We start from the raw sequence: 115,343 nt of genomic DNA on the forward strand, positions 1-115,343 counted from the left end.
CGTGCTCATTGATCCCCCGTGATGGCAATCCTGGATAAAACTGTGTGTCGACGTTGACCGCATGATTCACTATCTGTGCCGTCAAAAACGCGCTTTCGCATTGATTAACAAGGATAGTAACAATATCAACTGCGCCATGCCATGTAACGATTGTGAAGAAATACGTAAGATGGCTTTATGCCAGATCGCCCTGAACCAGCGGCACAAAGCGCACCGGCTCAATCGTTTCTTCAATGATTTCACCACCCTGACGACGCAGGCGCTTAAGTACCTGCTGGTCCTCACCCACCGGCAGCACCATTTTGCCGCCTTCTCCCAGTTGCGCTATCAGCGCAGTCGGAATTTCTGGCGGTGCGGCAGTCACAATAATGGCATCAAACGGCCCCCGCGCGGCCCAGCCCTGCCAGCCGTCGCCGTGGCGTGTGGAAATGTTATGCAGATCGAGCTGCTTCAGGCGGCGTTTCGCCTGCCACTGCAGCCCTTTGATGCGTTCAACCGAGTAAACGTGGTTAACCAGATGCGCGAGAATGGCGGTCTGATAACCCGAACCGGTGCCAATTTCCAGCACGCGCGAGGTCGGGTTCAGCTCCAGCAGCGCCGTCATGCGCGCCACCATATAAGGCTGAGAAATGGTCTGGCCGTTGCCAATCGGCAGCGCCACATTTTCCCAGGCTTTATGTTCAAAAGCCTCGTCAATAAAGCGTTCACGCGGGACATCAGCGATGGCTTTCAGCAGATGCTCATCGTGAATACCCTGCGTGCGCAGTTGGGCCAGAAGCGTTTCGATGCGCCGGTTTACCATGCCGGATTCACCTCAGCCTGGTACAGCCCGTCGCCTGCCCTCTTCCGCGCCACGCCGGCGCCAGGATCAACCTGTCGTAATGTCTTCACGCCAGGGAACACGCCAATGCCGGGAGTCTGAATTCCATCATCGTTGCTGAGCCGTATCCGCATCTGATTCTGACCTTTTTCATTAACCGGTCCACCGACCGCCGCGCCCGTTTTGCGCCTTCAGCGGCGCAAGCGGTCCTGCGCTGGCGGCACAAGGATGTTTGCATTCTAGCGGTGAGGCGCGGGAAGTGATAGGCGTAAATCACGCAACCGTCGGCAGTTGTCGCAACAATAAGCAGTCAAACGCAATGGCACCCAGTAAAAAGCCCGGCGAAAAGCCGGGCTGATTTATCACCTCAGTGACGATCCGGTAAGCTCACCGCATACAGATACCAGGCCGAGTGCGGCAGCCAGCCTTCCGCCCAGCGCCAGTCGTCATCCTTCCGTGTGACCGCATAACCTTCGTCAAAGGCGATACCGTCCGCCACCTGATTCGACGCGCCGGTGATGCCGTTGACGATACCGCCCGGCAGCGTGGTGTATTTCCACGAATTGAAGAACAGATAGCTGATGTGACGATAGCCGCTGCCAGTCAGCATGCTGACGTCGTACGGATTATGACCGAGGATCCAGTTGAGCTGATCCCAGGCATAGCTCTGCAGCTGCTGCGTAAAGGCTTTATCGTCCGCGAACAGCGGCATCGCCTGACGGGCGGCGGCGGCCAGCGAGGCGATACGCGCGTTTTCGCCCTGCCACCACGGCGCAGCTTCGCTGTCGTGCGGGAAGAAGAAGCTGGTGCGCTTCACGCCGTCTTTCAGCTGAATCAGCTGGCGCGCATAGCCAAACGGGTTATTGCTCTCTTTAGTCACCGCCAGTTCAAAGCCCAGCGAGCGTTTTACCGTCTGGCGGATGTTCGCCTGCTGCGCCTGTGGCGCGATGCGCGCGTACTCCAGCAGCGCAATCACCGGCAGACCGGCATCGGACGGATGGAAGAACGGGCGTTTTTCGCCGTCGGCACGCCAGTAGTCATGCCAGTTATCCAGCGACGTCAGTCGCGCCATCAGACTCTCCGCGCGCTGCTGCGCCGCAGCCAGATAGACCGCTTTTTGCGAGGCGCGGTACAGCTCGGTTGCCGCCAGCAGCGCGGTGTAATCATCCACAATGTTCTCTTTGCCGTCGTTCACCATGCGCAGATTATTTTTCTGCAGGAAGGCAAAGGCATCTTCTGCGGTTTGCAGATACTGCTGCCGCGTGAAGTTACCGTCATTCTCCATGGTGCTGGCCAGCGCCAGCGCGGCAATTGACATGCCGGCACCGGAGCGGAAGCTGGCCTGCCACGCCAGCGGGCCGACCGCCTCCTCTTCAACAATGGTGGAATCTGACTCCTTCTCTTTAATCTGCGTGCGCCAGTTGGGATTGGCGATCACCCGGTCCTGAGCCAGCTTCTCTTTGCCCGGCGACGAGATCGCCTGGAAGAAGGATTCACCCGGCCGCTTCATGCGCACCAGGAAATCGGCACCGTACAGCCCTTCGTCGAGCATGCGCCGGCGATACTCATCAAAGTTCGGGTTATCCCGCGCCCCGAGATTTTGATAACCGCGCAGTAAACTCCACGCCACCAGCGGCGCCTGCTGCGGATTGAAGTAAGAGGTCAGATTCTGGTGCGACAGGTGCACGCCGTAATCGCCGGTGGCGTCATACCAGCCGCCGTGGACGTCAACCGTACCGCTGCCGGTGCCCGGTGGCAGCGGCAGTTTGCGGTCCGCCTTATCGAACAGGCCGGTGACGCGCTGGCTTTTGAAATAGGCAATCACATCGGACAGCGTATAGCGCTCGAGCAGATCGGCACCAATAATGAACGGCCCGGAGCGCACATCGCCGTCGCTGCTGGTGGTTTGCAGCACGTAGCGGCCCGGCGTTTGCCAGCCGGAGAAATCGGCACGATAGAAGGTGCGATCGCCCCAGCCCGGCACGTCCCCCTGCGGCTGCAGCGTGCCGCTCAGCACCGCTTTATTGGTCTCATTATCCAGTAGGGTAAATTTCACCGGCGGTTTAGCGCGCGAGTCGCCGGTAAGCTGCACGATAGCGTTTTTCGGCGCGGCAACATCGTAGCCGACCTGATTGATTAAAACGTGGGTTTCGGCGTGCGCCAGCCCGGCCAGTAACAGCGCTGCGGTCAGCGCGGAGAAGCGAATCCTCATGGTCATCATCCTTAGTGTCGTGAGTGATTGAACAGGCTAAAAGGGGCAATCATCATGAATTTGACGTCCTTTTCATCCTGGAAAACATTGCCATAGCCGCCGCCCCAGCTGGGGTTATCGCTATGGTTGTTGTAGGCGGTGAGATGCAGCTTAAATACCGTGTCTTTGGCCCAGCCGGACTGCACCTGCCACACCAGATCGCCATTGATGGCGGTTTCCGTCAGGCGCTGCTGCTGCGACCAGTCGCCGCCGCGCGCCGGTTTACCGTCCCAGCCCCAGGCGAACGAGCCACCGATGCTGACGCCCGGCCAGACGATGTCGCTGAGATCGATCATCAGGCCTGCAAACAGCGCTTTTTCGCCGTCGGCGTTGAAGTCAGAGCGCGAATCCCACCACATATCGATGCGGCCCGCGGAGTTGGGATAGATCGGCGTCATCGCCACGGTGTAGTAACCTTGTTTCCCCGGTGCGTGTACCGCGCTGCCCTCGAGCCGGAACTGGTAGCGATCCCACTGGTACGCCAGCGTCAGGCCCTGCTGCCAGGCAAATTCATCGTAAACATCATGGCGACCGGTACGATCCTGCGAGCCGTAGAACTGCCAGCTGACGCTGAACGGGTTATCCCACAGCGTGGTCTGACGCGCCGCTTTGGCGAAATATTTGTCGAGATAATGCGGAGATTCACCCCACGCCAGCTCCAGCGTGTTGCCGTTTTTGAAGTCATACTTCGCGCCCAGCGAGTGCAGATAAGGAATGCGTGTTTGCCGGTCGATTTCGCGAAACTCGTACATTTTGCGATACCACGGTGCTTTGTACTTGTTGGCGCCCATCCACGACAGCGACAGCGCGCCGGCAGCGCCATAGTCATAGACCGCTCCGACTTCCACGCCCTGGTAGGTGCCGGGCAGAAATCCCCATTGGGTGCCAAGCAGCGTCTGACCGCTCGGCTGGATATAACCGGCCCGCAGCCAGTAGTCGCCGGCTTTGAGTTTCAGCGCTGCACGGTAGAGATCCAGCCCGTTACGTTCGCCAACGCCACGGTCTTCCCACATCGAAGGCCCGTGACTGAAGCTGATCTCGTTGGGATGCGCCGGGCTGCCTTCAAACAGATCCCAGGTGGCGAAGGCCGCCACATCAATGCCCACGGTATCGGCCAGATAGCCGGACTGATAATCGAGCGCGCCGGTCAGCGTGCTGTGATGCAGGTTGGTCTGATAGTGCTGATAGTGCGCGCTGTGCGGATCGAGATCTTTACGCTCACGGTGGCGCTGCCAGTAATAGACGGTGCCCTCCAGCGTGCTGTCTTCAACAAATCCTTCCGCCAGCGCCGGCGGTGCCGCGCCCAGCATCAGGGTGGCCAGCGGCAGCAGCGCTGCCTTTTTTCTCCTGGTGAATGTGTTCATGACCTTTCCTTAAGGTGCACGCGGCCCTGCGAAGCAGCCGCATGCGATTTCCCTGTTTTGGTGTTAACGAATCAGCGCATCAGGCGCCGGTTTTATTCACGCTGCGCAGCGTCCAGCGGCCGTAAATCAGCGTCAGAATGAATGGGGTGAGGAAAGCCACGGCAATTGCCGCCACTTCATAGATCATCTTCGACTCCGGGCCTTCGAACAGGCCAAGTTCAAACACATTCAGCACCGGCAGGAAACTGTAAGTTTTCACCTGCAGCAGCCCGGTGATGCCACCGCCGAGCGCCGCGCCGATGCAGCCGAAGATAAACAGCATGCGGTACTTGAGATTGACGCCGTACAGCGCCGGTTCGGTGATGCCAAAGAACGCTGACAGCGACGCCGAGATTGCAATCTGCCGGTCGCGCAGGCTGCGGGCGATGAAGATCGCGCCGGTAACCGCGCCAAACTGCCCCATCACCGCCGACATAAACATCGCCATGATGGTGTCATAGCCCTGAACCTGAATATTGATCAGCGCCAGCGGGATGATGCCCCAGTGCACACCAAACACCACGAACAGCTGACCAATGCCCGCCAGCAGCGCGCCGGAGATCATCGGGCTGAGCTGATAGAGCCAGCTGTAGCCGCTGGCGATGCCGACGCCAACGTAATCTGCCAGCGGGCCAATCACCGTGAACACCACAAAGCCGCAAATCAGCAGCGACAGGCACGGCACAAACACCAGCGCTGCCACCTCGGGGATCCACTGTTTCAGTCGGTGCTCAACCTTGCTCAGCAGCAGCACCGCCAGAATTGCCGGAATCACCGCGCCGCCGTAAATCTTCAGGCTGATGCTCAGGCCGAACAGCGCGAAGTGCGCCGGCAGATCCGGCTGGGTCAGCGGAAACACCATCGCCGCCGTCAGCGCCAGCGCGGTGAAACGGCTGGCACCGAAACGGTCTGCCGCGGTAACCGCAATAAACAGCGGCAGAAAGACAAACACCCCGCTGGCCAGCGCGTTGAACACGGCGAACAGCAGGTCATCGTCCGCCACCCAGCCCTGCGTCTGCAGCAGCACCATGATGCCTTTGATCACCCCGATGCCGGCCAGTACGCCAATGTAGGGCGTGAAGATAGCGCCGAGCGTGGCCAGCATTTTGCCCGCAACGCCGCGCTCGTCTTTGCCGGGCTTCGCCGGCTCGGCCACCGGCGCTGCGCCCTGCTGCATCGCCTGATACAGCTGTTCGACCTGCGGCCCGACCACAATCTGCAGCTGTCCGGACGCGTTCACCACGCGGATGACGCCCGGCAGGCTACTGATGGCCGGCATATCGACACTGGCCAGATCGTTTATCGTCAGCCGCAGCCGCGTGGCGCAGTGTGAAATATGGCTGATATTATCGTCGCCGCCGACCTGTTCCCTGATGGCCTGCGCCAGCTTCACGTAATCGAGTTTCATTGTTGTTATCCTTATGGCTCGCGCCCGGCGTTAGTCGTAATCACCCGGTTTGGTTTTGCTCTTCATCGCCACACCAAAATCAGTGAATATGCGCTGCGGCAGATTGTTGCCTTTGGCTTCAGCGATGTGATGCGCGAGGATCTGGAACGGAATCACCATCAGCAGCGGCGCCGTCCATTCGCTGACCTCCACGCCGAGCGCCAGCGTGCGCGCATCATCGCTCTCCCCGAGACACAGACTCCAGACGTGCGGCGTCACGCGCTGCTCATACTGGCGCAGCAGCTGCAGGCGTTCGCGCACCGGTGCCTCGACGTCGATAAAGAACAGTCGGTGTTGCGGATTGATTTCGAAATAGGGGCCGTGCATAAACGCTTCCAGTTCAATGCCCTGCGACGGCACGCGCACCGTTTCGCTGAATTTGGTCTCCATCTCTTTGATCACGCCAATCGCCGGACCAAAGCCAATCGAGATAAAGCGTGGCGCCGCAGTGAGATCGTCCTGCCAGCGCTGCCAGAAGCGCTCGGTGCGGGCGATGATGTCCGGAATCGCGTCGACGCCGCGCTGCAGTTGCGCCAGCGCCTGCTGCTCCTGCTCTGCACTGAGGCGACCGCTGTGGCGCGCGCTGTGTACGCCAATCAGCATCAGCGTCAGGATCGTGGCGACATAGCCTTTGGTGACATACCCGACGCGCTCCTCGCCGTTCATGATGTCTACGGCGTGATCCACCGCCTGCGCCAGCGGACTGGTGATTTTGCTGGTGATGCCCCAGGTTGCCACGCCGTGCTGTTTTTTCAGCGCGTCAATCGCCGCCAGCGTCGAAGTGCTCTCGCCGCTCTGTGAAATCGCGATCACCAGATCGGTCGCCGGATCCCACTGCTCGTAGTGCTGAAAATGGAACGGCTCCTGCACGCTGATGCGTACGCCGGTCAGTTGCTCAACGTAATATTTGGCGCTGAGCGCAGCGTTGATGCTGGAGCCGGTGGCCAGAATCAGCACTGTTTTTGCCTTGCCCAGCACCGGTAATCCCTGCGGATAGCGCGCCAGCAGATGGCTCAGCACCTCGGGTTGCTGGTGGATGTAGGTCATCATGGTGGGTTTCATTACCGCTCCTTAAACTGTTTTCCCGCCAACCTGAAAACGTTTTCAGGTTGTGCGCCAACTTATTTAATGGCGCATATTAAGTCAACGTGAGGATCGTGAAATTGCGATCGCGCTAACAAAGCGCAAGGAAAGCAGGCGGAACGTTTAAGGGGAGAAGATCAGGCGGATTCGCCGGGGATCAATACCGGCTTTAGCGGTGCGCTGCAGCGCGCGTGCGGGCTTAAGCTGCCGTCCAGTTGCGCCATCATCATGGTGATAATGTTTTGCCCCAGCTGCGGATTCTGGTGATCGACGCTGGTCAGGCGCGGGATAAAATACTCGCTGCCGGGGAAGCGCTCGCAGCTGATGACCGCGACCTGCTCAGGCACGTCAATGCCGCGATCGCGTAACGCGCGGATCGCGCCCATCGCCACGCGATCGTTGATTGCCACCAGCGCCTGCGGTTGCTCTGCCTGCTGCCACAGCGTATCAATCGCCTGATAGCCGTGTTCAGGATAGAAGTTATTCAGGCAGATCCAGCTGTCGCGCGGCGTAATGCCGGCCTGCTGCAGCGTGGCGTGGAAATGACTGACGCGCTCGCGCGTCACCCACACTTTGCGCGAACCGCCAATAAACGCGATATCACGCAGGCCGCGCGCCAGCAAATGATTCACCGCCAGCCCGACGCAGTGCTGCTGGTCGCGCATCACGCACGGCCAGCGGCCAGCAGGATGCGGCTGCCCCACCACCACCACCGCCATTTTGTCCATCAGCGATTCCAGCAGCGTCAGGTAGCCGGATGGAATCGGCGCGTAGTCGCTGTGACCGCCGAGCACGATCACCCCATCGATCTGGCTATCGATAATCGACTGAAAAATCGCGCTTTCGTCATCGTCGTGCTGAGGGCTGCGGTTGGCCGACTGGGTATCGTACAGGGTGATTTTGTAACCGATGGCCAGACAGGCCTGCTGAATCTGCGCCACCAGCGTGACGAAGTAAGGGTTAGTGATGTCAGAGACGATCACCGCGAGCGTATAGCTCTGGCGCGATATCATGCCGCGCGCCATCAGGTTGGGGCTGAACTGATGCTCGGCAATCACCTGTTCCACCCGCGTGCGGGTTTTTTCCGACACCCACGCATGCTTGTTGAGCACGCGCGAGACGGTAGTGATCGACACACCGGCGAGTACGGCAATATCCTTGATGGTGAGATTTTTGCTCATCGTCGCCGGGTTCGCTTATTCGTCGCCGAGCGGGGCCGCCGCGCCGTTGCTCAGCAGCTCACGCACTACGCTGGTGGCAAAACTGCCGGCCGGCAGCCAGAACTGCAGCTCAAGCGTGACGTCATCCCACCAGCTCCACTGCAGATCTTTCGGCACCACCAGCATGGCGCGCCGCGCCGCATCGACGCGTTCACGCTCCAGCAGGCCCAGCAGATCGGCCGCGCCCGCCAGCTGCTGCTGTTCAAACGCCAGCGTTTCGCCCTGGGTGCCCGGCTCGCCGCGCCCGGCCAGCGGCGCGGTAATGCGCAGCTCGTGGTTATCCACACGCTGCTGCAGCGCAGGTAACTCGTCCGCCTGGGCAACAAACCAGCTGCCGCGCCCGCTGAGCTGCAGCGCATCGCCGGGCTGCACGCGATCCAGCGCACCGTCACGCTGCAGGCGCGCGCTGGTCAGCTGATTGAACAGCTGGCTGCGCGCCGCCGACAGCAGAATGCCTTTCATACTGCGGTCGCGTGGACGGAATTTCTCCTCTGCCCACAGGCGCGCCTGCGTCAGGTTATTGCCGCCGCGGCCAAAGCGCTGTTCACCAAAGTAGTTGGGCACGCCCTGCTGCTGAATCCGCTGCAGCCGCGATTCCACCTGCGCGCGATCGGACACCTGACGTACCACCAGACGAAACGCATTGCCCGCCAGCGCGCCGGTGCGCAGTTTACGCTTGTGGCGAATCACCTGCAGGATCTCCACGCCTTCCAGCTGGAAGCCGGCAAGGTTGGGCATCGCCGTGCCCGGCACGCGGAAGCACAGCGTCTGCTCGGTGACTGCATGGCGATCTTTCATGCCGGCATAGCTGAGATCGCGCTGATGCACGCCGAGAAATTTGGCGATTGCCTCAGCGACAAAACGCGTGTTGCAGCCAATTTTACGGACGCGCACCAGCAGCTGCTCGCCTTCGCCATCATAGGGATAGCCGAGATCTTCAATTACCACGAAATCTTCGGGACTGGCTTTGATCACCCCGGTAGCAGCGGGCACGCCGTGCAGGTAGAGCAGCTCACTCATGCCCGATCGGCCTTCACCAGCAGCGCCACGGCTTCGCAGGCAATGCCTTCACCGCGACCGGTGAAGCCCAGCTTCTCGGTGGTGGTGGCTTTGACGTTGACATCATCCATGTGGCAACCGAGATCTTCGGCGATGTTGACGCGCATCTGCGGCACGTGCGGCAGCATTTTCGGTGCCTGAGCGATGATGGTGACATCGACGTTGCCGATGCGGTAGCCCTTCTGCTGAATGCGACGCCAGGCTTCGCGCAGCAAACCGCGGCTGTCGGCGCCTTTGAATGCCGGATCGGTGTCCGGGAACAGTTTGCCGATGTCGCCCATCGCCACCGCGCCCAGCAGCGCGTCGGTCAGCGCATGCAGCGCCACATCGCCGTCGGAATGCGCAATAAAGCCCTGTTCGAAGGGAATACGCACCCCGCCAATCACCAGCGGACCTTCGCCGCCAAACGCGTGCACGTCAAAACCGTGACCGATACGCATCATGCGTGCTCCTTTAACTGAATCTGAGTGAGATAGAAGGCCGCCAGCGCCAGATCTTCCGGCCGCGTTACCTTAATATTGTCGCTGCGTCCGCTGACCAGCTCAGGATGATAACCGCAATACTCCAGCGCCGAGGCTTCATCGGTGATGGTCGCGCCTTCATTGAGCGCGCGCGTCAGGCAGGCGGTCAGCAGCGCATGCGGGAAAAACTGCGGCGTCAGCGCATGCCACAAATCATCGCGTTCGACGGTATGCGCAATGGCACCTTTGCCGGGCTCCGCGCGCTTCATGGTGTCGCGCACCGGTGCCGCCAGAATCGCGCCGACTTTGCTGTGCTCACGCACCGCCAGCAAACGCGCTAAATCATCGGGATGCAGACACGGACGCGCCGCGTCGTGCACCAGCACCCAGGCGCTGTGGCGGATGGTCTGTAATCCGGCCAGCACCGACTCGGCGCGGGTTTCGCCGCCGGTGACGCGCAGCACGCGGGCATCCTGCGCCAGCGGCAGGCTATCGAACCAGCCGTCATCCGGGCTGACTGGCACCACCACCTGCTTTACCGCCGGATGCGCCAGCAGGCGCGCCACGCTGTGCTCGAGCAGGGTTAACGGACCGATGGTGAGATACTGCTTCGGACAGGCGGCCTGCATGCGGCTGCCGATACCGGCAGCCGGCACCACGGCAATCACATCCGCAGAGGAAGAGAGCTGATTCATGGTTTATCGTTGTTGATTCTGCGCCGCTTGTTGCGCATTACGTTTGTTTTGGTCTGGCACCAGACGATAGAAAGTCTCGCCAGGCCTGATCATGCCCAGCTCGCTGCGTGCGCGTTCCTCAATCGCCTCTGAACCGCCATTGAGATCGTCAATTTCGGCAAACAGCTGATCGTTACGCGCTTTGAGTTTGGCGTTATTCGCCTGTTGTGACGCCACGTCTTCGCTGACGCGCGTGTAATCATGGATACCGTTCTTGCCCAGCCACAGAGAGTATTGCAACCATCCCAGCAGCACGAGCAGCAGTAACGTCAGTTTTCCCATCCCCGCCCCCTGAAAAACGGCTCAATCATCCCATAACTTGACGCCGGACTCCACTGCGGCAGCGAAAATGGCGCGCAAGCAGATTTGTCTGGACAAATAATGACGGGGAAAGCGCCGGACGGCAGGTAAAGTTTTGTAACCTGCCGATGCGTTTGCACATCAGCGCCGGATTACCAGCCGGAGAGAAAGGAGAACAGCAGCCAGAACAGGCACACCACCACCAGGGCGGTGATCAGGCCGCTCCACCACAGCCGGCCACGCAGCATCAGGCTGAGCACGATGCCAATCAGCACCGAAACCGGCAGCAGCGCGAGGAAAAAAGGCCAGGTGTAGAGAAAGAAAAACAGCGTGTTAGAGCCGTACAGCAGAAACGGGATGCCCAGCGCACACCAGTACGAGAGAAAGCCGATCACGCCGCCCGGCAACGATGAGCGTGGCTCATCCGGGGTGCGTTCATCTTTGCGTGCCAGCATGGGGGTAACGTTCTGCATAGAGATCCTGTTGACGCTAAGCGCGGCAAACCGTGAGATTTGCCGCTGTCGGTTCAGGATCTGATGATATCGTGGTGGCGCAGCAGGTCTAACAATTGGCCGGTCAGTTTTGTAACCAATTGTTCACCATCCAGCTGGATTTCCGGCGCGTCTGGCGCCTCGTAAACGCTGTCGATACCGGTGAAGTTACGCAGCTCGCCGGCACGGGCTTTTTTATACAAGCCTTTCGGATCGCGCGCTTCGCACACCGCCAGCGGCGTATCGACGAACACCTCGATAAACTGCCCGTCACCGAGCAGATCGCGCACCATCTGGCGCTCGGCACGGTGCGGCGAGATGAACGCCGTCAGCACCACCAGTCCGGCATCCACCATCAGTTTCGCCACTTCGCCCACGCGCCGGATATTCTCTTTGCGGTCTTCATCGCTGAAACCGAGATCGCGGCACAGGCCGTGACGCACATTGTCGCCGTCCAGCAGATAGGTGCTGACGCCCAGCCGGTGCAGCGCCTGCTCCAGCGCACCGGCCACGGTGGATTTACCCGAGCCAGAGAGCCCGGTAAACCACAGCACCACGCCACGATGGCCGTGCTGCTGTTCGCGTTCAGCGCGCGTGACCGGATGGTCATGCCACACCACGTTTTCGTCGTGCTGCGCCATTACTGACCGCCCAGCAGGTCGCGCGCGTTCCAGTGCGGGAAGTGACGGCGCACCAGCGCGTTCAGCTCCAGCTCGAAATCACTGTACTGGCCAGCCTGACTGCGCGCGGCGCTCAGCGGCTGATGGATCATGCCGGCGCCGACGGTCACGTTGCTCAGGCGATCGATAAAGATCATGCCGCCGGTCACCGGGTTCTGCTGGTAAGCATCCAGCACCATCGGTTCATCGAAGGTCACTTCTACCAGACCGATGCCGTTGAGCGGCAGGCTGTCGACCGCGCGTTTTTCCAGCGTATTGATCTCCACCTGATGGAGAATCTTTTCGACGCGGCCACGCGCTTTCTTACCGGCAATTTTCACTTCATAGCTTTGTCCCGGCTGCAGCGGCTGTTCCGCCATCCACACCACGTCGACGGTCGCGGACTGCACCGCCTGCAAATCGGCTGCGGCATCCACCAGCAGATCGCCACGGCTGATGTCGATCTCATCGTTCAGCACCAGGGTAATCGCCTCACCGGCGGCCGCCTGCTGCAGGTCGCCGTCAAAGGTGACGATACGCGCAACGCTGGATTCCACACCGGACGGCAGCACTTTCACCCGCTGGCCGACGCTGACCGTACCTGACGCCAGCGTACCGGCATAGCCACGGAAGTCGAGGTTCGGCCGGTTAACATACTGCACCGGGAAGCGCATCGGCTGCGTGTCGACCACGCGCTTCAGCTCTACCGTCTCCAGCACGTCGAGCAGCGTCGGGCCGCTGTACCACGGCATGGTTACGCTCGGGGTGGCGACGTTATCGCCTTCCAGCGCCGACATCGGCACAAAGCGGATATCAAGATCGTCCGGCAGCTGCGCGGCAAAATCGAGGTAATCCTGTTTGATCTGCTCGAAGGTCTCCTGGCTGTACGCCACCAGATCCATCTTGTTAATCGCCACCACCAGATGTTTGATGCCCAGCAGCGTGGCGATGAAGCTGTGGCGACGGGTCTGATCCAGCACGCCTTTGCGCGCATCGATCAGCAGGATCGCCAGATCGCAGGTTGAGGCACCGGTCGCCATGTTGCGGGTGTACTGCTCGTGCCCCGGCGTGTCGGCGATGATGAACTTGCGCTTCTCGGTGGAGAAATAGCGATAGGCCACATCGATAGTGATGCCCTGCTCGCGCTCGGCCTGCAGGCCATCGACCAGCAGCGCCAGATCGAGTTTCTCGCCCTGGGTGCCGTGGCGTTTGCTGTCATTGTGCAGCGACGACAGCTGATCTTCATAAATCTGGCGCGTATCGTGCAGCAGACGGCCAATCAGCGTACTTTTGCCGTCGTCGACGCTGCCGCAGGTGAGGAAACGCAGCAGGCTTTTGTGTTGTTGCGCGGTCAGCCAGGCTTCAACGCCGCCCTGCTCGGCAATCTGTTGGGCAATAACGGTATTCATCGGCGTCTCCTTAGAAATAACCCTGACGTTTTTTCAGTTCCATCGAACCGGCCTGGTCGCGGTCAATCACGCGCCCCTGACGTTCACTGGTGGTGGAGACCAGCATCTCTTCAATGATTTCCGGCAGCGTCTGCGCCTCGGATTCCACCGCGCCGGTCAGCGGCCAGCAGCCGAGGGTACGGAAACGCACCATACGCTGCTTAATCACTTCTCCCGGCTGCAGGTTGATACGATCATCATCAATCATCATCAGCATGCCGTCGCGCTCCAGTACCGGGCGCGGTGCAGCCAGGTACAGCGGCACGATTTCGATGTTTTCCAGGAAGATGTACTGCCAGATATCCAGCTCGGTCCAGTTGGAGAGCGGGAACACGCGAATGCTTTCGCCTTTGTTGATCTGGCCATTGTAGTTGTGCCACAGCTCCGGACGCTGGTTTTTCGGATCCCAGCGGTGGAAACGATCGCGGAACGAATAGATACGCTCTTTGGCGCGCGACTTCTCTTCGTCACGGCGTGCGCCACCGAATGCCGCATCAAAACCGTATTTGTTGAGCGCCTGCTTCAGGCCCTCGGTTTTCATGATGTCGGTATGTTTGGCGCTGCCGTGCACGAACGGGTTAATGCCCATCGCCACGCCTTCCGGGTTACGGTGCACCAGCAGCTCTGCGCCCATCGCTTTCACGGTGCGATCGCGGAACTCGTACATTTCACGGAATTTCCAGCCGGTATCAACGTGCAGCAGCGGAAACGGCAGCGTGCCCGGATAGAAGGCTTTGCGCGCCAGATGCAGCATTACCGAGGAGTCTTTACCGATGGAGTACATCATCACCGGATTGCTGAACTCGGCCGCCACCTCGCGGATGATATGGATACTCTCTGCCTCCAGCTGGCGCAGATGAGTGAGACGATTTTGGTCCATAATTTTTCCTCAAGCCAAATTGACAACGGCGGACTCGCGAGCCCCCTGCTGTGCCGAATGTTGGAACCAGGCAAGTTGCCCGTGCAGATTCACCACTTCGCCAATCACTAATAGCGCTGGCGTCGGCGCGGCAGCTGCCAGCGCCTCGAGTTGTGCTAAGGTGCCGGTCAGCACCTGTTGATCCTGGCGCGTGCCGCGACCAATCACCGCCACTGGCGTTGACGGCGCGCGGCCGTGTTCGATCAGCCCGGCGGCAATTTCCGCCGCTTTCACCGTGCCCATGTAAATTGCCAGCGTCTGCCGCGCGCGCGCCAGCGACGGCCAGTCGATACCGTCGCCGTCGGCGCGGCAGTGACCGGTAATAAACAGCACGCTCTGGGCATAATCGCGGTGGGTTAACGGAATACCGGCATACGCGGTAGCACCCGCGGCCGCGGTGATGCCCGGCACCACCTGGAACGGAATGCCCGCCGCCTGCGCCGCCTGCAGCTCTTCGCCGCCGCGGCCAAAAATAAACGGATCGCCGCCTTTCAGGCGCACCACGCGCTTGCCCTGCTGCGCCAGCGTCACCAGCAGCTGATTGGTCTCTTCCTGCGGCACCGAATGGGCGCCGGCGCGTTTGCCGACGCAGATACGATCGGCATCGCGTCTTACCAGCTCCAGCACCTCGTCGCTGACCAGATGGTCATACAGCACCACATCGGCCAGCTGCATCACCTGCAGCCCGCGCAGCGTCAGCAAACCGCTGTCGCCCGGCCCGGCACCGACCAGCGTGATTTCACCCTGATTATCGGAGGTGTTTTCCAGTTCACGATCGAGCGTGCGGCGCGCCTCGTTGACGTTACCCGCCGCCATCTGGCTGGCAAACAGGCCATTAAAAGCCCGCTCCCAGAAGCGACGACGGTCAGACATTTTGTGGTAGCGCTGTTTGACTTTGTCGCGCCACTGACCGGCCACTTCGGCCATCTGCCCAAGATTGGCGGGCAGCAGCGCTTCGATTTTTTCACGCAGCAGACGCGCCAGCACCGGCGCGGTGCCGCTGGAGGAGATCGCCACCACCAGCGGTGAGCGGTCAACAATCGACGGGAAGATAAAGCTGCATTTCGGCTGGTCGTCGACCACATTCACCAGCTTGTGGCGCGCATTGGCGGCATCAAATACCTGCGCGTTGAGAGCGTTATCGTCGGTGGCGGCAATCACGAGGAAAACATCGTCCAGCTGCGCCGCGTCGAAGTGTTGAGCAATCCACTCGATGGCGTTAATGTCGCGCAGCGCCTGCAGTTCATGGCCGAGCTCGCGCGCGGCCACACGCACGTGCGCACCGGCACGCCGCAGCAGCTCAATTTTACGCGCAGCGATTTCGCCACCGCCGACCACCAGCACCGGACGGTTTTTGAGATCGGCAAAGAGAGGCAAGTAATCCACGTTAACCTTGTTAGTTTTACAATAAGTTAACGCGACTATACGTCCCCGCCTTCTGGCAGATGAAATTACGAATTAGCATGAGTAGTTACCAAATGGAATAACGCACCGGGATTGCTGATAACAATTTGTGCTTAACAAATGATATTGCTGGTGTTTCGGAGCGATACAAATTGTGCAGGCGGCGTCACAGTTTCATACTAACTCAGAATTTTTTTACCCTGACGGGATGTCAGAAAAGGACAACCACTATGTTTGCCACTCTCCGCCGCAGCGTGCTGGCCGCACTGATTGCCGGCGGTTTGCCTCTTTTGGCGCAGGCTGCAGCGAGCGCCCCTGGCCACTTTGCCGAACAGCAGCTGCGTCACATCGCCACCTATTTCCCCGGCCGCATGAGCGGCAGCCCCGCCGAGCTGATGACGGCAGATTATCTGCAGCAGCAGTTCACCCAGCTTGGTTATCAGAGCAATACCCGGCAGTTTAATACCAGCTATAACTGGCTGGAGAAACAGGGCATCACGCGCCGCCATAAAGTGACGGCGACCTCGGTGATCGCCGCACGCGCCGGCAGCGTGCCGCAGGAGATTCTGATCGTCACCCATCTGGATACCTGGACGCCGCTCAGCCAGCACGAGGCAGACAATAATCTCGGCGGCCTGCGTTTGCAGGGCGTGGACGATAACGCTTCCGGGCTGGGCGTGATGCTGGAGCTGGCGCAGGCGCTGAGTCAAACGCCGCTGCACTATGGCGTGCGCTTTGTGGCACTGAGCGCAGGCGAAGCCGGTTTACACGGTATGGATGATTATCTGGCGCGCATGAGCGTGCAGGAGAAGAAAGATACGCTGCTGGTGATCGATCTGAATAGCCTGATCGTTGGCGATCGCCTCTACTTTAATAACGGCATGAATACGCCAGCGGCGGTACGCAAGCAGACCAGCGCGCGCGCCCTGCAGATTGCGCACCGTTACGGCATCACGGCCGCCAGCCACGTGCTGACCGCACGCGACTACCCAGGCGTTAATCCGTTTGATAAAGCCGGGATTCCGCTGCTGGACGTTACCGCAGCCAACTGGGCGCTGGGCAATAAAGCCGGTGAGCAGCAGCGCGCGCGTTCACCGCATTTTCCGGAGGGTACGGTGCGCCACCAGACCGGGCGCGATAATCTGAATTACATCGACCACTGGCTGCCGGGGCGCATCCATCAGCGCACACGCGACAGCGTACGCATTTTGCAGCCGCTGCTGACGGAGCTGGCTAATCCGACGTTGTAAGATCTTGCCGGTTTTTGCGGGTGCGCACCGATGCACACCCGCAGCAATTGCGCCCGTCAGCCTTCGTGTAACCCGCATTCGCGTTTGAGGCCGAAAAAGCGCGTCTCTTCCTCGGCCATCCCCGGCTCCCACTTGCGTGTGGTGTGCGTATCACCCACGGACAGATAACCTTCGTCCCACAGCGGATGGTACTTCAGCCCATGCTGCTTCAGATACTGGTGCACCTGACGGTTATCCCAGTCGATGATCGGCAGGATTTTGAACACGCCACGCTGCACGGCCAGTACCGGCAGGCTGGCACGGCTGCCGGACTGATCGCGGCGCAGGCCGGCAAACCAGGTCTGCGCACCCAGCGTTTGCAGCGCGCGGTTCATCGGCTCGACTTTGTTAAGCTGGTTGTACTGCTCGATCCCTTCAACGCCCTGCTCCCACAGCTTGCCGTAGCGCGCTTCCTGCCACGCCGGTGAGGTTTCAGCGCGGAAGATCTGCAGATTCAGGTTCAGCTGCTGCGTCAGTTCATCAATGAAGCGGTAGGTCTCAGGGAACAGATAACCGGTATCGGTGAGGATCACCGGAATATCCGGGCGGTGCTGCGTGACCATGTGCAACAGCACCGCCGCCTGAATACCAAAACTCGACGACAGCACAAAGGCGCCCGGCAGCTGCTCCAGCGCCCAGCTGACGCGCTGTTCGGCAGAGAGCTTTTCCAGCTGGACGTTGCTTTCCGCCAGCGCCATGATGCGATCAACTTTGCTGCCGCTGTTCAGGCTGGCGAGATCGGGTAGTGTCATACTGCCTCCGGGTCCCAGAAATCACGGGCGGGATCGACCACCGGCTGCACAATGCCCGCGCGAATCACGAAGTCACCAAACCCTTCATCCGCCGTGCACTCGCTGGCCCAGCGCGCCACCAGCTCATCGATGCTGGCGAGGATTTCGTTTTCCGTGATGTTTTCGCGGTACATGCGCGGGATGCGCGTGCCGATGCGATTACCACCAATATGCAGGTTGTAACGGCCCGGCGCTTTGCCCACCAGGCCCAGTTCGGCCAGCATGGCACGGCCGCAACCGTTCGGACAACCGGTAACGCGTAACACTATGTGCTCTTCGCCGACGCCGTGGCGGTGCATGATCTCCTCCACTTTGCTGACGAAAGACGGCAGGAAGCGTTCGGCTTCAGCCATCGCCAGCGGACAGGTCGGGAAGGCCACGCAGGCCATGGAGTTTTCACGCTGCGGCGTGACCGCTTCCATCAGGCCGTGCTCACGCGCAATGGCTTCGATCTGCGCTTTCTGCGCCTCCGGTACGCCGGCCACAATCAGGTTCTGATTGGCGGTCAGGCGGAAATCGCCCTGATGCACTTTGGCAATCTCCGCGATACCGCGCTTCAGCGGACGGCCCGGATAATCCAGCAGGCGACCGTTTTCGATAAACAGCGTCAGGTGCCATTTCTTGTCGATGCCCTTCACCCAGCCGATGCGATCGCCACGGGTGGTAAATTCGTACGGGCGAATCGGCTCGAAGGTCAGGCCGGCACGCTTCTCGACTTCGGCTTTAAAGGTCTCGACGCCGACGCGCTCCAGCGTGTATTTGGTTTTGGCATTTTTACGATCGGTACGGTTACCCCAGTCGCGCTGCGTGGTGACCACCGCTGCAGCCACATCAAGGATCTTCTCCACTGGCAGGTAGCCAAACTCGCTGGCGGTGCGCGCATAGGTGGCTTTGTTGCCGTGCTCAATCGACAAGCCGCCGCCGACCAGCAGGTTAAAGCCAATCAGCTTGCCGTTCTCCGCAATGGCGATGAAGTTCAGATCGTTCGCATGCAGATCGACATCGTTATGCGGCGGCACCACCACGGTGGTTTTAAACTTACGTGGCAGATAGGTCTCACCGAGGATCGGCTCCTGATCGGTGGTGGCGACCTTCTCCTGATCCCACCAGATCTCGGCGTAGGCGCGCGTCTGCGGCAGCAGATGCTCGGAAAGCTTTTTCGCCCACTCGTACGCTTCCTGATGTAGCTCTGACTCCACCGGGTTCGAGGTACACAGCACGTTACGGTTGACGTCGTTGGCGGTGGCCAGCGCGTCCAGTCCGACTTCATGCAGCATCTGGTGAGTTGGCTTGACGTTCTTCTTCAGAATGCCGTGAAACTGGAACGTCTGACGGTTAGTCAGGCGAATGCTGCCATATAGCGTTTTGTCGGTGGCAAATTTATCAATCGCCAGCCACTGCGTTGGCGTGATGATGCCGCCCGGCAGACGGCAGCGCAGCATCATGGCATGACGCGGTTCCAGCTTTTGCGCGGCGCGCTCGGCACGGATGTCGCGGTCATCCTGCTGGTACATGCCGTGAAAACGGATCAGCAGGAAGTTATCGCCGGTAAAGCCGCCGGTCAGGCCATTGTCGAGATCTTCTAAAATGGTGCCGCGCAGGTAGTTGCTCTGCTTTTTCAGACGCTCGGCGTCGGAAAGTTTGCCTTCAACCACCAGCGGTCCAGGATGTTTTTCGCTCATTAGTAAACGTCTCGCTGATAACGGCGCTCAATGCGCAGCTCACTTAAAAATTCGTCAGCGGTTTCACGATCCATGCCGCCGTGTTCGACCACCACATCCAGTAATGCCTGTTCAACGTCTTTCGCCATGCGATTGGCGTCGCCGCAGACGTACAGGTGCGCGCCCTCTTCAATCCAGCGCCACACTTCCGCTCCTCTGGCGCGGATTTTATCCTGTACGTAAATCTTTTCGGCCTGATCGCGTGACCACGCCAGATCGATATGGGTCAGCAGACCGTCTTTGACATATTTCTGCCACTCCACCTGATAGAGGAAATCTTCGGTGAAGTGCGGATTACCAAAGAACAGCCAGTTTTTACCGCTGGCACCGTCGTTTTCACGCTGCTGCATGAAGGCGCGGAACGGGGCAATGCCGGTGCCCGGGCCGATCATGATCACTGGCGCATCCGGATTGGCCGGCAGGCGGAAATTATCGTTATGCTCGATGAACACGCGGATTTCGCCATCTTCTTCCAGACGATCGGCCAGCCAGGTAGAAGCGCCGCCGCCGCGCTGACGGCCGTCAATTTCATAACGCACCGCGCCGACGGTGATATGCACTTCGGTTTCGCTCTCCGCCTGCGACGAGGCGATGGAGTAAAGCCGCGGCGTCAGCGGACGCAGCAGGCCAGTCAGCTGGCCGGCGTTCAGTTCGGTGGGTGCCTGGCGCACCATGTCGACAATCGGGAAACTCTGCGCGAAGCTTTGCAGCTTCGGCTTGTCGCCCGCCAGCGCCAGCAGCGCCTCGTTGCGCGACAGAGCCGCATACTGCTCGACGATCTGCGGCGTGTTGACCGTCAGCTCAAAATGTTTCTGCAGCGCCTCGGCCAGCGGCAGGGTTTCTCCGCGCACCTCGACCTGCTCATCGCCTTTCAGCCATACCAGCTGCAGCAGCTCCTGCACCAGTTCCGCATCGTTTTCATACCATACGCCGAGCGCATCGCCTGGCTGGTAACGCAGACCGGAACCTCCCAGATCGATTTCAATATGGCGCACGTCTTTATCTGAGTTGCGACCGGTAATTTTCTGGTTCAGAGCAAAGCTGGCGGTGAGCGGCGCTTCTTTGGTGTAAGGACTGCTGTCCACCAGGTTGACGCTGCCAGCCGCGCTGGCTGCCAGCTGCGCTGCCGGTTCCGCCGGCACGCGCGCTTTGAGAATATCGGTGAGCTGCAGACGCCAGGCGCTGGCCAGCTCGCTGTATTCAACATCGGCATCCACGCGATCCAGCAGGCGTTCGCCGCCCAGTTCGGCCAGACGCTGGTCGAAGTCTTTACCGGCCTGACTGAAAAATTCATAGGAGGTATCGCCAAGACCGAACACGGCAAAGGCGGTATCACTCAGCTTCGGCGCTTTCTTCGACAGCAGGAATTTATGCAGCGCCACCGCCTCTTCCGGCGGTTCGCCCTCGCCCTGCGTTGAGGTCACGATGACCAGCAGTTTTTCCTGACCGATCTGTTTGAATTTATAGTCGCCGGCATTCACCAGGTTGACGCTCAGTTTCGCCGCCAGCAAATCGTCACGCAGCTGCTCGGCCAGCCGGCGCGCATTGCCGGTTTGGGAGGCGGAGATCAGCGTAATGCCCGGCACCTCAGCGGCGACTGGCGCAGGCGCGGCAACGGTGCCCGGTGCCTGATTAACCATGCCCCAGAAGTAGCCAGAAAGCCATGCCAGCTGCGTTGGATTAAAATCGGTGGTCGCGGCCTGTAAGCGCGCAATTTGCTCCGGGGATAGCGGAAGCATCGCTGGGGGTGCCTGAGTCGTCATCGCGTTAAAAATTCCAGTGTCAGAAATCCGTACCGGGAAGCGGCGGAAGAGTGGGTAGGTTACCGGCCTGTATATTAACGATTAAATAAGGCTTCGACATAATAAATAACCAAAATGACTAAGTGGTTTTTTGGGTCAACCTAACCAGTAAAAGTGGTAAATAAAGTTGTCGTAATTCAATCAGTTAATTTACGGCGTAAACGGCACATCAGCAGAAATGCCCTTTTCAGCGCTGGCGGGTGCGAAAAATCTGCTTTTCAGGTAGACTTCAGCGGTTTTTACGTCTGAGAGCCATTATGTCTACCACGCTGTTTAAAGAGTTCCAGTTTGAAGCGGCCCACCGCTTACCTCACGTGCCGGAAGGGCATAAATGCGGTCGTCTGCACGGCCATTCATTTCTGGTGCGACTGGAAATTACCGGTGAAGTGGATGCGCATACCGGTTGGGTAATGGATTTTGCCGAACTGAAGGCGGCGTTCAGGCCGATCTACGATCGCCTCGATCACCATTATCTCAACGATATTCCCGGTCTGGAGAACCCGACCAGCGAAGTGCTGGCGAAATGGATCTGGGATGAGATGAAGCCGATTCTGCCTGAGCTGAGTGCGGTGATGATCAAAGAGACCTGCACCGCAGGTTGCGTCTATCGCGGCTGACAGCCGCGGTAAAGGTCAGAAGGTCGCCATCAATGGCGACCCTGCGGTGCAGAGCGGTTTTACAGGGTGTGCATTGATGCGCATCGTCTACCATTGGCCAGGTCGCCATCAATGGCGACCCTACGGTGTAATGCGTTTTACAGGGTGCGCATTGATGCGCACCAGCCACAATTGCGTTGATTTTGCCGGGTGCGCATTCGGTGAATCAGGCGATGTTCAGGTATTTGTGCGTCTGCATCGAAAGCCGCCAGTTGCGGGCAATGCAGGTTTCAATACACAGTCTGGTCGCCGCCTCGCCACGGCTGATGGGCTGCAGCGCCACAATGCGTTTTTTCTCATCCTGCAGGCCAGCCAGCAGCGCATCCAGCGCTTCCACGTCCCGCTCGCGCGCCACCGGATGTTTGATCTCATCGGCACGCTGCAGCGCCTGCGGCAGCACATCGTAGCCACCCCGCATGTTCACCTTCGGCGACACCGTCACCCAGGTGGCAGCGGAACAGTGCACTTCATGCGTGCCGCTGGTTTCAATCTGACACTGAAAACCAGCCGCTTCCAGCGCTTCGGTCAGTGGACGTAAGTCAAAAATTGCCGGCTCACCGCCGGTGATCACCACATGGCGGGCGGTCCAGCCCTGACGCTGAATGCTCTCAATCAGCGTGGCCGCATCGGCGCTGCCCCAGGCATCGCTCTCCACGGTTTTGACCAGAATGTCCCCCAGCGACGTCTCCCGATCCGCCCGCGTTTCCCAGGTATGTTTGGTATCACACCAGCTACAGCCCACCGGACATCCTTGTAAGCGGATAAAGATGGCCGGCACGCCGGTGTAAAAACCTTCGCCCTGCAGCGTCTGGAACATTTCGTTAATCGGGTAGAACATTTTTTACTCACGTCAGAAATTCGAGGCGCAGATTATGGCAGATTTTGTGCGTCGCTTCACAGCTGCTTCGTGCCATAAAAAGCAAAAGCCCCGCACGAGGCGGGGCTTGATGTCAGGCGATGTGGCCGTTTAGCCACATCCGCAGGCGATTACGCCTGGCCTTTAACTTCTTTCAGACCGTTGAACGGCGCTTTGTCACCCAGCGCTTCTTCGATACGAATCAGCTGGTTGTACTTAGCAACGCGGTCAGAACGGCTCATAGAACCGGTTTTGATCTGGCCAGCGGCAGTACCGACCGCCAGGTCAGCGATGGTCGCGTCTTCAGTTTCGCCAGAGCGGTGAGAGATGACCGCGGTGTAGCCAGCGTCTTTCGCCATCTTGATCGCAGCCAGGGTTTCGGTCAGAGAACCGATCTGGTTGAATTTGATCAGGATAGAGTTAGCGATGCCTTTCTCGATGCCTTCTTTCAGGATTTTGGTGTTGGTCACGAACAGGTCGTCGCCCACCAGCTGAATTTTGTCGCCCAGTACTTTGGTCTGGTAAGCGAAGCCATTCCAGTCAGACTCATCCAGACCGTCTTCGATAGAAACGATTGGGTACTGTTTGGTCAGGTCTTCCAGGAAGTGGGTGAACTCTTCAGAAGTGAAGGCTTTGTTGCCTTCGCCAGCCAGCACATATTTGCCGTCTTTGTAGAATTCAGATGCTGCGCAGTCCATCGCCAGGGTGATGTCTTTGCCCAGCTCGTAGCCTGCTGCTTTAACGGCTTCGGCGATAACGGCCAGCGCTTCGGCGTTTGAACCCAGGTTTGGCGCGTAGCCACCTTCGTCACCCACCGCGGTGTTCATGCCTTTGGCTTTCAGGACTTTAGCCAGGTGATGGAACACTTCAGAACCCATACGGATGGCTTCTTTCACGGTTTTCGCGCCAACCGGCTGAATCATGAACTCCTGGATATCAACGTTGTTATCCGCGTGCTCACCACCGTTGATGATGTTCATCATTGGCAGTGGCATAGAGTATTTGCCCGGGGTGCCGTTCAGTTCTGCAATGTGTGCGTACAGTGGCAGACCTTTAGACGCCGCTGCTGCTTTCGCTGCTGCCAGAGAAACCGCCAGAATGGCGTTTGCACCGAAGTTGGATTTGTTGTCAGTACCGTCCAGCTCGATCATGATCTTATCGATGTTCGCCTGGTCTTTGGCATCTTTGCCTTTTACCGCGTCAGCGATTGGGCCGTTAACCGCAGCAACCGCTTTGGTTACGCCTTTGCCCAGGAAACGAGACTTATCACCGTCACGCAGCTCCAGTGCTTCGCGTGAACCGGTTGATGCACCTGATGGCGCAGCAGCCAGACCAACGAAACCGCCTTCCAGATGCACTTCTGCTTCTACAGTCGGGTTGCCACGGGAGTCGATGATTTCGCGACCGATGACTTTAACGATTTTGGACATTCGATTTTCCTCAGTACAAGTTAGTCAATCCTAAGACAAACAACGCGCGAAAAGTTCGCGCGCTGTTCGTTAAACTCTTACTTCGCTAAACGCTTCTGGTGCTCCTGCGCGGCTTTCACAAAGCCAGCGAACAGCGGATGACCATCACGCGGGGTCGACGTGAATTCCGGGTGGAACTGGCAGGCTACAAACCATGGATGATTCGGGATCTCGATGATCTCCACCAGTTGATCGTCGCCGGAACGGCCTGCAATGTGCAGACCCGCCGCTTCAATCTGCTTCAGCAGCAGATTGTTTACTTCGTAACGGTGGCGATGACGCTCAGTAATGACGTCAGAGCCGTACAGCTGGCGCACTTTGCTTTCCGGCGTCAGCTGGCACTGCTGGCTTCCCAGACGCATGGTGCCGCCCAGATCGCTCTGCTCGGTACGCTGTTCAACGTTACCGTTTTCATCGCGCCATTCGGTGATTAACGCAACCACCGGGTACTTACAGTCTGGCACAAATTCAGTGGAGTTGGCGCCTTCCATCCCGGCCACGTTGCGCGCGAATTCCATCAGCGCAATCTGCATGCCAAGGCAAATGCCGAGGTACGGAATGTTGTTTTCACGCGCGTATTGCGCGGTCAGCAATTTCCCTTCCACACCGCGGTAACCGAAGCCACCAGGAATCAGGATAGCATCAAGATCTTTCAGAATTTCGACGCCGCGCGTTTCCACATCCTGCGAATCGATCAGCTTGATGTTAACGGTGACGCGATTTTTCAGGCCGCCGTGCTTCAGCGCTTCAATCACGGATTTGTAGGCATCCGGCAGTTCGACATATTTGCCGACCATACCGATGGTCACTTCGCCGCCCGGATTGGCTTCTTCGTAAATCACCTGCTCCCACTCGGCCAGATTGGCTTCCGGCGCGCTCAGGTTAAAACGCTTGCAGATGTAATCATCCAGACCCTGCGATTTCAGCAGGCCCGGGATCTTGTAGATCGAATCTACGTCTTTCAGCGAGATAACCGCTTTTTCCGGCACGTTACAGAACAGGGCGATCTTCGCGCGCTCGTTAGCCGGCACCGCGCGGTCTGAACGGCAAATCAGCACGTCAGGCTGAATACCAATCGACAGCAGCTCTTTAACCGAGTGCTGAGTTGGCTTGGTTTTCACTTCACCCGCCGCCGCCATGTAAGGCACCAGCGTCAGGTGCATATACATGGTGTGTTCACGGCCAACATCGACCGCCATCTGGCGAATCGCTTCCAGGAACGGCAGGGATTCGATATCACCCACGGTTCCGCCGATTTCCACCAGCACGACGTCATGCCCTTCGCCACCTTCAATGATGCGCTCTTTGATGGCGTTGGTGATGTGTGGGATAACCTGAATGGTCGCGCCCAGATAGTCGCCGCGACGCTCTTTGCGCAGCACTTCTGAGTAGATACGGCCGGTAGTAAAGTTGTTGCGGCGCGACATTTTGGTACGGATGAAGCGCTCGTAGTGACCTAAATCCAGATCGGTCTCGGCCCCGTCATCGGTGACGAACACTTCACCGTGCTGCGTAGGGCTCATGGTACCCGGATCGACGTTGATATACGGATCGAGTTTCATGATGGTCACATTCAGACCACGTGCTTCAAGGATGGCTGCGAGGGAGGCTGCGGCAATGCCTTTGCCCAGAGAGGAAACGACCCCGCCGGTCACAAAAATATAATTCGTTGTCATGCTGAACCTGAGAGTTTAGGTTTAAAGACGGTGGAATAACCAGGACGGGAAAACAGTATACCCGAAGTCGTCCGCAGCCACAATTGATGAATCACACCATCCTCCTCGCATTACAGCCTGTAACATAGCGGAGAGTGCCGGGTGAAATGTTGACGTACGTCACAAAGTTGCCGACTGGCTGAATCGAGTAAGCTCAGGCGGTGATTTTATGCGCAGCGCTGGAATAATCACCTGCGCTGCGCAGAGAGGCTGAATAAGGTTATTCGCCGGCTTTGACCTGCTGCCAGGCGGCTTCCATCTGCGCCAGCGTAGCCTGTTCCATGCTCAGCCCCTGGGCCTGAATAATATTCTCTACCTGACGGAAGCGGCGCTCGAACTTGTCGTTGGCCTTTTGCAGCGCGGTTTCCGCTTTGCTGCCAAGATGGCGTGACAGATTGACGGTGGCGAACAGCAGATCGCCAATCTCCTCTTCCAGCTTGTCGCTGTCCACCACCGCCTGCTGCGCTTCATGCATTACTTCGTCGATCTCTTCATGCACTTTATCCAGCACCGGCCCGAGGCTGTCCCAGTCGAAGCCTACGCTGTGACAGCGCTTCTGGATTTTATAGGCGCGCATCAGCGCCGGCAGCGCTTTAGGGATATCGTCCAGCACCGAGTGCTGCGACTTCTCCGCACGCTCGCGCTGCTTGATCGCTTCCCAGTTTTTCAGCACTTCAGCCGTGGAATCGACCTGGACTTCGCCGAAGATGTGCGGATGGCGACGCTCCAGTTTGTCACTGATGGCGTTGCAGATGTCATCGAAGTTGAAACGCTGCTGCTCCTCGGCCATGCGGGCGTAGAACACCACCTGAAACAGCAGATCGCCCAGTTCGCCGCGCAGATCGTCAAAGTCTTCGCGCTGGATGGCGTCGATAACTTCATAGGTCTCTTCCAGCGTATACGGCGCGATAGAGGCAAAGGTCTGCTGGCGATCCCACGGGCAGCCGCGCAGCGGATCGCGCAGGGTTTGCATGATGGTGAGCAGGCGGTTTAAAGCAGTCATGAAAGTCCCCGGAACAACAAGATAAAAAGCCGCCATTAATGGCGACCCTGCAGGGTAATTACGCGGTTTTGCCCGGGTGCGCATTGCTGCGCACCGGTCTCAGCAGGGCTTAATGTAAGCGGCGCGCATCGATAATATCCGGCACCTGATTAAGGCGCGCCAGCACGCGACCCAGCACCTGCTGGTTATAAATCTCGATATCCATATCAATGGTGGCGAGCTGCTTTTTGGTGTCGCTGCGGCTGGACACGCCCAGCACGTTGACCTTTTCATTGGCCAGAATGGTGGTGATGTCGCGCAGCAGCCCGCTGCGATCGTTGGCCGTCACGCGTACCACCAGCGAATAACCGCTGGAGTAACTTTCGCCCCACACCGCATCGACAATGCGTTCCGGCGCATGCGAAATCAGTTCGCTGAGCTGATCGCAGTCGGCGCGGTGAATCGAAATGCCGCGCCCCTGGGTAATAAACCCGACAATATCATCGCCCGGAATCGGCTGGCAGCAGCGCGCAATGTGGTGCAGCAGATTGCCGACGCCCTCCACCACCACGCGGCCACTCTCTTTGCGCGCCGACGACGGCTGATGCGATTTCTGCGTCAGCTGACGCAGCGCCTCGCGATCTTCCTCTTCAGCGCTCGGCTTGTTGAGCTTCGCCTGCAGGAAGTTAACCATCTGGTTAAGACGGATATCCCCGCCGCCAATCATCGCCAGCAGCTCATCCTGCGAGCTGACGTTATAACGCGGCAGCAGCAGCTTCTCGGCTTCGCGCATGCTGATATCCAGCTGACCGAGCTCGCTATCCAGAATCTGCCGGCCGGCCGCGATATTTTTGTCGCGATCCTGTTTACGGAACCAGGCATGAATCTTCGAGCGCCCGCGGCTGGTGGTGATATAGCCGAGGTTGGGGTTCAGCCAGTCGCGGCTCGGGTTCGGCTGCTTCTGGGTGATCACCTCAATCTGATCGCCCATCTGCAGTTGATAGGTAAAGGGCACGATACGGCCGCCGATTTTGGCACCGATGCAGCGATGACCAATATCACTGTGAATGTGGTAGGCAAAGTCGAGCGGCGTGGAACCGGCCGGCAAATCGACCACGTCGCCCTTTGGCGTAAACACGTAAACGCGGTCATCAAATACCTGGCTGCGCACCTCTTCCAGCATCTCGCCGGAATCCGCCATCTCTTCCTGCCAGGTAATCAGTTTACGCAGCCAGGCTATGCGCTCTTCGTGCCCTGCGGCACCGCGCGCGTTGCTGGCCGTCGGCCCTTCTTTGTACTTCCAGTGTGCCGCGACGCCCAGTTCAGCGTCCTCGTGCATCTGGCGGGTACGGATCTGAATCTCGACCGTTTTGCCCTGCGGTCCCAGCACCACGGTATGAATCGACTGATAGCCGTTTGGCTTGGGATTGGCGACGTAATCGTCGAACTCGCTAGGCAGATGACGATACAGCGTGTGGACGGTGCCGAGCGCGCCGTAGCAGTCCTGCAGGCGTTCAGCGACGATGCGCACTGCGCGCACGTCGAACAGCTCATCAAAAGCCAGCGACTTCTTCTGCATTTTGCGCCAGATGCTGTAGATATGCTTGGGGCGGCCGTAAACTTCTGCGCGCACGCCCTCTTTTTGCATCTCTTTACGCAGGTTATCGACGAAGTTATCAATGTATTGTTCACGATCGATGCGGCGTTCGTGCAGCAGTTTGGCGATGCGTTTGTATTCGTCAGGATGCAGGTAGCGGAAGCAGTAATCTTCCAGCTCCCATTTGAGCTGGCCGATACCGAGACGGTTGGCCAGCGGCGCATAAATGTTGGTGCTCTCTTTCGCCGCCAGCACGCGCTCATCTTCCGGCGCATCTTTCATCTCGCGCAGGTGGGCAATACGTTCTGCCAGCTTGATAACCACGCAGCGGAAATCTTCCACCATCGCCAGCAGCATGCGGCGCACGTTATCCACCTGCTCCGAGGCCATCGAGTCGTTGTGAATGGCTTTCAGCTGGCGGATGGCATCCATATCGCGCACGCCGTGCACCAGCGAGACGATACTTTTGCCAAAGGCCTTCTCCAGATCCTCTTCGCTCACCACGCCCGCATTGGCCAGCGGGAACAGCAGCGCGGCACGCAGACTGTCGATGTCCATACTGAGCATGGTGAGAATTTCCACCATCTCAATACCGCGCCACAGCAGCAGAGCCTGATCTGGATGGTCGTGCGTTTCGGCTTCACAGTAGCGCCATGTTTCCGCCAGTCGTTCGCAGGATTGCGGATTACTGATACTCAAGCTGGCGATCCACTGGTCAAGGGCAAATTCCCCGGCCGTATTTAAATGCGCACTTCTAACCGCAACCATATCCTCTCCTGCCACAGCGACTTAAACATCGCTTATGTTTTGCTAAACAGCACCATGGATTCGAGATGGCTGGTATGAGGGAACATATCCAGCATCGCGACCCTTTCCAGATGGTAGCCCGCCGACAGTAATGTCTGACTGTCGCGGGCAAGTGTTGTCGGGTTACAGGAAACATAGACCACGCGTTGCGGCGCAAGTTTAACGATATGCGACATCACGCCCGCGGCCCCGGCACGCGCCGGATCCAGTAACACCTTATTAAATCCCTGCGCCGCCCAGGGCTGGCGCGAGACATCTTCCTCTAAATTGTGCTGGAAGAAGCAGACATTTCTGAGATTGTTAAGCTGAGCATTATACTCTGCCTGGCGCACTAATGCTGCAACGCCCTCCACACCCACCGCATTTTGTACGAACTTTCCTAGCGGCAATGTGAAGTTGCCCATGCCACAGAACAGATCGAGCACCCGATCGTCCGGCTGCAGATCCAGCCAGGCAATCGCCTGTGCCACCATCTGCTGATTCACGCCATCGTTGACCTGTATGAAATCCTGCGGGCTAAAGGTTAGCTGCAAATCAAACGAGCGGTAGTAAGGCTGCTCGGCACCGAGCGCCTGCAGCGCGTCACTGCCGTCCGCCAGCCAGATCATCAGCCGGTGCTCATGCGAAAAACGTTCCAGTTTTGTCCGGTCCGCAGCGGAGAGCGCATCAAGATGGCGCAGCACCATTAGCGGACCGTTATCCGCCAGCACCAGTTCCACATGCCCCAGCCGTTTCACTGCGTGCAAACTGCTGAGACAGTGGTGCAGCGGCTGCAGCAGCGCCTCAAGCTCGGGCACCAAAACGGGGCATTGCGTCACATCAATCAGATCGTTACTGCCCGCCTGACGGAAGCCCATCTGCAGGCGCTGCTGCTTCGGCAGCCACTGCAAACCGAGACGCGCGCGCCGGCGATAGCCCCAGGGCGCAGCGCTGATGATCTCATCCACCTGCACCGGCAGCGCCGCTTCCTGACTCAGCATGCGGCCCAGCGCCCGCGCTTTGCTCTCCTGCTGCAGCGCCACGGACACGTGCTGCTGCTGGCAGCCGCCGCACACGCCGAAATGGATGCAGCGCGGTTGCTGGCGCTGCGGGCTCGGTTGTGTAATCTTTTTGGCTTTGCCGCGCGCAAACTGACGCTTATCTTCGGTCAGGATCACCTCGGCCTGTTCGCCGGGCAGCGCGCCGCTGACAAACAGCGTTTTACCGTTATGGCGCGCCACGCCCTGACCAAAGGGATCGAGCTCGTCAATGGTGACGCTGAGACGTTGCTTCGTCGTCACGCGCTGTTTTGCGAAGTAAAATTGCGCCATAGTGTTGTGAATTCTCAGTTTTCATTAGGTGTGCAGCCGTACGCGGTTTTTGCACAGGGATAAAATGCCAGGAGTCGCCAGGCCACAATTATGACCAAATACAGCCTGCGGGCGCGAATGATGATTCTGATACTGGCGCCGACGCTGATGATTGGCCTGCTGCTCAGTACCTTCTTCGTGGTGCACCGCTACAACGAACTGCAGCACCAGGTGCGCGATGCCGGCGCTAACATTATCGAACCGCTGGCGGTGTCGAGCGAGTACGGCATGACGTGGCATAATCGTGATGCGATTCGCGAGCTGGTCAGCCTGCTGCATCGCCGTCATTCCGATATTGTCCGTGCCATTACGGTTTTCGACAACAACAATCACATCTACGTCAGCTCCAATAACAACCAGAACCTCGCGCTGCTGCAAAAAGCCGATATTTCCACGCTGGCGGATGGCGTGTCGGTGGAGCGACACGGCAACCTGATGGTGCTGCGCACGCCGATTATCTCTGAACGCTATTCGGTGGACGAACTGCCGGGTGAAGACGCCAAGCCGGCAGGCAATCCGCTGGGTTATGTGGCGATTGAGCTGGATCTGCAGTCGGTGCGGCTGGAACAGTACAAAGAGGTGTTTGTCGCCACTCTGCTGCTGCTGTTCTGCCTGTGTATCGCCATGCTGTTTGCCTATCGACTGATGCGCGACGTCACTGGCCCGATTCGCAATATGGTTACCACCGTGGACCGCATCCGGCGTGGCCAGCTCGACAGCCGCGTGGATGGCTACATGCTGGGCGAGCTGAGCATCCTGAAAAACGGCATCAACGCCATGGCGATGTCGCTCACTGCCTACCATGAAGAGATGCAGCAGAACATCGATCAGGCAACCTACGATCTGCGCGAAACGCTGGAGCAGCTGGAGATTCAGAACGTCGAACTGGACCTGGCGAAAAAGCGCGCCCAGGAAGCGGCACGCATCAAGTCGGAGTTTCTCGCCAATATGTCGCACGAGCTGCGCACGCCGCTCAATGGCGTGATTGGCTTTACCCGCCAGATGCTGAAAACCGGGCTGAGCACCAACCAGCGTGATTACATGAGCACCATTGAGCGCTCGGCCAATAACCTGCTGAGCATCATTAACGACGTGCTCGATTTCTCCAAACTGGAAGCTGGTAAGCTGGTGCTGGAGTCGATCCCGTTCCCGCTGCGCGCCACGCTGGATGAAACGCTGGTGCTGCTGGCGCCGTCCGCGCATGAGAAAGGCCTCGAGATCACCGTGTGCCTGGAGAAACAGGTGCCGGATAATGTGATTGGCGATCCGCTGCGTCTGCAGCAAATTCTGATCAACCTGATTGGCAACGCCATCAAATTCACCGAGCGCGGCCACATTGATCTGCGCGTCGAGCTGCGTCATCTCAGCATCACGCGGGCGGAACTGGAGATTCAGGTGCACGATACCGGCATCGGTATCTCTGAGCAGCAGCAGTCGCAGCTGTTCCAGGCATTTCGTCAGGCGGATGCCAGTATTTCGCGCCGTCACGGCGGTACCGGTCTTGGCCTGGTGATTACGCAGAAACTGGTGCACGAAATGGGCGGTGAGATCGCCTTCCACAGCCGGCAGAATCAGGGCTCCACCTTCTGGGTACAGGTACATCTGGATCTCAACCCTAATGCACCGGCGATTCCACGCATGCTGGACGATCTGCACGCCACGCCGCTGGCTTATATCGAACCCCACCCGGCGGTGGCGAAAGCGGTTCAGGAGATGCTGAGCATTACGCCTTTGCAGGTGCAGCACTTTGCCAGCCTTGACGATCTGCCCGACGCCCACTTCCCGCTGCTGCTGATGGGGCTGCCGGTCAGCGATCCGCATCCGGCTACGCTGTCCGATGCGCTGATTGCCCGCCTGCGCGCACACGCCGACTCCGTGCTGCTGGCGCTGCCAAGTGAAATGATGCTGTTCGCCGATGATTTGCGCGCGCGCGGTATCGCCGGCTGCATTGCCAAACCGGTGTCGCTGACGCGATTGCTGCCGATGCTGCTCGATCTCAACATGCGTCACAGCGACGCCGCCCCGCGCGGCGTAAGACAGCCGCTGACGGTGATGGCAGTGGATGATAATCCGGCCAACCTGAAGCTGATCGGCGCATTGCTGGAGGAGCAGGTCCAGAACATCATTCTGTGCGACAACGCCAGTCAGGCGATTCATCAGGCGCGGCAGCAGCGGCTGGACGTGATTCTGATGGATATTCAGATGCCGGACATCGACGGCATCCGCGCCAGCGAGATCATCCGCAGCCTGCCACAGCACGCCAGCACGCCGATTGTCGCGGTCACGGCGCATGCGCTGGATGGCGAACGCGAGCAGCTGATCGCCGCTGGCATGAATGACTATCTCGCCAAACCGATTGATGAGGACAAGCTGAAGCAGCTGCTGCAGCGCTATGCGCCGGGCAGCGTGGCGAGCGCGGTGCGACAACCGGCGATCGCGCCCTCACTCGACTGGGCGCTGGCGCTGCGTCAGGCGGCGAATAAAACCGAGCTGGCGCGCGATCTGCTGCAGATGCTGCTGGATTTTCTGCCGGAAGTGGAGCAGCGCGTGGCGCAGTGTATGGCGCAGAATGACGTCGATGGGCTGCGCGAGATTATTCATAAGCTGCACGGCAGCGCCAGCTACAGCGGCGTGCCGCGGCTGAAACAGCTGTGTCAGCAGCTGGAGAAGAGTCTGCATCAGGAGAGCGATATCGCAGCGCTGGAACCAGAGCTGCTGGAGCTGAGCGACGAGATGGCGAATGTGGCGCGCGAAGCGCGTCAGGTGCTGGGCGTGGTGTAGTGAGGGTTGTGGGATGTGCGTTCTGGGTTGTGCGCTGGGCCCTCACCCTAACCCTCTCCCGGCGGGAGAGGGAACCGTGCGGTGCGATGAAGAGGAACAGCGCGAAATCCAAATCCGTGCACCATCAGCCCCTCTCCCGCCTGCGGGAGAGGGCTGGGGTGAGGGGAAAACCGCACCGCCTCCCCCTTATAACCCCTGCCCCACCTTAATCGTGGCAGCAACATTCCTTGCCGTCAGGCGGACATTCTGCGCGGCATTGGCCAGCGCCTCTTCCAGCGAACAGATACCCGACAGCACGCTGTACACCGCGTCGATCCCGTGCTGATGCACCACACCGACATCCGCCGTCAGGCTGCCGGCAATACCGATGACCGGCTTATTGAACTGCTTCGCCACCTGCGCCACGCCAACCGGCACTTTGCCGTTGACTGACTGACTGTCGATGCGCCCTTCACCGGTAATCACCAGATCGGCATCCTGCACCTGCTGCGCCAGTCCCAGCGCTTCGGTGACAATCTCAATGCCGCGCCGCAGTTCCGCGTGGCAAAACGCATGCAGCGCCGCGCCCATGCCGCCGGCTGCGCCACCACCGGCGATGTGCAGCACATCAATATCCAGATCGCGCTGAATAATCGCGGCGTAATGGCCGAGCGCGGCATCCAGCTGCTGCACCAGCTGCGGCGTGGCCCCTTTCTGCGGGCCAAAAATCGCTGACGCACCCTCTTCGCCAATCAGCGGATTGGTCACGTCGCACGCCACTTCAATGCGGCACTGCAGCAGGCGCGGATCCAGATCGGCGATCTCAATCTTCGCCAGCTGCGGCAGTGCCCCGCCGCCGTAGCCAATCCCGCTGCCGTGGCTGTCCAGCAGCCGGGCACCGAGCGCCTGCACCATGCCGGCACCGCCGTCGTTGGTGGCGCTGCCGCCGATGCCGATGATGATGTGATCGACGCCGCGATCCAGCGCGTTTTTGATCAGTTCACCGGTACCGTAGGAAGTGGTGATCAGCGGATCGCGCTGTGCCGCAGGCACCAGCTCCAGCCCGCTGGCCGCCGCCATCTCAATAAAAGCGGTACGCGCATCACCGGATAATCCGTAAAACGCGTCGACCGGCTCGCCGAGCGGCCCGGTCACCGTCAGTCTGACGATGTTGCCCTGGGTTGCCGCCACCATTGCTTCAACCGTGCCTTCTCCGCCGTCGGCGACCGGTATTTTGACATAGTCAGCGGCGGGGAAAATTTCGCGAAATCCCGCTTCTATCGCGGTAGCCACTTCCAGGGCGGACAAACTCTCTTTGTATGAATCCGGTGCGATGACAATTTTCATAGGCAATCCGAGCGCGGTAGATGACGGAAATCCGTCAGGCTAAGGCAGTACAGCGTCCGGCATCCGCAGACACCGGACGCGGGCACTACCGGGTGATCTCAACTTTGGCTAATTTTTCATAATAGCAAGCCAGCGCGCTATGATCGGACGTACCCTGCCCGTCGACTTTTAGCGCCTGCATCATCTCCATCACCGCTGCGGTCAGCGGCAGATGTGCGCCAATGCCGTGTGAGGTATCAAGCGCATTGGCTAAATCCTTGATATGCAAATCGATACGGAAGCCAGGCTTAAAGTTGCGATCCAGCACCATGGGCGCTTTGGCATCCAGCACGGTGCTGCCCGCCAGACCGCCGCGAATCGCCTGGTAAACCAGTTCCGGATTGACGCCGGCTTTGGTGGCCAGCGACAGCGCTTCTGACATCGCGGCAATGTTGAGCGCCACAATCACCTGGTTGGCCAGTTTAGTGACGTTGCCCGCGCCGATATCGCCGGTGTGCACCACCGAACCGGCCATCGCCTTAAGAACATCGTAGCACTGATCAAACAGCGCTTTATCGCCGCCGACCATCACCGACAGCGTGCCTTCAATCGCTTTTGGCTCACCGCCGCTCACCGGCGCATCCAGCATTCTGATGCCTTTTTCTGCCAGCGCATCATGCACTTCGCGGCTGGCCAGCGGCGCGATGGAGCTCATGTCAATCACCACCAGCCCCGGCTTCGCCCCTTCGATGATGCCGTTCTCGCCCAGACACACCTCTTTCACCTGCGGTGAGTTCGGCACCATGGTGATCACCACGTCAACCTGCGCGGCCAGCTCTTTCGGCGTTTTCGCCACGGTGGCACCCAGCTCCACCAGTTCGGCTTCGTTGCTGGCGTTGTGGTCGCGCACCACCAGGGTGTAACCGGCTTTCACCAGGTTTTTACTCATCGGTTTGCCCATAATGCCGAGGCCGATAAATCCAATTTTCATTGCCTTTCCCCTTCGTCAGTTACTGCTTAAATTTGTCGCACAGCGCCTGCGTGGCGTGGCGGAAAACACCCAAGTCGCTGCCGACGGCAACAAAGCTGGCACCCCATTCGAGATAACGGCGTGCGTCAGCCTCCACCGGCGCCAGAATCCCGCTCGGCTTACCGGCGGCTTTGGCGCGCTCAAGGATGTAACGGATCACTTTCAGCACTTCCGGATGCGCCGGCTGGCCGAGATAGCCCAGCGCCGCTGACAAATCGCCCGGGCCGACAAAGATGCCGTCTACGCCGTCCACCGCCGCGATGGCGTCAATGTTGTCCACCGCCTGCTGAGTTTCGATTTGCACCAGCACGGTGATGTTGTCATTGATGGTGGCGTTGTAGTCCGCCAGCGTGCCGTACATGTTGCTGCGATGCGAAACCGACACGCCGCGAATACCGGCTGGCGGATAGCGGGTCGATGCCACCGCGCGCGCCGCCTCTTCTGCGGTTTCCACGAAAGGAATCAGGAAGTTATAGAAGCCAATATCCAGCAGACGCTTGATGATGATCGGCTCATTGCACGGCGGTCGCACCACCGGCGCGCTCGGGCTGCCTTTCAGCGCCATCAGCTGCGGAATAAAGGTGGTGATGTCGTTCGGCGCGTGTTCGCCGTCCAGCACCAGCCAGTCAAAGCCCGCCAGCCCCAGCACTTCCGTGGTGAGAGGATTGGCAAGGGCGCACCAGCTGCCAATCAGGGTTTCCCCTGCCAGCAAACGACGACGAAAAGGGTTGGGCCAGGCATTGCTCATGATCTCTACTCCTGTTATTTAGCACCGCCGCCCGCGGGCGCGCGGAATAAAATCAGCGCACCAGGCACGGACGCTTGTTATCAAATGTCCAGTTCGGCACGAGGAACTGCATCGCCTGCGCATCGTCGCGCGCACCCAGTCCATGCTGCTGATACAGCGCATGGGCCTGCATCACCTGATCCATGTCCAGTTCGACGCCAAGGCCCGGCTTCTGCGGCACCTGCACCATGCCACCCTTGATCTGCAACGGCTCTTTGGTCAGGCGCTGGTTGCCCTCCTGCCAGATCCAGTGGGTGTCGATGGCGGTAATGGCGCCCGGTGCGGCGGCGGCCACATGGGTGAACATCGCCAGCGAAACATCGAAATGGTTGTTGGAGTGCGAACCCCAGGTCAGGCCGAAGTCATGACACATCTGCGCCACGCGCACCGAGCCCTGCATGGTCCAGAAGTGCGGATCGGCCAGCGGAATATCGACCGACTGCAGCGACAGCGTGTGGCCCATCTGGCGCCAGTCGGTGGCGATCATATTGGTGGCGGTAGGCAGACCGGTGGCGCGCCGGAACTCGGCCATCACTTCACGTCCGGAGTAACCCTGTTCAGCGCCGCACGGATCTTCTGCATAAGCCAGCACGCCTTTCAGCTGTTTACCGAGCAGGATGGCCTCATTCAGCGACCAGGCCCCGTTGGGATCGAGCGTCACGCGCGCCTGCGGGAAACGCTTCGCCAGTGCGGTTACCGCTTCGGCCTCTTCACCGCCGCGCAGTACGCCACCTTTCAGTTTGAAATCGTTAAAGCCATATTTTTCGTAGACGGCTTCTGCCAGGCGCACCACCGCGTCCGGCGTCAGCGCTTCCTCATGCCGCAGGCGATACCAGTCGCACGGATCATCGGTCTGGCTCTGATACGGCAGTGACGTTTTGCGGCGATCGCCGACGTAAAACAGGTAGCCGAGCATCTCGACGCGGTCACGCTGCTGTCCTTCGCCCAGCAGTGACGCCACGTTGACGCCCAGATGCTGGCCGAGCAGATCCAGCAGCGCCGCTTCGATGCCGGTCACCACGTGAATGGTGGTGCGCAGGTCAAAGGTCTGATTGCCGCGCCCGCTGGCATCGCGATCGGCAAAGGTAGTGCGCACCAGGGTGAGGATATTTTTGTACTCGCCGACGGTTTTTCCGGTTACCAGCGCTGCCGCGTCTTCCAGCGTCTGACGAATTTTCTCACCGCCGGGGATCTCGCCCACGCCCGTGTGGCCGGCGTTATCTTTCACAATCACGATATTGCGGGTAAAAAACGGCGCGTGGGCACCGCTCAGATTCAGCAGCATGCTGTCGTAACCGGCCACCGGAATGACCTGCATTGCTGTAATTTTCGGGGTGTGACTCATTTCCTGCTCCTTATGCATGGCGGCGTCCAAAAGCCGGACGCTTGCGGTCGAACGACCATCCGGGAACCAGATATTGCATTGCCGTGGCGTCATTACGTGCGCCTGCAGGCAGCGATTGATACAGGGCGTTAGCCTCGCGCAGGCGATCCCAGTCCAGTTCAACACCGAGGCCGGGCTTGTCCGGCACGGCAATTTTGCCGTTGCGGATCTGCAGCGGCTCTTTGGTCAGGCGCTGGTCGCCCTCCTGCCAAATCCAGTGGGTATCGATGGCGGTCGGTTTACCCGGTGCCGCCGCGCCGACGTGGGTAAACATCGCCAGCGAAATGTCGAAGTGATTATTGGAGTGGCAGCCCCAGGTCAGCCCCCACTCATCACACAGCTGCGCCACGCGTACCGCGCCGCTCAGCGTCCAGAAGTGCGGGTCGGCCAGCGGAATATCGACCGCGTTGAGCATCACCGCGTGGTTCATCTCACGCCAGTTGGTGGCGATCATATTGGTGGCGACCGGCAGACCGGTGGCGCGGCGAAACTCGGCCATGACTTCGCGCCCGGAATACCCCTGCTCGGCACCGCACGGATCTTCGGCATAGCTCAGCACCTCGTGCAGGCCTTTGCACAGCGCGATGGCTTCATCCAGATGCCAGGCGCCGTTGGGATCGACGGTGATGCGCGCGTCCGGGAAACGCTGCTTCAGTGCCACCGCCGAGGCAATCTCCTGCTCGCCCGGCAGCACGCCGCCTTTGAGTTTGAAATCTTTGAAGCCGTACCTGTCCTGCGCCGCTTCGGCTAAGCGCACCACCGCGTCTGGCGTCAGCGCCTCCTGATGGCGCAGGTGATACCAGTCGTGACCGGCCGCGTCGCCGCTCTGATACGGCAAATCAGTTTTACGCCGATCGCCAATGTAAAACAGGTAGCCCAGCACCGTGACCTCATCGCGCTGCTGACCCGGCCCCAGCAGTTCGGCCACTGGCACGCCGAGGCACTGGCCGAGCAGGTCGAGCAGCTCCGCTTCCAGCGCCGCCACCGCATTGACCCGCAGCTCAAACGTCCAGGCGCCGTTGCCGAAGGTATCGAAATCCGCCGACTGGTTACCTTTGTGCACCTGCTGCACCAGCCGGTTCATGCGCGCCACCTGCTGCCCTTTCACCTGCGGTATTGCCGCGACCAGCGTCTCATAGATGGTTTCACCGCCCGGCGCTTCGCCGACGCCGGTGTGGCCGGCGCTGTCGGTCAGCACCACGATATTGCGGGTGAAGCAGGCGCTGTGCGCGCCGCCGATGTTGAGCAGCATGCTGTCGTAACCCGCCACCGGAACCACCTGCATGTCGGTAATCACCGGGGAACTTTGCGTATTCATATTCGGTTCCTTATGACCGGGGTTTGAGTTCGACACGTTTGATATCGCCGGTTATCACCAGGAAGCTGAACGCCGCCACAAACGCATGGATGCCGACATAAATCAGCGCCCCTTCAAACGAACCGCTGGTGGCGATGATGTAACCAATGGCAATCGGCGTGACGATGCCAGAGAAGTTACCGAACATATTGAACAGACCGCCGCTCAGGCCGCTGATCTCTTTGGGTGCGGTATCGGCCATCACCGCCCAGCCCAGCGCGCCAATGCCTTTACCAAAGAACGCCAGCGCCATAAACAGCACCACTACCCATTCGGTTTCGGTGTAGTTACACATCACCATGCTGATGGAGAGCAGCATACCGATGACAATCGGGGTTTTACGCGCGATGTTCAGCGAGCCGGTTTTACGCATCAGATAATCTGAAATCACGCCGCCCAGCACGCCGCCGAGGAAGCCGCAGATGGCGGGAATCGAGGCGATCATGCCGGCTTTAAGAATCGACATGCCGCGCGCCTGCACCAGATACACCGGGAACCAGGTAATAAAGAAGTAGGTCAGGGCGTTAACGCAGTACTGACCGAGATAGATCCCCCACATCATGCGGGTGGAGAGCAGTTGCTTGATTTGAAACCACTTCTCATCCCAGCTCACTTTACGCTCGGCTTTCTTCGCATCCATGTTAATCAGCGCACCGCCCTGCTCCATGTACTCCAGCTCGGCTTTGTTCACGCCAGGGTGATCGTTCGGGTCATGAATTACTTTCAGCCAGATAAAGCTGAGAATGATGCCCAGCCCGCCCATGAACCAGAACACGTGCGCCCAGCCCACCTCGGCCACCAGCCAGCCCATGATCGGTGCGAAAATCACCGTGGCGAAGTACTGGGCGGAGTTAAAGATGGCGACGGCGGTACCGCGCTCCTGCGCCGGGAACCAGGCAGCAACAATACGGCTGTTACCCGGGAAAGACGGCGCTTCCGCCAGCCCCACCATGAAGCGCAGCAGGAACAGTGACACCACAATGCCGAAGCCGCTAAAGATGTCGACGAAGCCCTGCAACAGGGTAAACAGCGACCACAGGAAGATGCTCCAGAAATAGACGCGTTTGGAGCCGAAGCGGTCCAGCAGCCAGCCGCCAGGAATCTGACCGATAACGTACGCCCACGAGAAGGCGGAGAAGATGTAGCCGAGGCCGACGGAATCGAGACCGATCTCCTTCGACATCGCCGAACCGGCAATCGAAATGGTGGCCCGGTCACCGTAGTTGAACGAGGTGACGATAAATAACATCACCACAATCCAGTAACGGGCGTTGGTGCGCTTCTGCACCGCTGCCGCTGTCTGGCTGTAACTATTCATGATGCACTCCTGAAATATAGCGAACGCTACATTCACTCTGACTGCATACACATCGCGTTGGGTATCAGAATGATGTTGGGTTAAACACGGCGATTGTTGTTATGGCAAAACGATGATGCGTCGTGACGAATAACCAAACGTTGAAGAACGGCAATCAGTATAGGAACAGCATCGCCGCGAAACACTGGAGGAACGCCCGAGGATAATCCCCAATCCGGCACAATTTTGTGGCATTTGCCCATAACGCTGCGGCGTGGCTCACGGAACCCGCCATCCAGCCGCCAGATTGCTGCAAAAGTGAACAGCAAGCGTACGCTTTGTGAGGCTCTTCACTTGCGTTTGGTAAAACGAACCAAACTGCGCGCCGATCGCGGCACAAAGCCAGTCAGTTGCACAATGCGTGGGCCAATACCCCTGCTTATACTGAGGCTGGCAAATAACGATGATGTGACGGACGTGATTTCAACCGCACCGCTATGACCGGTGCGACGAACCGGAAGGTGAGCAATGAACCGACCTCTGACAGACAAACCGCGCTACATTAAAGTGCACGACGCCGATAACGTGGCGATAGTGGTCAACGATCAGGGATTGCCCGCAGGCAGCCGCTTTGATGACGGTCTGCAACTGACTGAGCATGTGCCGCAGGGGCACAAAGTGGCGCTGAGCGATATCGCCCTGCATGGCGACATCGTGCGTTACGGTGAAGTGATTGGCACAGCGCTGCGCCCGATTGCGCGCGGCAGCTGGATTGAGGAGTCGCTGGTGGCGCTGCCCGCCGCCCCACCGCTGGCCAGCCTGCCGCTGGCAACTAACGTGCCGCCGCCCCTGCCACCGCTGGAAGGATACACCTTTGAAGGCTATCGCAATGCCGACGGCAGCGTCGGCACGCGCAATCTGCTCGGCATCACCACCAGCGTGCACTGCGTGGCGGGCGTGGTGGATTACGTGGTGCAGCTGATTGAGCGCGATTTGCTACCGCGCTACAGCAACGTCGATGGGGTGGTGGCGCTCAACCATTTATATGGCTGCGGCGTGGCGATCAACGCACCGGCGGCGGTGGTGCCGATTCGTACCATTCACAACCTTGCACTGAATCCTAATTTTGGCGGCGAAGTGATGGTGGTGAGCCTCGGCTGCGAGAAATTACAGCCGGAGCGCCTGCTCACCGGCACACCGGACGTACAGGCCATTTCGCTGGATGAGCGCGATATCGTGCGCCTGCAGGATGAGCGTCACGTGGGCTTTGGCGCGATGGTCGATGAAATTCTGCAGGTGGCCGAGCGCCATCTGAAAAAACTCAATCAGCGTCAGCGCGAAACCTGCCCGGCGTCAGCGCTGGTGGTCGGCACCCAGTGCGGCGGCAGCGATGCGTTTTCCGGCGTGACGGCCAATCCGGCGGTTGGCTTTGCCTCGGATCTGCTGGTGCGCTGTGGTGCGACGGTGATGTTCTCGGAAGTGACCGAGGTACGCGATGCGATCCATCTGCTGACGCCGCGTGTGGTGAACGAAGCGGTGGGCAAACGGCTGCTGGAGGAGATGGCGTGGTACGACGATTATCTGAGCCAGGGGCAAACCGACCGCAGCGCGAATCCGTCGCCGGGCAATAAAAAAGGTGGCCTGGCCAATGTGGTAGAAAAAGCGCTGGGCTCAATTGCCAAATCCGGCCGCAGCCCGATTGTCGAAGTGCTGTCACCCGGACAGCGCCCGACGCAGCGCGGGTTGATTTACGCCGCCACGCCGGCCAGCGATTTTGTCTGTGGCACCCAGCAGATGGCTTCCGGCATTACGCTGCAGGTGTTCACCACCGGGCGCGGCACGCCTTACGGTCTGGCGGCAATTCCGGTGATCAAAATGGCGACGCGCAGCGCGCTGGCGAACCGCTGGCATGACCTGATGGACATCAATGCCGGCACCATCGCGACGGGTGAAGAGAGTATTGAACAGGTCGGCTGGCGGCTGTTTGAGCTGATTCTGGATATCGCCAGCGGACGTAAACAGACGTGGTCAGATCGCTGGGGAATACGTAACCAGCTGGCAGTATTCAATCCGGCACCGGTGACGTGATGTGCGCAAACCTGGCGGAAGAAGAAGCTGTTCGGGTGAACCATTAAGTTTCATCCCTGCAGCCCCCACGCGCACAGGCTGTTCCCTCTCCCGCCTGCGGGAGAGGGTTAGGGTGAGGGCCTGATTTACAACAACTTACCCCAGCTCTCCACCCACGGCGTGGTCACTGACTCGGGCTCCGGATTTTCCGTCGCATCCACCAGCAGCACCTCGCCAATACGCTGCGCCTGCTGCTCCTGCAGCGTGGCATCAAAGGTCTTACCGGCCCCGCAGAAATGGTCGTAACTGCTGTCGCCTAAAGCAATCACGCCATAGCGTAGCTCAGGCTGATAGCCCAGCTCATCGCGCACCTGCACATACAGCCGCGCGATATTGTCCGGAAAATCGCCCTGCCCGGTGGTCGAGGTAACAATTAACGCGACCTCATTGCTGTAAGCCTGCCAGTCGGCCAGTGACGGATCTTCAAACACCTTCACCTCATGCCCCTGCGCTTCCAGCACCGGCTGCGCCTCTTCGGCAACCAGCAGCGCGTTGCCGTACACCGTACCTGTAAAAATGCCAATCTTTGCCATTTTGCCGCTCCTTTATTCTGTCGGCTTATCCTGGACTGCCTCAGCGGCAAACTCAACCCTCGGCACCTCGGACAGTTGCTGCTGCCAGCCAAACGATTGCAGCATCTGCTGCCAGACGCGATCCAGCCCGGCGCGAATCACCAGCGGTTCGCCGGTCACCGGATGCGTTAGCGTCAGCGCACTGGCGTGCAGCATCAGTCGATCCATGCCAAAGTGGGCTGCGGCACCGCGGTTCTGCCGCAGATCGCCGTGCGAGCTGTCACCAATAATCGGATGACGCAGGTGCGCCATATGGCGTCGCAGCTGATGCTTGCGCCCGGTGTGCGGCGACAGCTCAACCAGCGTATAACGTGCGCTGGGGTACTTGCCGATAGCCACCGGCAGTTCCGCCTGCGCCAGCGCGCGATAATCGGTGACCGCCGGCTGCGGCGCGCGCGGTTCCGTGACAAACTTGTCCGCAATTTTATCCAGCTCTTCCACCAGCGGATAATCCAGCGTTGCGCTACCGTCCAGCCAGCCGCGCACCACTGCGTGATAGGTCTTCTGTATCTGATGCTGTTCAAACTGCTGCGCCAGCAGCCGCCCGATTTCGCTGGAGAGCCCCATCAGCAGCACGCCAGACGTGGGACGATCGAGGCGATGCGCGGTAAATACGTGCTGACCAATCTGATCGCGCACCGTCTGCATCACCACCACTTTCTCTTTGCGATCGAGCCAGCTGCGGTGCACCAGCCAGCCCGCCGGTTTATTCACCGCAACCAGCCATGCATCCTGATAAATGATCTCCAGCATCAGGCGTCCGGCGGCGCAAACAGCGCATCAAGCTGGCTGAGCGTCAGCAGCAGCGCTGCATGGCCCGGCGTGGTGGGCGGCAGGGCCATCTCATAATAAGGCGTAACGGCGAAGTTTTGCGGCAGCGCGGCGCCGGCGTCAAGCAGCGCCTGCATGCGCGGCAGCAGGACCCACTGCAGCCATTCGAGCGGCTGCAGGGTATCAAGACAGAAAGGTTGCGTGCTATTAAAGGCTTCCGCCGTCGGGGCGTGCGTCTGCCAGTGGCCGTGTTCGCGCATCACCGCTTCGACCTGCTGCAGCCGCTGAATAATCAGGTGCGTCGACATACGCTACCTCCGCGTCAAAAAGGGGCGGCAAGCATATCATTAGTGGGTGCGCGCGCAAAAACGGCATAAAAAAAGGGAGCACTGTGATTACAGTGCTCCCGGTTCGTTTGCAGCATTCCCGCCACCGCTGTGCTCCCTGCTCATCCTTGACAACTGTTCCTGCGCTTTCCGTCGCCCGTCATCGTGACATTGGTCCTTAGCATCCTGGCCCGCCACATCCCGCGTGGCTCTCATTCTCCATCCTGGAGGTGTCCTTTACTCACTCCGGAGTGTCCTGCTTCATCCTGAAGCCTTCCCTGTGACGTAAACTCCGTTACGTTCCTGCCGCCTGGCTGACATTCTCCTGAACGTCTCTCAATCCGTGGCTTCCTGCCAGTGGTGACTATTCTGGCAGAAACCATCGCAATAACAAGTCAGTAAGCGCCGTTAAACGATTAAGCCATGTCTGTATTTTCGGATTGATGCCATAACTGCATGATTCACAATATTTTTACATTGCGGACTTCCGGAAGTCTGCGCAATGTTCTGGCGATCTCGCACAACAGTTGTGAGAGATCTCTTACATGGGCTGCGAGAAAAGTCTGCAACTCAAGAACTAACCGGTTGTAAAGCATTAAGAAATGTCTGAATATCCACCGCCAGTTTCTGCCGCTTTTTCGTTCCCGGCTGCTCCACAATTACCTCGCCGGTCAGATTACACACCGCGATAACATCCTGCTCCGAATCTGTCGTGGCGATAAACAGCGTCGGGCTCTGTTTCAGACGGCGCTTCATCACCAGATGACCAATCAGGTTCTCCTGCAGGCGGGTAAAATCGTCCTCGCTCCACACCTGCAGCAGCGTCAGCGGCTGCTGTGCAAACTGCGCGTGCATGTCGCCGGCAAATTGCGTGGTGTAGAACGTGGTGAGGTCCGGCTGCAGCTGAATATCCAGCGCGCGCTCAACGGCTGCCAGCGAGGCTGGCAGGGTAAAGTCCTTCGGCTGCCACAGGACACGCTCATCCAGTTCACTGATGATGCAGGGCGACGGCACGCCGTACAGCTCTGCGCTGGCGGGAAAATGGCCGTGCTGCTGCTGCCAGTGCGCTACATAACGGGCGGTAAAATCGCGCAGGGCTTCTGCGGTTTGCTGCATCATTCATCTTCTCGCTGGTGATCGGTTACACTGACTCCCTTTGATGGATTTTAGTGGTAACCGTTATGTCTTCTGAAAACCGGGATACGGCGCTGAGCGGCCTGACTTTGGGTAAGCCCACCGCGTATGTTGATCGCTACGATAACACGCTGCTGCAGGCGGTGCCGCGCAGCCTGAATCGCGAGCCGCTCGGGCTTTATCCCGATAACCTGCCGTTCCACGGCGCAGATATCTGGACGCTGTATGAACTCTCCTGGCTAAACAGCAAAGGCGTACCGCAGGTCGCGGTCGGCGAAGTAGTGCTAAGCGCCGACAGCGTGAATCTGATCGAGTCCAAAAGCTTCAAACTCTATCTTAACAGCTTTAACCAGACGATTTTCGCCGACTGGGGCGCCGTGCGGCAAACGCTGGAGCGCGATCTCAGCGCCTGCGCTAACGGCCAGGTCAGCGTGGCGCTGTTTCGCCTGAGCGAAGTGGAAGGTCAGCCGATCGGGCACTTCGCTGGCGATGTCATCGACGAGCAGGATATCACCATCAGCGATTACGGCTTTAACGCTGATTACCTCGCCAGCGCAACGGGCAGCGAAGTGGTTGAAGAGACGCTGGTCAGCCATCTGCTGAAATCGAACTGTCTGATCACCAATCAGCCGGACTGGGGCTCGGTGATGATTCGCTATCAGGGCCCGCGTATCGATCGCGAAGCGCTGCTGCGCTATCTGATTTCGTTCCGCCAGCACAATGAGTTTCACGAGCAGTGCGTCGAGCGTATTTTTAACGATATTCAGCGCTTTTGTCAGCCAGCAGCATTAACCGTCTACGCGCGCTACACGCGGCGCGGCGGGCTGGATATCAATCCGTGGCGCAGCAATGTCCCCTTCACGCCGGGCTACTCCCGCCTGGTGCGCCAGTAGCAGATTGCGAGATGTCTCGCAGGCCGCCGCACGGATGCGCGGTTCCACTTGAGCATTCGCGGCCGACAACGGTACTCTGGTACAGGCGCGAGGGCGACAGCGTGCTTACCGAAGGATTTTCGTCACTGCGCTCAACGGGTTAAGCGCAGCGTCATCAGTCACGCATTTGCGTGTAAAGGAGTTCTCTTGATTACACATATCAGCCCGCTTGGCTCAATGGATCTGCTCTCCCAGCTGGAAGTCGACATGCTGAAGCGTACTGCCAGCAGCGATCTCTACCAGCTGTTTCGCAACTGTTCGCTGGCGGTACTCAACTCCGGCAGCCAGACCGACAGTAGCCACGAACTGCTTTCCCGCTTCGAAAACTTTGACATCAACGTGCTGCGCCGCGAGCGCGGCGTGAAACTGGAGCTGATCAACCCGCCGGAAGAGGCGTTTGTTGACGGCCGGATTATCCGTTCGCTGCAGGCGAACCTGTTTGCCGTACTGCGCGACATTCTGTTTGTTAACGGTCAGCTCTCGGCGGCGGATCGTTTACAAAATCAGGACGTCACCGACTCCGCGCACATCACCAATCAGGTGTTCTCTATTCTGCGCAACGCACGCGCGCTGCACGTGGGCGAATATCCCAACACTGTGGTGTGCTGGGGCGGTCACTCCATCAACGCGGTCGAATATCAATATTGCCGCAATGTCGGGACCCAGATGGGCCTGCGCGAACTGAACATCTGTACCGGCTGTGGTCCGGGCGTGATGGAAGCGCCGATGAAAGGGGCAGCGGTAGGCCATGCACAGCAGCGCTATCACGACAGCCGGTTTATCGGCCTGACCGAACCGTCGATCATCGCTGCGGAGCCACCTAACCCGCTGGTGAATGAACTGATCATCATGCCGGATATCGAAAAGCGTCTGGAAGCCTTTGTGCGCATCGCGCACGGCATCGTGATCTTCCCGGGCGGCGTGGGCACGGCAGAAGAGCTGTTGTATCTGCTGGGCATTCTGATGAATCCGCAGAACAGCGACCAGGTCCTGCCGCTGATCCTCACCGGGCCAAAAGAGAGCGCCGATTACTTCCGCGTGCTGGATGATTTCATCGTTAATACGCTGGGTGAAGCCGCGCGCCGGCATTACAAAATCATCATTGATGATGCTGCGGAAGTGGCGCGTCTGATGAAGAAAGCCATGCCGCAGGTGAAAGAGTACCGCCGCGAAACCGGCGATGCCTACAGCTTCAACTGGTCGATTCGCATTGCACCGGATCTGCAGGTGCCGTTCCTGCCGACCCACGAAAATATGGCCAACCTCAAGCTGTTCCCGAATCAGCCAGCGGAAAAACTGGCGGCGGATCTGCGGCGTGCCTTCTCGGGCATCGTGGCCGGTAACGTCAAAGAGATGGGGATCCGCGAAATCCGGGAAAAAGGTCCGTATCAGCTGCAAGGCGATGCCGATCTGATGCACCGCATGGACGAACTGCTGCAGGGCTTCGTCGCGCAGCAGCGCATGAAGCTGCCCGGCAGCGCTTACATCCCCTGCTACGAAATCATCAAATAACCCATCAGGAAGGCAGCCTGCGGGCTGCCGGTATCACTATGTCGCTTCATCTGCTTATTATCGACGCGCTCAATCTGATCCGCCGCCTGCATGCGGTGCAGGGTTCGCCCTGTCGTGAGGCCTGCGTGGCGGCGCTGCATCAGCTGCTGGGCCACACGCGACCAACGCACGTGGTGGCGGTGTTTGACAGCCATGACCGACAGCCTGGCTGGCGTCATCAGTTATTGCCGGACTACAAAGCGGGTCGCCCGCCGATGCCGGATGATTTACAGCAGGAGATGGCCTCGCTGCAGGCGGCCTTTGAGGCCAGCGGTGTCAGTTGCTGGGTTGCCGAACATGATGAAGCGGACGATCTGGCCGCGACGCTGGCAGTGAAGATGGCCGACGCCGGTCATCAGGCCACCATCGTTTCCACCGATAAAGGTTACTGCCAGCTGCTGGCACCGAGCATCCGCATCCGCGATTATTTTCAGAAGCGCTGGCTGGACGTGCCGTTTATCGAACAGGAGTTCGGCGTCGCGCCGGCCCAGCTGGCGGATTACTGGGGCTTATGCGGTATCAGCAGCAGCAAAATTCCAGGCGTGCCCGGCATCGGGCCGAAAAGCGCGCGGGAACTGCTGCTGCAGTTTGGTTCGCTCGAGGCGCTGTATCAGCAGCTGGATCAGGTACCTGAGAAGTGGCAGAAGAAGTTACGCGATCACCGCGCGATCGCCGAGGTGTGCCGACAGGTGTCAACGCTGAAGCGGGATTTGGTGTTGCAGGGGAATTTAAATACGCTGCGGTATCAGGGTCCGGCGCGTCATTGAGGTCGCCATGAATGGCGCCCCTACAGCAGCACGGCAAGCCTGAGCTGGTCAGGCAAGTTATAGCCCCATTCCACACCGGTTGCGGTTTTGGTTGCGGCGTAATTTATTGCGCGATGAATCGCGCCGCTACGGGTTAGTGCAGCTAATTTCTGCGAAATAATTTGTGCTAGCGCAAGGCGGCAAGCCTGAGAGTCCCCGGGAGCATACATTAGTATGTGACCGGGGCGAGCAGGCGCTGCCAACGCCGCGATAGTGCAAAGAATGAAGCAGAAGTTCTGCGAAATAATTTGTGCCACCGCAGGACGGCAAGCCCGAGCTGGTCAGGCAAGTTATAGCCCCATTCCACACCGGTTGCGGTTTTGGTAGCGGCGCAATTTATTGCGCGATGAATCGCGCCGCTACAAATGTTATGCGGCCTGCAGTTACCTGCATTAATACGAAGCAGCCAATCTGCGAAATAATTTGTGCTAGCGCAAGGCGGCAAGCCTGGGAGTCCCCGGGAGCATACATTAGTATGTGACCGGGGCGAGCAGGCGCAGCCAACGCTGCGGTAGTGCAAAGTATGAAGCAGGTGCAGCCAGCGCCGCGATAGTGCAAAGTATGAAGCAGGCCTAGCGTTCGTCGCGCCGTCCGCCGACTGCCGCCCAAATCCGGCGCACATGCACGGTCACTTCTTCGCGGTCGTGATACAGCTGGCGCGCCTGAATCTGCGCGTTTACGCCCTTCTCCTTCAGCGCCGCGTCCATCATTGCCAGATTCTGCGTGACTTCTTCATAGCGCTTTTTCATCGGCAGCTTGAGGTTGAAGATCGCCTCACGGCACCAGCCGTTGACCAGCCATTCGGTCATCAGGCTGGCGACGCGCACCGGTTTTTCCACCATGTCGCACACCAGCCAGCTGATGTTGCTGCGCGGCGGGCGGAATTTGAAACCGTCTTCGCGGCAGTGCGTAACCTGTCCGGTATCCATCAGGCTCGGCGCCATCGGGCCGTTATCCACCGCGTAGACCCACATGCTGCGCTTCACCAGCTGATAGGTCCAGCCGCCGGGGCAGGCACCAAGATCGACCGCATACATGCCGCTGCCCAGCCGTTCGTCCCACTCATCGGCCGGCACGAACACATGGAATGCTTCTTCCAGCTTCAGCGTAGAGCGGCTTGGCGCATCGGCCGGGAACTTCAGGCGCGGAATGCCCATGTAAAACGGCGAGTTGTTGTGCGGCAGCGAATAACCAACGTAGCAGGTGCCCGGCGCGATAAAGAACACATGCACCACCGGACGTTTATTGCTCTCATAATTCAGCAGAATTTTGCTGTCGCGCAGGCTGGCGCGCAGCGGTACCGTCAGCTTTCGGCAAAATTTGGTCAGCTCTTTGGCTTCATTGGTGTCGGGCACTTCAACGCGCAGCTCGCCGCCCTTCTCCACTACGCCGCTCAGCATGCCGACGATCGGGGTAATACGATCTTCCGGCGGGAGATCGCGCAGCAGCTCGCCCACCACCAGCATTTGCCGGGCAAAAATCAGCTCCGCGAACGGCAGCGTGGCGATCAGTTTTTCCGCTTCTTCCGGCTGATAGCACTCAAACAGCACGTAACCGGCGTCATCTTTAACGCGCGGAAAACCGTAGATTTCGCGTTCCGCTGCTTTGGCACTGATTTCTGCCGCACACTCTTTCTCAAATCCCGGGCGGCAATAGAGTAAAACTTTATTCATGGCGATCTGCCTTTCGTTTCAGACGCAGCGCGCCAATCAACATCAAAAACCAGCCAATCAGGAAGCACAGGCCTCCAACCGGCGTAACAAACACCCAAAACTTCAGGTGCGACAGCGCCAGACAATACAGGCTGCCGCTGAACAGGACGATACCCAGCGCCATCGCGGCGCTGCTCCAGTAAAACCAGATATTGGCGCGACGCAGCATCGCTGCGCCAATACCGATAATCGCCAGCGTATGATACGCCTGATATTCAAGGCCGGTATGGATCCACGCCATCTCGGCCGCGCCGAGCGCTTTACTCAGCACGTGCGCCCCAAAAGCACCAAACGCCACCAGCAGAAAGCCGCTGATGGCGGCAAATATAAACATGGCACGACTGGACATTCATTTATCCTCAAGGTGAAACCGCACATCACTGTGCGGCAGGTAACGCGTTAGTGATCGTAGCGGAAGCGGAATTTTTCTTGTTCAGTTGCGGCTTTTTCCAGAATCCACTGCCGAAAGGCGGCTATTTTACCCAGTTCTGCCTGGCTGTCATGACAAACCAGATAAAAAGCATTTTTACTCACTAAGACATCGTTGAAAGGACAGACCAGACGTCCGGCCTCAATTTCACTCTGCGCCATCACGTTATTGGCCAGCGCCACACCCTGGCCGTGGATCGCCGCCTGCAGCACCATGGCGCTGTGGCTGAAGATCGGCCCCTGCTGAACATTAATGTGCTGCAAGCCCAGCTGACGAATATAGGATTGCCAGTCACGGCGTGAAGCGTCATGCAGCAGCGTGAAATGCGCCAGATCGGCCGGTGATTTGAGCGGATTGTCGCCGGTCAGCAGCAGCGGCGAGCACACCGGCAGCAGATATTCGGCATACAATTTTTCTACCCGCAAACCGGGCCAGTTGCCGCGGCCGTAAAAAATCGCCACGTCGACATCGTCGGCCAGCTTCTCTTCATCACGGTCTACCGCCTGGATACGCACATCAATGCCCGGATAAGCCAGATTAAAGCTGGAGAGGCGCGGAACCAGCCACTGAATGGCGAAACTCGGCAACAGGCTGACGGTGAGTGCCCCTTTGGCACTGCGCGCCTGCAGCTTGCGCGTGGCATCGTTCAGTGCCGAAAAAATCTCTTTGATATCGAGATAGTAGCTTTGACCCTCTTCAGTCAGTAACAGCGAACGATTGCGCCGGCGAAACAGCTTGAGACCGAGAAAATCTTCCAGCGATTTAATCTGATGGCTTACAGCCGCCTGGGTCACAAACAGCTCCTCAGCGGCTTTGGTGAAGCTCAAATGACGGGCCGCAGCGTCGAAGACGCGAAGAGCATTAAGCGGCGGAAGGCGTTTTGACATGGTTTTCCGTACCCGGATTGACTGCGTAACACTGCAACTTATACAAAGTCGTTACGTATTAGATTTTTTAATCCGAGACATTATAATTTGTCCGTTGAGGAAGCTCCAGCAAATACCTATAGTTGCCGCACTTCCTGAGCCGGAACGAAAAGATTTCTGGAAACGTGCGAGAGATCGCAGACTTTTAGAGAGCTTTTGGCTTGTGGTCGTGATGTTGTGTTTGCATTTTGATCTGACGATTGCAGATCAAACTTTTAATTCCTGTAGATTTACCCTGTCTGTCCATAGTGATTTTAAATAGCACCGCAAATTGCGGTGCTTTTTTTTACCTGCTTACCGGGCTTACTGGCCCATTTCCACCATCTCTTTCACATCTGAGCGGTTAATCTGCTGCTCGTTGCCATTGGCATCTTTATAGCTGATCATACCGGTTTCATCGTCAACTTTTGGTTTGCCATCCGCAACAATGGTGCGACCATCATTGGTATGCATGACGTAGTTGCTGGAACAGGCGGCCAGGGTAAAGGCCATGGTGCACACGGCCAGCACTGCGGCGAGTTTATTCATCTTCTATCTCCTTGCAGATTGATTGCATTAAACCACCCGCGTGCGCTGACCAGTGGCAGCAAACAGAGCGATCGACTGGAACAGACCGATTCGTTATGCGGGTTTCGGTTCAAACCTTGCAATAATTAGCATAACGCGCTTTTCCAGCTTTGCCAGGCCACGGCGTGGCTTTCAGCCTGGTCCTAACATCCAAGTAAGTGAGCTGAGTATGACCCATTTCTCTCCTGGCGAGTTTCGTCAGCAGTTTCCCGCGCTGAGCGATGCGGGTGTCTATCTCGACAGCGCCGCCACCGCGCTGAAGCCGCAGGCGGTGATTGACGCGACCGCGCAGTTTTATTCGCTGAGTGGCGGCACCGTCCACCGCAGCCAGTTCGCCGCTGCCCGCGCGCTGACGGCACAGTATGAACAGGCGCGCGCGCGCGTGGCGCACTGGCTGCAGGCGGCGGACGATCGGCAAATCGTCTGGACGCGTGGCACCACGGAAGCCATCAACCTGGTGGCGCACAGCTGGCTGGCGCCGCGCCTGCAGCCGGGCGACGAGATTGTGGTGAGCGAAGCCGAGCACCACGCCAATCTGGTGCCGTGGCTGATGGTGGCGCAGGCCAGCGGTGCGAAAGTGATAAAGTGGCCGCTTGGCGCTGACCGGCGGCCGGATATCGCCCTGCTGCCGCAGTTACTTAACGCACGCACCCGGCTGCTGGCGATAGGTCAGATGTCTAACGTGACCGGCGGATGTCCGGATCTGGCGCAGGCGATTACGCTGGCGCACGGCGTCGGGGCGAAAGTGATGGTGGATGGCGCGCAGGGCGTGGTGCACTGCCCGCCGGATGTGCAGGCGCTGGATATCGACTTCTACGCCTTTTCCGCGCACAAGCTGTATGGTCCGATGGGCACTGGTGTGCTGTACGGCAAAGCGGAGCTGCTGGACGCGATGCCGCCGTGGCAGGGCGGCGGCAAAATGCTGACGCAGGTCGATTTCAGCGGCTTCACGCCGCAGCCGGTGCCGTGGCGCTTTGAAGCAGGCACGCCGAACGTGGCGGGCGTGGTCGGGCTGAGTGCGGCGCTGGACTGGCTGGGGCAGTACGATGCGGAAAAAGCCGAACGCTGGAGCCAGCAGCTGGCCAGCCTTGCCGAAGAACAACTCAGCGCTATTCCCGGCTTCCGCAGTTTCCGCTGCGGCAGCGCCAGCCTGCTGGCGTTTGATATCGCCGGTATTCACCACAGCGATATCGTGACGCTGCTGGCGGAACAGGGCATCGCGCTGCGCGCCGGCCAGCACTGTGCCCAGCCGCTGATGGCGGCGCTTGGCGTCAGCGGCACGCTGCGCGTCTCATTTGCCCCCTATAATAATCTGCAGGACGTGGACGCGCTGGTGCGCGCCATGCACCATGCCGTGGATTTACTGAGTGAGTAACGTAATGACATCAGCCCTGCTTGCCCCCCATCCGTTTGGTGACCTGATTACCGAAGCCAGCCTGACGGAGAAGTTTGCCCATTTTCATCAGTGGGAAGATCGCTACCGCCAGCTGATTCAGCTCAGCCGCCAGCTGCCGGCACTGCCGGAAGCGCTGAAAACGGCGGAAATTGAGCTCTCCGGCTGCGAAAACCGCGTCTGGCTCAGCAGCCAGCAGCGGGCCGACGGCACGCTGCATTTTTACGGCGACAGTGAGGGGCGCATTGTGCGCGGATTGCTGGCGGTGCTGCTGACAGCGGTGGAAGGAAAAACGCCCGCGGCGCTGTTAGCCACAGACCCGCTGGCGCTGTTTGATACCTTAGGGCTGCGCGCGCAGCTGAGCGCCTCGCGCAGCAGTGGTTTACAGGCGCTGGCAGAGGCGGTACAGCGTGCCGCCCGCGCGCATCAGGCAGACTGACGCGCCGCGCGCGCGAGAAATTTTTTCAGCGCGTGCGACACCGCAACAAAACCAAAGGTGGCGGTCACCATGGTGGCCGCACCAAAGCCGGCGGCACAGTCCATGCGCTTTGGCCCTTCCGCCGTGCTGCGCGAAGCGCATACGCTGCCGTCCGGCTGCGGATACACCAGCGCCTCGGTAGAGAACACGCAGTCGATCCCCAGTTTACCCTTGCTGTTTTTCACTACGCCAAAATCACTTTTCAGCCGCTCGCGCAGTTTGGCAGCCAGCGGATCCTGAATGGTTTTGGCTAAGTCACTGACCTGAATCTGCGTCGGATCGATCTGTCCGCCGGCGCCACCGGTAGTGATCAGCGGGATCTTATTACGCCGGCACCAGGCGATCAGCGCAGCCTTAGGGCGCACGCTATCAATCGCGTCAATCACATAGTCGAACCCCGCCGCCATCAGCTCCGCGGTATTGTCCGGCGTGATAAAGTCATCGATGCAGATCACCTCACACTCCGGATTGATGGCGTGAATACGCTGCGCCATCACCTCAGTTTTCGCCTGACCGACATGCCCCTGCAACGCATGAATCTGACGGTTGGTATTGGTAATACACACATCGTCCATGTCAATCAGGGTAATTTTACCGATGCCGGTGCGCGCCAGCGCTTCGGCCGCCCAGGAACCGACGCCGCCGATGCCGATGACGCAGAAATGCGCGTCGGCAAAACGCTGCAGTGCTTCCTGCCCGTAGAGACGCGCCGTGCCGCCAAATCGCTGGCGCCAGGCGTCGCTGACAACTTTCATAGCTAACCTTTTAGTACGATGCGCGGACGCGCACCCGACAAACCCAGGGTGCGCAGCCTATCAATTTGCGCCGATAATCAATGAACCATTATTGCCGTTTTGCGGATTGCTGAACAGCGGCTGGCCGGTTCCCGGCGCGGCTTTCAGTACCCAGACGCGGCCATAATGGTTGTAGAAGCCCGCCAGATGCGCCGCATCCGGGCCGACGCCCTGGTAGATATCGAAGTGCTGGCCTTTGATCGCGCCGCCCACGTCCAGCGCGACCATCAGGCGCATCTCATATTTGCCGTTGAATTTACCCTTCTCATTCAGCTGCGGCACTTCAGCCAGCAGCGCCGTACCGGCGGGAATCAGCGAACGATCGGACGCCACCGAGGCTTTGGCAATCAGCGGTACCGCACTGGCACCGCGCACCGGCACATACTCTTCCGGCTTGAAGAACACGAACGACTGGTTGGTTTCCAGTACGTTGCGCACTTCCTGCGGCGAGTGCTCCTGCGCCCACTGCCGAATCGCCTGCATCGACATGTCTTCGCGCTTCACTTCACCGCGATCGATCAGCTCTTTACCAATACTGTGGTAAGCCCAGCCGTTCTTGCCGCCGTAGCCGAAGAAGCGCAGCGGACGGCCATCGCCGAAATCGACATAGCCGCTGCCCTGCACGTCCATCATAAAGTTGTCGATCAGCGAGTTGCTCCAGGCAATCACATAACGCTCATCCAGTGCGCCACTATAGATAGAAGCGCGGCTTGGCAGCTTCTGTCCGCGCGGACGCGGCGGCATGCGATAAATCGGATACTGGAATTCGCCCTGACGGGTATAACGCGCTTCCACCACCGGCGTGTAGTAACCGGTAAACTGTACGTTGCCGTAGCTGTCGGTGCCTTCCATCTGATAGGCGTTCAGGCCGAACTGGCGCAGCTGACGCGTATCGGCGCCGGAGAGCAGCCAGTTCTGAATCGCACTGTAAGTGCCGAGGTTGCGGCCATACAGACCAGACGACGCCGACTGGATCTGCTGCACCTGCAGGCCGAAATCACGGCCATTGACCGGACGCCCTTTGGCGTTCGGCTCATTCACCAGCCCGAGCGGTTGCTCCAGCTTGCCATCAATATATTGCTGACCGCGATCGGTCGGCTTAGAGCTACAACCGGCTAACAGCGCCAGAAATGCGCCAGTAAGTGCATACTTCGCCCAATGTCCTTTCATTACCTTCTCTTTTTAAGCTGGTTGTTTGCACGGCGACGATAGCAAAGGGGCAGACAGAATGAAATCTGCCGCAGTCTAGCGCGCTCACATCTGTATAATAAATCGCCCAATGGCCAAATAATTCAGCAACTGTTTGTCTATTTAGCGCTTTAACGCAAAAAAGGGGTTGCATCATCATACGCCCGGTGTATAGTGCGCATCCACGGACGCGGGGTGGAGCAGCCTGGTAGCTCGTCGGGCTCATAACCCGAAGGTCGTCGGTTCAAATCCGGCCCCCGCAACCAATTCTTCGTGATGAAGAGACAATGTGGCAAGTCGCTTAGCGCGACAGACGGACGCGGGGTGGAGCAGCCTGGTAGCTCGTCGGGCTCATAACCCGAAGGTCGTCGGTTCGAATCCGGCCCCCGCAACCAATTGTCTTAACGAAGAATACAATGTGCAAAGTCGCTCAGTGCGACAGACGGACGCGGGGTGGAGCAGCCTGGTAGCTCGTCGGGCTCATAACCCGAAGGTCGTCGGTTCGAATCCGGCCCCCGCAACCACTTCTTCTGCGGAAGAACATCACAACACCCTGACGGGTGTTTTTTTGTTTCTGCGCCCGGTAAAAAGCGGCATCGCTGCCGCCCTGCCCTAACGCCGTGCCAGCACGCCGCCTTTGTCAAAATACGCCTTAATACCGTGCAGAATGGCTTCCGCCACCTGATGCTGATAGCGCGGGGTACGCAGCTTCCGCTCCTCTTCGACGTTACTGATAAACGCCGTTTCCACCAGAATCGACGGGATATCCGGCGCTTTCAGCACCGCAAAGCCGGCCTGATCCACCGTGCGTTTATGCAGGTGGTTAATGTGGCCCATGCGCGTCAGCACTTCTTTGCCAAACTTCAGACTGTCGCTGATGGTCTGCCGCTGCACCATATCGAACATGGTGTGGTCGAGATAGCGATCGCCGCTCATACTGACCCCGCCGATCAAATCCGCTTCGTTCTGAGTCTGGGCGAGAAAGCGCGCGGCGGCCGAGGTTGCGCCGCTGGTGGAGAGCGCGAAGACCGAAGAGCCGCGCGCCGCCCGGCTGGTAAAAGCGTCAGCGTGAATCGAGACAAACAGATCGGCGCGCTGCTTACGCGCTTTCGCGACCCGCACGCGCAGCGGTATAAACACATCTTCGTTGCGCGTCATGTAAGCCTTCATATTACGTTCTTTGTCGATCAGCGCTTTCAGATAGCGTCCAATCTTCAGCACGATATCTTTCTCGCGCGTTTTGTACTTGCCGTGCGCGCCGGGATCTTCCCCGCCGTGACCGGGATCGATCATGATAATAATCGGTCGATCGCGCCCGGCTTTACCCGGTAGCGGCGCCTGCGCCGGTTGATCGCGCTCCAGTTCGCCCTGGTTGTAATCCTTCAGTAACGCCAGCAGCGGATCCTCTTCCTGTGACGACTGGCTGGGATAGAGATCGACCACCAGCCGGTGGCGAATACCAGCGACCGGATCGAGGGTGAAGGTTTTCGGTGCCACGCTGCGCTTCAGCTCCAGCACCACGCGCACCGTGGTGGGATCGAACTGACCGACGCGCGCGGTTTTAATGTAGGGATCGTCCACCCGCACCAGCTTATCGATGCCTTTCAGCGCGCTGTTGATGTGCAGGTTCTGGATATCGATCACCAGCCGTTCGGGATTGCTCAGCGTGAACTGCTTATAGTGCAGCGCGACGTTAGATTCCAGCGTCACGCGTGAGTAAGTCGAGGATGGCCAGATGCGCACGGCCACAATGTGCTGACTGGCCGCAAAACCGCTGCGCGTCACGCTCAGCAACCACAGCGCACCTGCGCCCTGTAAAAGTCGTCTTCGGGTAAAAGCTTCGGACATGCCGCTCCAGCTACTGTGTTATGTCTAAAAAATCGTCAGTTGACGAGCAGAAGGCGAAAACTTTATTCAATGAGGAATGTCTTGTCTTGCCGGAAAAACCAGATAATGCAGTCTGTTAGCGTGGCTTGCATCAGGAAAATCGTAAAGTAACGTCAGGTCCGATGCTTGCAAAAAGTGGCGAAAGAGCATAAAAATACATAAATTTCGAATAACCATTCACAGAGGGTTTGCCGTGAAGGAACGCAGTACCGAACTGGTTCAGGGTTTTCGCCATACCGTTCCCTATATTAATGCCCACCGTGACAAGACGTTTGTCATCATGCTGGGTGGCGAGGCCATCGAGCATGAGAACTTCTCCAGCATCGTTAACGATATCGGCCTGTTGCATAGTCTCGGCATTCGCCTGGTGGTGGTTTATGGCGCACGGCCGCAGATCGATGCCAGCCTCGCGCAGCAGCAGCTGGAGCCGATTTATCACAAACACACGCGCGTGACCGATGCCCAATCGCTGGAGCTGGTGAAGCAGGCGGCCGGGCGTTTACAGCTCGATATTACGGCGCGTCTGTCGATGAGCCTGAATAATACGCCGCTGCAGGGCGCGCATATTAATGTAGTGAGCGGTAACTTCATCATCGCTCAGCCGCTGGGCGTGGATGACGGCGTCGATTACTGCCACAGCGGCCGCATCCGCCGGATTGACGAAGAGGCGATCCATCGTCAGCTGGATAACAATGCTATTGTGCTGCTGGGTCCGGTAGCGGTCTCGGTGACCGGCGAAAGCTTTAACCTGACCTCGGAAGAGGTGGCGACGCAGCTGGCGATTAAGCTGAAAGCCGAGAAGATGATCGGTTTCTGCTCCGAACAGGGCGTAACCGATCGCGAAGGCACCATCATTTCCGAGCTGTTCCCGAACGAGGCGCAGACGCGTATTGATGAAATGGAGAGCGACGGTGATTTTCTCTCCGGCACCGTGCGCTTCCTGCGTGGCGCGGTCAAAGCCTGCCGCAGCGGCGTGCGCCGCAGCCATCTGATCAGCTATCAGGAAGATGGCGCACTGCTGCAGGAGCTGTTCTCGCGTGACGGTATCGGTACGCAGATTGTCATGGAGTCGGCCGAGCAGATTCGCCGCGCCAACATCAACGACATCGGCGGGATTCTTGAACTGATTCGTCCGCTGGAGCAGCAGGGCATTCTGGTGCGCCGTTCGCGCGAGCAGCTGGAGATGGAGATCGACAAATTCACCATTATTCAGCGCGACAATATGACCATCGCCTGCGCAGCGCTCTATCCGTTCCCGGACGAGCAAATCGGCGAGATGGCCTGCGTGGCGGTGCATCCCGACTATCGCAGCTCGTCACGCGGCGAGCTGCTGCTGGAGCGCGTGGCGCTGCAGGCACGGCAGATGGGGCTGAAGAAGCTGTTCGTGCTGACCACGCGCAGCATCCACTGGTTCCAGGAGCGCGGCTTCACGCCGGTGGATATTGAGTCGCTGCCTGAAAGCAAAAAGCAGATGTACAACTATCAGCGTCGTTCCAAAGTGCTGATGGCAGACTTACGCTAAGCGCCAGCGCACCTTACGCGCCGCTGAGGGCTATTCCCCGCCGCGGCGCAATCATCTGCCCTCTTCTCCCCCTAAGCGATCCAGCAACCCGCTGCGCCGCTGCGTGCGCAACTGCACCGCACGCCGGAACACCGCTTCATCACTGAACAGCGTCAGCTGGCTGCGCGCCCGGGTAATAGCCGTGTATATCAGCTCGCGCGTCAGTACCGGCAGGAACTGAGCCGGCATCACCAGCGCGGTGTGGTCAAACTCTGAACCCTGTGATTTGTGCACCGTCATCGCCCATGCCGTGTCATGGGCCGGCAGGCGACTTGGCTGTACCGCTTTGATGCTGCCATCAGGCAGCGGGAAGAACACCTTGAGCAGCCCTTCCTCATCGAACAGCGTAATGCCGATGTCACCATTGAACAGGCCGAGCGCGCTGTCGTTACGCGTCACCATCACCGGACGCCCCTGATACCAGCGGCTGCCCCCTGCCGGACGACGAATCAGCTGCAGCTGCATCAGCTTGTGCTCAATACGCTGATTGAGCCCCTGCACGCCAAATGGCCCTTCCCGCAGGGCGCACAGCAACTGATAACGGCCAAACGCAGCAATCACCTCGGCCGGTGCGGCACGCTGGTTAATCAGCTGGAGAAATGGCCGATAGCCTTCGGCAATCTGCGTCAGCATCGCCTGATACGCTTCGGCATCGTTGAGCGGCTGGCGCACGATATCACTGAAGCCCGCCTGAAAGGCCGCCTCGACCGCCTGCGCTTCGCCGGCGTTGACCGCCGCAGCCAGCTGACCGATGCCGGAGTGCGCCGCGAAACGGTAGCTTTTGCGCAGCAGGCAGATGGCATCGCGCACCGCCGGGGCCACCGCATCATCGGTGCCGGCAACCTCGCAGCCGGTCAGCGTGGTGAGCTGCAGCGCACGCACCGGACTGTAGCCCGCTTCAGCACAGCGGCAGATATCCCCGAGTACCGCACCGGCTTCAACCGAGGCCAGCTGGTCGCGATCGCCGAGAAAAATCACCCGCGCGTGAGCGGGCAGCGCGGCGATCAGGTTTGCCATCATGCCGAGATCGACCATCGAGGCTTCATCGACCACCAGCACGTCGAGATGCAGCGGGTTACCGGCGTGGTAGCGCAGGCGCTGCGTCTCCGGCTGGGCACCGAGTAAACGGTGCAGCGTGGTGGCTTCTGCCGGAAAACGCTGGCGCTCCGCATCGCTGACGTCGAGACTGCGCAGCGCCTTACCCAGCGACTCGGTGAGCCGCGCCGCCGCCTTGCCGGTAGGGGCGGCCAGCTGAATGCGCAGGGTTCCCTCACTGAGGCGAATCAGCGCCGCCAGCAGCTTCGCCACCGTGGTGGTTTTGCCGGTGCCAGGCCCGCCGGAGATCACCGCGTTTTTTTGCGTCAGCGCCACCGCCGCCGCAATTTTCTGCCAGTCCTCGGGCTGGCTGCCGAAAAAGGTATCCAGCACGCTGCGCACTTGTTCGGGCGCAAACAGCTGCGGCGCCGCCTGTGGCTGGAAGAAGCGCGCCACTTCCCCTTCGTGATGCCAGAGCCGGTGCAGATAGAGCCGGTTATCACGCAGCACCACCGGTGCCGGGCGATCGCTGGCGCTGAGCGCCTGCCAGTCTGCCAGCAGCGTTGGCCAGTCCTGCGGCTCGCCGGCGGCCTGCCAGATGGCGTGTGCCAGCTCCGGATGACGACCGCTGAACAGCGCTTCGCGGGTAAGCTGCGACAGCGGCAGGCAGACGTGACCGTCACCGGCTTCCGCGCTGAGACAGGCAGCCGCCAGCAAATGCGCGGGCCGATCGTCGTCGGCCAGCAGCCGGGCAAACTGAATATCCAGCGCCCGCAGCAGGCGCAGTTCTGCCGCCTGTGCCAATAGCGTACTCATGCTACTCATGCTGCTGCTCCCGGCCCGCGAAACAGGCTATCCAGTTGTGAAACGAAATCTGATGTTGGTCGGGTATGGAACACCCCGTTATCCGGCGAGCTGCCATCCATGCCGCGTAAAAACAGATAGAATACGCCGCCAAAATGCTGTTCATAATCGTAATCCGTCAGGCGGTGCTGCAAATAGCGATGCAGCGCCAGCGTATACAGCTGATACTGCAAATCGTAACGGTGGTCGATCATCGCCTGCGCCATCGCCTGCGGTGTGTATGCCTGATGGCTCTCGCCCAGCCAGTTAGATTTGTAATCCAGCAGATAGTATTTGCCCTGCCAGCGAAATACCAGGTCGATGAAGCCTTTCAGCATGCCCTGCACCTGGCGGAAGTCGAGCGCCGGCGCCTGACGCGACAGTGGATCCTGCCGCATCAACGCGTCCAGCGCCGGTGCCGTCAGCAGTCCATCAATCGGCAGATAGAACTCCATCTCGATCAGGCGATTGCCCGGTGTGATGTCGCTCAGCCGGATCCCTTCAGTGTTGAGCGGCGTGTTCACCACGCGGGTAATCCACTCGCTCAGCATCGGCTGCCAATGCAGCGGATAGCCGCTCTGCTGCAACTGCTGTTCCAGCTGCGGCGCTAAAGGCGGCTGGGTGAAGTCGAGCGATTCAAACAGCGTATGCAGGAAAGTCCCGGGCGCTGCGCCACGCGGGAAATGGTGCGGCGTCAGCGCGGCTTCCAGCACTTCCACCTCGCGATCTTCCCCGACCGCTTCCGCATCGAAGCCCGGCATCACATCCAGCAAACGGTGACTGCCGTGCTGCTGCAACCCGGAGTAGCTGGTGACACGCCACGGATCGGCCAGCGCGCGCGTGATGCTGCGCGCATCCAGCTCATCGTCAACCTCGTCCAGCGCCTGCCAGCGTTCATGGCCCTGCGGCTGCGCCAGCACCACTTCGGTTCCGGTCACGCTGATGTCGTGCAGTAAACTCGCCAGCTGTTCTGCGGTGGCCGGCTCGCCGCGCTGCAGCAGGAAACCCAGCGCGCTTTTATGTAAATCGCTCTCGCCCTCTTTCTTGCGCGTGCCGCGAAACAGCGGTGCCACGCCGACGCTGCAGTGATACACCGAACGCGTCAGCGCTACGTACAGCAGGCGTAAATCCTCTGCCAGCCGCTCCTGCTCTGCCAGCGCCAGACTTTGCTCATCATTCTGCAAATCCAGCACCGCGTTGTAATGCTCGCGGTCGTGATAGAGCGCGATATCGGCCTCGCGGAAACCGGCGGCAAACGGCAGCCACACCAGCGGATACTGTAACCCCTTGGATTTATGGATGGTGACAATCTGCACCAGGTGGCGGTCGCTCTCCAGCCGCAGCTGCTGGCTGGCCGACTGGCTGTCCGGTCGGGCGATCTGCTGCGCCAGATAACGCACCAGCGCGTGCGGACTGTCGAGCTGGGCCGCCGCCTCCTGCAGCAGTTCGCCGAGGTGCAGCAGATCGGTCAGGCGACGCTCGCCATTCTCTGAGGCCAGCAGGTTTTCTGCCAGCTGGCGCTCCAGCATCAGCTGACGCAGCATCGGCAGTACGCCACGCTGGTGCCACAATTGCTGCCAGCGGGCAAAAGTATCCACCAGCGCATCCCAGCCGCGCGCATCCTGATCCAGCGCGTCCAGCTGCGCGGCATCAAAGGCAAACAGCGACGTGGCCAGCGCGGTGCGCAGCATCCGCTCCTGCTCGGGCGCGAGGATCGCCTGCAGCAGCCACAGCAGTTCTCGCGCCTCGGGCGTGGTATACACGCTGTCGCGGTTGGAGAGATACACCGAAGGGATGCCGAGCTGATTGAGCGCGGCGCGAATCAGATTGGCTTCGTTCCGGCTGCGTACCAGTACCGTGATGTCCGAGGCCTGCACCGGCCGCTGGTCGGGGGTTTTGCCCAGCAGCGCGCGCTGTTGCTGACCCGCCTGCAGCCAGCGGCTGATATCAGCGGCGCACTGCTGCGCCATCAGCTGCTGGTATTCGCTGACGCTGCAGCCTGCGCCCGGCTGTAGCCAAAAGCGCAGCGCGGCCTGCTCCTCGCCGTCGATACTCAGCGACAAACGCTGATTGGGCGGCGCGGCATTGACCGGCAGAAACGGGATGTCCGCAAACAGAAACGGTGCGGGCTGGCGCATAAACAGCTGATTGACGCTCTCCACCATCGCCGGTGACGAGCGCCAGTTGGTATCCAGCGTGTAGTGCGCGTGAACTTCACCGCGCGCGCGAATATAGGTAAAGATGTCCGCACCGCGGAAGGCGTAGATAGCCTGTTTCGGGTCGCCAATCAGCAGCAGCGCATGCTGCGGCTGCTGTAAATAGAGCGTGCGGAAAATACGGTACTGCAGCGGATCGGTATCCTGGAATTCATCAATCAGCGCCACCGGAAAGCGCTGGCGAATCGCCTGCGCCAGCTGCTCGCCGCCGGGCTGTTGCAGCGCCTCGTCCAGCCGGCTCAGCAGATCGTCAAACCCCAGCAGCGCCTGCAGGCGTTTCTCTTTACGCACCGCGTGACGCACCTCCACCAGCGCGCGTGCAATCACCAAATCGCGCAGCGACAGCGGCTGCGCCAGGAACGTATCAATGGCAGCAAACAACGGGTGCTGTGGTGGCGCGCCCTTTTTAGTTTTTTCATTGAGCACCTGCTGACCGAAACGCGCCAGCTCGGCGGGGATCTGGTAATCCGCGGTCTCGCTCTGCGCCCAGGCGCTGACTTTGCTGACCCACAGCGGCAGGTTTTTGCTGCTGTAGCTGCGCTTATCGACATCAGACTGCCCGACCAGCGTCAGCACCTCTTCGCCCAGCGCCCGCCACTGCGCTTTCATTTCGGCAATACGCGCCAGGTTGCTGCTGTGGCGCGATGTCAGGGTTTCACTGTCGTGCGGCGCCAGACGCAGGCTGGGCGACTCGCCCTGCAGCCACGGGCGCAGCGTCGACAACAGCTGTTCCGGCCCGCTCCATTCCGCAACGATGACGCGCGCAATATCCAGCGTCAGCGGATAGCAGTGGCGCCGCCAGAAATCCGCCGTCGCCTGACGCAACAGCTGCTGTTCATCTTCAATCAGCTGCTGCTCGAACAGCATACCGGACTCAAATGCATTGAGATTGAGCATGCGCTGGCAGAAGCCGTGAATGGTGAAAATCGACGCCTCGTCCATCTGCCGTTCCGCCGCCAGCAGCAGCGAGGCCGCCTCAGCGGGCTGGGCAATGTCGGCCAGCAGCTGCATCAGCATCGGATTTGCGCTGACGCCGCGCAGACAGGCCAGCCGCAGCTCATGAATATTTTCCCGGATACGGCCGCGCAGTTCGGCGGTGGCGGCTTCGGTAAAGGTCACCACCAGAATCTCTTCCACCGACAGCGGGCGCGCATAGGCATTTTGCCCGCCGAGTCCCAGCAGCAAACGCAGGTAGAGCAGACCAATGGTAAAGGTCTTACCGGTGCCAGCGGAGGCCTCAATCAAACGCTCACCCTGCAGCGGCAGCGTCAGGGGATTGAGCGATTCAGGGCGCTGACTCATGGCGCATCACTCTTCACGGAGAGCGACTGCTGCAGCCGGGCGACTTCATCCCAGGTGGTAAAGCCCGGCAGCGGCGCGTAATCCGCATCGTGGGTGCCATCGTGACTGCCGCCAATCTGCGAGATCATCGCCATGCCCTGCTGCGCCAGCACGGCCTGATGGAAAAAGTCAGCCAGGCTGGCCGGTGTCAGCTGCTGAATTTGCGCAATGGCTTTTTCGCGTGTATCAAACGCGAAGTTCTGGCGATTGAAATCACGACTGTAACGGTTGGCCTCTTCATCCAGCGTTTGCGGACGCTGTTTCAGATCGTTGATCAGTGCCTGCTGATACTGGGCGAAATCCTCCGCTTTCATGCTGCGCAGACGCTGTTCCGCCTGCGGATAGAACGCCTGGAAACGCTGCAGCAGATAAGCGGGCGCTTTACTGTTGCTTTGCAGCAGGAAGCCAATGCCCCACTGGCGACCAATCGGCATCTGATAAGCGAACACCGCATAGCCCAGCTGCTCCTCGGTGCGCAGCTGATTGTAGAACCACGGCTGCACAATCTGGCTCAGCATGGTGCTGTTAGCCATACTTTGATACTCGCTGTAGCCGAGCGGCACATACAGCGTCGCCAGCGCTGAGTCGGTGCTGCTGCCGGTTTTCTGCAGGTTGGCTTTGATCGGCTTATCCACCACCACATAATTGCTGTGCCAGTAACCGTGCCCCGTGCTGTGCAGCTGCTGTTTAAGCTCTTCGCCCAGCTGCCTGACGCGATCGGCCGACAGGTTGCCGACCACCATCATTTCCGGCGTGGCGTGCTGGATCAGCGCATCGCGGTAATCCATCACCTCCTGCAGCGTGATCTGTTTCACCAGCTGGCGTCGCGCCTCACGCTGGGTATAAGGCAGCTGGGACAGCATTTGCATCGGCTGAATCGCCTGTTCAAACGCTTTGCCCTTTTCCGCTGCTTCCAGCCGATCCAGATACCAGGATTTCGCCTGCTCCAGCTGCTGCGCATCCGGCTGGAAGCTGGCGTAGCCTTCAACCAGCTTTTTCAGCAGCTCCGGCAGGCGCTGGGTGAAGCCGCTGGCATTGAATACCAGCCCGTCGTCCTCACCGGTGGAGAAGCTGATGCCGCCCACCGAAGCCTGCGAATTCAGCTCATCCAGCGCCAGGCTGGAGAGGTAGTCGTTGAGACCAAACAACACCTGCTGGCGCGCATCGCTGATCGCGGATTTGTTACGCAGCGCGAGCGTAATAGCGGCCTTCGGCTCGCTGGCGTAGAACTGGCTCGGCATCCAGTAGATGCGCATGCTGTCGCCATTGGTCAGCGCCACCGGATGATCGTAATGCTTACCGTCAGAGGGGATGAGGGAGAAATCCGACGGAATGTAGGGATTCAGGGTCGGCAGCGACAGCGGAATCTGCTGCGCCTGCTGCTGCCAGTCGCTAAACTGCGCGGCGGTGATTTTATCCACCTGATAAGGCGCATTCACAAAGTAAGCCTGTTTGTTGTGCGGCTCAGCGGGACTGATGTACCAGATGCGGGCGTTCTGCGGCGTCATCTCAGCCAGACGGGCGTTGATCGCGGCCGCATCATAGCGGTCGGCCAGATAAGGCGCATCCAGCGTGTGCGTTACCGGCACGCGCAGCATGGTATCCACCAGCCACTCAATGTAATCCATATCGCGGGTAATTGATGGATAGCGGAAATCCAGCGCCAGCACGTGCGCAACTTCATCGAAATAGCGCTTGTCGATGCCTTGTTTGCGCAGCATATCAAGGTAGCTGAATACTGCAGCCACCACGCGATCGCGCTGTGCCAGGCCTTTGTCGGTCAGCGAAACCGAGATGGCAAACACGCCGCTGTTGCGCTCGGTCATCGGATCCGCGCCGGCATTGACGCCATCCGCCAGTCCCTGCTGCTGCAGCCAGTCGTTCAGGGTATTTTTGCTGCGGTTGCCCAGCAGATAACTGATTAAGGTGTCGGTTTTGCTACGGAACTGGTCGCTGTCGTTGGCGATGCGAAACTCAATTTTCAGCTGCTTGCGCGGCTGTGCTGGCACGTAATGAATGATGATGCCTTTCTGCGCATCGGTGACCACCGGCACGGTAATGTCCGGCACGCTGGCCTGATGATTGGCCACGCGACCAAAGGTCTGTGCAGCGATCGTCGCCATCTCCGGCAGCGGTTTGTTACTGTAAATCACCGCTTTCATCAGATTCGCCGAATAGTGGCGGTGATAGAAATCGAGCAGCGCCTGATGCAGGTTGCTGTCGGGTTTGTCACTCAGGGTATCAAGGTTACCGCCCGAATAGCGCGAGCCGGGGTGCGCCGGGTTGAGGGTTTCCGCGCCAACCTGCGCCATACGCAGCCCATCGCGCGAGCGTGCCATCGTCAGCTCAGCGTTAACCGCATGCCGCTCGCGGTCCGCGTTGGTCGGGTCGAGCAGGGGTTGCGCAATCGCATCCGCCAGACGATCCACCGCCGGTTGCAGCGCATCGTTTTCGACTTCCAGGTAAAACGCGGTGCGGTACGAGGCTGTGCTGGCATTGTGGCTACCACCGTGCTTCTTGAGAAACTCCGCCAGGTTATCCGGCTGCGGATAATTTTTTGACCCCATCAGCACCATGTGTTCCAGATAGTGTGCCAGGCCCAGCTGACTGTCGGGATCGTCCAGAGAACCGATCGGTAACGTCAGCGCTGCCAGCGATTTCGGCGCGGCAGCATCTGACACCAGCAGCACCGTCATGCCGTTGCTCAGGGTAATGGCCTGATAACTGCGCGGATCGTGATCGCTCTTGCGGATGGTTTCATCAATCGGCTGCCAGCCGCGCCCGTCGTCGGCAAAGGCATTCAGCGCCAGCATGCTCAGCAGCAGCGCTCCTATCCAGCGTGCGTAAATCCGCATTTCAACCCCTTAACGTTACCCTTATCCGCCGGCGTTGCGCCGGTCGGGATACTCAAACACTTTCTTATAAGACGGTGGCTGCCAAGGTACAGGCCGCACTTCCGTTGCTATTCATCATCCTGATGCGCGAGGCGCACCGGCAAATACCACTGACGCGCCGCAGCGATGATCTGCTGCTGCGTCGGCTCGTCCAGCGTGCGGCACAGGCGCTGCAGATAGGGATCGCTGCCTTCGCCTTCAACCTGGTAGCCACCCTGCCACGCCTGCAACAGCTTGTTGAGCGCCTTTTTCTGCGTGGCGTCATCTTCCTGAAGCTGGCCGGATTTGCTGTCAAAGCTGGCGTCCAGCCACGCGCCGCCGGATTTATTCAGCAGCAGCAGCGGCTGCGCCAGACCCGCCTCACAGGCGGCCACATATTCAGCCAGCTGCGCCTGCGCCTGGGCAGGTGCCACGGCCGCGAAGCGCCAGCGGCTCTGTTTGCGACCATACATGCGGCTGGTGCCGTTGCCGCCCAGCGCACAATACACCAGATGTTCCAGCCACAGCAGCAGGCCATCGTTGATGTTGAGCACGCCCGGACGCCAGCGTAACAGCCCATCAGCTTGCACCTGAGTCAGCCAGCCGGTCAACTGCGTTGCGCCCAGCGTCAGGTTGACTTCCCAGCTCTCCGCCGGCAGCCGCTGCGCGCTCACTTCCGCCGCCACTTCCTGCATCTCTTCGGTCTGGCTTTGCCAGAAAAGTTCCCCGAAGGCGCCGTAAGGCAGATTACCGGCGGCGCGGTGGTGCGCATACAGCTGGGCCGGATCGTCACCGTTGACCAGCGTATTGAGCAGTTCTGCGTTAATCTGATAGCGCTCCAGGCTGTCCGGTGCGAACGGTTCGCTGTCCGGCAGCTCGCTCTCCTCCATCCAGAAAGCCACGCCGAGGCGCTGCTGAAACCACGCCCGCACCGGATGACGCCAGAAGCGCAGCAGCTGCTCCAGCGACAGCGTGGTCAGCGGCTGAACCGGCAGCGGCTGGACAAACCCGGGCTGCGCCACGCCGCTGCCGGTCGCCGCTGGCAACCATTCTGCGGCAAAGCTCTGCACGTGGCTTCCCGGCTGGAAATTTTCCGCTGCAAACGGCATGCGGCTGTGCAGGCATTGCAAATGTGCCCGCACCCGCTGCTCACTGACGTCCGGCTCACAGGCTTCATCGCCCGGCAGACAGAAGCTTTGCGCCAGATAATCCACCAGTTCAGTCACCAGCACCGAGGGATAGCGCTCGGTGTTGTCCTGAATCGCCCGGCCAATGTAGCTGATGTACAGCTGCTGCTGCGCCGAGATCAGCGCTTCAAGGAACAGATAGCGGTCATCATCACGCCGGCTGCGATCGCCTTTCCGCGTCTGCTGCTGCATCAGGTCAAAACCGAGCGGCGCCAGGGTGCGCGGATACACGCCGTCGTTCATGCCCAGCAGGCACACCACTTTAAACGGGATGGAGCGCATCGGCATCAGCGTACAGAAGTTGATCGGCCCGGCCAGGAAACGCTGGCTGATGCGCTGCTGATCGAGGCGCGCACGCAGCTCATCGCGCAGCAGCGTGACCGGAATCGGCTGCTGATAAGCGGCCTGCATCCCCTGTTCAATGATCTCCTGCCACTGCGTTTCGACCAGCAGCAGCGCCGCCTCGCTGTCGGCATCGCCGCTGAAGAAGCTGTCGATCAGCTCGCGGCACAGCGGCAGCCATTCGGCCAGGGTGCGTGTCTGCGCAAGGCGCGTGCGCCAGCTGTCGAGCCGTGCCAGTAGCTCGGCCAGATGGCCCGCCAGCTCGGCGATCAGGCCGCTGGATTCGTCATACGGCAGAATGCCCTGCCAGTCACCGTTGCGGCTTTCCAGCGCGTAGCCCAGCAGCATACGCTGCAGGCCGAAGCGCCAGGTGTGCTGGCCGGTGACCGGCAGCGCCAGCGCTTCCACGCTGGCGTCATCCAGTCCCCAGCGGATGCCGGATTCCATCACCCAGCGGCGCAGCAGGCGCAGGCCGCTCTCCTCGACGGAGAAACGCTGTGCCAGCGCCGGCACCTCCAGCAGCGCCAGCACCTCTTCTGAGGCAAAGCGACTGTCCGGCAGTGCCAGCAGGCTGAGCAGCGCGAGGATGGCCGGATGCGCCTGACTGGCGCGCCGGTCAGAAATGGCGAACGGCAGATAGCGCTCAGGCGGCGCACTGGCAAAAGCCGCCTGAATAAAAGGCGCGTAGCTGTCGATGTCTGCCACCATGACGATGATATCGCGCGGCTTCAGCTCCGGGTCGGCTTCCATCAGCGCCAGCAGGTGATCCTGCAGCACCTCCACTTCACGCTGGGCGCTGTGACACACCTGCAGCGTGATGGAACGATCGTGCGGATCGAGCCGGCGCTTGTCCATGCTGTCTGCCAGCTCGCCAGCGCTGAGCCCAATCACCGCGCGATCGTCAAGATTGAGCAGATCGGCCTGCAGGCAGTGCAGCAGATTATCCGGTGACATCTCCACAAACGCATCGATGTCGTTGGCGGCTGACTCCATCTGGCTCAGCAGAAACAGGTTGTCACGGCCCAGCTTGCCCCACGAGGCCAGCAGTGGATTGGTCAGCTGCTGCTCGCCCAGTTCGTTAAACAGCGCTGGCGCGGCATCCGGGTCGCGGAACAGCGGCTGCGTCTCCTGCGAATGCAGCCGCAGCCGCTGGCGGCTCTGCAGCTTCGCGAGGAAGGCGTAATCCTGAATGTCGCCCCAGTAGTGACGACAGGGATTGGTAAACAGCAGGTGAATATCAATGTGGCGGCCCAGCGCTTCCAGCGCCTGCAGATAAACCGGCGGCAGCGCAGAGATACCGCAGATGAAGACGCGCTGCGGCAGCCCCGGCGGCGGCGTTGACGCCTGCTCCAGCGCCTGAATAAACCGTGCATAGAGGTTGGCACGATGCCACATCGGCTGACCGAGGCTGCGCGTGAATTCGACCAGATCGCGCCACAGCGCCGCCTGCCACTGCTGAGCATCGCTCAGCCCGTCCACCTGTTCGCCGCGCTCCCAGCGGTTCAGCCAGTCGGACCGGTAAACCAGATATTGGTCGAACAGATCCGCCACGCGCGCGCTGAGCTGGTAGAGTTTGCGCTGATCGTCGTCGTCATGCAGATAGCTGCGCAGCGGCTGAAACGCCTCCTGTTCCAGCAGCACCGGTAGCCGGTGCATCAGCTTCCAGCTCATGCTGGCTTTGGTGAAAGCACTCTCTTCCGGGATATCCGGCAGCACTTTAACGAACATGCTCCAGATAAAGCTGGCGGGCAGCGGAAAATCAATGTTGGCGGCAATGTTGAAGCGGTTAGCCAGCTCCATCTGCAGCCACTGCGCCATGCCCGGGCTCTGTACCAGTACCTGCTCAGCCGCGAGCGGATCGGCCAGCGGCTGGAGTTTTATCAGCTCAACCGCTAAGTCTTTCAATAAATCTAACCGATTGGAGTGGTAAACCCGGAACATAAAACTCCTTAAAGAAGGGAAAGCGCAGCCCGGTCACTCTACCCTTAATCGTCTGGCCTGCCTACCCGCCGGCATCACCTTCGCGGCAATTGAGCCGCGCCAGCGACGCCGTGCGCTGATGGGGTCCGGTGACGGTAACGCGATCCAGCACGCAGCCGCCAGGTAAACTCTGCGGCTGGTGCACAATGTGCCAGCCGGCAGTATCACGCCCGAGCAGCGCCTGCCCGGCTACCTGCCACGCCTGGCGCTGCTGCCACTGCTGGCTAAATCCCAGCGCCAGTGCGCGATGATACTGCAGCAGCGTGCTGATGGTCATCGCCAGCAGCAGCATCGCGACCAGCGTTTCCGCCAGGCTAAAACCCTGCTGTCGCCTCTGGCAACTGACACTGCTCCGCCTTTGCCAGCGGGCAGTAGTCGATCCAGCCATGCGGCTGTGGCTGCAGCTGACCGTTGCGCAGCGACACCCACTGATAGAGCACGAGCGCACGTCCGGTGCCGCGCGCCGATAATAAGCCATGATTCTCCTCCTGCCGCCGCAGACAGCTTTGCCACGCGTCGGCCAGAGCGGTCTGACATTGCCAGCCCGCGGCCTGCGGCCAGTTTTGCTGCCGGCCCCACGTTAAAGCGGCCTGCGCCTGCCAGAAATCCTGCTGATGCTGCTGCTCGTCGGCGACCAGCGCCATGCCCTGCGCCAGCTGCGTGCGCGCGGCGTGCAGCGTGAGCCCGCCCATCAGCAGTAACATCACCACCATGCCAAGCGTACTGTTGCCCCGCTGCTTCACAGATTCAGCCCCTCAATCATCATCGTCAGCTCTGCCTGCTGGCGGCCCGCCGTGGCGGCCAGCTGCAACAGCAGCCGCGAGCTCTGACGCTCAACCCGGAAGGTGCTGAGGGTGAGGAATGCCGGATCGGTGATGCGCTCCCAGCCGTTGCTGTTGCACTCGTCCACGCCGCGCTGCATCTCCAGCTGTCCGTTGCGCAGACGATAGCCGTAATAATCGCTTTCACTGTGACCGACGCCTTCCCAGCGTCCGTTACTGTTTTCGTCCCATCGCAGCAATACACAGCTGCCGCTGCTCATCAGCGTGAGCGCCGCACCGGCGCACTGACCGTGACAGTAACCGGCACGGCGCAGCGCTTTGGCCAGCGAGCCGGCAATCTGCTGCAGCTCCTGTTGCAGCTGGACCCGCTGCTGCAGGCGCAGGTTCTGTTCCAGCAGCAGCGGCAGAAAGCGGCCGACGCTGACCATCAGCACCGCGCCAATCGCCATGGCGATCAGCATCTCCAGCAGACTGAAGCCCCCCTGCGTTATTCGCATCCCTTCTCTCCCGGCTGGCAGACCCGGATGCGCGCCCGGGCGGAGAGGATGACGCGCCAGCGGCCAGCTGCGCTCTCCAGTTCGATACTGCCAGGCCGGGCAACATCGCGTCGGCCGTAAAAGCCCGGCTCGCCGATCAGCGCGGTGATGCGCACTTCGCTATAAGGTGGCCGGAACAGCCAGCGCGACGGCAACTGACACCCTTCAGCGGGCTGCGGCCCGGTGCCGAGGCAGCCGTTTTCGCCCGATTGCAGCCACAGGCTGAGGTCGCGGTTGTGCCAGCTGGCGTGCGCGCGCAGCCGCAGCAAAAAGCTCTGCAGCTGCAGAACGCTGTCACGCAGTTGCTGATACTGTTGCCAGCGATGCCAGCCCTGTAAGGCGGCGATGCTGAGGATGCCGGCAATCACCATAACCAGCAGCAGTTCCGGCAGCGTAAAGCCGGCGTTTTGGGTTCTGTTCATAACCGGCACTCTGCGCCTGCCGGACGAAAAGCAACAGCGGCAAACAGAGAAGATGGAAAGCGTGCCGCAGGAAAGTTATGCCCGGTGCAGACAACACCCTTTTTTTGCGCGTCGGATTCAGAAAATCCCCGCAGAAGCGGACGGAGGCCAGGCAAAAAAAAGCCCTGCGCGATGGCAGGGCCTGATGCTGGAGAGCGGCAGATTACACGGCGACCGGCGCTTTGATCGCCGGATGCGGATCGTAGCCTTCGATCTCAAAATCATCGAACTGGTAATCAAAAATCGACGCGGGCTTACGCTTAATCACCAGTTTCGGCAGCGGTCGCGGTTCACGCGTCAGCTGCAGTCGCGCCTGTTCGAGATGGTTGCTGTACAGGTGCGTATCGCCGCCGGTCCAGACGAAATCACCCACCTCAAGATCGCACTGCTGTGCCACCATATGCACCAGCAGCGCATAGCTGGCGATATTGAACGGCAGGCCAAGAAAGATATCGCACGAACGCTGGTACAGCTGGCACGACAGCTTGCCATTCGCCACGTAGAACTGGAAAAACGCGTGGCACGGCGCCAGCGCCATCTGATCCAGCTCACCGACGTTCCATGCCGAAACGATAATGCGGCGCGAATCCGGATCGCGTTTCAGCTGCTCAATCACCTTGCTGATTTGATCGATCTCTTCGCCGGAAGCTTTGCCCCAGCTGCGCCACTGCTTGCCGTAGACCGGTCCCAGATCGCCGTTTTCATCCGCCCATTCGTCCCAGATGGTGACCTTGTTCTCTTTCAGGTAGCCGATGTTGGTGTCGCCTTTGAGGAACCACAGCAGCTCATGAATGATCGAGCGCAGATGCACCTTCTTGGTGGTGACCAGCGGAAAACCGTCCTGCAAATTGAAACGCATCTGGTGGCCAAAGATGGAGAGCGTGCCGGTACCGGTACGGTCGGCCTTTTCTGCGCCTTCATTCAGCACATGTTGCATCAAATCCAGATACTGTTTCATTTTACCTCACGCGTTTGTTGCTGCGGGCGACGACGATACGCCCAGACCATCATAATCACTCCGGCCAGAATCATCGGGATCGACAGAATCTGGCCCATACTGATACCGCCTTCGAACAGGCCAAGCTGGGCATCCGGCTGGCGGAAAAACTCCACGATAATGCGGAATGCGCCGTAGCCAATCAGGAACAGGCCGGAGACGCTGCCCATCGGGCGCGGCTTGCGAATAAACAGGTTGAGAATGATAAACAGCACGATGCCTTCCAGGCACAGCTCATACAGCTGTGACGGATGGCGCGGCAGCACGCCGTACGTGTTCAGCAGTTCCTGATATTGCGGGTTGTTGGCCGCCAAAGCGAGGTCTTCGCTGCGCGAACCCGGGAACAGCATGGCGAATTTAAAGTCAGGCGCCACGCGGCCCCACAGTTCGCCGTTGATGAAGTTGCCGAGACGGCCAGCACCGAGGCCAAACGGGATCAGCGGCGCAATGAAATCAGAGACCTGGAAGAAGGTGCGTTTGGTACGACGGGCGAAGATTAGCATCACCACGATCACCCCAATCAGACCACCGTGGAATGACATGCCCCCGTCCCACACTTTGAACAGATAGAGTGGGTTGTCGAGGAACAGCGGCAGGTTATAGAACAGCACGTAGCCGATGCGGCCGCCGAGGAACACGCCGAGGAAGCCCGCGTACAGCAGGTTTTCAACTTCTTCTTTCTTCCAGCCGCTACCGGGTTTGTTGGCGCGGCGCACCGCCAGCCACATAGCAAACACAAAGCCTACCAGATACATCAGGCCGTACCAGTGCAGCGAAACCGGTCCGATGGAGAAGATCACCGGATCGAATTGGGGAAATGAAATGTAGCCGTTAGTCATCTTTCACCATGTTTTTTCTGCCCGCAAAAGGGCGTGGCTAAAGGGCCATACAATAAAAGGCTGCGCATCATAGCACAGCCGCTTTTCACAATTTCCGCAGAAATGTAAACAGTTAACGTCCGCCGCGAATCAGTCCGCCCAGGCCGCGCCGCTCCATGAAGGCCGACACCAGATGGCGCACTTCCGTTGCGGTGTGTGCCATCACGCCCTGCTGGCTCAGTTTCTGCGCCTCTTCATAATCGAGGTGGCGCAGCAGGTATTTGACGCGCGGAATGTTCTTGCCGTTCATGCTGAGATGGTGATAACCCAGACCCACCAGCAGCGCGACGCACATCGGATCGCCCGCCATTTCACCACACAGGCACAGCTCCAGTTTGGCCTGGCGGGCTTCACTGGCGATGGTTTGCAACGCCCGCAGCATCGCCGGATGCAGCGAATCGTAAAGGTTGGCGACGCGGGTATTGTTGCGATCGACCGCCAGCAGATACTGGGTAAGATCGTTGGTGCCGACGGAGATAAAGTCCACGCGTTGCGCCAGATGCGGGATCAGAAACAGCATCGACGGCACTTCAATCATCACACCAATGCGCGGTTTCGGAATGGCATAACCGAGCATCTCTTCCACTTCGCGACCGGCGCGATCGATCAGGCGCCGCGCCTCTTCGATCTCGTCAATATGACTGATCATCGGCAGCAGAATGCTCAGGTTGCCCGAGGCGACGTTGGCGCGCAGCATGGCGCGCACCTGCACCAGGAAGATCTCCGGCTGGTCGAGCGTCAGACGAATGCCACGCCAGCCGAGACAGGGGTTCTCTTCACTGATCGGCATGTAAGGTAGCTGTTTGTCAGCGCCGACATCCAGCGTGCGCAGCGTCACCGGTTTGTCGTAAAACAGTTGCAGCATGCCCTGATATTGCGCCACCTGCTCCTCTTCCGACGGGAAGCCGCTTTGCAGCATGAACGGAATTTCGGTGCGATACAGGCCAATGCCGTCAACCCAGTTGTCGAGCGCCTGTTCGTGTTCCGGGCTGAGACCGGCGTTGAGCATCACCTGCACGCGCTCGCCGCTTTTCAGCTCGCCGGGCTGCTCCACCACATCTTCGGCCATTTTGCTCAGCGCGTTCTCTTCGCTGATCAGCCGCTGATACTCCTGCACCAGCACCGGCTCCGGATCGATCAGCACTTCGCCGCGATAGCCGTCCACGATCAGCAGCCGCTTGTTGAGCTGCGACGGCAGGATATCCGCGCCCATCACGGTCGGTATACCCATGGCGCGCGTGAGGATCGCCGCGTGCGAGTTGGCTGCGCCATCGCGCACCACCACACCCGCCAGCCGCTCCTGCGGCAGCTCCGCCAGCGTGGTGGCGGTGAGTTCATCGGCCACCAGCACAAAGCGTTCCGGCCAGGCATTGGTGCCCACCAGCGTGTCGTCAAGGTGGAACAGCAGGCGCTGGCCGAGCACGCGCAAATCCCCGGCGCGCTCGCGTAAATAGTGATCCTGCAGGCTGGCAAACTGTGCGGCAAACTTCTCGATCACCGTTTTGACCGCCCACTCGGCTACCGATCCGCGCTCGATCTCGGCAAACAGATCTTTTTTCAGTCGCGCATCGGTGAGCAGGTGCGAGTAGAGATCGAAGATCGCCGCGCTCTCTTTCTGCACGCTGGCCGCGAAACGCTTGCTGAAGCGGCGAAACTCGTTACCCGCCTCGCCCATGGCGACAATCAGGCGCTCGCGTTCACGCTGTGGATCGAGCGTAGAGGCGGCGGACACCTGGTCGAGCAGCGGCTGTGTTTCATCAACCCAGCCAGGTGCGACGGCGACGCCCGGCGCGGCGGCAATCGCTTTGACGCGCGTCTGGCGGAACTGACCGAACAGCTGGCCAAGCTGCGACTGCGACAGCAGCGCGGCCATCTGCGTGGCCAGCGTAACCAGAAATGACTCTTCGCTTTCGTCGAACTGACGATGCTCTCGCTGTTGCACCACCAGCACGCCGAGCAGTTGACGCCGGCTGATGATTGGCACACCCAGAAACGAGCGGTAGCGCTCTTCTTTGACGGAGGGAATGTATTTGAAGCTGGGATGACTTTGCGCATCGGCGAGGTTGATCGGTTCGGCCAGGCGGCCCACCAGCCCGACGATACCTTCGTCGAACGCCAGCGTAACTGTGCGGCCGCGCGGCTTTTTCAGGCCGCGCGTCGCCATCAGGTAGTAGCAACGCCGATCGTGATCGGCGAGGTAAACCGAGCAGACCTCGGTCTCCATCGCCAGGCATATTTCGTTGACCAGAATGTCGAGTGCTTCATTCAGACGCGGTGCACTCGCCACTTTTTCTACAATTTCGCGCAACTGAGTGAGCATAAAGGGCGTGGCCTATCCTCTTTTACGTCGATGGGCGGCGTTGTTATTGCGCTGCCCCGCACTCTCCTGCATAGACATCACCACGCCAGCGAATTCCTTCATGACGCGGCGATACACATCGCGCTTGAAAGAGACAACCTGACGTACCGGATACCAGAAGCTGACCCAGCGCCAGCCATCGAACTCCGGCGTGCTGCTGTGTTGCACATTGATATCCGCGTCACTACACATCAACTGCAGAAGAAACCACTTTTGTTTCTGGCCGATACACACCGGCTTTGTGTCCCAACGCACCAAACGTTTTGGCAACTTGTAACGTAACCAGTTACGGGTTGAAGCAAGTATTCGAACATCTTTGCGGTGTAAACCCACTTCTTCGAACAGTTCGCGATACATCGCCTGTTCAGCGGTTTCACCCGGATTGATGCCTCCCTGAGGAAACTGCCAGGAGTGCTGTCCAAAGCGCCTGGCCCATAACACTTGTCCTTGCCTGTTACAGATTACGATACCAACATTCGGGCGGTAGCCATCATCATCGATCACTGGACTACCTCAAAGCTAAATTTGAATAGCCTGATTGTTTCATACTCCTTACAGGCGGTAAACCACTGGATATCCGCGCCGCTGACCGGATAACAATGGGATAACTCACAGATAATAGCCATGTTATAAACAGACAGGGGCATTTAACGGCGATCTTATTCACCTTTTCTGTGGATAGCTTTGTGCAGAACACGGGAATGAGTTGAATAACCGCTTCGGAAAATTCTCATGCACGCCGGGGAGAATAGCACTAAAACCACCATTTATCATGGTGATAGCCAATCAATGCGTTCAGATACACGGTGTGACAGCCGGTTATTCTTCCCCACGCGGTTACCGCTGCTCAAAGATCCATCACCGTTGATTTTATCCACAGAGAATGTCCTAAACCTGGGCAGAGAATGGAAAAAAAGCGTGCAGTTCGGCAAAGTCAAGGCTGTAAATGGAAACAGGGGTGGGCAAAACGTGGGGTTATCCCACTTTTCTGTGGATAACTGGGTTTAAGATCCTGTTCATTGTCGATAACAAACCGGGATAACCGCCTCTTACCCTGGTGAGCTCCTGGTCAATCGCGCTAAAAAAGCATGCTGAATCATGCTATTATCACGTTTACATTGTCCGGCACGATGTGGACAACACGCGCCGACCTTTACTGACCAAATTTTGACCAATGCGAGTTTTATCATGAATTGCCCTGCCGCCTTGCCTGCTGCGCCCCGTAACGAAGCCGAACTGCTCCAGCGTGCCCAACAGCTGGCTGGTCAGAGCTTTGCCGCGCTGGCCGCGCAGCTTGGCCTGCCGATGCCCGCCGATTTACGCCGTGACAAAGGCTGGGTTGGCATGCTGCTGGAGCTGCTGCTTGGCGCCAGCGCCGGCAGTAAAGCCGAGCAGGATTTTGCGCATCTGGGTATTGAACTCAAAACCATTCCGGTCGACGCGCTGGGTAAGCCGCTGGAAACCACCTTTGTCTGCGTGGCACCGCTCACCGGCAACAGCGGCGTTACCTGGCAAACCAGCCACGTGCGCCACAAGCTGGCACGGGTGCTGTGGATCCCGGTGGAGGGCGATCGTGCCATTCCGCTGGCCGAACGCCGCGTGGGTTCGCCGCTGCTGTGGCAGCCGAATGCGCAGGAAGAGCAGCAGTTACGTGAGGACTGGGAAGAGCTGATGGACATGATTGTGCTCGGCCAGGTGGAGCGCATCACCGCCCGCCACGGTGCGTGGCTGCAAATCAGGCCAAAAGCGGCCAACAGCAAAGCGCTGACCGAAGCCATCGGCGAACATGGCGAGCCGATCATGACGCTGCCGCGCGGTTTTTATCTCAAGAAGAGCTTTACCGGACCGCTGCTGGCACGGCATTTTCTGCTGTAATTCCCGGTACAACCTCGCCCTTGCAGGATCGCTTTAGGCAGCGCCGCCTGCGCCGTGTATAATTCCCGTTTACTTTTCGTTTAGGAATGAAGGATTCATGTTTGACTGGATTGCTGATCCCAACGCCTGGCTGGCGCTGGGAACATTAACCATTCTGGAAGTGGTGCTGGGTATCGATAACATTATTTTCCTGTCTCTGGTGGTCGCGAAACTGCCGCAGCACCAGCAAAACCGGGCGCGCCGGCTGGGTCTGATGGGGGCGATGTTGATGCGCCTCGGGCTGCTGGCCTCCATCGCCTGGGTGGTGAGACTGACGCAGCCGTTGTTTTCCATCATGGACCACGCCTTCTCCGCGCGCGATCTGATTCTGCTGTTCGGCGGCCTGTTCCTGCTGTGGAAGTCGAGCATGGAGATCCATGAAACCATCGAAGGCGGCGAAGAGGAGCACAAAACCAATGTGCACTCTTTCTTCGGCGCCATCGTGCAGATCATGCTGCTCGACATCATCTTCAGCCTGGATTCGGTGATCACTGCCGTCGGTCTGTCCGATCACCTGTTCATTATGATGGCGGCGGTGGTCATCGCGGTGCTGATGATGATGGTAGCCGCGCGCGCGATTGGCGAGTTTGTTGAGCGGCATCCGTCGGTCAAAATGCTGGCGCTGGCGTTTCTGATTCTGGTCGGCTTTACCCTGATCCTCGAGAGTTTTGGTATGCATGTACCAAAAGGTTACATTTATTTTGCGATGTTCTTCTCCATGGCGGTAGAGTGTCTGAACCTGATGCGCAGCAGGAAAAACAAAGCGTAACCTGTCAAGGGCGAGCGCATCTCGCCCTGTTATTTTAGGAATGATGCGATTACTCCAGCTGGCAAAAGCATTTATTACTACACTTTTGCTGTTGAAGTGGCTTGAGGGAGCTGAGAATGAAAGGGTTGGTAAGTGCAGTGGGCCTGCTGCTGGCGGCGCTGGCATTAAGCGGTTGCAGCAGTGATTACGTTATGGCCACCAAAGATGGCCGCATGATTATGACCGAAGGTAAGCCGTCGATTGATAAAGAAACCGGTCTGGTGCAGTACACCGACGAACAGGGCCATGTTATGCAAATTAATGGTGACGAGGTTTCCACCATCATTGAGCGTTAAGTGCCAAATTGCCTCGCCTGTACGCGTTTTCCCCCTGTGCAGGCGATTTCCCGAACTTTCCCCCCTTCCTTCTGCGCCACTTCACAGGCTATAGTCCCAGAGAACACAACATTCCGTTTCATAATGAAAAAAGGAAGCCGGCAATGCATTATCACCGTATCCCCCATAGCACGCTGGAAGTCAGTCAGCTGGGGTTAGGCACGATGACGTTTGGTGAGCAGAATAGCGAAGCCGACGCCCACCAGCAGCTTGATTACGCCGTTAGCCAGGGTATTAACCTGATTGATACCGCCGAGATGTATCCAGTGCCACCGCGTCCGGAAACCCAGGGCCTGACCGAAAAATACATTGGCAGCTGGCTGCAAAAGCGCGGCAGCCGCGACAAAATCATTCTGGCGAGTAAAGTCGCCGGCCCGGTGCGCGGCAGCGATGCGCTGATTCGCCCCAACCAGGCGCTGGATCGCAAGAACATCCGCGAAGCGCTGGACGCCAGCCTGAAACGCCTTAATACCGATTACCTCGACCTCTACCAGCTGCACTGGCCGCAGCGCCAGACCAACTACTTTGGCAAGCTCGGTTATCAGTACAGTGATAACACCGCCACCGTTACGCTGCTGGAGACGCTGGAAGCGCTGACCGAACAGGTGCGCGCGGGCAAGATCCGTTACATTGGCGTCTCGAACGAAACGGCCTGGGGCGTGATGCGCTACCTGCAACTAGCGGAGAAGCATGAGCTGCCGCGTATCGTCACCATTCAGAATCCGTACAGCCTGCTAAACCGCAGTTTCGAAGTGGGTCTGGCAGAGATTAGCCAGCATGAGGGCGTGGAACTGCTGGCTTATTCCAGCCTGGCCTTTGGTACGCTGAGCGGCAAATACCTCAACGGGGCGAAACCGGCCGGCGCACGCAATACGCTGTTCAGCCGCTTTACCCGCTACAGCGGCGAGCAGTCACAGCAGGCGATTGCTGCTTACGTGGCGCTGGCGAAACAGCACAACCTTGATCCGTCACAGATGGCGCTGGCCTATGTGCGGCAGCAGCCGTTTGTGGCCAGCACCCTGCTCGGTGCCACCACCATGGAACAGCTGAAGGTTAACGTGGAGAGTTTCAACCTGACGCTGAGCGGCGAGGTGTTAGAGGCGCTGGAGGCGATTCACCGTCAGTACACGTATCCGGCACCGTAATCTCCCTGGTGCGCGTTAACGCGCACCCTACAGGGTTTATGGCCCTGGCGTACGTGCTGCGGTTTTGGTGCGCGTTAACGCGCACCCTACAGGGTTTGTGTTACCCTCGCATACCTGCTGTGGTTTTGGTGCGCGTTAACGCGCACCCTACAGGGTTTGTGTTACCCTCGCGTACCTGCTGCGGTTTTGGTGCGCGTTAACGCGCCCCCTACAGGGTTTGTTATCCTTGCGTACCTGCTGTGGTTTTGGCGTACGCGCCGGGCCAGGGTAGGATCGCCATTCATGGCGACCTGGTCCCTTTCTGCGCCGCTCAGCGACGCGTTCTCCACCACAGCACGGCAATCGCCATGGCGAACAGCGCGCCGAAGCCCACGCCCGTCACGACCGCCGGCGTCCCCAGCTTAATCGCCACAGTATACAGCCCCAGCATCAGCAGCATCGCGCTGTTCTCACCCAGGTTTTGCACCGCAATCGCGTTGCCTGAACCCACGGTATCTTTGCCGCGCTCCTGCAACAGCGCGTTGAGCGGCACCACAAAGAAGCCGCCAAGCGCACCAATCAGCATCAGTAGCAGATACGCATTCAGCAGGCTATGCTGCAGCGAGAACAGCACCACCATCACGCCAATCAGCACGCCGGCCGGCATGCAGCGCCGCACCGTTTGCAGCGTGACCAGTTTTGCCGCCGCGGCCGCGCCGATAACGATACCGATCGCCACCATGGCATTTAGCGTGGTCGGCGTTTTATTGTCCGTGATGCCGAGCGCCACCGGCACCCACAGCACCAGCAGGAAGCGCAGCGTGACGCCGGCGCCCCAGAACAGGCTGGTGCCGAGCAGCGAAAAGCGGGTTTCACCGTTACGCCACAGCAGCTGTGCCGAGGCGATAAAGCTGCGCAGCATCGCGCCAGCGTGCCAGCTCTGGCTGGGGCGCGCTGCCTGCAGACGCGGAATGAACAGGTTCGCCACCACCGCCAGTGTGTAAGTGAGTGCACACACCACCAGTGCTGCCAGCAGATGCCAGTCGGCGAGCACGCCGCCTGCCACCGAGCCGAGCAGAATCGCCGCGATAGTCGACGACTCCATCAGCCCGTTGGCTTTCACCAGCCGCGCGCCGCTGGTGATCTCCGTCAGGATGCCGTATTTCGCCGGCGAATATGCCGCCGCGCCAACGCCCACCAGCGTGTAGCCGAGAAACGGATTAAAGCCGAAGCAGATCACCAGCGCACCGAGCAGCTTAAGGCTGTTGGCAAACATCATCACCCGTCCTTTGGCAAAGCTGTCGGCCATCTGTCCGACAAACGGCGCGAGCAGAATGTAAGTGGCCACAAACAACATCTGCAGGATCGGCTGGCTCCAGTCCGGATAGAACTGACTTTTCAGCAGCGCCAGCGTGGCGAACAGCAGCGCATTGTCGCCAAAGGCAGAGAAAAACTGTGCCACGATCACCGCCAGCATACTGCGCGACAGCAACGGGGCGTCCGGATTCACCGACTGACTCATGCCCGCTCCTCTTCTGCCAGCTGTTTCAGGCTGACGTAGTCAGGTTTACCGCTGCCCAGCATCGGCAGCTGTTTCATGTAGCGAATATCGCGCGGCACGGCCAGTTCTGGCGCACCCATCTCACGCGCGGCCTGCTGCAGCCGCTCGCGGCTGAGTTCACTGTCAGTGGTAAACAGCACCAGCGCTTCGCCACGCTGGCCATCGGGCCGCAGCGACGCCGCGTGCTGTTTCTCCGCCGAGGCTTTCAGGGCAATCTGCTCCACGCTCTCCAGCGACACCATCTCTCCGGCGATTTTGGCGAAGCGTTTAGCGCGCCCCTGAATCTGACAGAAACCGCCCTCGTCAAAGCTGACAATATCCCCGGTATCGTACCAGCCGGCTTCCTGTTCGCCTTCGCCGTTATCCGCCACCGGTGGCTCCAGCACGCCGGGGTTTTCCACCCGCAGGTAGCCATTCATGACGTTCGGACCGAGCAGCTGCAGCCGTCCGCCCTGCTCAATGCCGGGTACCGCAATCAGACGTGAATCCATGCCCGGCAGAATACGCCCGACGGTATGCGATTTGGCGGCCATCGGCACGTTGATTGCCACCACCGGTGCACACTCGGTCACGCCGTAACCTTCGAGGATGCGGATGCCGTACTTCTCCATGTAGATCTGGCGCGTGCCTTCCTGCAGCTTCTCAGCACCGGCGACGACGTAGCGCAGCCGGGCGAAATCGTACGGGCTGGCAAAGCGCGCATAGTTGCCGAGGAAGGTGGAGGTGCCAAACAGCACGGTGCAGTTACGGTCGTATACCAGTTCCGGCACAATGCGATAGTGCAGCGGGCTGGGATAGAGAAATACCTGCGCGCCGGTCAGCAGCGGCGTGAACAGCCCGACGGTGAGGCCGAAGGCGTGGAACAGCGGCAGCGCCGACATAAAGCGATCGCGCGGGGTGAAATCCGCCACGGTGCGAATCTGCTCCACGTTCGCCAGCAGGCTTTTGTGCGAGTGCACCACGCCTTTGGGATTGCCTTCCGAGCCGGAGGTAAACAGCACCATTGCCGCGTCTTCTGGCTGCTGCGCAACCTGTGCCCGGCGCGGCAGCAGCAGGTGCGCGAGGATCCACAGTTTGTCCTGCAGCGTGACGGTATCCTTCAGATCCTCCAGATAGATCCACTGCACCTCCGTCAGCCCCTGCGGCAGGTGCCACAGGTTGCCTTTCTCGAGGAACTGGCGCGAGGTAAACACGGTTTTCACCTGCGAGGCGGTCAGCGCCGCGCGCATGCCGTTGATGCCGGCGGTGTAGTTGAGCATGGCCGGCACGCGACCGCGCAGTGAAGCCCCGAGAATCGCTGCCGCGGTCACCGTGGCGTTCGGCAGCAGCAGGCCAACGAATTCGCCCTGCTGGCTGTAGCGCTCCAGAATGCGTCCGACGCCGAGCGCTTTTTTCAACAGTCCGGTGTAGCTGTCCGGCTTAAAGTTGATGTCTTCGATGCAGGCTTTACTCAGCCCGTAACGGGTGCGCGCATTGAGAAAAGCGTCGAACAGCGTTTCGCGCGGGCGCACCGCCATGCGCGCTTCCATCATCACATGGTGTAAATGCTCACCGGCCAGCACGCGGCGGTCGCGCGCGCGTTTCGCTTCCGGCATGGGAATTACCGTGGCCGGCAGCACCGTCAGGGTAATGCGCGGGAACAGGCGGCGTTTAAACACCCCGGCCAGGCGGCCAAACGGCGTGTACTCTGCGCCTTCAATGCGCATCGGCACCACGGTGGCGGCGGATTTCGCAGCGACGAAGCCAGCGCCGCTGTAGATTTTCATCAATGAGCCGGTGACGGTAATGCGCCCTTCCGGAAAGATCACCACCGGACGCCCTTCGTTGATCATGCGCACCAGATGTTTGATCGACATCGGTTTGGTGGGGTCGAGCGGCACGAAGTCGATGACCGGCCTGAGCAGGCGCATATACCACTGTTCGCTGATCGAAGAATAGACGGCGAACACCGGTTTGATGGGCAGAAACAGCGCCAGCAGCACGCCATCGAGAAACGACATATGGTTTGGCGTGATCAGCACTTTTTCTTTGTGCAGGGCAGTCAGATCGCCACGCAGCTCAACGCGCCATAACAGGCGACAGAGGAAACGCAGAACGGTAAATAGCATGCCAGCTCCTTAGCAGCGGTAAAAAATGGTTCTTACCTTGCAGGATCCGGGGATGTTCGACAAGTAGCGCAGTGATTTATCGTGATGAATTCAGGGTGATTCGCCCTGCCAGCCGCCGCCCAGCGCGGCGATCAGCGCCACGCTGCTCACCCACTGGCTGCTCTGCAGCGACAGCAGGCTCTGCTGCTCGCTCAGGCTGCTGTTTTCCGTGGTAGCGACATCAAGGTAATCAATCATGCCGGCGTCATACTGGTTGCGCGTTACGCGTGCTGACTCCTGTGCCGCCACGGCGGCGCGCTGCTGCGCGGCGATTTCCCCCTGCAAGGTATTCAGTTCCACCAGGTTATCTTCCACTTCTCCCAGCGCGCTCAGCACCGTCTGGCGATAGGTGGCCACGCTGGCATCATAGGCGGCACGCGCCTGCGCCACTTTCGCCGAGGTCGCGCCAAAGTCGAGCAGCGTACCGCTGAGCTCCGGCCCCAGCGACCAGGCGCGATTCGGCAGCGACAATAAGCTGTGGATCGCTGAGGCGGTCACGCCACCGCTGGCGCTGAGCGTCAGGTCGGGATAATAACCGGCAATCGCCACCCCGACCGCCGCGTTGGCGGCCGCCACGTTACGTTCGGCATAGGCGATGTCCGGACGGCGCTGCAGCAACGCCGAAGGCAGGCTCTGCGGAATGGACGGCAGCGTGGCATCCAGCTTCGCCACCAGCAACGTAAAGTCGGCTGGCGCACGCCCCAGCAGCAGCGCCACCGCGTGCTCCAGTTGCGCGCGCTGCCACTGATAATCCTGCGCCGAAGCGCGGGCGCTCTCCAGCTGCATCTGTGCCTGCGCCAGGGTTGCGCGGGATTCGCTACCGGCGCGGTACTTGTTGTTAATCACGCTGAGATAGCGCTGATAAGCTTCAATGCTGCGCTGATAGAGCGCGATCTTTTCGTCGATGATGCGCAGCTGAAAATAGTCCTGCGCCAGTTCTGACTGGGCGCTCAGCGTGACATTGGCCAGTTCAGCCTGGCTGGCCTGCGCGCTGGCCTTATCTTCTTCCTGGGTGCGGCGCAGTTTGCCCCACAGATCCAGCTCCCAGCTGGCATTCAGCGTAGCGCTGTGGCTGTTGCTGACGCTGCGCTGACCGCTGGTGCTGGCACGGCTGCCGCTGCGCGTGCTGCTGACATCGTAGTCGAGTGAGGGAAACAGCGCCGCGCGCGACTGCGCGCTCAGCGCCTGGGCTTCGCGATACTGCGCCGCATAACTGGCGACGTTCTGGTTAGAAATGCTCACCTGGCGCAGCAGGCTGGACAAGGTGGCATCGTGATACACCGTCCACCACTCCCCTTTGCGACTGGCGTCCTGCGGCGTGGCCTGCGTCCAGCCTTTGGCCTCTTTATAGTGCGTCGGCAGCGCCATCGCCGGACGCTGATAATCGGGGCCAACGCTACAGCCAGCAACCAGTAGCGCCGCCGTCAGCGCGCCAATGTTCATCATTTTCATCAATCAGGATTCCACATGACGCACGCGCCGCCACTGACGCTGGGTGGCGCGGCTGAGACGATCCAGCCAGAGATAGACCACTGGCGTGGTAAACAGGGTCAGCAGCTGGCTCAGGGCCAGACCGCCGGCAATCGCAATCCCCAGCGGACTGCGTAAATCAGCGTCGCCACCGCTGCCCAGCGCCAGCGGCAGAGCGCCGAAGAAGGCGGCCAGCGTGGTCATCATGATCGGCCGAAAGCGCATCAGGCACGCCTGCGTAATCGCCTGCTGCGGCGACAGCCCCTGGCTGCGCTCGGCGTGCAGGGCAAAATCGATCATCATGATGGCGTTTTTCTTGACGATACCGATCAGCAAAATGATGCCGATCAGCGCAATCACCGTCAGCTGCGTATTGGTCAGCAGCAACAGCAGCAGCGCCCCGACGCCTGCCGACGGCAGCGTGGAGAGAATGGTCAGCGGGTGAATGTAACTCTCATACAGTACGCCCAGGACGATATACACCGCCGCCAGCGCCGCAATAATCAGCCACGGCATGGTGGCGGTGAGCTGAGAGAACGCTGCGGCGGTGCCGGCAAAGCCCGCCTGAATGCTGGAGGGCAACCCCAGCTGTGCCATCGCTTGCTTAATCAGCGTCTGCGCCTGCTCCAGCGACACGCCGTCGTTGAGGTTGAAGGCGATGGTGCTGGTCGCTGACTGGCCCTGATGCGCAACCGACAGCGGCGCGTTGCCGCCGCTGAAGCGGGCAAAGGCCGCCAGCGGCACGCGATCGCCGCTGTCGTTAATCACATACAGTTGTTGCAGCATGGCCGGATCGCGCGTGTCGCTGTCCTGCAGGGCCATCACCACATGGTACTGATTGAGCGTGTGATAGAGCGTGGCAATCTGTCGCTGGCTAAAGGCATTGTTCAGCAGCGTGTCCAGCATCTGCACGTTGACGCCCAGCCGCGTGGCGCTGTCGCGATCGATGTTGATCACCACCTCCTGTCCGCCGGTTTGCGCATCGGAATCCACGCTGTTGAGTTGCGGTATCGCGGCCAGCGCCGCCTGGACTTTCGGCGTCCAGCGGCGCAGCAGGTCGAGATCGTCAGCCTGCAGGCTGTACTGATAAGTGGCGTTGGCGCTGCGCCCGCCGATGTGCAGATCCTGCGCGGCCATCAGGAATAGCTGCGCCCCGGCAATATGGCGGGTTTTCAGGCTCAGCCGGTTAGCCACTTCGGTGGCACTGGCGCTGCGCTGGTCAAAATCTTTCAGCCGGACAAAAAAGTTGGCGCTATTGCGCGAGCCAAACATGCCGCTGCCCATTGACGACATCACGCTGTCTACCGCCGGATCGGCCTCAATGATTTTGGTGAACGCCAGCATCTTTGGCTTCATCGCCTGGAAGGAGATGTTCTGGTCAGCGCGCAGGGCGCCCATCAGAAGGCCGGTGTCCTGATTGGGGAAAAAGCCCTTTTGCACCACGCTAAACAGAAACAGATTGAGCAGCACGGTGAGCAGCAAACTCAGCAGGGTGATCTTCTGGTGCGCCATCACCCACGCCAGGCCACGCGCGTAGGCGGCCAGCAGCGCGTTGAGCGCATTTTCGATTAGCTGATAGAGCGGATGCGGCCGCCGGGTGACCTGCGGCTTCGGCCGCAGCAGCCGGGCGCACAGCATCGGGGTCAGGCTGAGCGAGACAAACATGGAGATCAGCAGCGAGACCGTCAGCGTCACCGCAAATTCGCGGAACAGGCGGCCAACAATGCTGCCCATCAGCAGAATCGGGATAAACACCGCCACCAGCGACACCGTCATCGACAGCACCGTAAAGCTCACCTCATGGGCACCGCGCAGGGCGGCACGCAGCGGACTCAGACCGGCTTCGATATGCCGGGTGATATTTTCCAGCACCACGATGGCGTCATCAACGACAAAGCCCGTGGCGATGATCAGCGCCATCAGCGACAGGTTATCGAGACTGTAGCCGAGCAGATACATCACCGCGCAGGTGCCGATTAACGACACCGGCAGCGCCAGCGCCGGAATCACCACCGCCTGCAAATTACACAGGAAGACAAATACCACGGCAATCACCAGCAGCATTGCCACCAGCAGCGTCTCTTCGGTGTCATACAGGGAGGCGCGCACCGTTGGCGAACGGTCTACCACCACTTTGAGCTGGGTATCGGCAGGCAGATCTTTCTCCAGCTGTGGCAGCTGCGCTTTGATGGCATCAATGGTGTCGAGCATGTTAGCGCCGGCCTGACGCTTGATGGCGATCATCACCGACGGCTGTGAATTGAGAAAGCCGGCCTGATACTGATCCTCCACCGAGTCATACACCGTGGCGACGTCATGCAGTCGTACCGCCTTACCCGCCTGGTAGCTGACTATCAGGTCGCGGTACTGTGCTGCTTTGTCCAGCTGGCCGTTGCCGTCCACCATCCAGGACTGGCTGCTGCCCTGCAGCATGCCTTTCGGCAGATTGGTGGTGCTGCTGGCGACGGCGCTGCGCACCGTATCCAGCGCAATGCCATAGTGCGTCAGCTGTTGCGGCTGCAGATCGATGCGGACCGCCGGCAGCGCGCTGCCCATCAGCGACACCTCGCCCACGCCCCTGACCTGGCCCATCGCCTGTTCAATTTTGCTTTCGGCGAGGTCATACAGTTCACCCGGCGTGCGCGTGGCGGAGGTAAGCGCCAGCATCACAATCGGCGCGTCCGAGGGATTCGCTTTGCGATAGGTCGGCAGCGACTCCATAGCACTCGGTAACAGGCTGCGTGCCGCATTGATCGCCGCCTGCACGTCGCGCGCCGCACCATTGATATCGCGGTCAAGTTCAAACTGCAGTATCACGCTGGTCGAGCCCTGCGAGCTGGTCGATGTCATCTCCGTCACACCGGCAATCTGGCCGAGCGAACGCTCCAGCGGCGTCGCCACCGTGGCCGCCATGGTTTCCGGGCTGGCGCCGGCCAGGCTGGCGCTGACCATGATGGTAGGAAAATCCACCTGCGGCAGCGGCGCGACGGGCAGCAGCCGGTAGCCCAGCGCCCCGAGCAGCAGGATCGCCAGCGTCAGCAGCAGCGTGGCAACCGGGCGAAAGATAAACAGCCGGGTGATGTTCATGGCTCGCCCCGCGCCTGCTGCTGCCGGCGCTGCACGTAGCGCTTACCGCGCTGCGCCAGCCCATCAAACCACAGATAGATTACCGGGGTGGAGAACAGCGTCAGCACCTGGCTCACCAGCAGGCCACCGACAATCACCAGCCCGAGCGGCTGACGCAGTTCAGCACCGGAGCCGGAGGCCAGCATCAGCGGCAGCGCCCCAAGCAGCGCCGCCATGGTGGTCATCAGAATCGGCCGGAAGCGCAGCAGGCAGGCTTGGTGAATCGCTTCGCGCGGCGTCATATGCTGCTTATGCTGCGCCTCCAGCGCGAAGTCGATCATCATAATGGCGTTCTTTTTAACGATGCCAATCAGCAGAATGACGCCAATTAGCGCGATCAGGCTGAATTCGCTGCCCGCCAGCATCAGCGTCAGCAGCGCCCCGACCGCCGCCGACGGCAGCGTGGAGAGAATGGTCACCGGATGGATAAAGCTCTCATACAGAATGCCCAGCACCACGTACATGGTGATCAGCGCCGCCAGAATCAGCCACAGCGTATTGCCGGTGGCACTCTGAAACGCCGCGGTTTCACCCTGATAACGCAGCGTTATGCTGGCGGGTAGTTTAAGCTGCTGCGTGACCTGCGCAATCGCCCGCTGCCCCTCCTCCAGCGAATAACCGGGGTTAAGATTGAACGACCCCATCACCGCCGGGAACTGATTCAGGCGCATGTGCATCAGCGCCCCGGTCCGCGCATGCACGCTGGCGATGGCGGTGAGTTTCACCATGCCGGTGGTGGTGGTCTCACTGTCGCTGTCACTGCTGGTTGATGCACTGCTGCTCACCGGCAGATAAACGTCATCAAATGACGCCGGCGACTGCTGATACTGCGGCGCCACTTCCAGCACCACGCGATACTGGTTCGCCTGGGTAAAAATGGTGGAAACCAGCCGCTGACCAAAGCTGTTGTACAGCGCGGTATCGACGTCAGCTGCCGTGATGCCGTAGCGCGCCGCTTTATCGCGATTCAGCTCCACATAGGCCACGCGCCCCTGATCCTGCAGGTTGCTGACCACGCCATTAAACTCCGGGCGCTGCTGCAGCGCAGCTATCAGCTGCGGCGTCCAGCGCACCAGGTTTTCGCTGTCGGCATCATCAAGGGTGAACTGGTACTGGCTCGGCGTCACCTGATCGTTGACCGTCAGGTCCTGTGCTGGCTGCAGATAAAGCTGAATGCCGGCGACCTGGCGCGCCGCCTGCTGTAGCTGCGCAATCACCTCATCGGCTTTGACGTCGCGCTGGTCAAACGCTTTCAGGTTGATCTGCAGGCGTCCGCTATTGAGGCTGGTGTTATTGCCGTCGATACCAATGGTTGAGGACACACTCTCGACCGCCGGATTTTGCAGGATCACCGTTGCCAGCGCCTGCTGACGCTGCGCCATCGCCGTGAAGGAGACATCCTGCGACGCCACGGTCACCCCCTGAATCAGCCCGGTATCCTGCGTGGGAAAGAACCCTTTCGGGATGGCCAGATACAGCAGCGCGGTGAGTGCAAAGGTTGCCAGCGCCACCAGCAGCGTCAGCTTCTGATGGTTGAGCACCACGCTGAGCAGGCGGTCATAGCCGCGGACCAGTTTGTCAAACAGCTCGCCGCCTTTGCGCGCAAAGCGTGACTGCTGCGCCTCAGGAATATGCCTTAACAGCCAGGCACACAGCATCGGCGTCAGCGTCAGCGACACCACCATCGACACCAGAATCGACACGGCCAGGGTGATGGCGAATTCGCGGAACAGCCGTCCGACCACATCCCCCATAAACAGCAGCGGAATCAGGACCGCAATCAGGGAAAACGTCAGGGAAATAATGGTGAAGCCAATCTGCTGCGAGCCTTTTAACGCGGCCTGCATCGGCGTTTCCCCCTGCTCCAGCCGGCGCGAAATGTTCTCCACCACCACAATCGCGTCATCAATGACAAACCCGGTGGCGATGGTCAGCGCCATCAGCGACAGGTTGTTGAGGCTGAAATCGGCGAGATACATCACGCCAAAGGTGCCAATCAGCGACAGCGGTACTGCCACGCTGGGAATCAGCGTCGCCGCCACGTTGCGCAGAAACAGGAAGGTCACCATCACCACCAGTGCGATCGACAGCATCAGTTCAAACTGTACGTCGCTGATCGAGGCGCGGATGGTCTGCGTGCGATCGGCGAGCACACGCATTTTCACGCCATCCGGCAGCGCCGCCTGCAGTACGGGCAGCTGCTTTTTAATGCTATCCACCACCTGAATGACGTTGGCGCCGGGCTGGCGCTGCACGCTGATGACAATCGCCGGACGGTTATTGGCCCACGCCGACTGAAAGCGATTCTCCGGCCCCTGTTCGATATGGGCGATATCTTTCAGCCGCAGCGCCGCACCGTTCTGCCAGGTGAGAATCAGATTGCCGTATTCGGCCGCGGTGCGCAGCTGGTCGTTGGCGTCGATGGTCACCGAGTGATATTTGCCGTCGAAGCCGCCTTTCGAACCGTTGACGTTGCTGTTGGCGATCAGCGTATTGACGTCTTCCAGCGACAGCTTGTGCGCCGCCAGCGCTTTTGGATCCATCTGCACGCGAATCGCCGGCTGATTACCGCCCGCCAGGGTCACCATCCCCACACCGTTGATTTGCGACAGCTTCAGCGCCACGCGCGTGTTCACCAGATCCTGCACCTCAGTCAGCGGCAGCGTGTCGGAACTGGCGGCCAGCGTGATCACCGCACTGTCGGCCGGATTGACCTTTTTATACGTCGGCGGATTGGGCAGATCGTCCGGTAGCAGATTATTCGCTGCGTTGATTGCCGCCTGAACTTCCTGTTCAGCGACGTCAAGCGACAGATCGAGGCTGAACTTTAGGGTGATAATCGATGATCCGCCCGAGCTGGCAGACGTCATCTGGCTAAGACCGGCCATCTGACCGAGCTGACGCTCCAGCGGCGAGGTTACGGATGAGGCCATCACGTCCGGGCTGGCGCCAGGATAAAGGGTAGTAACCTGAATGGTCGGATAATCCACCTGCGGCAGCGCCGAGGTGGAGAGAAAGCGATAAGCGAACAGGCCGGCGATCAGCACGCCGATCATCAGCAGAATCGTCGCCACCGGGCGCAGGATAAACAGACGAGACGGATTCATGGCTGGGTACTTTTGCTGTCGTCAGCCAGCTGGACTTTGCTGCCGTTAGTCAGACGATCGATCCCCTCGGTCACCAGACGATCGCCTGGCGCCACGCCCTGCAGGATCGCCTGACGATCTTCCCCCAGTGCCGGTCCGGTGGTGACCGCTTTTCGCGTCACGCTATTATCTTTGTTGATAATAAACACAAAGCTCCCGTCGCTGCTCAGCTGGAGCGCCTGCGCCGGAATCACCGTCGCGTTTTTCAGCGTGCCGGTTTGCAGACGCAGATTAACGAACTGGTTGGCAAACAGCGCTTCGTCCTGGTTAGGAAAGCTGGCTTTCAGTTCGATGGTGCCGGTGCTGGTATCGATCTGATTGCTGATGTACTTCACCTCACCCTGCGCCAGTACGCTGCTGTTGTCCTGATCGAAGGCCGTCGCGGGCAGGCTCTGGCCGTTGCGCAGTGCGCGCGTCAGCTGCGCGATGTAGCTCTGCGGCACGCTGAACGTCACGGCGGCAGGCTGCATTTGCGTCACCACCACAATGCCGGTGGTGTCGCTGGTCTGCACCATATTGCCGGGATCGACCAGCCGCAGGCCCACGCGACCGCTGATCGGCGAGGTGATGCGGGCATACTCAATATCCAGTTTTGCGCTGGCGATTTGCGCCTGATCCGCCGCCACCGCGCCCTGATACTGGCCGACGGTAGCAATCTGGCTATCCAGATCCTGGCGCGACAGCGAGTCCTGCGCTGCCAGCTTTTTGTAGCGTGCCAGCGTCAGTTGCGCACTGTGCAGCAGCGCCTGGTTCTGGCTGAGATCGCCCTGATACTGCGCCAGCGTCGCCTGATAACTGCGCGGATCGATCTGCGCCAGCAGCTGACCGGCGCTGACTTTCTGCCCTTCAGTAAAGAACACCTGCTGCAGCTGCCCGGCCACGCGGCTGGTGACGGTGACGCTGGCGTTGGGGATCACCGTGCCGAGCGCATTCAGGTACACCGGCACGTCGGCCGTCGCGGCAACGCCGCTGTGCACCAGCGTTGCCGGGCCGCTCATCTGCGCCGCGCCGCGATGACCGCCTGGCGGCAGGTCGCCGGGTGCTGCGCCCCGCTTGCCGCCTGCCACACGCCAGATCACGCCTGCCGCGATCAGCAGCACCAGCAACACAAGCAGCCATTTCAGCCAGCGGGAGAAACCAGAACGGGGAGCATGGATAGTCATCAGCGTCTTCAGATCAGCAAAAGTGTGGGTAAAAACCCCGGTAAGCAGGGGATTATTTCAGCGAAAATCATCACGACGCGCATTATCGGCGGATCGCCAGAACGTTTTCTATACGCAAACCGTAAGCGTTTCGTTAAGAGATGCAGGATTTAAACCGCGCCCGGCAGCGGTCGGTGATGGCGCGCGCAGGCGCTATAAACGGGAGAGGAGGACAACTTACAGGCAAAAAAAACCCACGCATCCGCGTGGGTCGGTGCAACCGAACAGGGTGAATACCATAAGGGTATCGCTGCCACAGCAGCCGATCTTCACACCAATCAATACCTCTGGGACCTTTATCGTCGCGCAATGGCGGCACGGATAACAGCCGCAAATCGCAACGGAGTTCGGCGAAATGCAACGAGGTGTGAAAAGCTCGACTGTGCGTTTACATCCTGATTTCGTTAAGATTTATCTGATGCCGGTTTACTGTAAATCGCGTCTGGTGCCACGTTCATGTGTTTCAGCACCGGCCCCATGATGTTGCCAAATACCGGCGCGGCCACCGATCCGCCAAAGTGATCGCCAGCGGTAGGATGGTTAATCATCACCACCAGCGCCACTTCCGGATGGCTGGCCGGCGCGATGCCGGCGGTGTAGTTGACATAGCCGCCGTCATATTTGCCGCTGCTGCCCATCTTCTCCGCGGTGCCGGTTTTGGTCGCCAGCCGGTAGCCCGGAACCGCTGCTTTCACCCCGGTACCGCCCGGCAGCACGTCACTCTCCAGCATGTGCACCACGGTTTGCACGATCTGCGGATCCGCCACCTGCCTGCCCAGCACCGGTGGCGTCACTTTGGTGATCGACAGCGGGCGATAGACGCCATACGAACCGAGCGTGGCGTACTCACGCGCAATCTGCAGCGGCGTTACGCGCAGACCGTAACCGAACGAGAAGGTGGCGCGCTCGATGTCCGCCCAGCGCTGGCGATGCAGCGGGAAGTAACCCACGCTCTCACCGGTCAGCCCCAGCCCGGTCGGCTTGCCGAGACCAAACGCCTGGTAGGTGTTCACCAGCGCTTCCGCCGGCATTGCCAGCGCGATGTGCGACACGCCGATGTCGCTGGATTTCTGCAAAATGCCGGTCATGGTCAGGCGTGGCCAGTGGCCAACATCACGGATCAGGTGGCCGTTGACGCTGTAGGGCGTGGTGTCGATCACCGAATCGGGGCGAACCAGATGACGCTGCAGCCCTTCCATCACCACCAGCGGTTTCACCGTCGAACCGGGCTCGTAGCTGTCGTTGATGGCGGTATTGCGCATTTGCGCCGGCGTGGCGTTGTCATAATTGTTGGGGTTGAACGAAGGATAAGACGCCATAGCGAGGATCTCGCCGGTGTCGATCTTCACCAGCACCGCCGCGCCCGAATCGGCCTTGTTGAGCAGCACGCCGTCGCGCAGCTTGCTGTACAGCGTAAACTGGTCAAACTTATCGATGCTGAGCTGCACCGTCGGCGGCTGCTTCGGCGGCTCGTAATCGATCATCGCAATAATGTTGCCGTCCCCATCCTGGCGATACACCTCTTTACCCGGCTCGCCCTGCAGTACCCGGTCAAAGCCCTTCTCCAGCCCGTTAAGCCCGTTATTGTCCGCCCCGACGATGCCAATCAGCGGCGCCGCGGCCTCACTCATCGGATAAAAACGGCTGTCGTCATACACCGAACTGATGCCTTTCAGATGCAGCTCTGCAATATCTTTGGCAATGCCCAGCTCGATTTTGCGCCCGAGATAGAGGAAGCGCTTTTTCGGATTGGCGGTGATCTGCGCGCGCAGCTCGTCCGGTCGCAGATTCAGCGCCGCCGCCAGATAGCTCCATTTGGCGCTGGTGAAATCGGGATTGGCCTCCAGCACGCGCAGCGGATCGGCGATGATATCGCGCGATGGCACGCTGAGCGCCAGCGCCTGGCCGTCGCGGTCGAGCAGCGTGCCGCGGTTGGTCGGCAGCGTCACGGTACGCAGCGAGCGCTGGTCGGCCTCGTGCTCCAGCATCGGATGATTGATCAGCTGCAGATCGCCGACGCGCGCCAGCAGCAGGCCCATGCAGCCTAATACGCCCAGACAAATCAGACGAAAACGAAACGGGTTAAACGGGGCTTTAATCTGGTCTTTTCCCAGAAATTTTTTAATCGGGGGCATGGCGATCCGCTGCGATAAAAGATGAATCCAAAGGGGTTAGCTGCAGTTATAAAGAAAGGTAAAGCGAGTTGACAGGAAAACAATGTATCAGTTCGTTTATGCCCGATTGAGGTCACCGCAACGGGACGCTTCACACCGGCAGATCGCAGGCAAAAAAAACCTGCGCATCTGCGCAGGTCGGTGTAATCAAGAAAACTGTTGATGTTCACCCATCAATACCTCTGGGACCCTGACTGTAGCAAGTTGCTCAGCGCAGAAACTATCACTCAAACGCAACAGTTACCGGCAAAATGTAACCAGCGGTGAGATTGTTAGCCGATTGTGCAACTGGCGTGTTTTTTGATTTCCACCAGGCAGCTCATGGCGTTCGGGCCCTGAGTTAACGACGAGGTCCCGATGTCGAGCGTCAGCACGTTAGGGTTGCCGGCGCGGTCCCACGGCTGCCACGCTTTGCCAAAACCGGGATCGAACCAGGCGCCGGTGGCGATGATCACCACGCCGGGCGTCAGGCCGTCCGTCAGGCGTACGCCAGCCAGCATACGGCCACGCGCGTTGCTCACTTCAATCTCATCGCCGTCACTGATACCGCGCGCGGCGGCGTCGTCAACGTGCATATACAGCGTTTCGTGACCGGCAGTTTTGCCGGCCTGCACCGTGGCGGTGGCATCCAGCTGACTGTGCAGGCGATCCGCAGGCTGCACCGAAATCATGTGCAGCGGGAACTGCGCGCTGAGCGCTGCGCCAAGCCACTCCTGCGGCGCGCGCCACTCCGGATGCCCGGCGAAATCCGCCAGCTGGTAATCGGCGATGGTCTGGCAAAACAGCTCAATTTTGCCGCTGGCGGTGTGAATCGGATGCGCCTGCGGATCAGCGCGGAAATCATCCATAAACACGTACGGCTTGCCGCCCTGCGGAATCTCAACAAAACCGCGCTGCCAGAATGCCTCGAACTCCGGGAACGCGATGTCCAGCTGCGCATGCGCCTGCGCGCACTGCTGGTAAAGATGCTCAATCCACTGCATCTCGTTGCGTCCTTCGGTAAAGCGATCGCGGTAGCCAAGGCGATCGGCCAGATCGGCAAAAATATCAAAGTCGTTACGCGCCTGATGCTGCGGTTTAATTGCCTGGTGCATCGCCAGCACGAAGCGGTCACGCGAGGAGCCGCCAATGTCGTTGCGCTCCAGCGTGGTGGTGGCCGGCAGCACGATGTCCGCCATCTGCGCCGCGGGCGTCCAGACGATATCCTGCACGATGACCGTATCCGGACGCTGCCAGCCCTCGACCAGTCGGTTGAGCTGCTGGTGATGGTGGAACGGATTGCCGCCTGCCCAGTGCACCAGGTGAATGTCGGGATAGTGCAGCGTCTCGCCCTGAAACGCATACGGCTGGCCGGGATTGAGCAGCATGTCGCTGATGCGCGCCACCGGGATCGACAGGTTCGCCGGATTCGGGCCGGTGCTCATCAGCGGCGCCGGGCCTTCCTGGCGCGGATTGCCGACGCTGTTCATCGAGCCATGGCCAAAAGAGAAGCCGCCGCCCGGCAGTCCCGGCTGGCCCAGCATCGACGAGAGCGCAATCATCATCCAGTACGGCTGCTCGCCGCGATGGGCGCGCTGCACCGCATAAGCACAGGTGATGAAGCTGCGTTTGCCCGCCAGCTGCTGCGCCAGCAGCGCGATACGCGCCGCCGGGATGCCGGTTATCGCACTGGCCCACGCGGGCGTTTTTGCCACGCCGTCGCTTTCGCCCAGCAGATAGGCACGCAGCTGCGGCCAGCCGGTGCAGTGGCTGGCGAGGAAAGCCTCATCGATCGCGTTGCGGCGGGTAATTTCATAGCCGAGCGCCAGCATCAGCGCCACGTCAGTGTTCGGGCGAATCGGAATCCACTCGGCGTTAACGAATGCCGGGCAGTCATCGCGCATCGGGCTGATGTTAATGATCGGCGTGCCTTTGGCGCTCAGCTGCTGCAGCGCCGGTTTCAGGCTGTGCTCGCCGGCGCCGCCGGAGGCCACCTGCGCATTTTTCAGCGCCAGGCCGCCAAAGGCGACGAAAATTTCTGCGTGCTCCACCACCTGCGGCCAGTCGGTGACGCGGCCGGTGAGCGGCATATAAGTGCCAATCACGTACGGCAGAAAGAACTGTGCCGCACCCCAGCTGTAGTTACCCTGCTGATCAACGCCACCGCCGCCCTGGAAATAGAAGCGACGAATCAGGGTGCGCGCATGGTTAACGCGACCGGCTGATGACCAGCCGTACGAACCGTTGAAAATGCCGGAAGCGCCGTAGCGGTCGCGCACCCGGCGGTTCTCTTCCGCCACCAGATCGAGCGCGGTGTCCCAGTCCACGGCGACAAAATCTTCCCGGCCGCGCAGCGTGCGATCGCTGTTTTCACGCGACTTCAGCCACGAACGGCGCACCATCGGCTGACGGATGCGTTTATCCGAGTACACCAGTTCAGGGATAGTGTGGATCATCGGGGAAGGATCGGCATCGGCGAAGAAAGGTTCGCAGGCAATCAGGCGCTGATTTTCGGTGACGGCGGTAAACGCGCCCCAGTGCGCAAGGTGCGGCACACGAGTTTTCATGGTTATGGGTCCGGCAGGCAGGTGTGATTCAGGCTGGCAGCATAGCACGGTGCCGTTACCGGGCTAAAGCCTCACCGTGAGCGTCTGATTTTCCGCACTTTTGCGACAGCGCTGACATTCTGGCGGGTTGCGGCTGCCGGGCTTTTCCGTAACACTGAGAGCATGTGTAAACGTTTTCCCGGATGTCGACCATTGCATGGCTACTATTAAGGATGTTGCCCGCATGGCGGGGGTGTCGGTCGCGACCGTGTCCCGCGTCATCAATAATTCGCCCAAAGCCAGCGAGAGTTCGCGCCTCGCCGTTACCCAGGCCATGGAACAGCTGCAGTATCACCCGAACGCCAATGCCCGCGCGCTGGCGCAGCAATCCACCGAAACGCTCGGGCTGGTGGTAGGCGATGTGTCAGACCCGTTTTTTGGCGCGATGGTGAAAGCGGTCGATGAAGTCGCCGGGCAAACCGGCAACTTTCTGCTGATTGGTAACGGTTACCATAATGAGCAGAAAGAGCGTCAGGCGATTGAACAGCTGATGCGCCATCGCTGTGCTGCGCTGGTGGTGCACGCCAAGAAAATTCCCGATGACGATTTAGAGCTGCTGATGAAGCAGGTGCCAGGCATGGTGCTGCTGAACCGGCTGCTGCAGGGGTTTGAGTCACGCTGCATTGCGCTGGATGACCGCTACGGCGCCTGGCTGGCTACGCGCCACCTGATTCAGCAGGGTCATACGCAGATCGCCTTTATCTGCTCGACGCACACCATTTCTGACGCCGAAGATCGGCTGCAGGGCTACTACGATGCGCTGAAGGAGCACGGTCTGCCGTGCAACGACCGGCTGGTGGCGTGGGGAGAACCGGATGAGGTCGGTGGCGAGCAGGCAATGACGGAACTGCTCGGACGCGGCAAGCAGGTGAGCGCGGTGGCGTGCTACAACGATTCGATGGCCGCCGGTGCGCTGGCGGTGCTGAGCGATAACGGCATTCGCGTGCCCGAAGAGATGTCGCTGATTGGCTTTGATGATGTGCTGGTGTCGCGCTACGTGCGTCCGCGCCTGACCACGGTGCGCTATCCGATTGTGACCATGGCGCAGCAGGCCGCGCAGCTGGCGCTGGCGCTGGCCAACGGCACCGCGCTGCCGGAGGTGACCAATATGTTTAGCCCGACGCTGGTCAGGCGGCATTCGGTGGGTGGACCAGGTTAAACGAGTGCGGGCTTTCCCTCACCCTAACCCTCTCCCTGAGGGAGAGGGAACGTTCCAGAGCGCGCGGCAAGGAGAGCGCGGTCAGCCCCCTCTCCCGCTTGCGGGAGAGGGTTGGGGTGAGGGCCAGCGCGCGCGGTCAGCCCTTGCGGAAAGGGGACGTTCCAGAGAGCACGGTCAGCCCCCTCGCCCGCTTGCGGGAGAGGGTTGGGGTGAGGGCCAGCGCGCACCCAACCTCCTATAAATCCTGCGAATACACCTTCACCTGCACCTCAGGAAACTCCAGCGCATCACACTGATACTGCCAGCCGAATCGCTCGTAGTAGCCGCCAAACGTTGACCACAGCCACACCGTTGCATAGCCGCGCTGGCGGGCATAGTCCAGCACGTGCTGCTGCAGGGCGGCGCTCAGTCCCTGCCCGCGCGCCGCTTCATCCACATACAGCGCGGCAACCCACGGATAGAGATCCTGACGGCTAATCAAATCGCAGCGCCAGAACCCTACCGTGCCGTGCGGCACGTCATCCTCGTCCAGCGCGACAAAGGTCACCGGAAACGCGGCACCGTTCAGGCTACTGCGTACAATGCTGTCGTAAAACGCGCGCGAGGTGCCGTCACCAAACGCCTGCCATAGCCAGTCGGTGATCTGGCTGGCGTGATGCGGCACACTGCTGAGCGGCACGATGCGCATCAGTTCAGCTCCAGCGCCAGCAGTTCCTGAATGGTCTGCGCACGGCGAATCTCACGCGGCACGCCCTGCTCAAACAGCACTTCCGGGATCAGCGGACGGCTGTTGTAGTTGGAGGACATTGATGCGCCGTAAGCGCCGGTATCATGGAACACCAGATAATCGCCGACCTGTGCCGCTGGCAGCGCGCGGGTTTCCACTTTGCCCCCTTCCAGCTGGGTAAACACATCTCCCGACTCACACAGTGGCCCGGCCACCACGCTCTCCACATGCGCCTCACCCGGCGCGCTGCCATCGGCAGGCAGCAGCGAAATATGGTGATAGCTGCCGTACATCGACGGACGCATCAGATCGCTGAAACCGGCATCCACCAGCACAAAGTGACGGCTGCCCATCTGCTTCACCGCCCGCACCTGCGACACCAGCACGCCCGACTCCGCCACCAGGAAACGGCCCGGCTCGATCTCCAGCTTCACCGCATGGCCGAGGTGCGCCGCGATACGCTCGCGCGCGCCGTTCCACAGCCCGTAATAGTGCTGCGTATCAATCGCCTCCTCACCAAAGCGGTAAGGAATCGACAGCCCACCGCCCGCCGAAATGGCCTGCAGGTCCTGGCCAAAGGCCACTACCTGGTCGACCATCGCGTCGCACACCTGCTGCAGATGGCCATAATCGACGCCGGAGCCAATGTGCATATGTAGCCCCACCAACTGCAGGCCGTGTTGCTGAATCGCCGCCAGCGCCAGCGGCAGATCGCTGTGCCAGATGCCGTGCTTACTGTTTTCGCCGCCGGTATTGGTTTTCTGGCTGTGACCGTGGCCAAAGCCCGGATTAATGCGCAGCCAGACGCTGTGACCCGGCGAAACCGCGCCGAGCTGATGCAGCATATCCACTGAGCCGGCATTCACCGGCACCTTCAGCTCGGCGATGCGCGCCAGCGTCGGCGAGTCCAGCACATCGGCGGTGAACACAATATCCTCGCCGCCCGGCTGAAAACCGGCGGCCAGCGCACGTTCGATCTCGCCGAGCGAGACCGAATCGACCTTGACGCCGGCAGCGCGCATCAGCCGCAGAATATGAATATTCGAGCAGGCCTTTTGCGCAAAGCGCACCACGTCAAACGCGCTGAGCTGCGCAATACGCTGCTGAATGATTTCGGCATCGTAAGCCCAGAACGGGCCGCTGTAGCGCTGCGCCAGCGGCAGCAGATTTGTGGCGTTAAGCGCCGTCTGGGAATCGTTAAGTGGACGTGGCATGAGCATTCTCCTGAGTCGTTGCTGTCATTTAGCCACAGCACAGTGATGCAGAAAAATATCTGTTTAAGCATCAGCTATGCAAATATGATATGGATGACATGGAGGCGACGATGGCAAAAATTAACTGGCGGCATATCGAAATCTTTCACGCGGTGATGACCAGCGGCAATCTGACCCAGGCTGCCACGCTGCTGCATACCTCGCAGCCAACGGTGAGCCGCGAACTGGCGCGGCTGGAGCAGCAGTTGGGCTTACAGCTGTTTGAGCGGGTGCGCGGCCGCCTGCAGCCCACCGTGCAGGGGCTGCGGCTGTACGAAGAGGTGCAGCGCTCGTGGTACGGTCTGGATCGCATCATGGATGCCGCCGAAGGGTTGCGCCAGTTCCGCCAGGGCGAGCTGTCCATCGCCTGCCTGCCGGTCTTTTCCCAGTCGCTGTTGCCGCCGCTGCTGCAGCCGTTTTTACAGCGCTATCCGCAGGTGAGCCTGAATATTATTCCGCAGGAGTCGCCGCTGCTGGAGGAGTGGCTGTCGGCGCAGCGCTACGATCTCGGTCTGACCGAAACCCAGCATGCACCCGCCGGGACTGAACGCCTGGCACTGCTGACCTGTGATGAAGTGTGCGTGCTGCCGCCGCAGCATCCGCTGTGTCAGCGGGCGGTGCTGACGCCGCAGGATTTTCACGGTGAAAACTATGTCAGCCTGTCGCGCAGCGATAGCTATCGTCAGTTGCTGGATGCGCTGTTCCATGAGCAGCAGGTGGAGCGGCGGCTGGTGCTGGAGACGCACAGCGCCGCGTCGGTGTGCGCGATGGTGCGCGCCGGGGTGGGTATTTCGATTGTTAATCCGCTGACGGCGCTGGATTACGCCGACAGCGGCGTGGTGATGCGCCGCTTCAGTATTGCCGTGCCGTTCACGGTGAGCCTGGTGCGGCCACAGCATCGGCCGGCATCGGCGCTGGTCGATCACTTCTGCGACCACCTGCAGCAGCAGGTGGCCACCTTTCCGCAGCGCATCGCCCAGCGGCTGGCTTAAGCGCGCACCGTCTCGCGCTGACCGCCCGATTTGCGGAAGGTCAGCAGACAAACCACTAAGCCCGCTGTCGCCAGCGCTGCTGCCGCGACCGGCACCGCCGTCAGGCCATAGCCTTTGTCGATCACTGCGCCGCCCACCCACGCACCAAGTGCGTTACCGACGTTGAAGGCCGAGATGTTGAGCGTCGACACCAGGTTCGGCGCGTCTTTGCCGTGGCGCACCACGTTGATTTGCAGGCCCGGCACGGTGGCGAAGGTCGCCATCGCCCACAGGAACAGGGTTATCTCTGCCAGCCACAGCGCATGGCTGGTCCAGCTGAACAGCAGCGAGAACACGGCGATCAGCGAAAAGCTGAGGATCAGGCTGAACGACACTTTCCAGTCCGCCAGTTTTCCGCCAACAATGTTACCCACCGTCAGGCCAGCGCCAATCAGGAACAGCGTCCAGCTGACACCGCGATCGCTGATGCCGGTCACCTGCAGCAGCAGCGGCGCAATGTAGCTGAACAGCGCAAACATCGCGGCGGCAAAACACACCGTCATCAGCAGTGACAGCCACAGTTTGCCGTTGGCCAGCGCGCTGATTTCGCTTGCCAGGTGCACCGGTTTTTCATCTTTGTTAGTCGGCAGGCTGACGATCAGCGCGATGAACGCGAGGATGCCAATAATCGCCACGCCCCAGAAGGTGGCGCGCCAGCCAAACAGCTGACCAAACCAGGTGCCGAGCGGCACGCCCAGTACGTTGGCCAGCGTCAGACCGGTAAACATTAGCGCCACCGCCGACGCCTGACGGCTCGGTGCCACCAGGCTGGCCGCCACCACTGAACCGATGCCGAAGAACGCACCGTGACACAACGCGGTAATGACGCGCGCCAGCATCAGCAGGTTATAGGTATAAGCCAGCGCACAGAGTACGTTGCCGATGATGAAGATGATCATCAGCAGAATCAGGGTACGTTTACGCGGCAGTTTCGCGGTCAGCAGCGCCATGATTGGCGCGCCGATAGCCACGCCCAGCGCATAGCCGCTGATCAGCCAGCCCGCAGAAGGAATCGACACCTGCAGGTCACCCGCCACTTCCGGCAGTAACCCCATGATGACGAACTCCGTGGTGCCGATGGCGAACGCACTCAGCGCCAGCGCCAGTAATGCAACAGGCATAACACACTCTCCCAAAATAATTTTGCAGGCGGGCCGCACGACGAACGCCGTACGGTTAAGACAGACGCGTATCCCTCCGACAGTGCGGGGATGTTTATTTTTGAACTGCGTCACAGTCTGCTATTAAAGCACAGCCTCCGGCTATCAACCACCCGGGCGGCAGCAAGGCTATTTTGCCTGCGCGGCAATAATGCCGGCGCTAAAAAGTGTCGCTTATGCATCACTGAGACAGGACGGCGATAACAGACTACGCTTGATAACAGGTTGTGATCGCTGTCACAGCGACGGCGCTTTCTGGCGTTAAATCAGGCAGTAAAGGATGGTCGCACATTGCCGATACCCCAATGGATTGCCCGGTAATGCGGCGTCAACACAACAGGGGGACAGAGTTATGCGATGGATCATCGCGCTGGCGATCGGCGGCTTAAGCGGCTGTTCGGTCGGGCACTATGAATACAGCTCAGAAGCGGCCAGGCGCGTCGATATGACCGTTACCGGCATCCCCACCGTGCTCGGCATGGGTGCGCTGGGCACCACTATCCCCCTGACGCGCGAATATAGCCTGACGGCGGCACACGTGGCCAAATATTCGCTGTATCGGGTGAAGGCCTGGCATCCGGAGTGCGATATCGCCGTGGTTTATCATGCGAATAAAGAAGCCAATCTGCCCCCGCAGTTCCGCAACAGCCATATCGGCGACAACGTTAATCTGTATGGGTATAGCTTTATCTCCGCGCTGCCGGTGGCATCAAGCGGCAAAAATCTGATCAATACGACGCTGAGCAATGACTGGAATAAGGCCAGCTGCGTAGTGGTGGCGGCCAATGCCGGCGTGGTGAAAGGCATGTCCGGCGGCGCGGTGTATAACGCCAGCGACGACACGCTGGCCGGGGTGATTGTCGGCTATAGCAGTCGGATTGATGATAATAAGAGCGGCAAAACGCTGTTTAAAGATGTGGCGCTGTATGTGCCTTATGCGCGGTTCCAGGCGTGGCTGGATGGGGTGGTGAAGTCTTAGGTTGGGTGCGCGCTGATGCCCTCACCCCGGCCCTCTCCCACGGGGAGAGGGAGAAAACCAGAGCTGACCTCTGCCACAGGGAGAGGGAGAAAACCACAGCGGCCCTCTCCCACCGGGGTACAGGCAAGTCCCCTCTCCCCATGGGAGAGGGTTAGGGTGAGGGTGAAGGCAACCTGATTACTTACCGGTCGGACGCAGAGCCGGGAACAGGATCACGTCACGAATGGTGTGGCTGTTGGTGAACAGCATGACCAGACGGTCAATACCGATGCCCAGACCCGCAGTCGGTGGCAGACCGTGCTCCAGCGCGGTGACGTAGTCTTCGTCGTAGAACATCGCTTCGTCATCACCGGCGTCCTTCGCGTTAACCTGCTGCAGGAAACGCTCGGCCTGATCTTCCGCATCGTTCAGCTCGGAGAAGCCGTTACCGATTTCACGGCCGCCGATGAAGAACTCAAAGCGGTCGGTGATTTCCGGGTTCTCGTCATTACGACGCGCCAGCGGTGACACCTCTGCCGGATACTCGGTGATGAAGGTTGGCTGAATCAGGTGCGCTTCGGCGGTCTCTTCGAAGATCTCGGTCACCACGCGGCCCAGACCCCAGCTCTTCTCCACTTTAATGTGCAGCGCGTTGGCAATCGCCACTGCTTTATCAAAGTCATCCAGATCGGCGAGGTCCGTCTCAGGACGGTATTTCTTGATCGCTTCACGCATGGTGAGCTTCTCAAACGGCTTGCCGAAATCGAAGGTGTGCTCACCGTAAGGCACTTCCGTCGTGCCCAGCACGTCCTGCGCCAGGGTACGGAACAGACTCTCGGTCAGTTCGATCAGATCTTTGTAATCCGCATACGCCATATAGAGTTCCATCATGGTGAACTCTGGATTGTGGCGCGGCGAAATCCCTTCGTTACGGAAGTTACGGTTGATCTCAAACACGCGATCGAAACCGCCAACCACCAGACGCTTCAGATACAGCTCCGGCGCAATACGCAGGTACATGTCGATGTCGAGCGCGTTGTGATGAGTGATGAACGGACGCGCGGATGCGCCGCCAGGAATCACCTGCATCATCGGCGTTTCTACTTCCATAAAGTCGCGGTTAACCATGAACTGACGAATGCCGGCCATGATTTGTGAGCGAATTTTGAAGGTCTTACGCGAATCGTCGTTGGAGATCAGGTCAAGGTAACGCTGACGGTAACGGGTTTCCTGATCGGCGAGGCCGTGGAATTTGTCCGGCAGCGGACGCAGCGCTTTGGTCAGCAGGCGCAGTTCAGAGATGTGGATCGACAGCTCGCCGGTTTTGGTTTTGAACAGCTTACCGCGCGCGCCGAGGATATCGCCGAGATCCCATTTTTTGAACTGCTCATTGTAGACGCCTTCCGGCAGATCGTCACGGGAAACGTAGATCTGGATCTGACCGCCCACATCCTGCAGGGTGGCGAACGACGCCTTACCCATGATGCGGCGGGTCATCATACGACCGGCTACGCTCACCTCAACGCCGAGCGCTTCCAGCTCGTCGTTCTCTTTGCTGTCATAGTCGGCATGCAGACGATCGGAGGTGGTGTCACGGCGGAAATCGTTAGGAAACGCCACGCCCTTTTCACGCAGCGCGCTGAGTTTTTCGCGACGCGCTTTCAGTTCGTTGTTTAACTCAAGGGCGGCATCAGCGCTCTGCGGTTGTTGTTCAGACATGTCGGTTCCTTATAGCCCTGCTTTTAAACTTGCTTCAATAAAACGGTCAAGATCGCCATCCAGTACGGCCTGGGTGTTACGCGTTTCTACGCTGGTACGCAGATCCTTGATGCGCGAATCGTCAAGAACGTATGAACGGATCTGGCTGCCCCAGCCGATGTCCGACTTGTTCTCTTCCGCCGCCTGCTTGTCGGCATTCTTCTTCTGCATTTCGTATTCATACAGCTTGGCACGCAGCTGTTTGAAGGCCTGATCTTTGTTCTTATGCTGCGAGCGGTCGTTCTGGCACTGCACCACAATGTTGGTCGGCAGGTGGGTAATACGCACCGCTGACTCGGTTTTGTTAACGTGCTGACCACCGGCACCCGAGGCGCGATAGACGTCGATACGCAGGTCGGCCGGGTTGATTTCGATGTCGATGTTGTCATCCACTTCCGGGTAAATAAATACCGAACTGAAGGAGGTGTGACGACGACCGCCGGAGTCGAACGGGCTCTTACGCACCAGACGATGAACGCCGGTTTCGGTACGCAGCCAGCCGTAAGCGTAATCACCTATGATTTTGATGGTGGCTGATTTGGTACCGGCCACTTCGCCTTCGGACTCTTCGATGATCTCGGTTTTGAAGCCTTTGGCTTCCGCCCAGCGCAGATACATGCGCAGCAGCATGCTGGCCCAGTCCTGCGCTTCGGTGCCGCCAGAGCCGGCCTGAATATCCATGTAGCAGTCGGCGCTGTCGTATTCGCCGGAGAACATACGGCGGAACTCCAGTTCACCCAGTTTCACGTCCAGCGCGTCCAGCTCGACCACGGCTTCGTTAAAAGTCTCTTCGTCGTCGGCTTCAACCGCCAGCTCCAGCAGACCCTGCACGTCTTCCAGCCCCTGCTGCATCTGGTCGAGCGTTTCAACTACCGCTTCCAGCGAGGCGCGCTCTTTGCCCAGCGCCTGCGCGCGTTCAGGTTCGTTCCAGACGTCCGGCTGTTCCAGCTCGGCGTTTACTTCTTCGAGGCGTTCTTTCTTGGCATCGTAGTCAAAGATACCCCCTAAGAACGCTGCTGCGCTCGCTGAGGTCCTGGATACGATTTTTGACCGGATTAATTTCAAACATGGCTTTTCAGTCTTTTTTGACGATTCGGTGAGAAGAGATAAAAGTAACGCGCTAGTTTACCCGAAAGCGCGCCTGGTTTGTAGCTTTGCACATCAATGGCTATACCGCGTATGAACCGGCAGAAAATAATTGCGCCAGTTCTGGAAACCGGCAGGTAGCGTGGTTGCCAGAAATCCCGCTGTCACTCGCCACCTACGCGGTGCGTCTTCAGAATTTTCCTACATAATCACGGCAATAAACGCCAGCTGGCGTCATTAAAACCCATGATTTCTCAGACAAAATCATTAAAACTCCACCATCAGAAATGTCTGGTTCGAAGCGTGATATAGCGTGATTAGCCTGCGCAATGCTGCGCTGTCCTGGCCATCAACCGGCCAGTGTGCACCTTATCCTTTCTGCACCCTGGCGGAATCCCAGGGGTTCGTGCTTCATCTATTGCGTTCTGTCTGTCAGCCACGTTGCTCAGGAGTATTCGTGACAGGGAAAGACTGCATTCAGGCCCGTTAACGTGAACGGGCGACAACATGCCCTGAGAGGCATGAGGAGTTGCCATGCATTATCCTGTTGTTACTTTTCGACCCTCACCGCGCCTGCTGGCGCTCCTCATCCCGTTTCTGCTCAGCGCCTGTGGTGGCGGAGGCGGTGGTAGCGGCGGCGGCAGCACCCTGAACCCGGTCACGCCGGTTGTTGAACCTGCGGTGCCGGCCACGGCCGCCAGCAATAAAGTGGGCATCATTGACTCTGGTCTGGCCCCGGGCCGCAGCGGAATTAATTACGCCAACGTGAATTTCTCCAGTTATGTCGACAGCAACACCGCGCTGAATGACAACATGGGGATCAATGGCCACGGCACGCTGGTGGCGATGACGCTACTGGGGCTGTCGCCTGACAGCGCGCTGTATGTGGCGCAGGCATCACAAAATAACATTTTCAGCTATGACAATACTGCGCGCGCCGTGCAGGGATTAGTGGCACAGGGCGTACGCATCTTCAATATGTCCTACGGTTCGCAGGAGCGCCTCACCAGCCAGCAGGCACTGACCGATGCGCGCCAGCGCTATCAGTCGCTGTATCAGGGGCTCCACGCGGTGGCTGCGGCAGATGGGCTGGCGGTGATGATCACCGGCAACAACAGCGGCGCCACGCCGGCACCGGACGTGCTGACACCGCTGATGTATAACGACCCGCAGCTGGCGCGTAATCTGCTGGCGGTGACCGGTATCCTGAGTCATACCGGTTATGACCTGCCAGGCCGCGCAGCCGGCACCGGACCGTTTGACGCCTGCGGCGCGGCCGCCGCGTGGTGCCTGACCGCGCCGGGCTATACCGATTACCTGTATCAAAACTCCGACGGCAGCTGGGTGCAGGCGCGCAGCTACGGCACCTCGTTTGCCGCACCGCGCGTGACGGCTGCGGCCTCGCAGCTGCTGCAGCGTTTCCCGTGGATGAGCGGCCATAACCTGCAGCAAACCCTGCTGACCACCGCCACTTACCGCAGTGATGCGCACGATAACGTCGCCGACAGCGCGAACGGGCGGCCATACAATGAGACGTTCGGCTGGGGCGATCTTAACGCCGCCAAAGCCTTAAACGGGCCGGGACAATTCTGGGCAGAGGACTTCAGTGCGCGCCTCGACGGCGGCCAGTATGTGTTCAGCAATGACATCAGCGGCGATCGCGGGCTGGTGCTGGACGGCAGCGAACGCGGCGGTACGCTGCAGCTGACCGGCAACAACAGCTATCAGGGCCTGACGCAGGTCTCCGCCAATAGCCTGCTGATTGACGGTGCGATTGCCGGCAATGCGCTGGTAAACGGCAGCGGCAAACTGGGTGGCAGCGGACGCATCGGCGGCAATCTGGTCAACCAGGGATCGGTTAATAGCGGCCTGCAGGTGGCGGGCAACTATCAGCAAAGCGCCGACGGTACGCTCAACGTCACGCTGAACAATCCGCTGCGCGTGACCGGCAACGCGGCGCTTGACGGCACGCTAAACCTGGCGCCGCCCTCCGCCAGCTACGTGGTGAAACAGCAGGAAACGTTGCTGACCAGCGGCGGCGGCGTGAGCGGTCAGTTTAGCCAGGTCAATACCGGCGTATTTCTCGACGGTTCCGTCAGCTATGACGCCCACAGCGTTACCGGCCAGCTAACGCGTAAAAACACCGCCGCGGCGGCACAGGCGATGGGAATCGATAGCACCAGCGCGCAGCAAACCAGCCGCAACCTGGAGCAGGCGTTTGAGCTGGCGGACCGCTGGCAGGGTCAGGCGACGCTGAGCAGTGCGCAGCAGTCAGCGCTGGCGGCCGCAGGCGCCTTCCAGACGCTGGCGGACACCCGCAGCGCACAGGCGGCGATCAACTCCCTGTCCGGCCAGGCGCATGCCTCCGGCAATGCGGTGCTGTTCAACGCGCTTGATTATCAGACGCGCCTGCTCAACAACCGCATCGATGATGCCAGCGAACAGGGGCGCTTCGGCTTCTGGCTGGAGAGCGGTCAGCTGCGCGGTTCGCTCGATCAGGATGGCTATCTCGGCAACCGCTATCGCAATACCCTGACCGCGCTGGGTGCCGACAGCGATTTTGGCCTGCCCGGCCTGCGCCTCGGCATCGCCTGGACGCACACTCAGCTTGATGCCACCTATGACGACACCGGCGGCAACAGCCAGAACAGCCTGCAGGGCGTAATGCTGTATGGGCGCTATGCGGTGACGCCAGCCTGGTACTGGCAGGGCAATCTCAGCTATCAGCATGGACGCGACAAACTGCAGCGCCTGGTGCTGCTGGATGAAGCTGCACCGGTCTCCTCTTCCGCCCGCACTGACAGCTGGCAGGCAGCGTTACAGAGCGGCTATCGCTGGACGCTACAGGAGGATTATCGCATTGAGCCCTATCTCGGCTGGCGTGAAACCGGCCTGCAAACCGGCAGCTTCAGCGACAGCGGCAGCGCGTTTGGTCTGCAGGGCGACGGCGACAGCTATCGCCGCAGCGTCGGTTACGGTGGCCTGAATCTCAGCGCGCGCCAGGACTGGTCGGCGGGCTGGTGGAGCATGCTGAGCCTGTACGGCGAATACCAGTACGCGTTCAGCAATCCGTCGATGGACGTCAGCGCGCGCTGGAGCGGCTTCGGCAGTGGTCAGCAGAGCTTCACCATCCCGGGTATGCAGCTCGATCGCCGCTCGCAGTGGTTTGGTGCGCGGGTTGATCTGGTGCAGTCGGCACGCGCGCGGCTGTTCCTGCGTGCCGACCGCCACGTGGCCGATCGCGGCGATGAGAAGGTGCTGCGCGGCGGTGTCGACGTCACGTTCTAAAGGTTACGACTGCGGCCAGATATGGTCGATGATCAGCTGTACCGAGCGGTTGCCGCGGTATTCGTTGATATCCAGCTTGTAGGCCAGCTGCACCTGACGCACGCTGCTGTCTGGCCACAGGCTGGTGTCGACGTTAAAAGCGATACCATCCAGTAACGGGCCGCCGCCCAGCGGCTCGACCATCACCTTAAGGTGACGCTCGCCCACCAGACGCTGCTGCAACAGCTTAAACTGACCGTCGAACACCGGCTCCGGAAACGCCTGGCCCCAGGGGCCGGCTTCCCGCAGCATTTCCGCGGTGTGCAGGGTAAACTCCTGCGCATGCAGTTCGCCATCGGACCACATCACGCCCTGCAGCGCCTCGCCTTCCAGCCATTCGTCGATCAGCGCAGCAAAGCGCTGGCGGAACTCATCATACTTCGCCTCTTCCAGCGACAGCCCCGCCGCCATGGCGTGCCCGCCAAATTTGATGATCAGGCCAGGATAGAGTGTGTCGATACGTTCCAGCGCGTCGCGCAGGTGCAGCCCGGCAATCGAACGGCCAGAGCCCTTCAGCGTGCCGTCACCGGCGGGCGCGAAGGCGATCACCGGACGGTGGAAGCGCTCTTTCAGGCGTGACGCGAGGATGCCAACCACGCCCTGATGCCACTCCGGGTGATAAAACGCCAGCCCGAGCGGCAGATCGCGATGCTGGCGCTCCAGCTCATCGCACAGCGCCAGCGCTTCGCTCTTCATGCCCTGTTCAATCTCTTTGCGCGTCTGATTAAGCGCATCAAGTTCGCTGGCCAGCATGCGCGCCTGGGCAATATCTTCCGTCAGCAGCAGTGCAACGCCAACCGACATATCGTCCAGCCGGCCGGCAGCATTGAGGCGTGGCCCGACGGCAAAACCTAGGTCGCTGGCCGCCAGCTGACGCGCATCGCGGTTGGCAATCTCCAGCAGCGCGCGGATGCCGGCACGGCATTTCCCGGCGCGGATGCGGCTCAGCCCCTGCCACACCAGAATGCGGTTGTTGGCATCCAGCGGCACCACGTCGGCCACGGTACCGAGCGCCACCAGATCCAGCAGTTCGGCCAGATTGGGTTCACTGCGTCCGTCGCTGAACCAGCTCTGCTGACGCAGATGGGCACGCAGCGCCAGCATCAGATAAAACGCCACGCCCACGCCTGCCAGCGAACGCGACGGGAATGCGCTGTCGCTCAGGTTAGGGTTAACGATGGCTTCTGCCGCCGGCAGCGTTTCGCCCGGCAGGTGGTGATCGGTGATCAGTACCGGAATGCCGTGCTGGTGTGCGGTGTCGACGCCCGCGTGCGACGAAATGCCGTTATCCACGGTGAGGATCAGCTCGGCGCCGCGCGCACGCGCCTGCTCTACCACTTCCGGGCTCAGGCCATAGCCGTCCTCAAAGCGGTTCGGCACCAGATAATCGACATTGCCGCCCATGCTGCGCAGCGCCAGCACGGTGAGCGCAGTGCTGGTGGCACCATCGGCATCGAAATCGCCCACCACCACGATGCGGCGTTGCTGCTGCAGCATCTCATGCAGCAGCGTCACGGCGCGCTCAATGCCGCCAAGGCTTTGCCACGGCAGCAGGAATTTCGCGCCGCGTTCCAGTTCGGCAGCGTCTTTGACACCGCGCTGCAGGTAGAGACGACGCAGCAGCGGCGGTAAATCATCGGGTAACTGCGCGTCGGCCTGGGCTTCACGCCGACGTAATTCTACAGAGTGCATCACTGTGTCTTAACCACCACGCTTCTGGCCGTCCAGCACCTGCTTCAGCTCCTGCGGTCCCTGGTAGCCAGGGATCATCATGCCGCTGTCGGTGAGGATGGCGGGCGTGCCCTGAATACCAAACAGAATGCCCAGCTTGTAGTGCTGGTCGAGATTGATTTTGCAGCTCGCCGGCGCATCCATTTGCGGTACGTCGCCTTTCATTGCGGCATCAAATGCCTTGTTGCGATCGGCACTGCACCAGATGGCGGTCATGGCTTTCTCCACCTGGCCGTGCAGGCCTTCACGCGGGAACGCCAGATAGCGCACGGTGATGCCCAGCGCGTTGTAGTCAGCCATCTGTTCGTGCAGCTTGCGGCAGTAGCCGCAGGTGATGTCGGTGAACACGGTGATCACGTGCTGCTCTTTCGGCGCTTTGTAGACAATCATTTCCGGTGCCAGCGCGGCGACTTTTTTCTCCAGCAGCTGATTGGTGACATTCACCGGCTGCGCGCCGCTGACATCGTACAGCGGGCCCTGAATCATGTGCTTGCCGTCTTCGGTGACGTACAGCACGCCGCTTTCGGTCAGCACCGTTTTGATACCCGGCAGCGGCGACGGCTGGATTTCCGCCTGCTGCATACCCAGTTTTTTCAGTGATTGCTGAATCGCGCTGTCATCGGCATGGGCCAGCGCAGAAAAGGCGCTGACCAGCAGAGCCAGCGTCGTAACGGTTTTTTTCATCTCAAATCCTTGTTGCCGCTGCTCAGGCGCGCGGATGATGCTGTTGATGTAACTGACGCAGGCGCTCAGTCGCCACGTGCGTGTAAATCTGGGTGGTCGACAGGTCGCTGTGCCCCAGCAACATCTGTACGACGCGTAAATCGGCACCATGGTTCAGTAAATGTGTGGCAAATGCGTGGCGCAGCACGTGCGGTGACAGCTTTTCGCTGTCGATGCCGGCAAGGGTGGCATAGTGTTTGATGCGATGCCAGAAGGTCTGGCGTGTCATCTGCTGCGCGCGGTTGCTGGGGAACAGCACGTCAATGGTCTGTCCGTTCAGCAGCCACGGCCGCCCGTGTTCCATATAGTGCTCCAGCCAGTAAATTGCTTCTTCACCTAATGGCACCAGCCGCTCTTTATTGCCTTTACCGATGACGCGCACCACGCCCTGACGCAGGCTGACATCACTCAACGTCAGACCGACCAGCTCAGAGACGCGCAGCCCGGTAGCGTACAGCAGCTCCAGCATCGCTTTGTCACGCAGTTCAAGCGGTATGTCCGTCGCCGGCGCCTGTAACAGGCGCTCGACCTGATTTTCTGACAGGTCTTTTGGCAGGCGCTGCGGCAATTTCGGCGCTGATAACAGCGCGCTGGGATCGTCACTGCGCAGCTTTTCGCGGTACAGATACTGAAACAGACGGCGCATTGCGCTCAGGGTACGCGCTGAGCTGGTGGCTTTGTAACCGCCCTCAATCCGCTCAGCCAGAAACTGCTGCAAATCAGCGGCTTCCAGCGTCAGCAGCGTGCGCTCATGGTGGTGCAGCCAGGCAGTGAGCGTCTGCAAATCCTGACGATAGGACGCCAGCGTGTTCTGCGCCAGGTTGCGCTCAATCCAGAGCGCGTCGAGAAACTGTTCTATCAGATCGCTGTCCTGCACTGTTGCCCCTCGCCGTGTGAAATCGTGCTCATTATGCCTGAAACTGGCCTGCTTCTGGTACAATTGCGCCAGAGTGAGTTTCAGTCAGAGCATTAATTGCATGAATATCGGTCTGTTTTACGGTTCCAGTACCTGTTACACCGAGATGACGGCGGAGAAAATCCGCGACTTTATCGGTGAAGAATTAGTCACACTGCATAACCTGAAAGATGACGATCCGTCGCTGATGGAGCAGTACGATTTACTGATTCTCGGTATTCCGACCTGGGATTTCGGCGAACTGCAGGAGGACTGGGAAGCGG

Annotated in this window: 89 protein-coding genes and 3 tRNA genes (2 of these 92 cut by a window edge); 22 read left to right on the forward strand and 70 right to left on the reverse strand. The window is 59.8% G+C overall.

The annotated features are described in order from the left end of the window. The 16 genes from nlpD to cysG all read right to left on the reverse strand — a co-directional run. A protein-coding gene (gene nlpD / locus KOL70_RS19920; protein ID WP_215481454.1) for a murein hydrolase activator NlpD crosses the window boundary here: on the reverse strand, nucleotides 1–9 show its beginning. 1,116 nt of this gene lie to the left of the window's left edge; 9 of the gene's 1,125 nt are visible here — the first part of the coding sequence; the start codon lies at nucleotides 7–9; the stop codon falls past the left edge of the window. Nucleotides 10–175: 166 nt separating this feature from the next. Next, nucleotides 176–802, reverse strand: a complete 627-nt coding sequence (locus KOL70_RS19925; RefSeq protein WP_021507341.1) for a protein-L-isoaspartate(D-aspartate) O-methyltransferase — start codon at nucleotides 800–802, stop codon at nucleotides 176–178. Between the two features lie 385 nt (nucleotides 803–1,187). Next, complete coding sequence (locus KOL70_RS19930) at nucleotides 1,188–3,032, reverse strand: glycoside hydrolase family 9 protein (RefSeq protein ID WP_058780259.1); 1,845 nt, start codon at nucleotides 3,030–3,032, stop codon at nucleotides 1,188–1,190. 11 nt (nucleotides 3,033–3,043) lie between these two features. Beyond that, on the reverse strand, nucleotides 3,044–4,435 hold the full coding sequence (locus KOL70_RS19935; protein WP_215481455.1) for an OprD family outer membrane porin: 1,392 nt from the start codon (nucleotides 4,433–4,435) through the stop codon (nucleotides 3,044–3,046). 79 nt (nucleotides 4,436–4,514) lie between these two features. Then, nucleotides 4,515–5,882 carry a PTS transporter subunit EIIC gene (locus KOL70_RS19940; protein WP_141496294.1) on the reverse strand — a complete coding sequence of 456 codons (1,368 nt, stop codon included), beginning with the start codon at nucleotides 5,880–5,882 and terminating at the stop codon, nucleotides 4,515–4,517. A 30-nt stretch (nucleotides 5,883–5,912) separates the two neighbouring features. After that, on the reverse strand, nucleotides 5,913–6,983 hold the full coding sequence (locus tag KOL70_RS19945) for an SIS domain-containing protein (RefSeq protein ID WP_215481456.1): 1,071 nt from the start codon (nucleotides 6,981–6,983) through the stop codon (nucleotides 5,913–5,915). Between the two features lie 158 nt (nucleotides 6,984–7,141). Continuing rightward, a complete protein-coding gene (locus KOL70_RS19950; protein ID WP_059010919.1) occupies nucleotides 7,142–8,185 on the reverse strand; it encodes a LacI family DNA-binding transcriptional regulator in 1,044 nt (347 codons plus the stop codon). A 15-nt stretch (nucleotides 8,186–8,200) separates the two neighbouring features. Further along, a complete protein-coding gene (truD, locus tag KOL70_RS19955; RefSeq protein WP_215481457.1) occupies nucleotides 8,201–9,244 on the reverse strand; it encodes a tRNA pseudouridine(13) synthase TruD in 1,044 nt (347 codons plus the stop codon). Further along, nucleotides 9,241–9,723, reverse strand: coding sequence for a 2-C-methyl-D-erythritol 2,4-cyclodiphosphate synthase (gene ispF, locus KOL70_RS19960; protein WP_031279680.1), 483 nt, complete (start codon nucleotides 9,721–9,723; stop codon nucleotides 9,241–9,243). Before ispF ends, truD begins: the two co-directional genes overlap by 4 nt. Next, on the reverse strand, nucleotides 9,723–10,439 hold the full coding sequence (ispD, locus tag KOL70_RS19965; RefSeq protein ID WP_021507349.1) for a 2-C-methyl-D-erythritol 4-phosphate cytidylyltransferase: 717 nt from the start codon (nucleotides 10,437–10,439) through the stop codon (nucleotides 9,723–9,725). The genes ispF and ispD overlap by 1 nt, the downstream gene beginning before the upstream one ends. Nucleotides 10,440–10,442: 3 nt before the next feature. Next, nucleotides 10,443–10,760, reverse strand: coding sequence for a cell division protein FtsB (gene ftsB / locus KOL70_RS19970; protein WP_021507350.1), 318 nt, complete (start codon nucleotides 10,758–10,760; stop codon nucleotides 10,443–10,445). A 170-nt stretch (nucleotides 10,761–10,930) separates the two neighbouring features. Beyond that, entirely contained in the window at nucleotides 10,931–11,251 is a 321-nt protein-coding gene (locus KOL70_RS19975) for a DUF3561 family protein (protein ID WP_021507351.1), read from the reverse strand. A gap of 53 nt (nucleotides 11,252–11,304) precedes the next feature. Further along, nucleotides 11,305–11,910 carry an adenylyl-sulfate kinase gene (cysC, locus tag KOL70_RS19980; RefSeq protein ID WP_021507352.1) on the reverse strand — a complete coding sequence of 202 codons (606 nt, stop codon included), beginning with the start codon at nucleotides 11,908–11,910 and terminating at the stop codon, nucleotides 11,305–11,307. Next, nucleotides 11,910–13,337, reverse strand: coding sequence for a sulfate adenylyltransferase subunit CysN (cysN, locus tag KOL70_RS19985; RefSeq protein ID WP_058775992.1), 1,428 nt, complete (start codon nucleotides 13,335–13,337; stop codon nucleotides 11,910–11,912). The genes cysC and cysN overlap by 1 nt, the downstream gene beginning before the upstream one ends. A 10-nt stretch (nucleotides 13,338–13,347) precedes the next feature. Continuing rightward, nucleotides 13,348–14,256: a sulfate adenylyltransferase subunit CysD gene (cysD, locus tag KOL70_RS19990; protein ID WP_021507354.1), complete on the reverse strand. Its 909-nt coding sequence runs from the start codon at nucleotides 14,254–14,256 to the stop codon at nucleotides 13,348–13,350. A gap of 9 nt (nucleotides 14,257–14,265) precedes the next feature. Continuing rightward, the gene (gene cysG, locus KOL70_RS19995) at nucleotides 14,266–15,681 is read right to left on the reverse strand and encodes a siroheme synthase CysG (protein ID WP_021507355.1); all 1,416 of its coding nucleotides are present in this window, start codon (nucleotides 15,679–15,681) and stop codon (nucleotides 14,266–14,268) included. 248 nt (nucleotides 15,682–15,929) lie between these two features. On the opposite strand from cysG, the gene KOL70_RS20000 reads away from it, so the two are divergent. After that, entirely contained in the window at nucleotides 15,930–16,949 is a 1,020-nt protein-coding gene (locus KOL70_RS20000) for an aminopeptidase (RefSeq protein ID WP_058780265.1), read from the forward strand. 56 nt (nucleotides 16,950–17,005) lie between these two features. Here KOL70_RS20000 and KOL70_RS20005 read toward each other — a convergent pair whose 3' ends face one another. Genes KOL70_RS20005 through cysJ form a run of 3 tightly spaced genes read right to left on the reverse strand, consistent with a single transcriptional unit; the run spans nucleotide 17,006 to nucleotide 21,263 of the window. Next, complete coding sequence (locus KOL70_RS20005) at nucleotides 17,006–17,740, reverse strand: phosphoadenylyl-sulfate reductase (protein WP_215481458.1); 735 nt, start codon at nucleotides 17,738–17,740, stop codon at nucleotides 17,006–17,008. Beyond that, complete coding sequence (gene cysI, locus KOL70_RS20010) at nucleotides 17,737–19,461, reverse strand: assimilatory sulfite reductase (NADPH) hemoprotein subunit (protein ID WP_215481459.1); 1,725 nt, start codon at nucleotides 19,459–19,461, stop codon at nucleotides 17,737–17,739. The genes KOL70_RS20005 and cysI overlap by 4 nt, the downstream gene beginning before the upstream one ends. Then, entirely contained in the window at nucleotides 19,461–21,263 is a 1,803-nt protein-coding gene (gene cysJ / locus KOL70_RS20015) for an NADPH-dependent assimilatory sulfite reductase flavoprotein subunit (RefSeq protein ID WP_215481460.1), read from the reverse strand. Before cysJ ends, cysI begins: the two co-directional genes overlap by 1 nt. Nucleotides 21,264–21,556: 293 nt before the next feature. On the opposite strand from cysJ, the gene queD reads away from it, so the two are divergent. Next, the gene (gene queD, locus KOL70_RS20020; RefSeq protein WP_176428100.1) at nucleotides 21,557–21,919 is read left to right on the forward strand and encodes a 6-carboxytetrahydropterin synthase QueD; all 363 of its coding nucleotides are present in this window, start codon (nucleotides 21,557–21,559) and stop codon (nucleotides 21,917–21,919) included. 205 nt (nucleotides 21,920–22,124) lie between these two features. Here queD and queE read toward each other — a convergent pair whose 3' ends face one another. The 6 genes from queE to rlmD all read right to left on the reverse strand — a co-directional run bounded on the left by queE (nucleotide 22,125) and on the right by rlmD (nucleotide 30,694). Further along, nucleotides 22,125–22,796, reverse strand: coding sequence for a 7-carboxy-7-deazaguanine synthase QueE (queE, locus tag KOL70_RS20025; RefSeq protein WP_021507361.1), 672 nt, complete (start codon nucleotides 22,794–22,796; stop codon nucleotides 22,125–22,127). A 149-nt stretch (nucleotides 22,797–22,945) separates the two neighbouring features. Beyond that, a complete protein-coding gene (gene eno, locus KOL70_RS20030; protein ID WP_021507362.1) occupies nucleotides 22,946–24,244 on the reverse strand; it encodes a phosphopyruvate hydratase in 1,299 nt (432 codons plus the stop codon). Nucleotides 24,245–24,321: 77 nt separating this feature from the next. Next, nucleotides 24,322–25,959, reverse strand: coding sequence for a glutamine hydrolyzing CTP synthase (pyrG, locus tag KOL70_RS20035; protein WP_021507363.1), 1,638 nt, complete (start codon nucleotides 25,957–25,959; stop codon nucleotides 24,322–24,324). 259 nt (nucleotides 25,960–26,218) lie between these two features. Continuing rightward, nucleotides 26,219–27,001, reverse strand: coding sequence for a nucleoside triphosphate pyrophosphohydrolase (gene mazG, locus KOL70_RS20040; protein ID WP_215481461.1), 783 nt, complete (start codon nucleotides 26,999–27,001; stop codon nucleotides 26,219–26,221). Nucleotides 27,002–27,110: 109 nt separating this feature from the next. Continuing rightward, on the reverse strand, nucleotides 27,111–29,345 hold the full coding sequence (gene relA, locus KOL70_RS20045) for a GTP diphosphokinase (RefSeq protein WP_021507365.1): 2,235 nt from the start codon (nucleotides 29,343–29,345) through the stop codon (nucleotides 27,111–27,113). Between the two features lie 32 nt (nucleotides 29,346–29,377). Next, complete coding sequence (gene rlmD, locus KOL70_RS20050) at nucleotides 29,378–30,694, reverse strand: 23S rRNA (uracil(1939)-C(5))-methyltransferase RlmD (RefSeq protein WP_215481462.1); 1,317 nt, start codon at nucleotides 30,692–30,694, stop codon at nucleotides 29,378–29,380. Between the two features lie 90 nt (nucleotides 30,695–30,784). On the opposite strand from rlmD, the gene barA reads away from it, so the two are divergent. After that, nucleotides 30,785–33,514, forward strand: coding sequence for a two-component sensor histidine kinase BarA (gene barA, locus KOL70_RS20055; RefSeq protein ID WP_215481463.1), 2,730 nt, complete (start codon nucleotides 30,785–30,787; stop codon nucleotides 33,512–33,514). Nucleotides 33,515–33,700: 186 nt separating this feature from the next. Here the strand turns inward: barA and KOL70_RS20060 are convergent, their stop codons facing one another. The 6 genes from KOL70_RS20060 to KOL70_RS20085 all read right to left on the reverse strand — a co-directional run bounded on the left by KOL70_RS20060 (nucleotide 33,701) and on the right by KOL70_RS20085 (nucleotide 40,695). Further along, a complete protein-coding gene (locus tag KOL70_RS20060; protein ID WP_059010900.1) occupies nucleotides 33,701–34,840 on the reverse strand; it encodes a glycerate kinase in 1,140 nt (379 codons plus the stop codon). 85 nt (nucleotides 34,841–34,925) lie between these two features. After that, nucleotides 34,926–35,810, reverse strand: coding sequence for a 2-hydroxy-3-oxopropionate reductase (gene garR / locus KOL70_RS20065; protein ID WP_058771604.1), 885 nt, complete (start codon nucleotides 35,808–35,810; stop codon nucleotides 34,926–34,928). A 19-nt stretch (nucleotides 35,811–35,829) separates the two neighbouring features. Next, nucleotides 35,830–36,597: a 2-dehydro-3-deoxyglucarate aldolase gene (gene garL / locus KOL70_RS20070; RefSeq protein ID WP_021507370.1), complete on the reverse strand. Its 768-nt coding sequence runs from the start codon at nucleotides 36,595–36,597 to the stop codon at nucleotides 35,830–35,832. A gap of 52 nt (nucleotides 36,598–36,649) precedes the next feature. Then, nucleotides 36,650–37,981, reverse strand: a complete 1,332-nt coding sequence (gene gudD, locus KOL70_RS20075; RefSeq protein WP_215481464.1) for a glucarate dehydratase — start codon at nucleotides 37,979–37,981, stop codon at nucleotides 36,650–36,652. 10 nt (nucleotides 37,982–37,991) lie between these two features. Then, complete coding sequence (locus tag KOL70_RS20080) at nucleotides 37,992–39,338, reverse strand: enolase C-terminal domain-like protein (RefSeq protein WP_215481465.1); 1,347 nt, start codon at nucleotides 39,336–39,338, stop codon at nucleotides 37,992–37,994. Nucleotides 39,339–39,348: 10 nt separating this feature from the next. Beyond that, a complete protein-coding gene (locus KOL70_RS20085) occupies nucleotides 39,349–40,695 on the reverse strand; it encodes an MFS transporter (RefSeq protein WP_058771607.1) in 1,347 nt (448 codons plus the stop codon). 507 nt (nucleotides 40,696–41,202) lie between these two features. On the opposite strand from KOL70_RS20085, the gene garD reads away from it, so the two are divergent. After that, a complete protein-coding gene (gene garD / locus KOL70_RS20090) occupies nucleotides 41,203–42,762 on the forward strand; it encodes a galactarate dehydratase (protein ID WP_021507374.1) in 1,560 nt (519 codons plus the stop codon). Between the two features lie 125 nt (nucleotides 42,763–42,887). Here garD and KOL70_RS20095 read toward each other — a convergent pair whose 3' ends face one another. The 4 genes from KOL70_RS20095 to syd form a co-directional block, all read right to left on the reverse strand. Further along, nucleotides 42,888–43,334 carry a flavodoxin gene (locus KOL70_RS20095; protein WP_132467001.1) on the reverse strand — a complete coding sequence of 149 codons (447 nt, stop codon included), beginning with the start codon at nucleotides 43,332–43,334 and terminating at the stop codon, nucleotides 42,888–42,890. Nucleotides 43,335–43,346: 12 nt separating this feature from the next. Then, complete coding sequence (truC, locus tag KOL70_RS20100; protein ID WP_215481466.1) at nucleotides 43,347–44,126, reverse strand: tRNA pseudouridine(65) synthase TruC; 780 nt, start codon at nucleotides 44,124–44,126, stop codon at nucleotides 43,347–43,349. Then, on the reverse strand, nucleotides 44,126–44,452 hold the full coding sequence (locus KOL70_RS20105; protein ID WP_136547242.1) for a YqcC family protein: 327 nt from the start codon (nucleotides 44,450–44,452) through the stop codon (nucleotides 44,126–44,128). Before KOL70_RS20105 ends, truC begins: the two co-directional genes overlap by 1 nt. 588 nt (nucleotides 44,453–45,040) lie before the next feature. Further along, nucleotides 45,041–45,589 (reverse strand): SecY-interacting protein, encoded by a 549-nt coding sequence (gene syd / locus KOL70_RS20110; protein ID WP_215481467.1) that lies wholly within the window; start codon nucleotides 45,587–45,589, stop codon nucleotides 45,041–45,043. A gap of 62 nt (nucleotides 45,590–45,651) precedes the next feature. Between syd and queF the strand changes: the two genes are divergently transcribed. From queF to xni, 3 genes are all read left to right on the forward strand, one after another. Beyond that, nucleotides 45,652–46,497 (forward strand): NADPH-dependent 7-cyano-7-deazaguanine reductase QueF, encoded by an 846-nt coding sequence (gene queF / locus KOL70_RS20115; RefSeq protein ID WP_058757052.1) that lies wholly within the window; start codon nucleotides 45,652–45,654, stop codon nucleotides 46,495–46,497. Between the two features lie 186 nt (nucleotides 46,498–46,683). Next, nucleotides 46,684–48,048 carry a nucleotide 5'-monophosphate nucleosidase PpnN gene (gene ppnN / locus KOL70_RS20120; protein ID WP_021507381.1) on the forward strand — a complete coding sequence of 455 codons (1,365 nt, stop codon included), beginning with the start codon at nucleotides 46,684–46,686 and terminating at the stop codon, nucleotides 48,046–48,048. A 38-nt stretch (nucleotides 48,049–48,086) separates the two neighbouring features. After that, the gene (xni, locus tag KOL70_RS20125; protein ID WP_215481468.1) at nucleotides 48,087–48,854 is read left to right on the forward strand and encodes a flap endonuclease Xni; all 768 of its coding nucleotides are present in this window, start codon (nucleotides 48,087–48,089) and stop codon (nucleotides 48,852–48,854) included. A 611-nt stretch (nucleotides 48,855–49,465) separates the two neighbouring features. On the opposite strand, the gene rlmM is transcribed toward xni, so the two are convergent. From rlmM to KOL70_RS20145, 4 genes are all read right to left on the reverse strand, one after another. Next, a complete protein-coding gene (rlmM, locus tag KOL70_RS20130) occupies nucleotides 49,466–50,566 on the reverse strand; it encodes a 23S rRNA (cytidine(2498)-2'-O)-methyltransferase RlmM (RefSeq protein WP_021507383.1) in 1,101 nt (366 codons plus the stop codon). After that, nucleotides 50,559–50,954, reverse strand: a complete 396-nt coding sequence (locus KOL70_RS20135; RefSeq protein WP_021507384.1) for a DUF423 domain-containing protein — start codon at nucleotides 50,952–50,954, stop codon at nucleotides 50,559–50,561. The genes rlmM and KOL70_RS20135 overlap by 8 nt, the downstream gene beginning before the upstream one ends. A 50-nt stretch (nucleotides 50,955–51,004) precedes the next feature. Next, nucleotides 51,005–51,922, reverse strand: coding sequence for a transcriptional regulator GcvA (locus KOL70_RS20140; RefSeq protein ID WP_010616414.1), 918 nt, complete (start codon nucleotides 51,920–51,922; stop codon nucleotides 51,005–51,007). A 342-nt stretch (nucleotides 51,923–52,264) separates the two neighbouring features. Beyond that, nucleotides 52,265–52,489 (reverse strand): YgdI/YgdR family lipoprotein, encoded by a 225-nt coding sequence (locus tag KOL70_RS20145; protein ID WP_010616412.1) that lies wholly within the window; start codon nucleotides 52,487–52,489, stop codon nucleotides 52,265–52,267. Nucleotides 52,490–52,697: 208 nt separating this feature from the next. Here KOL70_RS20145 and csdA point away from each other — a divergent pair, with 208 nt between their 5' ends. Continuing rightward, the gene (gene csdA / locus KOL70_RS20150) at nucleotides 52,698–53,903 is read left to right on the forward strand and encodes a cysteine desulfurase CsdA (protein WP_104093651.1); all 1,206 of its coding nucleotides are present in this window, start codon (nucleotides 52,698–52,700) and stop codon (nucleotides 53,901–53,903) included. Nucleotides 53,904–53,907: 4 nt separating this feature from the next. After that, nucleotides 53,908–54,360: a cysteine desulfurase sulfur acceptor subunit CsdE gene (gene csdE / locus KOL70_RS20155; RefSeq protein ID WP_021507386.1), complete on the forward strand. Its 453-nt coding sequence runs from the start codon at nucleotides 53,908–53,910 to the stop codon at nucleotides 54,358–54,360. On the opposite strand, the gene tcdA is transcribed toward csdE, so the two are convergent. After that, a complete protein-coding gene (gene tcdA, locus KOL70_RS20160) occupies nucleotides 54,348–55,154 on the reverse strand; it encodes a tRNA cyclic N6-threonylcarbamoyladenosine(37) synthase TcdA (protein WP_021507387.1) in 807 nt (268 codons plus the stop codon). The two genes, csdE and tcdA, sit on opposite strands and share 13 nt — an antisense overlap. Nucleotides 55,155–55,214: 60 nt before the next feature. Then, nucleotides 55,215–56,363: a murein transglycosylase A gene (mltA, locus tag KOL70_RS20165; protein ID WP_021507388.1), complete on the reverse strand. Its 1,149-nt coding sequence runs from the start codon at nucleotides 56,361–56,363 to the stop codon at nucleotides 55,215–55,217. Nucleotides 56,364–56,570: 207 nt separating this feature from the next. Here mltA and KOL70_RS20170 point away from each other — a divergent pair. From KOL70_RS20170 to KOL70_RS20180, 3 genes are all read left to right on the forward strand, one after another. Next, nucleotides 56,571–56,647: transfer RNA gene (locus KOL70_RS20170), tRNA-Met, on the forward strand. 52 nt (nucleotides 56,648–56,699) lie between these two features. After that, nucleotides 56,700–56,776 (forward strand) — tRNA-Met (locus tag KOL70_RS20175). Between the two features lie 52 nt (nucleotides 56,777–56,828). Then, a tRNA-Met gene (locus KOL70_RS20180) sits at nucleotides 56,829–56,905 on the forward strand. Between the two features lie 88 nt (nucleotides 56,906–56,993). On the opposite strand, the gene amiC is transcribed toward KOL70_RS20180, so the two are convergent. Beyond that, the gene (gene amiC / locus KOL70_RS20185) at nucleotides 56,994–58,229 is read right to left on the reverse strand and encodes an N-acetylmuramoyl-L-alanine amidase AmiC (protein WP_031279511.1); all 1,236 of its coding nucleotides are present in this window, start codon (nucleotides 58,227–58,229) and stop codon (nucleotides 56,994–56,996) included. Between the two features lie 232 nt (nucleotides 58,230–58,461). Here amiC and argA point away from each other — a divergent pair, with 232 nt between their 5' ends. Continuing rightward, nucleotides 58,462–59,790 (forward strand): amino-acid N-acetyltransferase, encoded by a 1,329-nt coding sequence (gene argA / locus KOL70_RS20190; protein WP_021506712.1) that lies wholly within the window; start codon nucleotides 58,462–58,464, stop codon nucleotides 59,788–59,790. A gap of 51 nt (nucleotides 59,791–59,841) precedes the next feature. On the opposite strand, the gene recD is transcribed toward argA, so the two are convergent. The 12 genes from recD to rppH form a co-directional block, all read right to left on the reverse strand. Further along, a complete protein-coding gene (gene recD, locus KOL70_RS20195) occupies nucleotides 59,842–61,689 on the reverse strand; it encodes an exodeoxyribonuclease V subunit alpha (RefSeq protein WP_215481469.1) in 1,848 nt (615 codons plus the stop codon). Then, nucleotides 61,686–65,225: an exodeoxyribonuclease V subunit beta gene (gene recB / locus KOL70_RS20200; RefSeq protein ID WP_215481470.1), complete on the reverse strand. Its 3,540-nt coding sequence runs from the start codon at nucleotides 65,223–65,225 to the stop codon at nucleotides 61,686–61,688. Before recB ends, recD begins: the two co-directional genes overlap by 4 nt. Further along, nucleotides 65,222–68,119, reverse strand: coding sequence for a pitrilysin (gene ptrA / locus KOL70_RS20205; RefSeq protein ID WP_215481471.1), 2,898 nt, complete (start codon nucleotides 68,117–68,119; stop codon nucleotides 65,222–65,224). Before ptrA ends, recB begins: the two co-directional genes overlap by 4 nt. A 107-nt stretch (nucleotides 68,120–68,226) precedes the next feature. After that, on the reverse strand, nucleotides 68,227–71,607 hold the full coding sequence (recC, locus tag KOL70_RS20210; protein ID WP_166710937.1) for an exodeoxyribonuclease V subunit gamma: 3,381 nt from the start codon (nucleotides 71,605–71,607) through the stop codon (nucleotides 68,227–68,229). Nucleotides 71,608–71,668: 61 nt separating this feature from the next. Next, a complete protein-coding gene (locus tag KOL70_RS20215; RefSeq protein WP_230857086.1) occupies nucleotides 71,669–71,959 on the reverse strand; it encodes a prepilin-type N-terminal cleavage/methylation domain-containing protein in 291 nt (96 codons plus the stop codon). A gap of 1 nt (nucleotide 71,960) precedes the next feature. Then, nucleotides 71,961–72,389, reverse strand: coding sequence for a DUF2509 family protein (locus KOL70_RS20220; protein WP_215481472.1), 429 nt, complete (start codon nucleotides 72,387–72,389; stop codon nucleotides 71,961–71,963). Next, nucleotides 72,386–72,925, reverse strand: a complete 540-nt coding sequence (locus KOL70_RS20225; RefSeq protein ID WP_215481473.1) for a prepilin peptidase-dependent protein — start codon at nucleotides 72,923–72,925, stop codon at nucleotides 72,386–72,388. The genes KOL70_RS20220 and KOL70_RS20225 overlap by 4 nt, the downstream gene beginning before the upstream one ends. Then, the gene (locus KOL70_RS20230; protein ID WP_215481474.1) at nucleotides 72,916–73,386 is read right to left on the reverse strand and encodes a prepilin-type N-terminal cleavage/methylation domain-containing protein; all 471 of its coding nucleotides are present in this window, start codon (nucleotides 73,384–73,386) and stop codon (nucleotides 72,916–72,918) included. Before KOL70_RS20230 ends, KOL70_RS20225 begins: the two co-directional genes overlap by 10 nt. A gap of 202 nt (nucleotides 73,387–73,588) precedes the next feature. After that, nucleotides 73,589–74,383, reverse strand: a complete 795-nt coding sequence (gene thyA / locus KOL70_RS20235) for a thymidylate synthase (RefSeq protein WP_021506704.1) — start codon at nucleotides 74,381–74,383, stop codon at nucleotides 73,589–73,591. Then, complete coding sequence (gene lgt / locus KOL70_RS20240) at nucleotides 74,380–75,261, reverse strand: prolipoprotein diacylglyceryl transferase (protein ID WP_021506703.1); 882 nt, start codon at nucleotides 75,259–75,261, stop codon at nucleotides 74,380–74,382. The genes thyA and lgt overlap by 4 nt, the downstream gene beginning before the upstream one ends. A gap of 112 nt (nucleotides 75,262–75,373) precedes the next feature. Then, on the reverse strand, nucleotides 75,374–77,620 hold the full coding sequence (ptsP, locus tag KOL70_RS20245) for a phosphoenolpyruvate--protein phosphotransferase (RefSeq protein ID WP_058757064.1): 2,247 nt from the start codon (nucleotides 77,618–77,620) through the stop codon (nucleotides 75,374–75,376). Between the two features lie 12 nt (nucleotides 77,621–77,632). Then, nucleotides 77,633–78,163, reverse strand: a complete 531-nt coding sequence (gene rppH, locus KOL70_RS20250) for an RNA pyrophosphohydrolase (RefSeq protein WP_031279497.1) — start codon at nucleotides 78,161–78,163, stop codon at nucleotides 77,633–77,635. A gap of 684 nt (nucleotides 78,164–78,847) precedes the next feature. Here rppH and mutH point away from each other — a divergent pair. The 4 genes from mutH (at nucleotide 78,848) to KOL70_RS20270 (ending at nucleotide 81,861) form a co-directional block, all read left to right on the forward strand. Beyond that, nucleotides 78,848–79,534: a DNA mismatch repair endonuclease MutH gene (gene mutH / locus KOL70_RS20255; protein WP_058757065.1), complete on the forward strand. Its 687-nt coding sequence runs from the start codon at nucleotides 78,848–78,850 to the stop codon at nucleotides 79,532–79,534. A 97-nt stretch (nucleotides 79,535–79,631) separates the two neighbouring features. Then, nucleotides 79,632–80,342, forward strand: a complete 711-nt coding sequence (locus KOL70_RS20260) for a TerC family protein (RefSeq protein WP_021506699.1) — start codon at nucleotides 79,632–79,634, stop codon at nucleotides 80,340–80,342. 116 nt (nucleotides 80,343–80,458) lie between these two features. After that, nucleotides 80,459–80,677 (forward strand): YgdI/YgdR family lipoprotein, encoded by a 219-nt coding sequence (locus KOL70_RS20265; protein ID WP_021506698.1) that lies wholly within the window; start codon nucleotides 80,459–80,461, stop codon nucleotides 80,675–80,677. Nucleotides 80,678–80,820: 143 nt separating this feature from the next. Next, nucleotides 80,821–81,861 carry an NADP(H)-dependent aldo-keto reductase gene (locus KOL70_RS20270; protein ID WP_021506697.1) on the forward strand — a complete coding sequence of 347 codons (1,041 nt, stop codon included), beginning with the start codon at nucleotides 80,821–80,823 and terminating at the stop codon, nucleotides 81,859–81,861. Nucleotides 81,862–82,171: 310 nt separating this feature from the next. Here the strand turns inward: KOL70_RS20270 and lplT are convergent, their stop codons facing one another. From lplT to KOL70_RS20310, 8 genes are all read right to left on the reverse strand, one after another. Next, nucleotides 82,172–83,362, reverse strand: coding sequence for a lysophospholipid transporter LplT (lplT, locus tag KOL70_RS20275; RefSeq protein WP_104093662.1), 1,191 nt, complete (start codon nucleotides 83,360–83,362; stop codon nucleotides 82,172–82,174). Continuing rightward, on the reverse strand, nucleotides 83,359–85,509 hold the full coding sequence (gene aas / locus KOL70_RS20280; protein ID WP_104093663.1) for a bifunctional acyl-ACP--phospholipid O-acyltransferase/long-chain-fatty-acid--ACP ligase: 2,151 nt from the start codon (nucleotides 85,507–85,509) through the stop codon (nucleotides 83,359–83,361). The genes lplT and aas overlap by 4 nt, the downstream gene beginning before the upstream one ends. Nucleotides 85,510–85,599: 90 nt before the next feature. Next, on the reverse strand, nucleotides 85,600–86,991 hold the full coding sequence (locus KOL70_RS20285) for an efflux transporter outer membrane subunit (RefSeq protein ID WP_371824678.1): 1,392 nt from the start codon (nucleotides 86,989–86,991) through the stop codon (nucleotides 85,600–85,602). 12 nt (nucleotides 86,992–87,003) lie between these two features. Continuing rightward, nucleotides 87,004–90,105 carry an efflux RND transporter permease subunit gene (locus KOL70_RS20290; RefSeq protein WP_215481476.1) on the reverse strand — a complete coding sequence of 1,034 codons (3,102 nt, stop codon included), beginning with the start codon at nucleotides 90,103–90,105 and terminating at the stop codon, nucleotides 87,004–87,006. Next, on the reverse strand, nucleotides 90,102–93,251 hold the full coding sequence (locus KOL70_RS20295; RefSeq protein WP_215481477.1) for a multidrug efflux RND transporter permease subunit: 3,150 nt from the start codon (nucleotides 93,249–93,251) through the stop codon (nucleotides 90,102–90,104). Before KOL70_RS20295 ends, KOL70_RS20290 begins: the two co-directional genes overlap by 4 nt. Beyond that, nucleotides 93,248–94,453 (reverse strand): MdtA/MuxA family multidrug efflux RND transporter periplasmic adaptor subunit, encoded by a 1,206-nt coding sequence (locus tag KOL70_RS20300; protein WP_058780292.1) that lies wholly within the window; start codon nucleotides 94,451–94,453, stop codon nucleotides 93,248–93,250. The genes KOL70_RS20295 and KOL70_RS20300 overlap by 4 nt, the downstream gene beginning before the upstream one ends. A 443-nt stretch (nucleotides 94,454–94,896) precedes the next feature. After that, nucleotides 94,897–96,627, reverse strand: coding sequence for a penicillin-binding transpeptidase domain-containing protein (locus KOL70_RS20305; protein WP_021506690.1), 1,731 nt, complete (start codon nucleotides 96,625–96,627; stop codon nucleotides 94,897–94,899). Nucleotides 96,628–96,938: 311 nt separating this feature from the next. Continuing rightward, nucleotides 96,939–99,212: a molybdopterin-dependent oxidoreductase gene (locus KOL70_RS20310; RefSeq protein ID WP_031279488.1), complete on the reverse strand. Its 2,274-nt coding sequence runs from the start codon at nucleotides 99,210–99,212 to the stop codon at nucleotides 96,939–96,941. Between the two features lie 196 nt (nucleotides 99,213–99,408). On the opposite strand from KOL70_RS20310, the gene galR reads away from it, so the two are divergent. After that, complete coding sequence (gene galR / locus KOL70_RS20315) at nucleotides 99,409–100,410, forward strand: HTH-type transcriptional regulator GalR (protein WP_031279486.1); 1,002 nt, start codon at nucleotides 99,409–99,411, stop codon at nucleotides 100,408–100,410. Between the two features lie 235 nt (nucleotides 100,411–100,645). On the opposite strand, the gene KOL70_RS20320 is transcribed toward galR, so the two are convergent. After that, entirely contained in the window at nucleotides 100,646–101,098 is a 453-nt protein-coding gene (locus KOL70_RS20320) for a GNAT family N-acetyltransferase (protein WP_021506687.1), read from the reverse strand. Further along, on the reverse strand, nucleotides 101,098–102,351 hold the full coding sequence (gene lysA, locus KOL70_RS20325; RefSeq protein ID WP_021506686.1) for a diaminopimelate decarboxylase: 1,254 nt from the start codon (nucleotides 102,349–102,351) through the stop codon (nucleotides 101,098–101,100). The genes KOL70_RS20320 and lysA overlap by 1 nt, the downstream gene beginning before the upstream one ends. 110 nt (nucleotides 102,352–102,461) lie before the next feature. Between lysA and KOL70_RS20330 the strand changes: the two genes are divergently transcribed. Beyond that, nucleotides 102,462–103,382: a LysR family transcriptional regulator gene (locus KOL70_RS20330; protein WP_215481478.1), complete on the forward strand. Its 921-nt coding sequence runs from the start codon at nucleotides 102,462–102,464 to the stop codon at nucleotides 103,380–103,382. Here KOL70_RS20330 and KOL70_RS20335 read toward each other — a convergent pair. After that, a complete protein-coding gene (locus KOL70_RS20335) occupies nucleotides 103,379–104,542 on the reverse strand; it encodes an MFS transporter (RefSeq protein WP_215481479.1) in 1,164 nt (387 codons plus the stop codon). The genes KOL70_RS20330 and KOL70_RS20335 overlap by 4 nt on opposite strands. A 391-nt stretch (nucleotides 104,543–104,933) precedes the next feature. On the opposite strand from KOL70_RS20335, the gene KOL70_RS20340 reads away from it, so the two are divergent. Continuing rightward, nucleotides 104,934–105,560, forward strand: a complete 627-nt coding sequence (locus KOL70_RS20340) for a hypothetical protein (protein WP_021506683.1) — start codon at nucleotides 104,934–104,936, stop codon at nucleotides 105,558–105,560. 177 nt (nucleotides 105,561–105,737) lie between these two features. On the opposite strand, the gene lysS is transcribed toward KOL70_RS20340, so the two are convergent. Then, complete coding sequence (gene lysS, locus KOL70_RS20345) at nucleotides 105,738–107,258, reverse strand: lysine--tRNA ligase (protein ID WP_021506681.1); 1,521 nt, start codon at nucleotides 107,256–107,258, stop codon at nucleotides 105,738–105,740. A gap of 9 nt (nucleotides 107,259–107,267) precedes the next feature. Beyond that, a protein-coding gene (gene prfB / locus KOL70_RS20350) for a peptide chain release factor 2 (RefSeq protein ID WP_104093670.1) occupies nucleotides 107,268–108,366 on the reverse strand; the annotation gives its coding sequence in 2 pieces (ribosomal slippage) (nucleotides 107,268–108,290 and nucleotides 108,292–108,366; 1,098 coding nt in all). Between the two features lie 551 nt (nucleotides 108,367–108,917). Between prfB and KOL70_RS20355 the strand changes: the two genes are divergently transcribed. After that, a complete protein-coding gene (locus tag KOL70_RS20355) occupies nucleotides 108,918–111,671 on the forward strand; it encodes an autotransporter domain-containing protein (RefSeq protein WP_215481480.1) in 2,754 nt (917 codons plus the stop codon). A 3-nt stretch (nucleotides 111,672–111,674) separates the two neighbouring features. Here the strand turns inward: KOL70_RS20355 and recJ are convergent, their stop codons facing one another. The 3 genes from recJ to xerD are packed head-to-tail and all read right to left on the reverse strand — an operon-like array spanning nucleotide 111,675 to nucleotide 115,041. After that, nucleotides 111,675–113,402, reverse strand: a complete 1,728-nt coding sequence (gene recJ, locus KOL70_RS20360; RefSeq protein WP_211725015.1) for a single-stranded-DNA-specific exonuclease RecJ — start codon at nucleotides 113,400–113,402, stop codon at nucleotides 111,675–111,677. A 9-nt stretch (nucleotides 113,403–113,411) separates the two neighbouring features. Further along, the gene (dsbC, locus tag KOL70_RS20365) at nucleotides 113,412–114,125 is read right to left on the reverse strand and encodes a bifunctional protein-disulfide isomerase/oxidoreductase DsbC (RefSeq protein ID WP_215481481.1); all 714 of its coding nucleotides are present in this window, start codon (nucleotides 114,123–114,125) and stop codon (nucleotides 113,412–113,414) included. A gap of 22 nt (nucleotides 114,126–114,147) precedes the next feature. Next, on the reverse strand, nucleotides 114,148–115,041 hold the full coding sequence (xerD, locus tag KOL70_RS20370) for a site-specific tyrosine recombinase XerD (protein ID WP_058757089.1): 894 nt from the start codon (nucleotides 115,039–115,041) through the stop codon (nucleotides 114,148–114,150). Between the two features lie 100 nt (nucleotides 115,042–115,141). Between xerD and fldB the strand changes: the two genes are divergently transcribed. Further along, on the forward strand, nucleotides 115,142–115,343 hold the start of the coding sequence (gene fldB / locus KOL70_RS20375) for a flavodoxin FldB (RefSeq protein ID WP_010616927.1). The gene runs 317 nt beyond the window's last position; 202 of the gene's 519 nt are visible here — the first part of the coding sequence; the start codon lies at nucleotides 115,142–115,144; its stop codon lies off the right edge, out of view.

The organism is Pantoea sp. B270 (assembly GCF_018726825.1).
GTDB classification, from domain to species: Bacteria; Pseudomonadota; Gammaproteobacteria; order Enterobacterales; family Enterobacteriaceae; genus Pantoea; species Pantoea dispersa.

Excerpts from the sequence above, each read along its gene's own strand:
- KOL70_RS19925 (WP_021507341.1), bottom strand. The coding sequence starts at position 802 with ATGGTAAACCGGCGCATCGAAACGCTTCTGGCCCAACTGCGCACGCAG.
- KOL70_RS19930 (WP_058780259.1), bottom strand. The coding sequence starts at position 3,032 with ATGAGGATTCGCTTCTCCGCGCTGACCGCAGCGCTGTTACTGGCCGGG.
- KOL70_RS19935 (WP_215481455.1), bottom strand. The coding sequence starts at position 4,435 with ATGAACACATTCACCAGGAGAAAAAAGGCAGCGCTGCTGCCGCTGGCC.
- KOL70_RS19940 (WP_141496294.1), bottom strand. The coding sequence starts at position 5,882 with ATGAAACTCGATTACGTGAAGCTGGCGCAGGCCATCAGGGAACAGGTC.
- KOL70_RS19945 (WP_215481456.1), bottom strand. The coding sequence starts at position 6,983 with ATGAAACCCACCATGATGACCTACATCCACCAGCAACCCGAGGTGCTG.
- KOL70_RS19950 (WP_059010919.1), bottom strand. The coding sequence starts at position 8,185 with ATGAGCAAAAATCTCACCATCAAGGATATTGCCGTACTCGCCGGTGTG.
- truD (WP_215481457.1), bottom strand. The coding sequence starts at position 9,244 with ATGAGTGAGCTGCTCTACCTGCACGGCGTGCCCGCTGCTACCGGGGTG.
- ispF (WP_031279680.1), bottom strand. The coding sequence starts at position 9,723 with ATGCGTATCGGTCACGGTTTTGACGTGCACGCGTTTGGCGGCGAAGGT.
- ispD (WP_021507349.1), bottom strand. The coding sequence starts at position 10,439 with ATGAATCAGCTCTCTTCCTCTGCGGATGTGATTGCCGTGGTGCCGGCT.
- ftsB (WP_021507350.1), bottom strand. The coding sequence starts at position 10,760 with ATGGGAAAACTGACGTTACTGCTGCTCGTGCTGCTGGGATGGTTGCAA.
- KOL70_RS19975 (WP_021507351.1), bottom strand. The coding sequence starts at position 11,251 with ATGCAGAACGTTACCCCCATGCTGGCACGCAAAGATGAACGCACCCCG.
- cysC (WP_021507352.1), bottom strand. The coding sequence starts at position 11,910 with ATGGCGCAGCACGACGAAAACGTGGTGTGGCATGACCATCCGGTCACG.
- cysN (WP_058775992.1), bottom strand. The coding sequence starts at position 13,337 with ATGAATACCGTTATTGCCCAACAGATTGCCGAGCAGGGCGGCGTTGAA.
- cysD (WP_021507354.1), bottom strand. The coding sequence starts at position 14,256 with ATGGACCAAAATCGTCTCACTCATCTGCGCCAGCTGGAGGCAGAGAGT.
- KOL70_RS20000 (WP_058780265.1), top strand. The coding sequence starts at position 15,930 with ATGTTTGCCACTCTCCGCCGCAGCGTGCTGGCCGCACTGATTGCCGGC.
- KOL70_RS20005 (WP_215481458.1), bottom strand. The coding sequence starts at position 17,740 with ATGACACTACCCGATCTCGCCAGCCTGAACAGCGGCAGCAAAGTTGAT.
- cysI (WP_215481459.1), bottom strand. The coding sequence starts at position 19,461 with ATGAGCGAAAAACATCCTGGACCGCTGGTGGTTGAAGGCAAACTTTCC.
- cysJ (WP_215481460.1), bottom strand. The coding sequence starts at position 21,263 with ATGACGACTCAGGCACCCCCAGCGATGCTTCCGCTATCCCCGGAGCAA.
- queE (WP_021507361.1), bottom strand. The coding sequence starts at position 22,796 with ATGTTCTACCCGATTAACGAAATGTTCCAGACGCTGCAGGGCGAAGGT.
- eno (WP_021507362.1), bottom strand. The coding sequence starts at position 24,244 with ATGTCCAAAATCGTTAAAGTCATCGGTCGCGAAATCATCGACTCCCGT.
- pyrG (WP_021507363.1), bottom strand. The coding sequence starts at position 25,959 with ATGACAACGAATTATATTTTTGTGACCGGCGGGGTCGTTTCCTCTCTG.
- mazG (WP_215481461.1), bottom strand. The coding sequence starts at position 27,001 with ATGACTGCTTTAAACCGCCTGCTCACCATCATGCAAACCCTGCGCGAT.
- relA (WP_021507365.1), bottom strand. The coding sequence starts at position 29,345 with ATGGTTGCGGTTAGAAGTGCGCATTTAAATACGGCCGGGGAATTTGCC.
- rlmD (WP_215481462.1), bottom strand. The coding sequence starts at position 30,694 with ATGGCGCAATTTTACTTCGCAAAACAGCGCGTGACGACGAAGCAACGT.
- barA (WP_215481463.1), top strand. The coding sequence starts at position 30,785 with ATGACCAAATACAGCCTGCGGGCGCGAATGATGATTCTGATACTGGCG.
- KOL70_RS20060 (WP_059010900.1), bottom strand. The coding sequence starts at position 34,840 with ATGAAAATTGTCATCGCACCGGATTCATACAAAGAGAGTTTGTCCGCC.
- garR (WP_058771604.1), bottom strand. The coding sequence starts at position 35,810 with ATGAAAATTGGATTTATCGGCCTCGGCATTATGGGCAAACCGATGAGT.
- garL (WP_021507370.1), bottom strand. The coding sequence starts at position 36,597 with ATGAGCAATGCCTGGCCCAACCCTTTTCGTCGTCGTTTGCTGGCAGGG.
- gudD (WP_215481464.1), bottom strand. The coding sequence starts at position 37,981 with ATGAGTCACACCCCGAAAATTACAGCAATGCAGGTCATTCCGGTGGCC.
- KOL70_RS20080 (WP_215481465.1), bottom strand. The coding sequence starts at position 39,338 with ATGAATACGCAAAGTTCCCCGGTGATTACCGACATGCAGGTGGTTCCG.
- KOL70_RS20085 (WP_058771607.1), bottom strand. The coding sequence starts at position 40,695 with ATGAATAGTTACAGCCAGACAGCGGCAGCGGTGCAGAAGCGCACCAAC.
- garD (WP_021507374.1), top strand. The coding sequence starts at position 41,203 with ATGAACCGACCTCTGACAGACAAACCGCGCTACATTAAAGTGCACGAC.
- KOL70_RS20095 (WP_132467001.1), bottom strand. The coding sequence starts at position 43,334 with ATGGCAAAGATTGGCATTTTTACAGGTACGGTGTACGGCAACGCGCTG.
- truC (WP_215481466.1), bottom strand. The coding sequence starts at position 44,126 with ATGCTGGAGATCATTTATCAGGATGCATGGCTGGTTGCGGTGAATAAA.
- KOL70_RS20105 (WP_136547242.1), bottom strand. The coding sequence starts at position 44,452 with ATGTCGACGCACCTGATTATTCAGCGGCTGCAGCAGGTCGAAGCGGTG.
- syd (WP_215481467.1), bottom strand. The coding sequence starts at position 45,589 with ATGATGCAGCAAACCGCAGAAGCCCTGCGCGATTTTACCGCCCGTTAT.
- queF (WP_058757052.1), top strand. The coding sequence starts at position 45,652 with ATGTCTTCTGAAAACCGGGATACGGCGCTGAGCGGCCTGACTTTGGGT.
- xni (WP_215481468.1), top strand. The coding sequence starts at position 48,087 with ATGTCGCTTCATCTGCTTATTATCGACGCGCTCAATCTGATCCGCCGC.
- rlmM (WP_021507383.1), bottom strand. The coding sequence starts at position 50,566 with ATGAATAAAGTTTTACTCTATTGCCGCCCGGGATTTGAGAAAGAGTGT.
- KOL70_RS20135 (WP_021507384.1), bottom strand. The coding sequence starts at position 50,954 with ATGTCCAGTCGTGCCATGTTTATATTTGCCGCCATCAGCGGCTTTCTG.
- KOL70_RS20140 (WP_010616414.1), bottom strand. The coding sequence starts at position 51,922 with ATGTCAAAACGCCTTCCGCCGCTTAATGCTCTTCGCGTCTTCGACGCT.
- KOL70_RS20145 (WP_010616412.1), bottom strand. The coding sequence starts at position 52,489 with ATGAATAAACTCGCCGCAGTGCTGGCCGTGTGCACCATGGCCTTTACC.
- csdA (WP_104093651.1), top strand. The coding sequence starts at position 52,698 with ATGACCCATTTCTCTCCTGGCGAGTTTCGTCAGCAGTTTCCCGCGCTG.
- csdE (WP_021507386.1), top strand. The coding sequence starts at position 53,908 with ATGACATCAGCCCTGCTTGCCCCCCATCCGTTTGGTGACCTGATTACC.
- tcdA (WP_021507387.1), bottom strand. The coding sequence starts at position 55,154 with ATGAAAGTTGTCAGCGACGCCTGGCGCCAGCGATTTGGCGGCACGGCG.
- mltA (WP_021507388.1), bottom strand. The coding sequence starts at position 56,363 with ATGAAAGGACATTGGGCGAAGTATGCACTTACTGGCGCATTTCTGGCG.
- amiC (WP_031279511.1), bottom strand. The coding sequence starts at position 58,229 with ATGTCCGAAGCTTTTACCCGAAGACGACTTTTACAGGGCGCAGGTGCG.
- recD (WP_215481469.1), bottom strand. The coding sequence starts at position 61,689 with ATGAGTAGCATGAGTACGCTATTGGCACAGGCGGCAGAACTGCGCCTG.
- recB (WP_215481470.1), bottom strand. The coding sequence starts at position 65,225 with ATGAGTCAGCGCCCTGAATCGCTCAATCCCCTGACGCTGCCGCTGCAG.
- ptrA (WP_215481471.1), bottom strand. The coding sequence starts at position 68,119 with ATGCGGATTTACGCACGCTGGATAGGAGCGCTGCTGCTGAGCATGCTG.
- recC (WP_166710937.1), bottom strand. The coding sequence starts at position 71,607 with ATGTTCCGGGTTTACCACTCCAATCGGTTAGATTTATTGAAAGACTTA.
- KOL70_RS20225 (WP_215481473.1), bottom strand. The coding sequence starts at position 72,925 with ATGCGAATAACGCAGGGGGGCTTCAGTCTGCTGGAGATGCTGATCGCC.
- KOL70_RS20230 (WP_215481474.1), bottom strand. The coding sequence starts at position 73,386 with ATGAACAGAACCCAAAACGCCGGCTTTACGCTGCCGGAACTGCTGCTG.
- thyA (WP_021506704.1), bottom strand. The coding sequence starts at position 74,383 with ATGAAACAGTATCTGGATTTGATGCAACATGTGCTGAATGAAGGCGCA.
- lgt (WP_021506703.1), bottom strand. The coding sequence starts at position 75,261 with ATGACTAACGGCTACATTTCATTTCCCCAATTCGATCCGGTGATCTTC.
- ptsP (WP_058757064.1), bottom strand. The coding sequence starts at position 77,620 with ATGCTCACTCAGTTGCGCGAAATTGTAGAAAAAGTGGCGAGTGCACCG.
- mutH (WP_058757065.1), top strand. The coding sequence starts at position 78,848 with ATGAATTGCCCTGCCGCCTTGCCTGCTGCGCCCCGTAACGAAGCCGAA.
- KOL70_RS20260 (WP_021506699.1), top strand. The coding sequence starts at position 79,632 with ATGTTTGACTGGATTGCTGATCCCAACGCCTGGCTGGCGCTGGGAACA.
- KOL70_RS20265 (WP_021506698.1), top strand. The coding sequence starts at position 80,459 with ATGAAAGGGTTGGTAAGTGCAGTGGGCCTGCTGCTGGCGGCGCTGGCA.
- KOL70_RS20270 (WP_021506697.1), top strand. The coding sequence starts at position 80,821 with ATGCATTATCACCGTATCCCCCATAGCACGCTGGAAGTCAGTCAGCTG.
- lplT (WP_104093662.1), bottom strand. The coding sequence starts at position 83,362 with ATGAGTCAGTCGGTGAATCCGGACGCCCCGTTGCTGTCGCGCAGTATG.
- aas (WP_104093663.1), bottom strand. The coding sequence starts at position 85,509 with ATGCTATTTACCGTTCTGCGTTTCCTCTGTCGCCTGTTATGGCGCGTT.
- KOL70_RS20285 (WP_371824678.1), bottom strand. The coding sequence starts at position 86,991 with ATGAACATTGGCGCGCTGACGGCGGCGCTACTGGTTGCTGGCTGTAGC.
- KOL70_RS20290 (WP_215481476.1), bottom strand. The coding sequence starts at position 90,105 with ATGAACATCACCCGGCTGTTTATCTTTCGCCCGGTTGCCACGCTGCTG.
- KOL70_RS20295 (WP_215481477.1), bottom strand. The coding sequence starts at position 93,251 with ATGAATCCGTCTCGTCTGTTTATCCTGCGCCCGGTGGCGACGATTCTG.
- KOL70_RS20300 (WP_058780292.1), bottom strand. The coding sequence starts at position 94,453 with ATGACTATCCATGCTCCCCGTTCTGGTTTCTCCCGCTGGCTGAAATGG.
- KOL70_RS20305 (WP_021506690.1), bottom strand. The coding sequence starts at position 96,627 with ATGCCCCCGATTAAAAAATTTCTGGGAAAAGACCAGATTAAAGCCCCG.
- KOL70_RS20310 (WP_031279488.1), bottom strand. The coding sequence starts at position 99,212 with ATGAAAACTCGTGTGCCGCACCTTGCGCACTGGGGCGCGTTTACCGCC.
- galR (WP_031279486.1), top strand. The coding sequence starts at position 99,409 with ATGGCTACTATTAAGGATGTTGCCCGCATGGCGGGGGTGTCGGTCGCG.
- KOL70_RS20320 (WP_021506687.1), bottom strand. The coding sequence starts at position 101,098 with ATGCGCATCGTGCCGCTCAGCAGTGTGCCGCATCACGCCAGCCAGATC.
- lysA (WP_021506686.1), bottom strand. The coding sequence starts at position 102,351 with ATGCCACGTCCACTTAACGATTCCCAGACGGCGCTTAACGCCACAAAT.
- KOL70_RS20330 (WP_215481478.1), top strand. The coding sequence starts at position 102,462 with ATGGCAAAAATTAACTGGCGGCATATCGAAATCTTTCACGCGGTGATG.
- KOL70_RS20335 (WP_215481479.1), bottom strand. The coding sequence starts at position 104,542 with ATGCCTGTTGCATTACTGGCGCTGGCGCTGAGTGCGTTCGCCATCGGC.
- KOL70_RS20340 (WP_021506683.1), top strand. The coding sequence starts at position 104,934 with ATGCGATGGATCATCGCGCTGGCGATCGGCGGCTTAAGCGGCTGTTCG.
- lysS (WP_021506681.1), bottom strand. The coding sequence starts at position 107,258 with ATGTCTGAACAACAACCGCAGAGCGCTGATGCCGCCCTTGAGTTAAAC.
- KOL70_RS20355 (WP_215481480.1), top strand. The coding sequence starts at position 108,918 with ATGCATTATCCTGTTGTTACTTTTCGACCCTCACCGCGCCTGCTGGCG.
- recJ (WP_211725015.1), bottom strand. The coding sequence starts at position 113,402 with ATGCACTCTGTAGAATTACGTCGGCGTGAAGCCCAGGCCGACGCGCAG.
- dsbC (WP_215481481.1), bottom strand. The coding sequence starts at position 114,125 with ATGAAAAAAACCGTTACGACGCTGGCTCTGCTGGTCAGCGCCTTTTCT.